The following is an 81,636-nucleotide window of genomic DNA, read 5'->3' as shown; positions in this document are numbered from 1 at the left end:
AGTTCAATGCCAGAGTTTTGCTGGCATGATCACTCAAGATTCCGAGAGATCATTCCGGGCAATACCCGAATTGTAACTATTATACATGATATTCATGGACGGAGTTTGAAGAAATACTTACAAATTATTGAAGGACTTTTGTGCATATTTTTATTTACAATTTTCCTCTCAGCATTTATGATAGATCCGACACAACTTTTATACTGGAATTGGGGGGAATGAAATGTGGTACAGGAAAGGATTGACTTGAAGAATCTGTTTGCGGAAATCAGGCGGAAGGGCAGTACCAGCCAGGTATCCAGGGATCTGGATGTATCCATGGGAAACATCAGCGACTGGAAAAACGGAAGGAGCGTGCCGAACGCGGTCTCACTGGTAAAACTGGCGGACTATTTCGGCTGTTCCGTGGATTATCTGCTGGGCCGGACCGAGCACCGGGATATGATATAACGGGCGGACAGCATCATGAAAGAGATAGAGGAGGAAATTATGATTCAATATTACAATGGCAGCATATTTGATTCAAAGGCAGATATTCTGTGTCATCAGGTGAACTGCCAGGGCGCATTCGGCTATGGTATTGCAGGACAGGTAAAGAAGCTGTTTCCAGAAGTGGAGAAAACGTATAAGCGGATAACGAAGCAGTGGATTGAAAAGGAAAACGGGGACACATCCAAGCTGCTGGGACGGGTGTCTGCCCAGCCGGTGGAAAAGGACGGACGCTGGTTTCTGATTGGCAATCTGTACGGACAGGATGATTACGGCAGAAAAAAGATGGTCTATACCGATTATGACGCATTGGAAAAAGCGATGGGAGAAATCCGGAGCTTTTTGGAAGCCAGGGGCAAAAACGAGACAGTGGCATTTCCCTATAAGATAGGATGCGGCAGCGCAGGAGGCGACTGGAATATAGTGGAGGATATTATTAAACGTACATTTGAGGGATATTCAGGTGAGGTGCAAATCTGGAAATACGAAGAATGATGATAGATAATCTTTTGGGGGGAGCCCGGTGCTTCCACAACATGGGGCTGTGGAAGCTGCCGGGCTAGCGTCATTTCTGACCTGATGTGAATATACCATAGTTCAGGATGAATTGCAACGGAAGTCAGTGAAATGTAATGAAGCGTAATGTTTCTTACAAAAAGCTGACTTTTTTTAATGGAATGATTAATTTTTACCATAGGGAAAGCGAAAGATTTTCATGATTTCAATGGAATGATATGGCTGCCAACAGGAATATTCTGGAAAAAGCCTGCATATATTATTAGGCCGGCATTTTTAATGGAAGGTTGAAAAAGGCAGAAAGAAGGTGAATCATGACACATTTAGAGCTGGTGGCGGAAATCGGAAGCGGACCAATGGAAATCGTAAAGCTGTACCTCAAAGGCCTGCTTTCCTTTGCAGAGCTGGAAAATATCCTTGGCAGGGATAAGGCCAGTCTGGTCCATACCTTTGCGGCTGACAGCGGAGCGGGGAAAATCGGTGAATTACTGCTGTCGGGACTGAGGGGTTATATGGTATAATCAAAGGAAAGAAATCAGAGGAGGCCAGCTATGAAAAATGAAAACAACACAGTCATAGGTACTGTATTAGGTGATATAACGAAGATAACCGGAATGGATGCAATCGTCAACGCGGCCAACTCATCCCTCCTTGGAGGAGGAGGGGTGGATGGGGCTATCCACAGGGCCGCGGGAAAGGAACTGCTGCATGAATGCAGGCTGTTGGGCGGCTGCAAGACAGGACAGGCCAAGATTACAAAGGCCTACAACCTGGAATGCCGGTATATTATCCACACCGTGGGTCCTGTGTGGAACGGCGGCACATGCGGGGAGCAGGAGAAGCTTGCCTCCTGCTACAGGAATTCCCTTTTGCTGGCCCTGGAAAATGGAGTGAAGCGGATTGCATTTCCCTCTGTCTCCACCGGTATATACCACTTCCCGGTGGGGCTGGCAGCAGAAACCGCCATAGGAACTGCCAGAGAATTTGCGGCAGAGTATCCGGGTGAACTGGAACAGATTCTGTGGGTTCTCTTTGACGCCAGGACAAAACTGGTGTATGATACAGTTTTGAGGAAACTGTGACTTCCCGTTACAGTCATGTCTCCGGAAGGAGGAGCCATATGGGACAGATGGAACGCTTGATAGTGCTGGTATTCATTGTAGCCGCCCTGCTGTTTGCCGGAATCTGGGACAGGCATCACCGCAGGTAAGCATAATGGCCCGCACAATGACAGAATACGTAAGAAAGAGATGGAATCAGAATGTCAGAAAGAAAATTCGTGATTGTTGACGGCTCATCCCTGCTGTCAACCTGTTACTATGCAGTGTTACCCAGGGAAATCATGTTCGCCAAGACGGACGAGGAAAAGGAAAAGCATTACGGGAAAATCCTCCACGCATCGGACGGGACCTATACCAACGGCATCATGGGGGTGCTGAAGGCCGTGGTTTCCCTGCTGAAAAAGCAGCAGCCGGCCTATGTGGCATTTGTGTTTGACAAGACAAGGGATACCTTCCGCAGGGAGCTGTATCCTGATTATAAGGGGACCAGAAGCAGGACACCGGAGCCACTTAAGCAGCAGTTCGTACTGATGGAGCGGATTCTGGAGGAAGCAGGTTTTAAGGTGCTCTACAGCGACCGGTATGAGGCGGATGACTATGCGGGAAGCCTGGTTTATAAATTCAGGGAGCAGGTGCCCATGGTGGTGATGACCAAGGACCATGATTACCTTCAGCTTGTGAGCGATGAGTATAATGTAAGGGCCTGGATGGTCCAGGCCAGGCAGGAAAAGGCGGAGGAGCTCTGCGACAAGTATTACGGGCTTTACGGCTTGGATAAGGCATCGGTGAACCTGCCGGAAAAGACCTTTGAGTTTACGGCTGAGACGGTGTATTCCGAGGAAGGAGTGTGGCCCAGGCAGATTACGGACCTGAAGGGAATCCAGGGCGATACCTCGGACAATATCCCGGGAGTCCGCGGCGTTGCCAGCGCAGCACCGCTTTTGCTGGGAGAATACGGCACCGTGGAACATATTTATGAGGTGATACATGAGGCGGAGCAGGATAAGAAGCAGCTTAAGGAGCTGCAGGACTTCTGGAAGAACTGCCTGGGAATCAGCCGTTCCCCCTACAAATCTTTGACCAAGACAGGGGAGGAAGGGGAACTGTGCGGGGAAGCCGCAGCCAGGCTGTCTAAGGAGCTGGCCACCATTAAGACCGACATACCCCTGGATTTTGAGCTGGAGGATTTTTCCGCATCCTGCTGCAGGGAGGAAGTGCTTAAGGAGTGGTGCAGGAAACTGGATATTAAGACTGCTTCTGTGTTTGGGAAAAGTTAACAGGTGAACCGCAGCAGCGGGACCGGATCAAGTGTAATCCGGTCCCGCTGTTTTTAGATGGTAAAAGGGCAGAAGAATGCTGCAGATGGGTTATTTGGGGCTTTCGTTGATTTCAAACTTGTTCATATCCCCACGGTAATGGGCATAGGCATAGTCAATTATGGTACCGTCGCTGGTGGTGGAAATATTATTAAAGCAAAGCATGGGACTGCCGGGCTTTACCTCCAGCAGCTTAACATCCTCGGGAGTGGCTGTTTCGGCGGAAACAATGGTTCGGGTATTGTCAATGCAGGTTTCCGGCTGTGACATGAAGAGATTGTACAGTGAAACATCCTTAAAGTCATGGCTCAGCACAAAATGACAGAGGTTGTAGGGAAGATAGTTCTGGATTGTCACCACAGGCGTTGCATCCGCAAAACGCCGTCTGAACAGGGAGATAACCTTGTCATTGGTACCAAGACGCAGAAGTTCCCTGATCCGATCATCCGGTTTCATGACGGACATGTCCAACAGTTCCGTATGCGGGGTCTTGCCCAGCTCCTGGATTTGCTGGTGGAATGGTTCAAAGGACTTGATGAAGCTTGTTTTTTTATTAGGCTCTGTGACAAAGGTGCCTTTGCTGGTTTTCCGCAGCAGGTAACCTTCATTTACCAGCTCGGAGATGGCCTGGCGCACCGTAAAGCGGCTTATGTTGTAGTGGCTCATGATTTCCATTTCAGTGGGAATAGTATCCCCGGTCTTTAAAGTGCCGTTCTCAATATCTGTTTTGATGATATTTTTCAGCTGGTAATAAAGGGGGATGGGCACATCTTTATTTATTTCTTTGGTGAACATGGTCATAATTTAAAATCCTTTCAAGTTAGATACATATGTATGTACAAACAAAACATCAATTATATTGTAAAGCATGTTGTGAAAAATGCAAGGGAAAATTTGAAAAAATAACATTTTATTATAATTTTACCACAACTACTTGACAAATATACATCATTGTGCAATTATATGTATGTACGGACATATGGATGAAGGAGGGGTGGTTTAAAAGGTGGTGCTTAGTTTTGGAATGATGGTGTGCGATACTTTGTTAAGGCCGGTGGACCGGGATGCCTTAAGCAGGGACTGCACCATGATAGAAAAACCGATACAGGCCTGCGGCGGGGACGCTCTCAATACAGCTATCGCATTATCACGTCTGGGCATTCCTGTCACCATGGCGGGACGGGTGGGAGATGACCTGAATGGAAGGTTTGTTCTGGACCAATGCAGGAAGCTGGGAATGGATGTTTCACATGTGGTAACAGACCCGGTCCATGCGACGGCATCCAGTTTTGCACTGATTGAGGAAAATGGAGAGAGGCATTTCCTGTCAGATGTGACGATTTTTGACGAGGTGGATGACAGTGACCTGCCGGAAAAGGCTGTTGAGAATGCGGATATTGTATACATTGGTTCTGCTTGCAGCTTTAACCGGATGAACCAGGGCGGACTTGCCAGAATCCTGAGGCGGGCCAAGGCACATGGCAGGATGACGGTCATGGATGCGGCTATTAACCAGAGGTCTGTCTGCAGCTGCTGGATGGATATGTTTAAGGAGGTTCTGCCCTATACAGATGTTTTTTTCCCAAGCTATGAGGAAGCATCGGCCATAACCGGATGCCGGGAGATACCGGACATCAGCAGCGCCTTTAAGCCCATGGGACTTGCCTATTTTGGAATCAAGCTTGGTTCAAAGGGATGCTATGCCACAGATTTTATCAGGGAGCGGTATATAGAATGCCCGAGAGGGATCAGGGCCGTGGACACCACGGGGGCAGGTGATTCCTTTATGGCCGGGCTGATGGCCGGCCTGGTCAACGGGCTTTCATTTTTTGAAAGTGCTGGATTAGCAGGCTCAGTTGCTTCCCACAGTGTCCAGCATATGGGGGCGGCGGGCGGTATACTGCCCTATGAAGACGAGTTGTACATATACAATCACCATAAAAAACTAAAATAAAAGGAGAAGAAGACTTATGAAATTATCACCGATGAAAGACATTTTGGAGATGGCTGAGGAGAGGAACATTGCCTATGGCGCATATGTGACTGTATCCTATGAAACTGCATTGGCAGCAATTGAGGCAGGTACAGAGTTGGATATTCCGGTCATCTTTATCACAGGTACGGACTGCTGCGATTTGATGGGCGGTTTTGAGGGGACTGTGGATACGGTTAAAAGAGCCATGAAGGCAGCTGACTGCAAAGTTCCTGTTGCGCTTCATCTGGACCACTGCCGTACATATGAGGAATGCGTACAGGCCATACAGGCCGGATATTCCTCCGTCATGATAGATGGCTCATCCCTTCCCTTTGAGGAGAATGTGGCGCTGACCAAAAAGGTGGCTGATTATGCCCACTGCTACGGAATCACGGTGGAAGGGGAATTAGGCAAGCTGGTGGGAGAAGAAGGAAACTTTAAGGTGGAAGGCGACCCTGAATCTGCCCAGACAGATCCGGACCAGGCAAAGGAATTTGTGGAGCGCACAGGCATTGACTGTATCGCTGTCAGCATCGGGACGCAGCACGGCGTATATGTGGCGGCTCCCCATCTGAACATTGAACGGCTTAAAAAGATACATGATGTGGTGGATGTTCCCATTGTGCTTCACGGCGGTTCGGGAACACCTAAGGAGCAGGTACAGGAAGCAATCAGGAACGGAATCAGAAAAATCAATATTGCCACAGATGTATTGATAGCGGTTGCCAATTCCTTTGAGGATATGAAGCAGAAGCCGGACTTTAAGTATAATACAGGCATGTTTGTCAATTCACAGGCCTGCGCAAGGGAGTTTATTAAGGGAAAGATGAGAGAATTTGCACTGATGGATTAATATATCAAAAAGGAGAAGATGACTTATGAAAAAAAGCATGAACAGATTCGTATGTGGGTTGACAGCAGCCGTGATGATGGGTACATTAACAGCCTGCTCCGGCGGTCAGGGGGAGACCAAGCCGGCAGCTCCGGCAGGCAGTGAATCAGCCGGAAATTCAGAGAGTGCCGCCCAGCAGGGAGAGGCCCAGGCAGAGATGAAGGCCACTGTTATCTGGAGGGCCTTTGACGACCAGTTCCAGAGCGGATTCCGCATCATTATGCAGAACGAGGCTGAAAAGTCGGGCGGTATCACCCTGGATATGCAGGACGCGGCAAATGACGTATCCACGGCCAATTCCAAATTAGAGGTGGCCCTGAGCAAAAAGACGGATGTGGTTGCCATATGCGCGCCTGACAGGGAGAGCATTGAGAACATGATGAAGAAATGCGATGCTGACGGCGTGCCGGCTGTATTCTTCAATATGGAGCCGATGGAAGATACCATGAACCGCTACGAAAACATCTGGTATGTAGGCGCCCAGGCCAAACAGTCAGGCGAAATGTGCGCCCAGGCGCTGATTAACTACTGGAATGACAATAAAGATATTGCAGATAAAAACGGGGACGGCAAACTTTCTCTGGTCATTCTTCAGGGAGAAATCGGCCAGCAGGATGTGACACTTCGCACAGATGCGTATAAAGAGACCCTGGAAAAGAACGGAATCGAATATGAGATTCTTGCCTGCGATACCGCCAACTGGGACCAGGCCCAGGCACTGGATAAAATGAATGCGTGGATTACCGCTTACGGAATCGACGGGATTGAAGGTGTCCTCTGCAACAACGACTCCATGGCTATGGGCGCGGTGCAGGCCTGCATCAACAATGGCTATAACTCAGGGGATGCTGAGAAGTTTGTTCCCATCGTGGGAATTGATGCTAATATCGACGCCCTGGAGGCAATGAAGGCAGGTTCCCTTCTGGGCACTGTGCTGAATGACAGGAAGAGCCAGTCTGACGCCATCATCAATGTGATAAAGGCAGTACATGCAGGAACGGAAATCACAGAGGACGTGGTAGGCGTGAACTGTACGGTTGACGGAAAATATGTATGGGTACCGTATGTGATTGTTGATGAAAGCAATTTAAGCGCAACCCTGGAGGACATGCTGGCAGTGGCCCAATCCGAATAAGGAATCTGGAGGATGCAGATGGAAGAATACAGACTGAAGATAGCAAATATGTCTAAATCCTTCCCCGGAGTAAAAGCCCTTGACAATATTAAGCTTGCGGTGAAGCCTGGAAGTGTACATGCATTAATCGGCGAGAACGGGGCCGGCAAATCCACTTTGATGAAGTGTCTGTTCGGCCTGTATCATCCGGACAGCGGTACCATTGAAATTGATGGCCGGGTCATGGATATCAAAGATCCCAATGATGCGCTGAAAAACGGCATTTCCATGATTCACCAGGAGCTGAATCCGGTTCCTTACAGGAATGTGGTGGACAATATATGGGCGGGCAGGTTCCAGACAAAAGGCATTGTGGTGGATGAAAACCAGATGATGGAAAAGACCAGGAACCTGCTTCGGGATTTGGATTTTGATATAGACGTGACAACCTTTGCAAAGAACCTCTCCGTTTCACAGATGCAGGCAATTGAGATAGCAAAGGCTGTCTCATATAATGCAAAAATTATCATTATGGACGAGCCGACCTCCTCACTGACTGTGGCAGAGACACAGCATCTTTTTAAAATCATTGACAAGCTTAGAAAGGAAGGGCGCTCTATTATCTATATATCCCACAAGCTGGAGGAGATATTTGAGATAGCGGACGAGATAACAGTGATGCGGGACGGCCAGTACATAGGCACATGGGATATAAAGGACATTACCATAGACCAGCTGATAGGCCAAATGGTGGGAAGAAAGATGAACGAGCGATTTCCTTTGTGCGAGGACGCAAGAACAGATGAGGTGATGCTGCAGGTAAAGAACTTTACCAGTGCAGACCCGCGATCCTTTAAAAACGTGTCCTTCGACCTTCATAAGGGGGAGATACTGGGCATAGGCGGACTGGTGGGGGCACAGAGGACAGAGCTCATAGAAGCCATATTCGGCCTGCGAAGAATTGTAAGCGGGGAACTGACTGTCAACGGAAAAACAGTGGTCAACCATTCACCCCAGGACGCCATACGCAACGGCTTCGCCCTTCTGACAGAAGAGCGCAGGGCAACGGGAATCATTCCCATGCTGTCAGTCTGGGACAACGCCCTGACGGTTGCCTATAAGAAACTGACAGGCAATGTTTTCGGATACATCCATACGAAAAAACTGTCCCCCAGTGTTGACAAGGTGTGCACGGATCTGGATGTCCGCATGGCCGGGACAAAAACGCTTATCAAGAACCTGTCGGGAGGGAATCAGCAGAAGGTGCTGATTGGCAGATGGCTGCTGGCAAACTGTGATGTCATTATGCTGGACGAACCCACCAGGGGAGTGGATGTGGGCGCTAAATATGAGATATACCGAATCATGCAGGATTTAGTGAAAAAGGGAAAGGCGATCATTATGGTTTCCTCTGAGATGCCGGAGTTGTTGGGAATGTCGGATCGTATCATGATTATGTGCGCCGGAAAGCAGACAGGTATCCTTGGCAAAACGGAGGCTACCCAGGTTGAGGTGATGAAGTACGCCACCCAATTTGAAGATAAAACGAAAGAAGGAGTGTCAGTATGAAAATAAAGGAGTTGACAGCAAAAGACATAAAGAATATCATGATGGATAAAGCTCTTATCATCGTGCTGGTATTCATGATTATAGGAATTATCATAATCGAACCTTCTTTTCTGCAAATAAGAGTATTGACAGACATACTGACCCAGTCTGCCGTTAAAATGATATGTGCATTGGGGCTGATGTTCGCTCTGCTCTTAGGAGGAACAGACCTTTCCGGCGGCCGTCAGGTGGGCCTGGCAGCCGTTATGGTGGCATCCCTGTCCCAGATGGCGGACTATTCCAACAAGTTCTGGCCTGGCCTGCCTGAACTTCCCATTATCATTCCTGTCATCATGACCCTGGTTCTGGTTGCTGTGATAGGAGCTGTCAACGGTTTTATGATTGCAAAGCTAAAGATGGCGCCTTTTATCGCCACATTCGGCATGAGCACCATTGTCTACGGCATTAACTGTCTGTACTTTGCAAAGAAGCCGAACAATTCCCAGCCCATCGGAGGCATAAGGAATGACTTGACTGTGCTCAGCAGCTTTAAGGTATTTGGCCAGATTTCCTTTTTAGTGGTTATCGCCGTCATAGCCATTGTCGGCGTTTGGTTTCTGCTCAACAAGACTGTGTTTGGGAAGAACATTTATATCGTGGGCGGCAATCCGGAAGCGGCCAAGGTATCCGGTATAAATGTCAGCAAGGTGATCATCACTGTATTTATCATCGAATCCATGTTTGTAGGGCTGGCAGGTATCCTGGAAGTGGCCAGGACCGGAGGCGCCAACTCGGCCTATGGAAACGCATATGAATTTGATGCCATATCCTCCTGTGTGGTGGGAGGCGTATCTCTGAGCGGAGGAGTGGGAAAGGTATCCGGCGTCATCATCGGTGTGCTGATATTTACTTTTATCAGCTATGGACTTGCCTACATAGGAGTTAATTCCAACTGGCAGTTGATTGTAAAGGGACTTATCATATGCAGTGCAGTGGCCCTGGATATGAGAAAAAATTCTTAATTAAGGAGGATTAACGTGAAAAAAGTTAAATTGTCGGAAGGGCTGTCATTGTCAGCCGTGGTTCAGGGATTCTGGAGGCTGGACAGCTGGAAATGGTCTGCAGAAGAACTGGCCCGATTCATGAATGAATGTATTGATAGGGGAGTCACCACCTTTGACACGGCGGAAATCTACGGAGGCACGCTCTGTGAGACGCTGATGGGGCAGGCCTTTGAACAGGATCGCGCCATTCGAAACAAAATCCAGCTGGTATCGAAAACCGGTATTTTCAAAGAGGGCGGATTTGGATATTATGACACAAGATACGACAGGGTAAAACAGTCCTGTGAGGAGAGCCTGAAGCGGCTTCATACAGACCATCTGGACCTGTATCTGATTCACCGTGAGGATCCCTGCATTGATTTTGAATCAACTGCAAAGGCACTGACAGAGCTTAAGAAGGAAGGAAAAATAGGGGAAATGGGCGTCTCCAACTTTGACCCTCATAAATTCAACGGTCTTAACAGAGCTGTCAACGGACAGCTGGTAACGAACCAGATTGAGTGGAACCCTGTGTGCTTTGAACATTTTAATTCCGGAATGATGGATGACCTGACTGCGTCCGGAATCCATCCCATGATATGGTCGCCTCTGGCAGGGGGGAGAATGTTTGATCCCAACGACAGCCTGTGCGCTGCGGCTATGAAAACCATAAAAAGGATTGCCAAGAAGCATGACGCAGACCCGTCTGCCATCATATACGCATGGATTATGTATCATCCGGCAGGGGCAGTTCCTATTTCAGGAAGCAACAGGCTGGACAGGCTGGATACGGCCATTAAGGCCCTGGACATCCGTCTGGAGCACTATGAATGGTATGAAATATATAAGGCCAGCGGCCAGCAGGCAATCAGGTAAGGGAAGGGCCGGAGGGACTGTTTTGGGCGGGCAGATACCTGCCTTAACAGTCTTTTACCAGCCGTCCGGCCACATGGACATTGAAGAAATGGACAATGGGGCCCAGGCCGAAGGCTGACACCAGGGTGCCCAGGCCAATGATTCCTCCTGCCAGGAAGCATATGACGGCGCAAACTGCATCCGTGGCTATCCGGTGCCAGAAGTAGGGGATAAGAGGGCGGCTCTTTGCAGTAATCAGGGAAATACTGTCATAAGGCGCAACCCCTGCATTGGGGGTCTGGTACAGGGACACGCCGAAACTGGTGACAATGACGCCGACAAGCACGGTGACCACGCGCAGGAGCATGGTGTCCGGCACAGGAAACAGCAGGGGCCATAAACCATTAAAAAAGGTGACGATATATCCAAGAAGAAATGCATTTACCAGGGTGCCGATTCCTATGAGTCTGCGGCCTGCGGCCAGTTCAAAGATAAAGAGTCCGCCGTTAATGACCAGCAAAAAAGAGGCGTAGCTGAAGCCCAGTATATTGGCCAGGGCCATGACCATACCGCTGAAAGGGTCGTTGCCCAGGCCGGACAGCTTGAATATACTGATTCCCATTCCAAGAAATACATTTCCCATAATCATGATGAGCAGCCGGCGCGCCCCGATTTTTTTGAAGTAGTTCACAGCCATGAAAGAGTACCCTGCCTTTTCTGTTAATCTATTTCTTTATTTCATTATCTGCTTTATTATAGTACCGGAATGGAAAAATGGCAAAGGTTTTGAAAAAACACTTGCCAAAATATGTATCCTGTGATAAAATAATCAGCGTTGTAAGCCGGCGTGTCGGAATGGCAGACGATGCAGACTCAAAATCTGTTGCGGGTAACCGCGTGCGGGTTCAAGTCCCGCTGCCGGCATCTATACGTGTCAGATTGACGGCACATGAGACAAGAAAAGACCCATGCAGAAGTGATTCTGTGTGGGTCTTTTGCGTCCGGCCTTTTTCTGACAGACAAAGGCGGAGGCTTGTTTAAATGGCGGAGGCATAGGTGCCATGGGAGGAAACGGTATATTCCGCAGACAAATTCCGATGTCCCCTGATTTCATCCATCATCTGAAGCGTCTGTATGGAGGATGCAAGCTGACGCTGCCAGCTGCATTTTCCCTTTATGAACGCCATGCAGCGGTCCAGTTCCCTGGCGCGGCAGGCTTCATCGGAAAAGGAAACCAGCTGTTCTTTATCTCCGGACCGGTTTTTATATGTCACTTCCTTTAAATTCCGTAAATCACGTATTAACAGGCTTCCCCTTTCTCCCTCTATCAGGCTTGGTACATGGCTTCCTGATATTTTGGAATAGACTATCTCCACTCGGGCGGTGCCCAGATATCCCCTGACAGTGCCGGCTGCGTCCATTCCATGTTCCGTGAACACCATCTGGGCATCCATCTGTTCCGGTATGCCGAAGAGATGCACAAGGGGATAGAGGCAGTCGGCGCCCTTCTGAAACAATGCGCCTCCCGGCGGAACGCAGGCGGGGGGACGGACAGGAGAAATGCGTAACCCCTCACAGCAGAAGGCATACTCACAGGAATGGAGACGAATCCGCCCAATGGGCCCCAGGCATGTCAGCGCTGTCTTTAATGATGCCATACATGGATTAAATGCAAGGTGGATGTGATCCAACAGCACTGCGCCATGTTCATCGGCTGTCTGTGCCAGCGCCTTCAGGCTGCCGGCATCTGCAGCTCCCATGGTTCCGAACAGGACGTGTTTTCCTGCCTTCAGAAGTTTGCGCACCTGCCGGAAATCCAGACTGCTGTAATCCGGAAGATATATGACGTCTGCTTTCTCCAGAGTGCCTATCCCCAGAGTTCCTATCCCCAGAGTGCCTATCTCCAAAATTCCTTCCTCCAGAGGGCCTTCCTCCAGATACAGGTCCTTACGCCCGGCTGCTGCTTCCAAAAAGGAGCGGCTTTGTTGTGTGGCAGCCATTACAGCCATGGATATCATGGTCATTTCAGCCATGGTCATTCCTCCATTTCCTTGTCTGATTCCTTGTTTACCTTTGGTTGGCTTTATGGTATAACAAAAACAGATGGAATAATACGGATTTTATGGGATTTTTTCTAAAAAGTACAGTTTTTTTGCCATGACGGTCCGGCTATGAAAGAGAAATGGAAGGAGAAAGACCGCATATGAGCAATACCATGATTCTAAAGGATAAAAGCGTTCAGGTCAGCCGTATCAGAAGGTCCTCCAGCTTTGTGATGAAGCGGCCTCATTATCATTCTTACTATGAGATTTATTATCTGTTATCAGGAAAGTGTAAAATGTTCATCAACCAGGACATCTATTACCTGGAACCGGGTGACATGACCATCATTCCGCCTCTTGAGGTCCACAAGGCCCTGTATGAGCCAAGCTGGGAGGCTGAGCGCTTCGGCATCTATTTCTCCAGGGACACGGTCACCTCCTTTTTAAGCCTTTGCGGGAGGGAGGCCTTTGGCCATATCTTTTCACAGCCCAAACGCACCATTCCTTCAGAATTCCGCCCTAAGATAGAGGAACTGCTGGCTCAGATGCAGGATGAGGAAAAGCAGGGCGACAGCTACTGCCAGATACAGCTTTGCAGCCTCCTGCACCAGATTCTGGTGGTATTGGGCCGCTGCCAGGAGGCCCGGAGGGAAGGACACGCGCTGGAGGAGGCAGAGGAGGCCATGGTGCGTGCGGCCAGATATATGAACCAGCATTACCAGGAAGGGGTGACGCTGGGGCAGGTGGCTGCATTTGCCAATATGAGCCCTACCTACTTTTCTAAGAAATTCAAAAGCTCCACCGGCCTTTGCTTCAAGGAGTATCTGAACTACATCCGCGTGCAGAAAGCATCTGATATGCTGCGCAATACAGACCTTTCTGTGACCGGTGTGGCCATGGCCTGCGGGTTCTCGGACGGCAATTATTTCGGGGATGTGTTCCGGCGGCTGACAGGCGTATCTCCCAGGGAATACAGGAAGGGGTAGTCTGTCCGGAACCGGAGGATGGGGGGATGGGAGTCCTAATCTTTCATTGAAAAGTAAGCTGATTTATTGTATGATGTAAGAAGAATTGGATTAAAATGATAGACAGGAGGTGCTGGCTGTGACCTGCAGGGAAGCGGAGCGTCTGGTGATGCCGTATATCAACGGCAGCATTACGGACGAGGAACTGAAAGAATTCTTAAAACACATCGAGACCTGCGAGGAATGCCGGGAAGAGCTGGAGATTTACTTCACAGTGGACGTGGGTATCCGCCAGCTGGACCAGGAAACAGGCACCTATAACATCAAGGGAGCCCTTGAGACAGCTCTGGAGCTGTCCCGGCAGAGGGTGCACACCCTGGGAATCCTGGAAACAGCCCGCTATGCGGTGAACACTCTGTGCTTCTGGGCCGTGCTGGCCGTGCTGGTGCTTCAGTTCAGGATGTGGTGACAGAGACAGAAAGGAACTCATATTAATGGACAAATTGGTTTTGATTGATGGACACAGTATTATGAACCGGGCATTTTACGGGGTACCGGACCTTACGAATTCGGAGGGTCTGCATACCAACGCAGTGTACGGTTTTTTAAATATCATGCTGAAGATATTGGAGGAGGAAAAGGCGGACCACGCAGCCGTTGCTTTTGATTTAAAGGAACCTACCTTCCGGCATGAGATGTATGACGCCTATAAGGGGACGAGAAAGCCCATGCCCCAGGAGCTTCATGAGCAGGTTCCTGTGATGAAGGATGTGCTGAAGGCCATGGGAATTCCTATCATGACCCTTAAGGGGTTTGAGGCGGATGATATACTGGGAACCGTGGCAAAGCGGTGTCAGGCCCAGGGTATCCAGGTATCCGTGGTATCGGGTGACAGGGACCTTCTGCAGCTGGCTGATGAGCACATCAAGATACGGATTCCCAGGACCAGCAGGGGTGTGACCGAGATCAAGGACTATTTCCCGGAGGATGTGCTGCGGGAGTATCAGGTGACGCCGGAGGAATTCATTGATGTGAAGGCCCTTATGGGGGATGCCTCCGACAATATACCGGGGGTGCCTTCCATCGGGGAAAAGACAGCAACCAGCATCATCGCCCAGTACAAATCCATAGAGAACGCCTATGCCCATCTGGAGGAGATTAGGCCCCCCAGGGCTAAGAAGGCTCTGGAGGAGCATTATGACATGGCTCAGATGAGCAGGAAGCTGGCGGCCATCTGTACGGACTGTCCTGTGGAATTTAATTATGAGGACGCCCGGATTGAGGACCTGTATACCCCGGAGGCTTACCAGTATATGAAGCGTCTGGAATTCAAGTCCATCCTGGCCCGTTTTGATAAAACCGCTGCCCAGGAAGCAGCCGCGCCTGATATAAAAACCCATTTTACCCTTGTGAAGGATATAAAGACAGCGGATAAAATATTCAGCAGGGCAGCAGAGGCTGGGCTGGCTGGCTTCCAGCTCATACTTGGCAGGGATGGGGCTTTAAAGGAGACAGCAGAGCAGCTGTCCTTCAGCTTTGACGAGAACGGGGAAGTAAAAGCAGGAAAAAAGGCCAGATCCGGGCTGAATCCCGTGACAGGCCTGGCCCTGTGCCTGGGCGAGGAGGATATTTACTGTCTGGCGGCAGGAGAGCAGATTACCGGCGAGTATCTTCTGGAACAGCTCAGGGCGCTGTGCGGGAGAAATCAGGAACAGGATAACCAGGCACAGAATAGCCAGGGCCAGGATAACCCAGGCGTCAGAGAGCTCTGGGCCCTGGATTTAAAATCCATGCTTGCGTACCTGGAACTTAAGGATACGGATCCTGTGTATGACGCGGGAGTGGCCGGATATCTTTTGAATCCTCTTAAGGATACCTATGCCTACGACGATCTGGCCAGGGATTATCTGGGGCTTACCGTGCCCTCCAGGGCGGACCTGCTGGCCAAGGAGGATCTGGGAGATGCCCTGTGGAGGGGAGAGAAGAATGCCGTAGACTGTGTATGCTACATGGGATATACCGCGTGGAAGGCCGCTGCACCCCTGGCAGGCCAGTTAAAGGATACGGGAATGTACAGCCTGTATACAGATATAGAGATGCCCCTGATTTACAGCCTTTTCCATATGGAGCAGGAGGGCGTGAAGGTGGAACGGACTGAGCTAAAGGAATATGGAGACAGGCTTAAGGTGGGAATTGCCAAGCTGGAACAGGAAATTTACCAGGAGACAGGGCATGAATTCAATATCAATTCCCCCAAGCAGCTGGGGGAGATTCTCTTTGAACAGATGGAGCTTCCGGGAGGCAAAAAGACAAAGACCGGTTATTCCACGGCAGCGGATGTACTGGAAAAGCTGGCGCCTGATTATCCGGTGGTCCAGAAAATCCTGGACTACCGCCAGCTGACAAAGCTGAATTCCACCTATGCGGAAGGCCTGGCAGCCTACATTGGTGAGGACGGAAGGATTCACGGCAAATTCAACCAGACCATTACGGCCACGGGGCGTATCAGCAGCACGGAGCCAAACCTTCAGAATATCCCTGTGCGCATGGCCCTGGGCAGGGAAATACGCAAGGTATTTGTTCCAAAGGAAGGCTGTGTGTTCGTGGACGCGGATTATTCCCAGATTGAACTGCGCATCCTGGCGCACATGTCAGGGGATGAGAGGCTGATCGAAGCATATCGTTCCGCCCAGGACATCCATGCCATCACCGCTTCCCAGGTATTCCATGTACCCCTTGATGAAGTGACTCCCCTCCAGCGCCGCAACGCAAAGGCGGTGAACTTTGGAATCGTATACGGCATCAGCGCCTTTGGACTCAGCGAAGGACTCAGCATCTCCCGCAAGGAGGCGGTGGAGTATATTGACAAATATTTTGAGACCTATCCGGGGGTTAAGACATTCCTGGACGGACTGGTCAAGCAAGGCAAGGAACAGGGCTACGTGACGACCCTGTACGGCAGGAGGCGGCCCATTCCTGAGCTTAAGTCCGCCAACTTTATGCAGCGTCAGTTCGGAGAGCGCGTGGCCATGAACTCACCGATTCAGGGAACCGCAGCAGACGTCATGAAGATAGCCATGATTGCAGTGGACAGGGAGCTGAAAAAGCGCGGCCTGAAATCCAGAATCGTCCTTCAGATTCACGATGAGCTTCTGATTGAGACGGCCCGGGATGAGATTGAGGCGGTTAAGGAGATTCTGACCGACAAGATGAAGCATGCCGCGGATTTAAGGGTTTCACTGGAAGTGGAGGCGGAAGTGGGAAAATCCTGGTTTGACGCCAAGTAGGAAAGTTAGGAAGAGATCAAAGCACAAAGCACGGAAAATAAAGACATCAAAAGGGGCAGCGGCAGGATATGGAAAATATAAGAAATGCATTCCCCGCAGGCGGTAAGTTCATATTGGGAATCACAGGCGGCGTGGGGTCCGGCAAGAGCCGGGTGCTGGAGATACTGAAGGAGGAGTATGGCTTCCGTGTCATCCAGGCGGATCAGGTGGCAAAGGATTTGATGCAGCCAGGGCAGGAGAGCTACCGGGCTGTGGTGGACTTCCTGGGGCCGTCCATACTGAATGAGGACGGAACCATCAACCGTCCTGCCATGGCCCAGGTAATCTTTGGCTGCCCTGATAAACGCGTCCAGGTGGACCGCCTGACTCATCCCCTGGTATGGAATACGGCCTTTGGGGAGGCGCTTGCCTGCCCTGAACCTCTGGTGGTCATAGAGGCGGCCATTCCCTCAAAAGAATTCCGTGACAACTGCGGGGAAATGTGGTATGTTTATACATCGAGGGAGAACCGCATGGAGCGTCTCAGAGAGAGCCGCGGTTACACACAGGAGAAAACGGAAAGCATTATGGACAGCCAGGCGCCGGAGGCCGGATTCAGGGAGTTTTCTGATGCGGTTATCGATAACAACGGCTCTGTGGAGGACACAAGAAAACAGATCCGCAGACTCCTGAAGAACAAAATCAGAATGCAATAAATAAGACAAAAGGACTGTAAAACATGAGAATGGTAAGTATTGCCAGCGGAAGCAGCGGCAACTGTATTTACATAGGTTCTGACAGCACCCACCTGCTGGTGGATGCGGGGATCAGCAACAAGCGGATTCAGCAGGGGTTAAATGAGATAGGACTTACGGGAAACGATGTAAACGGGATTCTCATTACCCATGAGCATTCGGACCACATCAAGGGACTGGGAGTGCTGTCGCGCAAGTATGAGATTCCCATTTACGGGACCCGGGAAACCCTGGATGAGATTGCGGCCGCAGGCAGCCTGGGCAAATTTGATAAAGGGCTTCTGACTCCGGTATGCCCGGATTTAGATTTCATGGTAGGCGATTTGACCGTGAAGCCCTTTAAGATTGACCACGACGCAGCGAATCCGGTGGCATACCGCGTACAAAACGGGGAGAAGTCCGTGGCTGTGGCCACGGATATGGGACATTTTGACCAGTATATCATAGACCATCTTCAGGGGCTGGACGCCCTGCTCCTGGAATCCAACCACGATGTCAGGATGCTGGAGACAGGACCTTATCCCTATTACCTGAAACGAAGGATCTTAGGGGACCACGGCCATCTGTCCAATGAAAATGCGGGCAGGCTTTTAAACTGCGTCCTTCACGACAGACTGAAAAAAATTCTTTTGGGACATCTCAGCAAGGAGAACAATTACGAGGAGCTGGCCTACGAGACCGTACGGCTGGAGATTGACGAGGGAGACTGCCCTTACGGAGCTTCTGACTTTTCCATTTCCGTGGCCAGCAGGGACTGCATGAGTGAAATCATATATCTGTAAAACGTATGGATATCCGTTCACCGGATTTCAATAAAACAAAAGCGTGAGGAGAATGAAGATGAATAAGGCAATCATTACAGTAGTAGGGAAAGACAGGGTAGGAATCATTGCAGGCGTATGTACATACCTGGCTGAGAACCAGATTAATATACTGGATATCACCCAGACCATTGTAAAGGGATTTTTCAACATGATGATGGTTGTGGACGTGGAGAACATAACCAAGTCCTTTGGCGAAGTAGCCCAGGAACTGGAACAGGTCGGAGAGGAAATCGGTGTGAGCGTGAAGATTCAGCGGGAAGAAATTTTCCTGAAGATGCACCGTATCTAACGGCATCCCCAGAGGATAGGGCGGGCCTGTAATTTCAGAAGAAAGGGACGAAAGAACTATGATTAACGTAAATATGTACGAGGTAAATGAGACCTACAACATGATTGAACATGAGAAGCTGGATGTGCGTACCATTACCCTGGGCATCAGCCTTCTGGACTGTGTGGACAGCAATCTTGAGGCTCTTAATGAAAAGATTTATAAGAAAATCACGACTCTGGCAAAGGACCTGGTTTCCACGGGCCAGGATATCGAGGCTGATTTCGGTATTCCCATTGTCAACAAGCGTATCTCCGTCACCCCCATTGCGCTGGTGGGCGGTTCTGCCTGCAAGCGCCCGGAGGATTTCGTCACCATAGCCAAGACCCTTGACCTGGCTGCAAAGGAAGTGGGCGTAAACTTCATCGGCGGCTATTCCGCCCTTGTGAGCAAGGGCATGACCAGGGCTGACAAGAACCTGATTCTCTCCATTCCCCAGGCGCTGTCCCAGACAGAGCGCGTATGCAGTTCCGTCAATGTGGGCTCCACCAAGACAGGCATTGACATGGACGCGGTGGAACTGATGGGAAGAATCGTGACTGAGACAGCCGAAGCCACCAGGGACCATGATTCCCTCGGCTGTGCCAAGCTGGTGGTATTCTGCAATGCCCCTGACGACAACCCGTTTATGGCAGGTGCCTTCCACGGCGTCACGGAGTCCGAAGCCATCATCAATGTTGGCGTAAGCGGTCCGGGCGTTGTGAAGGTTGCCCTGGCAAAGGTGAGGGATGCCAACTTTGAGGTGCTCTGTGAAACCATCAAAAAGACCGCGTTTAAGATTACCCGCGTGGGACAGCTGGTGGCGCAGGAGGCTTCCAAGCGCATGGGCATTCCCTTTGGAATCATTGATTTGTCCCTGGCCCCCACTCCTTCGGTGGGAGACAGTGTTGCTGAGATACTGGAAGAGATAGGACTGGAGCGCGTGGGCGCGCCCGGAACTACGGCAGCCCTTGCCATGCTCAACGACCAGGTGAAGAAGGGCGGCGTCATGGCCTCATCCTATGTGGGCGGTTTAAGCGGCGCATTTATCCCGGTCAGTGAGGACCAGGGAATGATCGACGCGGTCAGCATGGGAGCCCTCACAATTGAGAAGCTGGAAGCCATGACCTGCGTTTGTTCCGTTGGCCTGGATATGATTGCCATACCGGGAGACACCCCCTCCAGCACCATTGCAGGCATCATTGCGGACGAGGCAGCCATCGGAATGGTGAACCAGAAAACGACTGCGGTACGTCTGATTCCCGTGGTGGGAAAGAAAGTGGGGGAGACGGCTGAGTTCGGCGGTTTGCTGGGCTATGCGCCAGTTATGCCTGTAAACACATTCTCCTGCAGGCGGTTTGTTACCAGGGGCGGAAGAATTCCGGCGCCAATCCACAGCTTTAAGAATTAAGGTTATCCGGGCTAAGGCAGACGGATGGAGGTCAGTCAGATGAAGATTTTTTTGATACGCCACGGCAGGCAGTGCAGCAAGCTGTGCAACGTGGATGTGGATTTAAGTGAAGAAGGATACAGGCAGGCGTCTCTCTTAGGAGAGCGCCTGTTTCATGAAAATATACAGGTGGTGTATTCCAGCAATCTGCTGCGGGCCGTGGAAACGGCTCAGGCAGCCAATCTCTACTGGAATGTAGAGCATATCATACGGCCCGAGCTGAGGGAGATATCCTTTGGCCATATGGAAGGCATGGAAGACCGGGACATCGCGGTGAAGTACAGGGATTTCAAGGCGCAGCAGGCCCTTATGGAGGAGGATCTGCCCTATCCGGGCGGGGAATGCGCCGGGGATGTGGTCCGGCGCGCCGAACCTGTGTTCAGGGAGATGACAGAAAGCGGTTATGAGCGCATTGCCGTGGTGACCCACGGAGGCGTTATCCGTTCCGTGACAGCCCATTGCCTGGGAATCCCCATGAACAAATGGAGAATCCTCGGTAAGAACCTGGAAAATTGCAGCATTACGGAGCTTAACTGGGATGGGGCATCCGGCCGTTTTACACTGGAGCGGTTCAACGATTATGCCCATCTGGAGCCCTATCCCGATTTGCTGCGAAAGGGATGGGTCAGTGCTGAAAATTAGGGGTGCACAAGTGCTGTATGGCTTCAGAGCCAAAGCCTGCGAATATGGATGGGAAAGGAATGGTAGTGGGTATGAATAAAGGGATATTGTTTGACGTGGACGGTACGCTGTGGGATTCGGCGGCCCAGGTGGCTGAATCCTGGAATGAGGTGCTGGCCCGTTACCCTCATCTGGGAGTCAGGATCACGGCCCGGGATATGTATGACAATATGGGAAAGACCATGATGGATATTGGAAAGACGCTGTTTCCGGGGCTGTCCCAGGAGGAGTGCAGGAAGGTGATGGAGGAGTGCATGACCTATGAGAACCATTACCTGCTGTCACATCCGGGAGTCCTGTATCCGGAGACCAGGGAGATCATGGCGTGCCTCAGCCGCCAGTATGGCCTGTACATTGTCAGCAACTGCCAGAGCGGATATATTGAGGTGCTGCTGGAGAGCTGCGGCCTCCGGGAATACGTCCGTGATATTGAGTGCTACGGCAATACCGGACTTCCAAAGGGAGATAATATCCGCATGGTGGTGCAGAGAAACCATCTGGAACGCTGCTTTTATGTAGGTGATACCCATATGGATGAGGAAGCGGCCGGCGCGGCCGGGATTCCCTTTGTACACGCGGCATATGGTTTTGGCAGGGCAGAGCGGCCGGTTGGCACCATCGAGTCATTAAGCCAGCTCACCGCCCTTGCAAAGAAACTTCTGGATTAGGAGCTGGACATGAATCAGGAAGAATGTAAAGAAATCAAACAGGCGCTGGATCTGTTTTTAAATGAATCTCTGGAGCGGATTCTCATGAGCAATCCCACGGACAGCGGCAAAATCTCCAGGTCCAGAATCCGGCCTCTGCTCATGAAGGGCAGGCTGGTATTCCAGGCGGAGGAACAGGCGGGAAAGCAGGCATTTCACCGCAATCTGGACCGGGATGAGGCGGCAGATTATGTCACTGGGCTTCTGGACGGATCCTTCCGCCAGGCGGAGATTGCATCCGGTCTTGGAAATGCCCTTATTCTGGTGAGCAGGAAGGGAAAGGTGACTGTGAAGGTGAAGCAGAGTCCGCGGCCGGCCAGGATTTTGCCTGCCGGAAACCCGGTTTCCCGGGAACCGGAACGCGCTGCTTTGCTGTCCCACAACCGGAAGAAGCATTATATCCTGGAGGAGGGAATTCCTGTTCCCTTTCTGGTGGATTTGGGCGTCATGACAAAAGAGGGCAGGGTGGTGAACAGCCGCTATGACAAATACAGGCAGATAAACCGTTTCCTGGAGTTTATAGAAGATATCCTTCCCAACCTGGACCAGGACCGGGAGTCCACCATTATTGATTTTGGATGCGGCAAATCATACCTCACCTTTGCCATGTATTATTATCTGAAGGAACTGAAGGGATATCCGGTGCGGATTGTCGGCCTGGACCTTAAGGAGGATGTCATAGAGCATTGCAGCCGCCTTGGACGCCAGTATGGATATGAGGGACTTTCCTTTTGTCATGGGGACATTGCCTCCTTTGAGGGAGTGGAGAAGGTGGACATGGTGGTTACCCTCCACGCCTGTGACCTGGCCACGGATTATGCCCTGGAAAAGGCGGTAAACTGGGGGGCCAGGGTCATTTTATCGGTTCCCTGCTGCCAGCATGAGCTCAACGGGCAGATGGAAAACAGCCTTCTACGGCCGGTACTCCAATACGGCCTGATAAAAGAGCGCATGGCAGCCCTTTACACAGATGCCATCCGTGCCCAGGTTTTGGAATACAGGGGATACAGAACCCAGATACTGGAATTTATAGATATGGAGCATACGCCAAAGAATATATTGATTCGGGCTGTGCGTCAGGGGAAGAAACGGGACAATGGCCTCCAGATACGGGAGCTGGCTGATTTCCTGCATGTGAAGCCCGCCGTGGTGGAGCTCCTGGCTCCGGAGCTTTGGGAGTCCGGGGGAAAAACTAAAGACAGCTGATATTAGCAGATATATATGAAAATAAAATGACAGGTCCCCATCCGGGCATTGCATCCGGGGGGCCTGTCATTTTGCCTTTTATCTTATAAAATACAGATTGGCTGGTTATATTCATTCCGAACCGGCTGTTCCAGCTTTTTTGAGAGCAGGGTCTGACGGATATGGGAGGCGTAGATGTCCTGTGAAAACATGTCCAGGGCTGTTCCGGTGAGAATGTGGGGGGCGTCGGCAGTCTTGGTAATCAGGGGAATGGCGGTTTTCTGCTTTACCAGGGCCAGCAGTTCCTGAGACTCTTTCCTGAACCCCAGGATTCTGGCGTAGGGGGCACGACCGGCCTCTTTGTAGGACTGTACCCTGGCATCGGTCAGGCCGAGGACCATGTGAAGAAGGGCGCGGCTGAGCCGGGTATAGGTATACTGGCGTGTCTTAAGCTGTTCGATACGGCCTTCCCAGCTGACCTGTTTGAGAAGGCAGTGCTCCAGCCGGCGCGCCATTTCCGCCGACATATCCCCGTATTGCGTATAATCCGTTCCTTCCCGCTTCAGGGACAGGAGGCAGAAGTTCAGTATCTCTGACAAATCGTTGGCCTGCAGGACAGGCTCCCGGCCGTACAGGGGCCGGATTTCCGGAGGAATGTGCGTCATGGCCTCAGGCGTCAGTTTTGCATATGGAAACAGGCCCGCTTCCCCGGATGGCACCCCGGCTTTAAGTGTCCGCCGGATGGCTGAGGCTGAAGCCTGTCCGCCCTCCAGCCCATTGTCGTGGTATCCCTGTCCCCGGCGGCGGATGGTGAACGGAATAAGCGGACTGTTCTGGCGCAGGATGGCCTTGCAGTACTCGATTCCCAGGAGATTGTTGGGGGAGCCCAGGAGTTTGTCCATTTCTTCTCTCTTCAGAGGAAAATCCTTATCTTTGTCCGCCATCTTAAGCAGGGCCTGGCTGCGGGCCTGGGGCCAGCTGAGGCCGCTTCGCAGTCCAATGCTTAGAAGTGAGGAAAAGTCCCCGCCTTCCTGCGCCAGGATACCGGCAGCCGTCCGAATCCTGCGGATATCCCCGTCCTCACTGCCAAAGCACAGGACATCCACTGCCCCCAGTCCTGTGAGCAGGGCCACGCCGCAGGCGGCAAAATCCTCCGCGCTGCTGACCGCAAAGGCGGAGGGAAGCTCCACCACCAGATCCGCGCCGCAGGAAAGGGCCATTCTGGTGCGCAGATATTTGCTGTAGACCGCAGGCTCCCCCCTCTGTACAAAATCGCCGCTCATGGCAGCCACGCACCAGTCTGCGCCGGTCCGTTTTTTTGCTTCTTCTATTTGAAATTTATGTCCGCCGTGAAACGGGTTATATTCGGCAATGATGCCGATTACCTTTGCCGGCTGTTCCAAACTATCTGGCTGTCCCAAGTTCCTTTACTCCTGTCCTGATTCGTTCCCGTTTTATTTTATCATATCCATTATATCCGCAAACATCCATTCCGTCCAGACGGCATTTGTTAATCTTCAGTTTATAAATCTATAATAATTAGAACACAGATTCTCCACAATCGTTTCACAATTCCACCATAAATGGCGGCTATATTAATAATTGTAAAAAGCAAGAGCAATTAAAAAACAGCCCTTACAGTTAAATAAAATAGAGAAATGTATGAAAGGAGACTTTGCTATGTACGAGAATGAAAATAAGAATATGAATGGTTTGGGAAATGAAAATATGGAACACAGGGATGTACCTGAAACAACCGTAAACTGGACGATTCCAGGTGATGAGAGGAACCGGCAGGGACAGAATACGCAAGGACACCGGACAATGGATCCGGAGGCACGCAGCCAGGAGACGCAGGGTCAGTATTCACAGGCCCGGTATTCACAGGCCCAGGAAGGCCAGGGTTCCCGAGAGCAGCATCGAGAGCAGCATACCCAGGGACCAGACGCCGCATTCGGTTCATACGGCAGCCAGACCCGCCGCCAGGACTGCTATGGCGGAAATACTTATCAGGGATATCCGGGAGGTGGTGATAAGCAGCGCAATCACTCCAATAAAGGACGATTTGTTAAAAGAGCGGCAGGAATTACAGCGGCAGCGGTCCTCTTCGGAGCCGTATCAGGCGGGGTCATGACAGGTGTGAATTACCTGGGGAACCGGCTCACAGGCGCATATGGAACCGCGGGCACATTAGCCGGGACGCAGGCTCAGAACCAGATAGCACAGGCGGCACCGGCCAATGCACAGGCGTCTGCAAACCAGGGCGCCACGGCAGTATCCGCTGTTACCGATGTGTCGGGCATTGTGGAAAACGCCATGCCGTCTATTGTGGCCATCAATGATACCATGACCGTGGAGCAGCGCGATTTCTTCGGAATGCCCCAGACCTATACAGCCCAGAGCAGCGGTTCCGGCATCATTGTGAACCAGACTGACACGGAACTTCTCATTGCCACCAATAACCATGTGGTGGACGGAGCTTCCGACTTAAAGGTTACATTTGTTGACAACAAGGATGTGAGCGCAGCGGTAAAGGGAACGGATTCAGCATCTGACCTGGCAATCATCGCAGTGCAGTTAAAGGATATCCCCTCCGATACCATGAGCAAGATTAAGGTGGCCACTCTGGGCAATTCAGATGATATCAAGGTGGGGCAGCAGGTCATTGCCATAGGAAATGCCCTTGGATACGGCCAGTCCGTTACCGTGGGATATGTAAGCGCCCTGGACCGCGAGATTACAGATGAAAAAGGAATTAACAGGACCTTCATCCAGACAGATGCAGCTATCAACCCGGGCAACAGCGGCGGCGCCCTTATTGATTTAAACGGAAATGTCATCGGCATCAACGCCGCCAAGACAGCTTCCACAGAAGTGGAGGGGATGGGCTTTGCCATTCCGATTTCAAAGGCCCAGGATATCTTAAACAGCCTGATGACAAAGAAAACGCGTGTGGCTGTATCCGAGGATGCCCAGGGCTATCTGGGAATACAGGGAACCAACATTGATGCTGCCACATCCCAGATGTACGGCATGCCGGTGGGAATCTATGTCTATAAAATCGTGGAGGGCGGAGCAGCCTCATCCTCTGATTTAAAGGAAAAGGATATTATCACCAAGTTTGACGGCCAGTCCGTTACCAGCATGGAAGAACTGAAGCAGATGCTCACCTACTATGAGGGCGGAGCAGCCGTTACACTCACAGTACAGTCCCTGGTGGACGGGGCATACGTGGAGCACGACGTGCAGGTGACTCTGGGAACCAAGCCGGCCGCCCAGAGCTGATGAACCGGTAACGGATAGTACTGTTTTATGGGTTTGACTGTGCATGAGGCGAATTAAGAAACATTTGCAAAAAAATTACAGATCTTAACTGAAAAATGTGCTATACTAACGTATATAAACTCGCCAAGGAGGTACAGCTTATGAAATTAGTGTATGCAATTGTGAGAAATGATAATGAAGATGATGTTGTAAGCCAGCTGACCCAGCATCATTACAGTGTTACAAGACTTTCCACCACAGGAGGTTTCCTGAAAAAGGGAAATACAACCTTGATGATTGGTGCAGAAGATGATAAGGTACAGGAAGTGATTGATGTGATTAAGCAGGAATGCGGACAGCATCAGAAGTTAACGGTCAACATGCCTTATATATCAGGCACCACCATGGTAAATTACGCAACTATGCCCATGACAGTTGATGTGGGCGGCGCCACTATCTTTGTGATTAACGTGGACCGTTACGAGAAAATTTAATCATCAGATACCTGAATCCGCGGACCGGCAATCATATGGTCCGCGGATTTTTTGTGTTTTCTGTGCTTCACGGCAGGCGGTTTGGCTATCGCCGCCCGCCGCCCCGCCAGAAAAGGTGGAAAATAAACACAGAAAGACCTCAGGTATACGAAAAAGTGCAATATTTGGATAAAATCGGCTTGTATCTCCAATTCTGTCAGTATATAATAAAGACGTATGCTTAAATACACCAAGGAAAGGGGTAAATTATCATGGGATTTATCGATTTAGTTAAAGCTCGTGCCAGGGCTGACAAAAAGACCATAGTACTGCCAGAGTCTATGGACAGGAGAACCTGGGAGGCGGCCGAAACGATATTAAAAGAGGACATCGCCAATCTGATCATCATAGGAACACCGGAGGATATTGCAGACCACAGCAAGGGACTGGATGTATCAGGAGCAACAGTGATCAATCCTCAGACCTATGAGAAGACTCAGGAGTATATTGATTTATTTGTAGAGCTGAGGAAATCAAAGGGAATGACACCGGAAAAGGCAAAGGAAATCATCATGTCCGATTATGCCTACTACGGCTGTCTTATGATTAAAAACGGAGATGCAGACGGACTGGTGTCCGGTGCCTGCCACTCCACGGCCGACACATTAAGGCCATGTCTGCAGATTGTCAAAACAAAACCAGGCACAAAGCTGGTATCTGCATTCTTCCTCATGGTAGTTCCGGACTGCGAATATGGAGCAGAGGGAACCTTTATTTTTGCCGATTCAGGACTGAACCAGAATCCGAATCCGGAAGAGCTGGCAGCAATCGCCAAATCATCTGCTGATTCATTTGAACTGCTGGTACAGAAGGAAGCAAGGGTTGCCATGCTGTCCCATTCTACCAAGGGCTCTGCAAAGCATCCTGACGTGGACAAGGTAGTGGAAGCCACCAGAATCGCAAAGGAGCTTTATCCGGAGCTTAAGCTGGACGGGGAACTCCAGTTAGATGCAGCCCTTGTACCGGAGGTTGCTTCCTCCAAGGCGCCGGGCAGCGAAGTGGCAGGCAAGGCAAATGTACTGATGTTCCCGGATCTGGATGCCGGTAATATCGGATACAAGCTGGTTCAGAGACTGGCCAAGGCAGAGGCTTACGGCCCTGTTACCCAGGGAATCGCAAAGCCGGTTAACGATTTGTCCAGGGGTTGTTGTGCAGATGATATTGTGGGTGTAGTAGCAATTACGGCCGTTCAGGCACAGGCTGAATAAGCCGGAATAAAGGAGGAGATATCAATGAATATTTTAGTTATTAACTGCGGGAGCTCATCATTAAAGTACCAGCTGATTAATTCAGCATCAGAGGCTGTACTTGCAAAGGGACTTTGCGAAAGAATCGGTATTGAGGGAAGCCAGATTACCTATCAGCCGGCAGGAGGAGAGAAGGAAGTAACGGTTTCTCCTATGCCTACCCATACCCAGGCCATTCAGATGGTATTAGATGCCCTGACCAATGATAAGACAGGCGTGATTAAGAGCCTGGATGAAGTAGGGGCAGTGGGACACAGAATCGTTCATGGAGGAGAGGCATTTACCGCATCTACCCTGATTACGGAAGAGGCCGTTAAAGCAATTGAAGAGTGCAGCGATTTGGCGCCTCTGCACAATCCTGCAAACCTGATCGGCATCCGTGCCTGCCAGGAACTGATGCCCAACACACCAATGGTAGGTGTATTTGATACAGCGTTCCACCAGACCATGCCGGAGAAGGCATACCTGTACGGACTTCCTTACGAGTATTATGAGAAATACAAGGTTAGAAGATACGGCTTCCACGGGACAAGCCACAGCTATGTATCAAAGAGAACAGCAGAAGTTCTTGGACGTCCTTATGACTCCCTTAAAACAGTGGTTTGCCACCTGGGCAACGGCTCCAGCATCTCAGCTGTCCTCAACGGAAAATCCGTGGACACCAGCATGGGACTGACTCCATTGGAGGGACTTGTGATGGGAACCAGAAGCGGCGATGTGGATCCCGGCGCCCTGCAGTTCATCATGCACAAAGAGAATATGGATATTGACCAGATGTTAAACGTGCTGAACAAGAAGTCCGGCGTATACGGTATGTCCGGTGTTTCCAGCGACTTCCGCGATGTGGAGAACGCTGCAAATGACGGCAATAAGAAGGCAGAGGTTGCTCTGGAATCATTTGCTTACCGGGTAGCTAAATACGTGGGAGCATACGCAGCTGCAATGAGCGGTGTGGACGCCATTGCGTTCACCGCAGGCGTGGGTGAGAATGACAAGATTACCAGAAAGAAAGTGTGCGAGTATCTGGGATTCCTGGGAATTGAAATTGACGACGAGGCCAATTCCAAGAGGGGACAGGAAATCGTAATTTCTACTCCTGATTCCAAGGTAAGCGTACTGGTTATTCCTACCAACGAGGAGCTGGCAATTGCCAGAGAAACACTTGCGTTAGTGAAATAAGTATAACGGAGTGGTAAAAAGCTGGCGTACATGTGATTTTAATACATGTACGCCGGCTTTTGTCCTGGTTTCCGGGATGGCGGTCAATGGCCTGGGACAGGACATCGGATAATATAAATAACAAAATCCGGCAATACTCTCCAGGTACACACCGGTATGCAAAACAGTACACAACTTCTGGAAAAAAAACGGAAATATAGTTGACAAAATGTGCAATGGTATGTATAATGCAAGAGATGCGTATTAGGAGGTTAATATGCTAATTAACTTATCTGAGCTGTTTCCCGTTGAGGGAAAGTCCAAAACATATACGCCTGAGCTTGAGATGACCCAGTTCAGGCTGGCCGACACTGTATACGACATTGCCGAAAAGGGACCGTTGTCATTGGTGATAACAAATCGGGGAAATAAGAAGCTGGCTTTAGCGGGAACCATTGATTTGGTTTTGATTATGCCATGTGCCAGATGCCTTGACCCGGTGAGAGTTCCTTTCCATCTGGAAATTGACCAGGAACTGGACATGAACCAGAGTGATGAAGAACGAGTGGAAGACCTGGACGAGCAGCCCTACGTAAATGGTTATAAACTGGATATCGACCAGCTGGTTGGTAATGAGTTAACCTTGAACCTGCCTATGGCGGTTCTCTGCAGCGATGACTGTAAGGGAATCTGTGATAGATGTGGCACAAATCTCAACCATGAGACTTGTGACTGCGATAATAGGCCACTTGACCCAAGGATGTCAGTTATCCAGGATATTTTTAAACAGTCGAAGGAGGTGTAAACCATGTCTATCTGTCCAAAGAATAAATCTTCTAAAGCTAGAAGAGACAGCCGTAGAGCAAACTGGAAGATGAGCGCTCCAAATTTGGTAAAGTGCAGCAAGTGCGGTGCCCTGATGATGCCTCATAGAGTTTGCAAGGCTTGCGGTTCTTACAACAAGAGAGAAATCGTCAGTGTTGAAGATTAATTTTCAACAAGTCAAACATTTGTGAAGAGTTGGTAAATACGCGGTCTTTTGAGTATTCTCAAAAGACCGCATATTTTTTTGGACTCATGGTACAATGAGCAGGCGCATGGAGGTTAAAGGCAAAACAGTGAGAATGAGTGTCATATCATACAAGAAAATTTTTCGTAGGTATGATATAATATGTTTGTTGCAGAAAAAAGCAGCGCTTGATAAAACTAATCCGATTAGTTACTATGTATTTAACAGATGATGAAAGGAAAGGTTATGGCGCGGGCAGGACTTGATAAAAATGTTGTAGTAGAGAAGGCTGCACAGTTAGCAAACAAAATGGGAATTGACCAGATTCAGTTGAAAACGCTGGCGGAAAGTCTGAGTATACAGCCGCCGTCCCTTTACAACCATATCAGGGGGTTAGATGATTTACGTCGTGAACTGATGATTTATGGCTGGAAACAGGTGGAAGAACGTATGCTGGAAGCGGCAGCAGGTGCTGACGGGTATGCTGCGTGGGAAGCGGTCTGCCGGGCATTCTATCAGTATGCGACCGAAAACCCCGGTGTGTTCAGCGCAATGCTCTGGTATAATAAATACCAGGATAAAGAGACGCAGGGCGTCACGGAAAAGCTGTTTTCCATTTGCTTTGCAATCACATCATCCCTGAACATTTCTGAGGAAAACTGCAATCATCTAATCCGTACCTTTCGGGCATTTTTGGAAGGCTTTTGTCTGCTGGTCAACAACAATGCCTTTGGCCATTCTCTGTCAGTGGAGGAAAGCTTTGACTTGTCCCTGAAGGTGATGATTGGCGGCATGAAGGAGTTGGAGGGAAAATAAGTGATACAGACATTATAAAGAGATGGTTCTGACCAAAGACTTTATTACCGGTCTGTTGGAGGACAGTATCCAGTTTGTACCCGTTTCTGTACCAAAAGCGGAGAGTGCACAGCTGGCATTTTTTCCCAGGTCCGGTGATAAAACGCTTTCAAAAATATGATATAGGGATTATTCAATTATATACATAAAAGGAGAACAAATCATGGCAGATGCATTAGAATTACATGAAGGTGAAGTAGTTGAAAAGGAGTTTAAATCTGATTACTGGGAGAAAACTCTTTGTTTTTATAGCCAGAAACGTGGTAAATACTGGCTTACAAATCAAAGAATCGTATTCAGGGGCGGTTTTGCCACCATATTGGAAATCCCCTATGCTGATATTGAGTCGGTACAGTTATGTAATGTGGGCGGTCTTGTTCAGATTATTCCCACCGGAATCAAGGTGACTCTTAAGTCTGGAAAGAACTATAAGCTGTCTGTGACAAAGCGTAAGGAAATTCTTGCATTCATTCAGGAGAAAATATAATAGTGTTATAATTGATAGGGAGTGTTGCATTTGATAAAGCAATACTCCCTTTTTGTTTAGTGGCTTTAACGGATGGAAATACGTCTGTTATTTGAAGCGCCTCCATGATGTTATTGTACGTGAAATGTAAAGTAAAATTAAAAGAAGAGGCCGTTCGGATGTGATAAAATGATATTATCACATCATGCTTTTATATCGTGTTTTCATATCGTGTTTGGGAGGAAAAAATGAAAAATATACGGGCCGTTATTATAGTATTGGCATTGCTGTCAACAGGCGGCTGCTCAGCCAATGTGGCGCAGACATCGGATGAGCCATGGGAAGAATCAGGAGCCGGGCTGGGACCGGAAAATTCATATGTTATTTCCATTGACACGGATTCTGTGGTTATACCGCAGACTGTTTCTGCAGAACCGGCGATTGATTTATCTGATTACAAGAATATCGTAAATCATTCATCAGATATCATATATGGTGAAGTGGAGTCGGTTGAGAACTTTAACGCTGATGGAGGCACCGCATGGGTGAAAGAGCGGGTTCGTGTTCTGGAGACATACAAAGGCCGGCTTTTACCGGGAGCAGAAATTACAGTTATCCAGCAAACAGGCTATATTTCTGTCAATGATTATATCAATTCTTACGCAAAGACAGACAGGGAGACAGTGCGCAATATGATGCTGCAGAACATACCGGTTGAAGATGCAGGTAATATGGTTTTGGATCAGACCCAAGGAGTACCGCTTGATCAAGCAGGTGACAAGATTGTTTTCTGCCTCTGGGTGTCGCCGCAGTCTGACGGCGAAAAGACGTATTATGAGCCCGTCGGAGATTGGGCCGGAAAGCAGGTGGACATGGGAAATGATACATTTGCCCAGTTTTATCCTTCTGTTGACAGTGATGCGGGACGAGCTGCCGGCGAAAATTATGAAACCAGAAGTATAGATGAAATGAAGGAGTTATTTGAAACAGAGCAGATAAGGAGTCTTTTCAGATGAAAGAAATTATTGACTTTATGGAAGAGAATGTGGATGGCAGAACGCTGTTTACAAAGGAGTTGGTTTACGAATTGGAAAATGGCGCGTTGCAGGGCGTATACTCTGACCAGATATCCTTTTCTAATCTGAAATACTCCCAAAGCGGATTTCAGATAGATATGTTTATTGTATCCAACGAGAAAATATGGCTGATTGATAAGGAAGGACAGCGGGATAAACTAAGAAAGGATTTCAGCTCGGTATCCATGTTTCGCTTTGAACTGGCCATGCGGAAAAGTACGAACGCTGTAACAGGCTGTTTTCGTTTTATTTCCGCTTCCGGGAAAAATGTGCCGGCAGAAGCTGTCGTAAGTGGAATTTATGATGTGCGTCTTGAAAACAGTGTGCTGAAATTATCGGAATCCCAGGTCTTGTACCGGGATCAGCCGATACAGGACGGGCGTTATAAGCCGGTTGCTTTTCAAGCGGAACATCGTTTTTACTGCGAGGACGGAAAACTGCATTATGAATACGATGGACGGTGTTTTGACGTGGATGCCAATCAAGAAAGTAAGCAAATCAAGAAAATTAGCGCCTTATCGGTAAATGACGGACTTGGCGGATGCTTGACACCCCCACACCCCCAAGCGGGAAAGCCGAATGAAAGGAGAAGATTATGATTAAAAAAATAATACTGGTATTAAGTGCAGTGTTTATAATTTCAACATTTGTCGGAGCCGGCTATATTTTCTTACATAGGGGCAGGGTTAATCTGTCTTCTGCCGGAGCAGAAGCCCAAAAAGAAAGCGGAGAAGCGGACCGTCCTTCACAGGCACTGTCTTTAACAGAGAAAAGTACAGAAGACAGTACAGAGGATAGTGCAGCGAACAGTGCAGAGGATAGTGCAATAAACAAAGCAGAGAACCGTGCAGAGGACGGAGCAAAAAACAATACAGAGAACGGAGCAGGTAAGGATGTAGAGGGAGATTACGATACAGTGCTTCTGGACGAAGCCAGAAAACTGTGCAGAACCTACTTTAAATCAGGAGACTTTTCCTATCAGATCGTAATCACGCCCGGAGGGCGCAGGAACAGAAATCAGCTGAATGTAGATGTAGTAAAGAAAGATGGGTTAGGCTACACCGTTCTTAACCGGCTTTCCATGTACTATGATCCGGAGTATCCGTTCCGGATGCAGAGCAGTATGGATCAGGCCGCCTATCAGGCGGATGGAACTATCAAGGAATACCAGATTGTTCCATCTGAGAATGGCTTTATAGGGCTTTACGGACAGCTGGAGGCGCAGGGAAGCTATTTTCCTCTGGATGATTTATTTATGCCGGAATTTTTCTCCAGACCTCTCAACGAGACAGATCTTATTGGCATGACTGTGGCTGATATGAAAATCCTGAGAAACCAGTATTACGCTGTTCATGGAAGGATATTTGAAAAGCAGGAGCTGAGAGATTATTTTCAGGAAAAAACATGGTATCTGGGAGATAAAACAGAGGATGAATTTGACGAGACCGTGTTTGGCGGTCTGGAAAAAAGAAATATTGCATTTTTAAAGAAAGCAGAAGCTGAATTTGACGAAGAAAAGAGCAAAGAGGTGAAAAAAATTTATGACGGGCTTTTAATGGCTCCCTATGCGTCTCTTCTTACTGCCCATACGGAAATGGGAGTAAGCCTGTATTCTGATATTCAGCACAGGGCAGATAAAGGGATATATTATGAAGCAGAAGGCACGATTTACACACCGGTCATTCTTTCACCCAAGCAGTATGAAGCGGTCATGAAAGAGGGTAAAGAAGAACGGATTTGTGTGAATGAGCTGACGAAAGAGACGGCTGCTGTAAGAAGGACGGACAATTCCGATTATGGCGACTGCATGCTTTTTTATGATTCTGGTACAGAATCAGGAAAAACATCGGGAGAGGATACGCCCCATTACTATTTTCTGTCCTATGAGCCTTATTCAGGAAATTATACGTTGTGGGCGAATAGCGACGATACGTTGTTTAAAAATATTTATAAAGGTACGGTCTATGTGCTCAAGGGAGCGGAACATGAGTGGTATCAATATTTTAGTATCCCGGATAAAGCGTATTTGGAAAGCGGCGAAAGAGTGATGCAGTTCGACGATATAACCAATCAAGGAGCAGCTGGTTATGGCGGAGGCCAGCCGGTGTTCGATGAAAAGGGATATTTAAAGGCGATTTATTATTATGGAGACTGATTCTGCCCTTGAAAAGGGAATCGGAATGGGAAAACCAGCCATAGGGGTGTGAGTGTATGGATGAGAGACTATCAATGACGAAGTCTGGATAACCGGAAGCGTAGACAATCTCCTATTAAAAAAAGAATGAAACTCCGCAAAAAATATCATGAATGGGGAAGTCCCTTTTGATATGATGTAATCTGGAAGGTGTCAGAATTCCGGCATGATAAGATAAAAGAGAAATGGACGAAACAATGAGGCCAGGGCAGAGCGTTTGGAGCCCTGGGCATATAATCATATGAACACTTGATAAGGTATACTATAACGTAAATCGAGAGAGGTAAAAATGGCAGATATTCTTGTATATGGGCTGACCCAGAACAATCTGAAGCACGTCACATTCCGTATTCCAAAGGAAAAAATTACGGTGTTTACCGGCGTGTCCGGTTCCGGCAAGTCCAGCATTGTTTTTGATACTATCGCCGCTGAGTCACAGCGGCAGATGAACGCCGCCTACCCGGCTTTCGTGCGCTCCAGACTGCCGAAATATCCGAAGCCGGCAGCGGAGCGCATAGACAACCTGACGGCCTCAGTGGTGGTGGACCAGTCTCCCCTGGGCGGGAATGCCCGCTCCACGGTGGGAACTATAAGCGGCCTGTACGCCAGCCTCCGTCTGCTGTTTTCACGCATCGGGAAGCCCTATGCGGGTACGGCCTCTTACTTCTCCTTCAATGATCCCAACGGGATGTGCAGGACCTGCTCCGGCCTGGGAAAGATTACAAAGGTCGATGTGGAAGCTGTTCTGGATATGGATAAATCATGGAATGAGGGCTGTGTCAAGGACTCCCTTTACCGCCCCGGATCCTGGTACTGGAAACAGTACGCCCAGTCCGGTCTTTTCGATTTAGACAAGCCGATCAGAGCGTATTCCGGTGAAGAATACAACCTGCTCTTATATGGCTCCCGCGACGGCAAAGGCGAACCGGAAAACCCAAAGGTGACCGGGCTGTACCACAAGTACACAAAGACGCTTCTCAACCGGGATATCAGTAATAAGAGCAGGCACACCCGGGAGAAATCCCAATCCCTGATTGCTGAGATGGAGTGTACCGACTGCCATGGGAAGCGGCTGAATGGGGCGGCTTTGAGCTGCAAAATAAAGGGGTACCATATCGCTGATTTATGCTGCATGGAGCTGACCGGACTTCGGGAAGTTCTGGCTGGGATTACCGACCAAAGGGTGGACGTCCTGGTGCAGACCATCATCGAAGGTCTGGACAGGCTGATTGAAATAGGCCTTCCCTACCTTCACTTGAACCGTGAAACGCCCTCCCTTTCCGGCGGCGAAGCCCAGCGCCTGAAGCTGGTCCGGTACATGGGCAGCAGCCTGACCGGCCTGACCTATATCTTTGATGAACCAAGTGCCGGAATGCATCCCAGGGACGTTTACCGGATGAACAATTTGCTGCGGCAGCTCCGGGACAAAGGCAACACGGTTCTGGTGGTGGAGCATGACAAGGATGTGATTTCCATTGCCGACCATGTGATTGACGTGGGACCGGGGGCCGGACAAAACGGAGGAGAAATTGTATTTGCGGGCAGCTATCCGGAGCTGCTTCTGGCCGATACCCTGACAGGAAAGGCAATGAGGCAGGTACTGCCCATCAAGGAGACGCCGCGGCAGGCTGCGGGAAGCCTGCCGGTCAGGGGAGCCTGTCTCCACAACCTTAAGCATGTGGATGTGGATATCCCCTTGGGTATTATGACCGTGGTGACCGGCGTGGCCGGTTCGGGCAAGAGTACCCTGATCTCCCGGGTATTTGCAAAACTCTATGAGAGCAATATCGTAATGGTGGACCAGGGACCCATCACAGCCACCAACCGTTCCACACCGGCCTCTTACCTGGGCTTTTTCGATGAAATACGAAGGCTTCTAGCAGGAGAGAGCGGCAGACCGGACAGTCTGTTCAGCTTTAACTCCGCCGGGGCCTGCCCGGTATGCGGCGGTAAGGGCGTCATTGTCACCGAACTGGCCTTCATGGATCCTATAGTGACTGAATGCGAGGCCTGCGGCGGTGTGCGGTATAATGAGGAAGCGCTTGCCTGCACCTACAAGGGAAAGAATATTGTGGAGCTGCTGGGCCTGACTGCGTCCCAGGCCCTTCAGGTGTTTGAGGACGCCAAGATCCGCAGGCGCCTTAAGGTGATGGAGCAGGTGGGATTAAGCTATCTGACCCTTGGACAGCCCCTCAGCACCCTGTCCGGAGGGGAGCGCCAGCGAATCAAGCTGGCGAAGAACCTGGGCAGAAAGGGGAGTATTATTGTGATGGATGAGCCCACCACCGGACTGCATATGTCCGACATTGAAAATCTGCTCAAGCTGTTTGACTTAATCGTGTCCCGCGGCAATACGCTGGTGGTGATTGAGCATAACCTGGATGTGATGAAGCAGGCGGACTGGCTCATTGATATTGGGCCGGACGGTGGGAAGAACGGCGGCCAGGTGGTATTTACCGGCACACCTATGGAAATGCTGCGCTGCGCCAAAACATTGACAGCGGACAGCCTGAGGGCTTCCCTGGGCTAAGGCGCGAGTTACATTACGGGGCCAGCAGCACACGCATGCTGGCCGTGCAGGACATCATAATTCTTTAGGCATGTAATGAATTTATTTCAGTTCATTCAGTTGCCCAGCCTGTATTGCATGGAGGTTTTGCGCAATCCGATTCTCCGGCCAGTCCCACCACTTCAGTTCTGACAGGGCGGCTATGGTTTCCTCCGGATACCGCTTTTTAATCGGTTTTGCGGGAATGCCGCCGGCAACCGTATATGGAGGGACATCCTTTGTCACCACGGCCCGGGCCCCGATTATGGCTCCGTCCCCAATCGTAACCCCTGCCATAATGACTGCCTCATATCCTATCCATACATCATTTCCCAGGACAATATCTCCTTTGTTGTCCCAGGATTCGGCCACATTCCTCTTTTCCAGTCCCCATTCCTCAAAGAAAAGGGGAAAGGGGTAGGTTGAGAGAGAAGAGAGGGTGTGGTTTGCGCTGTTGAAGAGAAACTTTGCGCCGCAGGCTATGGAACAAAATTTTCCTATGATCAGGCGGTCGCGGTTTATGGGATAATGGTATAAAACATTGTTTTTCTCAAATCCAACCGGGTCATTGACAAAATCATTGTACATCGTATAATCTCCAACAGTAATAGCCGGATCTGTAATTACGTTTTTTAAATACACAGTCTGTTTATCCCCGGTTCTGGGATATAATTTTTTTGTATCTGCCATTTTATAACTCCTCCTCTGAATTTAATCCATAATAGTATTCTAACAATTCCCGGGAGTAATCCACGATTCTGCCGGATGGCAGGATCAGTACCCGGTTAATGCCGAGCTGCTCTACAAACCAGGGGTTATGGCTGACAGCCATAATCGTGCCCTCAAAAAGATGGAAGTTGCCTCCGATGATGCTCTGCGTTTCAGGATCCAGGTGGTTTGTAGGCTCATCGAGTACTAAGAAGTTCGCCCGTTGAAGCAGAACCTTGCAAAGCGCAATGCGGGCCTTTTCACCGGGGGACAGGACCTCTGCTTTTTTATGGATATCGTCTGCATAAAAGAGAAAATTGCTTAAAACAGAGCGAAGCTGCTTTACCGAATATCCATCCGTCCAGGCATTTTCCAGTACTGTTTTCTGCAGATCAAGCTGTTCCAGCTCCTGGGCATAGTAAGCCACATCGGTTTTGGGATGAAAATGGATATTTCCCGCATCGGGAGAAAGGATTCCCATGATCAGTTTAAGCAGCGTAGACTTTCCGACACCATTTTCCCCAACAACTAAAAACCGTTCTTTTCCATTTATTTGAAAGGATAAATCGCGGTATAGGGGCGGCTGGTTTGGATAGTGAAAGGACAGGTGTTCTGCTTCCAGCAAAATAGCGGCACACTCACGCAAGGGGTGGATGTCCATTTTTATACGTTTGTAGATCCGGTCGCGGGTCTGCTTCGCCCTTCGCTTTTTCTCCAGGCGAAGGGCGCGTTCCTGTCCCATACGCTTGAGCGCATGGTTGGTCCGGCTTGCCTGGTTTGCCCTGCGGACAAATTCCTCCAGTTCCCGGACCTCCTTTTCCTCCTGCACAATGGCCTGTTCCCGCAAACGCTGTTCCTGTGCATACTTCTGTTTGTAGGTATCATAGCTGCCGTCATAGACGGAAATTTTGTGTGTGGCTTTGTTAATAAACAGGATTTTATTGATAATCTGGTTTAGAAAGCTGATATCATGGCTGATAATCAGCACCGTGCCTTTGTAATTTTTCAGAAATCCGGTTACGAATTCTTTGGCTGCCGCATCTAAATGATTTGTCGGTTCATCTAAAAGCAGAATGTCGGATTTTGCATACAGAACACGGGCAAAGGCTATCTGCGATTTCTGCCCGCCGGACAGATTGCCAAGGGGCATGCCCAGTAAGTCAATATCAATTTGCATACGGTCAATGATATGAAGAAGAATGCTGTCTGCCTCGTAATAATCTAACGATTCCAAGCGGGACTGAAGCTTCTCCATCTGCTTAAACAGTTGGGCGTGCTCCGATGAATCGGCGCTTTCCAACTGTTGGTAAATCTGGTTCAGTTCGTTTTCCAGTTTTTGAATCGGCCGTCCGCTCTGCAGGTATTCAAGCACGGTGCAGGATTCGTCCTCAAGGATGATTTCCTGCGGAAGATATCCGATTCGTAAATGGCCGGTGGATACGGTGCCGCTGTCTAATTCCTGTTCATGCATCAAAACATGGAACAGGGTTGTTTTTCCTGCGCCGTTTACTCCCACAATGCCCGCTTTGTCGTGAGCGTCTATATGAAAATCCGCATCTTCATAGATGACTTCCAATCCAAAGGAGAGATTCATGTTTGTTCCTTTCATGACTGTATCAGCCTCCTTGCTTTTTTGTATAATTTGTATAGCTGTGTTCTCTTTAAAGGATTCTTTTATTCTTCCATCCTTTACTCTTAAAATAGAGTAATCCGGCAGCAGCAGGAAGAAACGGAGAGAGGGCCTGACCGATATATATGCCCGGATAACCAAGACCGAGGGGGAATGCCAGCAGCCAGCTTACCGGAAGCCTGACAATGCCCGCATCCAACAGTGCGTTGAACATGGCAATATTTGCAGATCCGATACCGATGGCAAAGGAATCAAAGGTATACATGACCGCGTATACCAGGCTGTTTACACTGCAGCATATTCTTAAATACAGGATTCCTTCCTCAAGTACTTCCGGGCTTGCCGGGGTAAACAGGAGAATGAGCTGCTTTCCAAAAATCTGTACCAGTAAAACCATAATAAGTGTAATAAGAAGATTTAGGCAAAGCCCTGTACTGGTTGTTTTTTGCACGCGTTTTATATTGCCAGCGCCCATATTCTGGCCTGCCATGGCTGTCACCGCCTGACCGATTGCCCAGCAGGGCATACCGGCCAACGTATTGATTTTTAATCCCACACCAGATGCAGCAGCCACAGATATGCCAAATTGATTGAGCATTCCCGTAATCAGGAGATAGGAAAGATTGACGGAAGCCATTTGTACCGCTGTGGGAAGACCGACTTTCAGGATGGCCGCCAGCTTGTCGGTTTTTATAGAAAAGTGAGATAGCCGAAAGTCGAAAACAGAATCTTTCCGCTTCAAATGGAACACGGAGATTACAAAGGAAATCCCCTGTGAAAAAATGGTTGCGCAGGCGGCGCCTTCGGTGCCCATGCCAAAAGGACCTACCAGAAGAAGATCCAAAACAAGATTGATCACTGTTGCAACCGCCACAAAATAAAGCGGGCTTTTGGAATCTCCCAATCCCTTCATGATGGAGCAGACTGCGTTATAGCCAAATACAAATATGGTTCCATAACAGATGATTTTCATATATCCGCAGGCGTCCTCCATTGCAGGCGCAGGTACATGCAGCAACCGGAAAAGCGGCCTGTAGGCGGCCAGACCGGCTGCGGTGACAAGGACTGCCGCAATAAAAGCAACTGTGAATAAGGTTCCGATTATCTCAATCTGGCCGTGTTCATCCTTTGCCCCTTTATACTGGGCGGCTAATACCGTACCGCCCATTGTAATGCCGATACACACAGAGTTGATAATAAAACTGAGCATAGAGGCGTTGCTGATTGCGGCAAGCCCGGTTTCTCCCACGATTCTGCCAACGACCAGCATATCCATAAGGCTGTAAAATGACTGGAGCAGATTTGCGGCCAGCAGCGGGAGAGCATAGGCAATTAACTTTTTGGAAATAGTTCCAGTTGTTAAGTCTTGTTTATCGTTCATTCTTTATCGTTCCTTTCCAGATATAAAAGCAGAGGGCGTACAAAAGCCTGCACGCCCTCTGCTCTCAGAGAGACAGATTTATCACCAGCAATCAAAAAAGGCGGCAGACAAAACACTGTCCACCGCCGCAAAAAAACAAACTGCTGTTTATTGGAAAATACGAAAACAAAACTCCAAAACCAGTAATTTGGAATCTAATAGCTGCCGGCTATTGTTTTCGTATTTTCAGGCTCCGTACAATGTTTTAAAATATCAAATTGTCCGGAGCTATAATCAATGCAGAACTTACCGAATAACATTGCACTCACCCTTTCCTCTTCATATTATAGTCATTATAGCCACTCATGGGTATGCTGTCAAGTGTTATACACGTTTCAGGGAGGCTGTTTTACCGCATTGGAAAAAGCGGGTGTACACCTGTTCCTAACTGTCTCAGGTATTAATCAAAAACAGATCAATGCTGCAGGATGAGACAAAGGTTATATTGGTTCTGGCTTCATTGGAAAGTACTAACATGCCATATTCATTTCTAATAACGGTTCCCACGGATGGAGTTTGGCTGCTGGTTATTATATTAACCCCAGCTGTTCCCACAGGCAAAAGAGAACGAATGGCTGCCTGGCAATCAGCGCAGCAGTCTGTGGGAGCGGGAAACGGCTCTGGCAAATAAACAATTGTATCATTATACGTTGCATTGTCTATTTGAATCGTATCTATGCTGCATATAGATAAATACTGCATTTGATTTTGAGGATTTATCACTTCAAATACTCCGGTACGTCCATCCGGCCCTAATATCAAAGAACCAGGGCGTCCAAAAGATGCATCACCGCTACTCAAAGTCACCAATAAATTATTATTTGGATATAAAGCAATAATTTGCTGGATTATATTCCTCATTTGCTCCTTACAGCGGCAGCTGACAGAATTCTCATTACCAGCAGGACCTGTAGGGCCGGTGGCTCCGGTCACTCCCGTAGTTCCGGCGGGACCCATAGGGCCGGTGGAACCGGCAGGGCCCGTAGGCCCAACTGCGCCAGCCTGACCAGCAGGACCGGTTGGACCCATAGGGCCGGTGGGGCCTACATAGCCCTGAGGCCCCATTGCCCCGGTTGGTCCGGTGATGCCCTGAGGGCCTGGGCAGCCCTGTGGCCCCATGGGACCGGGCAGACCCGGACAACCAGGCGGACCAGCGGGACCGGTTGGACCTTGGCAGCATCTGTGGCAAAAGGAATTGGGCTTTGTGCCCATGGGCTCTGCGTACCTGTTATCATATCCGGAATATTCATTCGACTCATCATATGAGTATTCACCTCGGTTCATACCGTTCGCATAATCATATCTCATTTAAATTCACTCCCTCATATTTATTACAGACTGAACATGGTTTGTCCGATTTAGAATCCAATCAATAATACGCTTCCATATTCCTGAAAAAACGGTTGCTTGGAATCCATGGGTCAGGACAAGGGTTTCAGTTACGATATTATATGAAGGCAAGATTGTTTTAGTGTTTTTAAATGGAATATGCTCCGGGCGAATCATCTGCGGCTGCAATGACAGGCTCATGCTCCCTGTACCCTTCGATGGCCAGATCCAGCCTGTCTAACATTTTCATCTTGTCATCAGGCAAGGTACCGCGCACTCTGAATTCAATACGGTCATGAAACCCGTCGTAAGTCAAAGGCCCATCCGTATTCAGAAGCTCCAGAAGCAGCCGTTCCTCCTGCAGGTTCTCCAGCTCAGTGGCAGGGATGAAGATTTTGGCCTGCGCTTCCTGATACAGCGGGGCGCTGTGAAACAGGAACAGAGAGAAATTTATAATGCGCTGCGGCTGGGTGCGGTTAAAGAATTCTGCGGTGGCAGTTCCGTTCTCGAGTCCCCTTCCATGTCCCGCGATTCCGGTCATGATATGGGCATCGAATATAAACCCTGCACTTTGGATGCGGTCGATTTGACGGTATGCCTGGTCCAGATTATGGTCCTTTCCCATATAACGCAGGACATCGTCCAGACCGCTTTCAATGCCCAGATACAGATGACGTATACCTGCCTCCCGAAGGGCCCGCAGCTCTTCCTGGGACTTGGCCTGAATATTGGTGATGGTCCCATCCATATTGATGGCTTGGCAGTCCGGAAAATAACGGTGAATCAGGTCTGTTATTTCCAGCAGACGTTTTGTACCCAGGCCAAAGGCATTGCCGTCCCCAAGAAAGACATGCTTTGGATTGCCGCCCAGGCTGCGGACTCTTTCCAGTTCTGCCTCAATTTGCTCCATGGGAAGTTCCCTGTATTTCAGATGCCGGAACAGGGTGCAGAATTTACACCGGTTGTAAGAACAGCCAACGGCAACCGGAAGCATATAGGACGAACGCTCCATGGGACCGCGGCAGATTTGTCCTTCATAATTCATAAAAATCCCTCCTGGATAATTTGAAAGTATCACGGTTTTATCTGAGTATATTTTACCACGCTGACGTCCGGTTCACAATGCGAATCTTGATGCAGGCGCATTTGCCGGAACATTGCTGGAAACATAAATAATTTGACATTGAAGTTTTAAGATATTAGGGTTACAATATGTTTATATAGCATGATTATCCTATTTCTTCTGTTTTTTGGGGAATGAGGACTGGACCGCAAAGAAAGAACGGAAGCAAGGGATAATAAAGCAGAAGAACTGCTGGAAATACATTGGCTGGAAACATTGCGGCGGAACCGGCTTGCCAAGGTAAACAAAAAGGGGATTTTTCCATAAGGGGGAATCCCCCTCTCTGTCTTAACAGCATGGGGAGTGATTTACATTGTTATATGCGGCAAGCTGTTATATAATGGATGGGATATTATGTACATGAATAATAGATATAAACGACCGGGAGAGAATCCATGAACCAATTGATTAAAAAATATAGGATGGTTTTGTCTGCAATATACTGCCTGATACTGCCATACAGTTTTGTTTCCTATGGAGCAGAAGCAGAGTCTGTGATTCGGGTGGGATTTCCCGTGCAGTCGGGTCTGACCATGAAGGATGAAAATGGCAATTATGCGGGTTATACCTATGATTATCTGAAAGAGATTGGACAGTACACAGGATGGACCTATGAGTTTGTGGAACCCCAAGGATCCATGGATGAACAGTTGATTCAAATGATGGATATGCTGGAACGGGGGGAACTGGATCTTGTTGGAGCCATGAATAACAACAAGCAGACTTCCTCTGTTTTTGATTTTCCCAGTGAAAACTACGGCAACGCGTACAGTGTGATTGCGGTCCGGGATGATGATGACCGCATTGATGAATATAATCTTTCTGATTTCAAGGGACTGCGCATAGCGCTTTTGAAACAGGCAGATTACCATAACGACAAGTTTTACCAGTACGCGAAGCTCAATGGCATCCAGTATGAGATCGTTTGGTGCGAGAGGGATGGGGAGCAGGAGGAGAGGGTTTATTCCGGTAAGGCGGACGCATTGCTGTCCGTTGATGTATCCCTGTCCCAGGGATTCCGTCCTGTTGCTAAATTTTCGCCTACTCCCTTTTATTTTGCCACCACCAAGGGTAATACCAAAATAATCAATGAACTGAACCGGGCAATCTCCTATATCAGTGAGAATAATCCCACCCTTCAGATGAACCTGTATAATAAGTATTTTTCCCGGTCCGGAAGCCAGATGCACCTCAACAGCAAGGAACGGGAATACATACAGGAACATCCGGTACTTAAGGTACTGGTCCATGACGGGTTTGGCCCCATCCAGTACTACGATGGAAAGGGACAGGTGCAGGGCGTAGCCAGAGACCTGCTCAGCAGTATAGCCCAAAAGGCCGGATGGACGCTGGAGTATGTTTACGCGGATGATTACAGTGAATTTGAACAGGCGTTAAATGAAGGCAGAGCCGATGTGATTCTGTCTATCCTGTATGATTATGATGCAGTCCAACGGAGAAATGTTCTTTTAAGCAATCCATATCTGGAGACAGAGAGTGTGCTGGTGGCCCGTGACGGGTTTGATATGACAAACCTGAAGGGCGGGGTACAGGCTGTGTATATGGGCATGCGCAAAAGCGACGATGACCGGACGGATGTGCGGTTCTATGATTCTCTGGAGGAAAGTCTTAACGCAGTTGAAAGGGGAGAGTGCGATTATACATACAGCAACAGTTACACTGCCTCTTATTATCTGAGCCGCAACCAGTACGAGCATGTGGCTATCTATCCCCAGGCCGGCAGTGACAGTGTGAAATACAGCATAGGTATTTTGAGAAAGGATGATAAACAGATACTAGCTATCCTGAATAAAGGAATCCGTTCCATAGAGACGGGTGAACTGGAAAAATACATCTACAACAATGCGCAGCAGAAACAGGAAGTGACTCTCAGGACCTTTATCAGGGATAATTCCGTTCCCTTCATTTTGTTTACCCTGTTGGCTGCTTCCGGCCTGCTGGCCCTGATTTATGCCCATTACAGAAGCCAGATGAGGATGAAGCGGCAGATTGAACTGGAAAATACCCGTTACCGCTATCTCTCAGACATATTGAAGGAAGTGACCTTTACGTATGACTATGGCAGTGATGTGCTGACCCTATCAAGGGAGGGCGTTGAAATCTTCGGCACGGATAAAAGCATCGGGCAGTATTCGCGGTATCAGGGAAGCAGCGGACAGGAGGAGGGTCTCCCATCTCTGTATTATCTGCTGGAGCAGAGACAGGATGTGGATACAGAGATTCTGATGGTGCTGCCGAATGGGGACACCAAGTGGCACCGTGCAGTCATAAAAGTGATTTTCGACGGGAATCAGGCTGATTCTGCCATCGGACGCTTACAGAATATCCATGGCGACAAGCTGGAAAGGGAGAGACTGGAGCAGCGGAGCAAACGGGACGCTCTGACGGGGATTTACAATATAGCGGCAGCAAAAATGGAGATCACCCGGATGATAAACCTGCATACCGGCGCCCTTGCTCTGGCTGTCATAGACTTAGACGGCTTTAAGGAAATCAATGACCGTTACGGCCATTATACGGGGGACCAGGTGCTGATTCATACAGCAAAAGCGCTAAGGGAATCTTTTTGCGGGGAGGCTGTCACTGCCCGTATGGGCGGAGATGAATTTATCGTCTGTGTACCCTATACAGGGGAAAACCATCTGGCAAAATGCTGCAATGCACTGTTTGATTCACTGCAGGCTAAATGTAGGGCGTCCGGATACCCTGCTGCGACTGTCAGCATCGGTATATCTATAAGCCGCAGGGAGGACGACTATACCACGCTTTATCAGAGGGCGGACACCCTGCTCTATGAAGTTAAAAACAGCGGTAAAAATAATTTCCGGATAGAAGATGAAGCGGGAAGGGCTTCCCGGCCGGACACGGAACAGGAACATCACACGGTACAGTAAAAAGGGAGACAATCATGGAGCAGGATATGATCTTATATGGAACACCGCTTTTAGATGAACTGGAGGAAATCATCTATGTCAGCGATATCCGGGACTACAGCCTTCTTTATCTTAACCGGGCTGGCAGGTCGCTGACAGGTCTTAAGCAGGAGGACGTGCGAAACAGCAAATGCCATCGTGTACTTCAGGGCAGGGATACCCCATGTCCCTTCTGCACCAATGCCAAACTGAGCAAGGACGGCTTCTACGTGTGGGAATATGAGAATCCCCACTTAAATAAGAACTTCATTGTAAAGGATAAGCTGGTGGAATGGGAGGGAAGGCCTGCCCGCATGGAAATCGCAGTGGATGTGGGAGACCGCGTGAAGGAGCGCGGCAGCCATACATCCAAATACCATATGGAAACCGTTATGCTGGAAACGCTGCGGGTCCTGAATACTGCGGACTGCCTGGATGATGCCATTAACCGTACGCTGGAAATGATAGCTGATTTTTACGGCGGAGAGCGGGCCTATATCATAGAAATTGACCGTGTACAGGGATTTGCCCGTAATACCTATGAATGGTGCCGGGCTGGAATTCCTTCCCAAAAGGCAGCCTTGCAGCAGGTGCCCCTGGATGGGATTCCCTATTTGTTTGAGACCTTTAACAAAAAGCAGCACCTGATTATCTCCAGAACCTGGGAACTTAGGGATTCATACCCCAGCGAGTACCGTTACCTGACCGCCAGAAACACGGACAGCCTCTTTGCTGTGCCGTTTGAAGACGAATCCGCCTTCAGCGGATATATTGGAATCGACAATCCCAATATCAACCAGGACACCATTAAGCTGCTGGATTCCATTGCCTATAATATTGCGAATGAGATAAAAAAGAGACGCCTCTATGAGCGCCTGGAGTATGAAGCTGCCCATGACAGCCTCAGCGGCCTGCTGAACAGAGAAAGCTTTGTGCATTTCCGCAATGATTTGATGAGAAGCGGCAAGGCGGTATCCTGCGGAATTGTGGCCGGGGATATCAATGACTTAAAGCAGTTAAACCGTGATTATGGGCAAAGCAGGGGAGATATGACCATCAAAGAGGCGGCATCCGTCATGTCCTCCTCTTTTGCAGGGGCCAGCATATTCCGGCTCAGCGGGGATGAGTTTATTATTGTCAGCCTGGAATCCGCATATGAGGAATTCATGGAGCGGGTCGGGAAAATGGAATGGATGTTAGACAGCCGCACCCCAAACGGTGTCTCACTGGGGTGTACCTGGGAAGAACACCTGGCGGATTTTGACCGGCTGATGCGCCATGCGGAAGAACTGATGCTTGTGAACAAACAGATTTATTATAAGGACAGCAGCCAGGAACGCAAGCACTATTCGCCGGAATACCTAAATCGTCTGCTACAGGACATGGAAGAGGGCTGTTACCGTCTCTGTCTCCAGCCAAAGTATAATCCCCTGACCGGTAAGGTGTGTTCCGCCGAGGCCCTGGTGCGTTATCGGGCAGCCGGTACCGAATCCACACAGCCGCTGAATTTCGTGCCCCTTCTGGAGAAGACAAAGCTTATACGGTATCTGGATTTTTATATGCTGGAGCAGGTATTTAAACTGCTTTCAGACTGGAAGGAGCGAGGCAGGGAGCTTATTCCTGTTTCGGTCAATTTTTCGCGGATTACGCTGCTTGAAAGGGACCTGTTCCGGGTGCTGACAGATATGCAGAAAAGATACCATATCCCCGCCCGCCTGGTCATGATTGAGATAACAGAAAGCATAGGGGACATTGAGCGCAAGGTGATTGAATCCATTGGTTCAAAACTTCGGGAAGCTGGATTTCGTATCTCCCTGGATGATTTCGGGGCCAACTATGCCAATATGTCCATTCTTTCCATCATGCAGTTTGACGAGGTAAAGCTGGATAAATCCCTGATGGATGACCTGGTGGAAAACCAGACCAATCAGACTGTGGTAAAATGCATTATTGATATGTGCCACAGCCTGCAGGTGGAATGTGTGGCAGAAGGGGTGGAAAACCAGGAACAGCTGGAACTGCTGACTTCCTTCGGATGTACCGCCATTCAGGGCTACTATTACAGCAGGCCTCTGGAGATAGCGGAATTTGAGAGAATATAAAACAGGCTTACCCTATATCAGGATGCTTTATATGCTGTTTTTCAAATTCATCAGGTGTAACCGGCTTTGAAAAATAAAATCCCTGTACGGAATCAGCTTTCAATCTGAGGACGGTTTCCAGCTCGTCTTTTTCCTCCACGCCCTCTGCACATACGGATATTCCCACGCTATGGCAGAGATTTATCACAGACCCGATGAAGGAACGGTTGAAGGAGTGGGACTGGTCGCAGATTCCCCTGATGAATTCACGGTCAATCTTTACAATGTCGGCCGGTGTACAGGACAGGCAGCTCAGGGACGAGTAGCCTGTGCCGAAGTCATCCATGGCCAGCCGTATGTTAAGGCTGCGCAGACGCTTAAATGTATCGTTTAAGCGGTCCTGGTCCGTGACAAAGCGGCTCTCCGTCAGCTCCAGCACAATATGGCTGGGGTCCAGTCTGTAACGGTTAATGATTTCTTTGACGGATTGTACAAAGTCCTCATCCAGCATCTGTAGGTAGGAGCAGTTGACGTTCATCACAAAATCCGGTACACAGGCAAGCCATTTGCAGCATTGGCGGACAGACTGCTCCAGCACCCACTTTCCCACTGGGATAATGAGGCCGCTGGATTCCAGCAAAGGGATGAATTCAAGGGGAGATACACTGCCCATGTCCTTACAGGACCAGCGCAGCAGCGCCTCGGCCTCGGCAATCTTTGTGTCGCTGGAACGCACAATGGGCTGGTAGACCACAGAGAATCCCTCCATATGGTTCATGACGCTGCTTCTTAAACGGTCCATGATTTCCAGGGAGCGCAGTCTGGTGTGAATCAGCTCCTCGTCATAGAGGGTGCACTTGTTCTTGCCCTTATGCTTGGAGGTTTCCAGGGCACCGGATGCACAGGTCAAAAGCTCCGTATAGCTGGAACCGTCCTGGCAGAATACGGCGATTCCGCCGGAAACCGTACAATAGTACTGGATTCCGTCCACCTCATGGCGGCAGTCGCTGTAGCTGTTTATGACTTCATAGAGCAGGGCTATCTCGCCGTAGGACGTATTCTGGCACACAATGACAAACTGATCCCCGTCATGGCGGTATATGCTGGCGTAATCTGGCAGGAGCCTCTGGACGTTCTGGGCAAACTGGCGCAGGACGGAATCGCCGTATATGTGTCCTTTCAAATTGTTGATGCCGGAGAAATCATCCAGGCCCAGGAGCAGAATTCCCCCACTCTGGCCTTCGGACAGGCATTCCTCCACCACGCGTTCGCATTCCTGCTGCATAAACAGACCGGTGACATAGTCCACCTTACCCCTGTGGCTTAAATTGGTCACAATGCCCGCAAACATGGCGGGACTGCCCTGCTGGTCCCTCTGGAGGACGCCGCGGCATACGACCCAGACGTACTCATTCTTTCTGTTTCGGACCTGATACTCCACATCGTGTACATCCGTCAGGCCGCTTAACATTTGTTCGATGGATTCATCATATCGAGCCCTGTCACGTTCGTGAATCAGACTGCCCCAGAGAGGTACCAGTCCGGGCACGATTCTGCCCGGAAGCTCGAAGTCCCTGACCATGTTTTCCGATATCAGGGATGTGTCGGTTTTCATATTGACAATATAGACATAATCGTCCGTACTCTTTACGATGGCATCGTAAAAAAGAGCCGCATCCAGTTCAAATCCGAATTGTCCCAGAATATCTGTTTTATCATTTGTCATGTTATTCACCTGCTAAATGGAGTGGGAGGGGCATTGCTTCATAATATGCCCCCACAAGGTCTATAGAACTTATTTTACCATGTTATGAACCGATTGTCTAACGACTTTGCAAAGTTGCAGAAGTATGCATATTTTTAACGTTTGTACGTCTGCAGCGGACAGGAACATGGGTTCTTAATTCCCCCAAAACCATTGAAAAAATATATTGATTTATAGAATGATATCTAGTATATTATAAGTTGTATGCAGGACCGAAAGGAGAGTCATTATGATTAAAGTAGCGGTAGACGCCATGGGCGGGGATTATGCGCCGGGCGAGATGGTAGCCGGAGCAGTGGAGGCTGTGAACGCAAAACCTGGCATTCAGGTGCTTCTTGTGGGGCAGGAGCAGGCAGTTGTTTCAGAACTGTCAAAGCACACCTACGACAAGGACCGGATTCAGGTTGTGAACGCCACAGAAGTCATTGCCACTGAGGAGCCGCCGGTAAACGCTATCCGTAAGAAGAAAGACTCTTCCATCGTGGTAGGCTTAAACCTTGTAAAACAGGGGGAGGCCGACGCCTTTGTATCCGCCGGAAGTTCCGGGGCAATCCTGGTAGGCGGACAGGTGATAGTGGGGCGCAGCAAAGGTGTGGAACGTCCCCCGCTGGCACCGCTTATTCCTACGGAGAAGGGCGTATCACTTTTGATTGACTGTGGAGCCAATGTGGATGCCAGAGCGTCCCATCTGGTGCAGTTTGCCCAGATGGGTTCCATCTATATGGAGCATGTGATGGGAATAAAGAACCCGCGGGTGGCCATTGTCAATATCGGTGCGGAGGAAGAAAAAGGCAATGCGCTGGTGAAGGAGACATTTCCCCTGTTAAAGGAATGTAAGGGGATCAACTTCACCGGAAGCATTGAAGCCAGGGAAATTCCCCATGGCGGAGCGGATGTCATTGTCTGTGAGGCATTTGTGGGCAATGTAATCCTGAAGCTGTATGAGGGGGTTGGGGCCACCTTGATCAGTATGGTGAAGGGCGGTATGATGTCCACCCTGCGCAGCAAGATTGGCGCCCTTTTGGTGAAGCCGGCCCTCAAGGAAACGCTTAAATCCTTTGACGGCAGCCAGTACGGCGGAGCACCCCTGCTGGGTCTGAAAGGCCTTGTGGTCAAGACCCACGGCAATTCAAAGCGCACGGAGGTGCGTAATTCCATTATTCAATGTGTGACGTTTAAGGAACAGGATATCAATGGTAAAATCCAACAGTGCCTGAACGTTCAGAACGAAGAATAAGTCCGAAGGACGAAGTAAAAATCAAGATTTAAGAAAGAGGAGCTAAGAGATGGAATTTGAGAAATTACAGGGTATTATCGCAGAAGTGTTGAACATTGAACCGGAGGAAGTGACAATGGCAGCTACATTCGTAGATGACCTGGGTGCGGATTCACTGGACATTTTCCAGATTATCATGGGAATTGAAGAGGAATTCGACATAGAGATTCCAAATGAGGCTGCAGAACAGATTGTGACAGTAGGCGATGCAGTAGAGCAGATTAAGAACGCTTTAAACTAACGGACAGGCACAGGGGCTGTAAGCACAGCCCTTTTTGTGCGTTTGGGAGGCTTGTTTTAAAGGCCTGTCCCAAAGTGTATTTGAAGAAGGAAGGATCATTATGAACAGTCATTTAAAAGAACTGGAAGAGAGGATTGCATACGAGTTTAAGAACAAGAACCTGTTTACCCAGGCCCTGACCCACAGCTCCTATGCTAACGAACACCGTCTGGACCACAGCAGATGCAATGAGCGCCTGGAGTTTTTGGGGGATGCTGTCCTGGAAATCGTGACCAGCGAATTCCTCTACCGCAAGTATGAAACGCTGCCTGAGGGAGATTTGACGAAAATCAGGGCCAGCATTGTGTGCGAACCCACCCTGGCTTACTGCGCAGGGGACATTGAGCTGGGCCAATACCTGTATCTGGGCAAGGGTGAGGACGCCACCGGCGGCAGGAACCGCAATTCCGTGGTGTCAGACGCCATGGAGGCCCTGATTGGCGCGATTTATCTGGACGGTGGTTTTGCTAATGCAAAAGAGTTCATTCATCGTTTTATCTTAAACGACATTGAACACAAGCAGCTCTTTTATGATAGCAAGACTATCTTACAGGAGATGGTGCAGAGCCGCCAGGAGGCGCCCCTGTCCTATGAGATCATCCGTGAGGAAGGGCCGGATCACAATAAATCCTTTGAGGTCTGCGCCAAAATCGGGGATGAGGAGGTGGGCCGCGGCGCGGGACGTACCAAGAAGGCAGCAGAGCAGGTGGCTGCCTATAACGGCATACTGAAGCTTAAGGCACAGGAAGCCGCAGCAGAAGAATAAGCAGGTGGACTATGTATTTAAAAAGTATTGAGATTCAGGGGTTTAAATCTTTTGCCAATAAGCTGGTATTTGAATTCCATAACGGCATCACCGGCATCGTGGGCCCCAACGGCAGCGGAAAGAGCAATGTGGCCGACGCCGTGCGCTGGGTGCTGGGCGAGCAGCGCATCAAGCAGCTGCGCGGCGCCAGCATGCAGGACGTCATCTTTGCGGGAACCGAGATGAGAAAGCCCCAGGGGTTTGCCTACGTGGCCATTACCCTGGACAACAGCGATCATCAGCTGGCCATTGACTATGACCAGGTGACGGTATCCCGCCGACTCTACCGTTCCGGTGAGAGCGAATATATGATAAACGGCAGCGCCTGCAGACTTAAGGATATCAACGAGCTGTTTTATGATACGGGTATCGGCAAAGAGGGATACTCCATCATCGGACAGGGACAGATTGACAGAATATTAAGCGGCAAGCCGGAAGAACGCCGGGAGCTTTTTGATGAAGCTGCCGGTATCGTTAAATTTAAGCGCCGCAAGGCCATTGCCCAGAAGAAGCTGGAGGACGAGCAGGCAAACCTGGTCCGTGTAAGCGATATCCTCTCTGAGCTGGAGAAGCAGGTAGGTCCCCTGGAACGTCAGTCCAGGGCAGCCAGGGAGTATCTTCAGTTAAAGGACAGCCTTAAGATTTGCGATGCCAACCTCTTCCTCATGGAAACAGAGGGAACAGGCAAGCAGCTGGAGGAAGTGGAGAAGCGCCATCAGGTTCTCTCCGGCGATATGGAGGACACGGGCAGGGAGTCTGAACGCCTGAAGGCCGGATACGAGGAGCTGGAGCAGACTCTGGCGGACCTGGAGCGCCGCATGGCAGCTGACCGGGATGAGCTGAGCCAGGGCACTGTGCTGAAGGGGAATCTGGAAGGCCAGATTAATGTTCTGAAGGAACAGATACATACGGAGGAGATGAACCAGGAGCATCTGGAGCACAGACGGGACGTGATCAAGGAGGAGCTGGCTGCCAAGAATCAGCAGCTGGCCTCCTATAGAGAAGAACGAAAGGCCATGGGCGACCAGGTGAGGGATGCTGTAAAGCGCCAGGAGGAAGCCGGAGCCCGTCTTGGGGACCAGGACGAGTCCATCCGCCGGCTGGAGGAAGCCATTGAAGGGGCAAAGGCAAGTATCATTCAGGCCCTCAACGAGAGAGCCTCCCTGACTGCCAGACAGCAGCGGTATGAGACTATGCTGGAGCAGGTGAATTTACGGCGCAGCGAGGTATCCCAAAAGCTTCTCAGATTCAAGAGCGACGAGTCGGTGCAGGACGAGCTTATCGGCAGGGAACGGGCTTTGTTGGACCAGCTGAATGAGGAGCTGGAGAAAAAACAGTTCGCGGCTCAGGAAGCCGAGGACGCCCTTCTTAAGGCTGAGCAGGAATCACACCGCCTGAACCGGAATTTAAACGATACCCAGCAGGAATACCATATGGCCTACACCAAGCTGGAATCTCTTAAAAACCTGGCGGAACGCTATGACGGCTACGGCAACAGCATCCGCAGGGTCATGGAGGTGCGCGACCGGGTACACGGCATACATGGGGTGGTGGCGGATATCATCACCACCAGCCAGAAGTATGAGACGGCCATCGAGACAGCCCTGGGCGGAAGCATCCAGAACATTGTAACGGATTCAGAGGCAACGGCCAAACAGCTGATTGAATATCTGAAGAAGAATAAATACGGCAGGGCAACCTTCCTGCCGTTAACCAGCATTAACGGCAAACAGACATTTTCCCAGCCGGCCGCCCTGAAGGAGAAAGGGGTTCTGGGGCTGGCCAGCGATCTGGTCCAGGTGGATTCACGGTATGAAGGCCTGGCCAGGTATCTGTTAGGCCGGGTGGTGGTGGCAGATACCATCGACAATGCCATTGCACTGGCCAGAAAGTATAAATACAGTCTCCGCATCGTCACCCTGGAGGGCGAGCTCTTAAGCGCCGGCGGTTCCATGACGGGCGGCGCCTTTAAGAATTCCAGCAACCTGCTGGGGCGGCGCAGGGAGATTGAGGAGTTAGAGAATACCTGCAGCAAGGCCCTGGTCCAGGTGGAGAAGATTCAAAAGGAGCTTAACCTGGAAGAATCCATGGCCCAGGAGAAAAAGGGAGAACTGGAGAAGCTGCGCGCCGACATGCAGTCCATGGCCATCCGGGAGAATACCATCCGCATGAACATATCCCAGCTGGAGGACAAGAAAGCGGAGATAGCGGAGTCATCCACGGACCTGGTGCGCGAGCACGGCCAGCTGGAAGAGCAGGTAAAGGAAATCAATGAGAGCCGCACAGCCCTCACCCAGGACTCCAGGGAGCTGGAGCAGGTGAGCACCCAGGCCAACCAGGAGATCGAGGACAAGACGGTTCTTCTGGAGACCTCCAGAAAAGAGCGGGAGACCTGCGCTGCGGCCCTGTCGGCCCTTCAGATGGAGGCAGCCAACCTGCGCCAGAAACAGGACTTTATCCGCGAAAATGCAGACCGTGTGTCCGGAGAAATAGAGAAGCTTACGGAGGAGTTTGACTCACTGGCCGAAGGCACGGGAAATTCCGAACAGGTGATTGAGAGCAAACGCCGGGAGATTGCCCATCTGGGAGAACTGATTCAGAATGCCATGGTGCATATGAAGGAGCTGGAACAGGTGATGGCTGGCCATGAGTCCGAGAAGGAGGAGATGTCCTCCAGGCAGAAGGCGTTTCTGGCAAAGCGGGAGGAACTGACCGCCCGCCTGGCAGAGCTGGACAAGGATATGTTCCGCATCCAGGCCCAGAGGGAAAAGCTGGAGGAAAAACTGGAGGCGTCCACTGCCTATATGTGGTCTGAATATGAGATGACTTATTCCACGGCCCTGGAGCTTAAGAGAGAGGAATACCAGTCCGTCCCTGAGGTAAAGAAGCTCATAGACGAATTGAAATCCAGGATAAAGGGACTGGGCAACATCAATGTCAACGCCATCGAGGATTACAAAGAGGTATCGGAGCGCTACGAGTTTATGCGCACCCAGCATGAGGACCTGGTCACTGCCCAGGCCGAGCTGGAGAAAATCATCGAGGAACTGGATACCGGGATGCGGCGCCAGTTTGAAGAAAAGTTCGGTGAAATCCGGGCTGAATTCGACAAGGTCTTTAAGGAATTGTTCGGAGGCGGACGGGGCACACTGGAACTGATGGAGGACGAGGATATCCTGGAGGCAGGCATACAGATCATTGCCCAGCCCCCCGGTAAGAAGCTGCAGAATATGATGCAGCTCTCAGGCGGTGAAAAGGCCCTTACAGCCATTTCCCTGCTGTTTGCCATCCAGAACCTAAAGCCGTCCCCCTTCTGTCTTCTGGATGAGATTGAGGCGGCCCTGGATGATTCCAATGTGGACCGCTTCGCGGGATACCTTCACAAGCTGACCAGGAATACCCAGTTCATTGTCATCACCCACAGAAGAGGCACCATGGTCTCAGCGGACCGCCTCTACGGCATCACCATGCAGGAAAAGGGCGTATCCACGCTGGTCAGCGTGAACCTCATTGCGGATGACCTGGATAAATAGTGCAACTGGATAAATAGTGAAAGTTATGATATGATGATTCATATATATATTTATTGTATATAAGACCTAAATGTAAGACACAAAAAGGAGAATGATTTATGGCAGAGGGAAGGAAGGGCTTTTTCGGGCGCCTGGTAGAGGGCCTGGCCAAGACCCGCAGCAATATCGTGTCAGGGATAGACTCCATTTTCAGTGGTTTTTCCGCCATTGACGATGATTTCTATGAGGAGATAGAGGAGACCCTTATCATGGGAGATTTGGGAATCCAGACCACCATGTCCATTGTGGAGGATTTGCGCAAGAAGGTGAAGGAGCAGCATATCCGGGAACCGGAGGAGTGCAAGGAGCTTTTGATCAACAGCATCAAGGAGCAGATGGACTTAGGGGAAAACGCATACGAATTTGAGCACAGGAAGTCCGTGGTTCTGGTTATCGGCGTCAACGGAGTGGGCAAGACCACGTCTGTGGGCAAGCTGGCCGGACAGCTTAAGGACGACGGGCGCAGGGTCATACTGGCGGCTGCAGATACCTTCCGGGCGGCTGCCATTGAGCAGCTGACCGAATGGGCATCAAGGGCCGGCGTGGAGCTGATTGCGCAGCAGGAGGGATCCGACCCGGCGGCTGTTATCTACGACGCAGTGGCGGCAGCCAAGTCCAGGAAGGCGGACGTGCTTATCTGTGATACGGCCGGAAGGCTTCACAATAAAAAGAATCTGATGGAAGAGCTTAAGAAAATCAACCGCATCATTGACAAGGAGTATCCGGATGCCTACAGAGAGACTCTGGTGGTGTTAGACGGCACCACGGGACAGAATGCCCTGGCCCAGGCCCGCCAGTTCATGGAGGTGGCCGACATCACAGGCATTATCCTGACCAAGCTGGACGGCACAGCCAAAGGAGGCATTGCCGTGGCCATTCAGTCCGAACTGGGAATTCCTGTAAAATACATTGGAATCGGGGAGAAGATAGACGATTTGCAGAAATTCAATGCAGATGACTTTGTCAATGCCCTGTTCCATGTGCAGAAGCAGGCAGAGGAGAATCCATCTTGAATTTAATACATTGACGTGCTATAGTATAGGATAAAAGTAAGGGAAAGAAGGACCAAGATATGGAAGAACTGACACTGGAAAGATTTGAAGAGGCCTCCGAGCTTGTGAAAGATGTGACCACAGAGACAAAACTGGTATACAGTGAGTATTTCTCTGCCCAGACAGGAAACAAGGTATTTTTCAAGCCGGAGAACATGCAGTACACGGGCGCCTATAAGGTGAGGGGAGCCTACTATAAGATACACACCCTGACCGAGGAGGAGAAGTCCAAAGGACTGATTACTGCATCAGCCGGCAACCATGCCCAGGGCGTGGCCTACGCAGCCAAGCTGGCCGGCGTAAAGGCAACTGTTGTCATGCCCACCACCACGCCTCTTATGAAGGTGAACCGTACCAAGAGCTACGGCGCCGACGTGGTGCTGGAGGGGGATGTGTTCGATGAGGCCTGCGATCACGCCTATAAGCTGGCGGAGGAGTTCGGATATACCTTTGTACATCCTTTTGACGACCTGGACGTGGCTACGGGACAGGGCACCATTGCCATGGAAATCATCAAGGAGCTTCCCACGGTGGACTATATCCTGGTTCCCATCGGCGGAGGCGGTCTCTGTACCGGCGTTTCCACACTGGCCAAGCTTTTGAACCCGAAGATTAAGGTTATTGGCGTGGAGCCGGCAGGCGCCAACTGCATGCAGGTATCCCTTAAGGAGGGAAAGGTGGTGGGACTTCCCCAGGTGAACACCATTGCGGACGGCACGGCGGTGAAGCGTCCCGGCGAAAAGCTGTTCCCTTACATACAGGAAAATGTGGACAGCATCATCACCATCGAGGACAGCGAGCTGATTGTGGCTTTCCTTGACATGGTAGAAAACCACAAGATGGTTGTGGAGAATTCCGGCCTTCTGACCGTGGCGGCCTTAAAGCATCTGAACGTACAGAAAAAGAAGATTGTATCTATCTTAAGCGGCGGCAATATGGACGTCATCACCATGTCCTCCATTGTGCAGCACGGCCTGATTGAGAGGGACCGTGTGTTTACCGTGTCCGTGCTGCTTCCTGACAAGCCGGGAGAGCTGGCCAGGGTATCCGCCCTTCTTGCAAAGGAGCAGGGCAATATCATCAAGCTGGAGCACAACCAGTTCATCAGCATCAACCGAAATGCTGCCGTGGAGCTGCGCATCACCATGGAGGCGTTCGGCACAGAACATAAGAATCAGATTGTATCTGCCCTTACCAGCGCGGGCTACCGTCCCAAGCTTGTAAAATTCAAGGGCACCTACAGTGAGATGTAGGCATCAGGCCAGAAGGATACAGGGGGAAACGTTATGCAGCCGGAAGAACATACGGTTACTCATACCATTAACCGTTACCGGAGTTTTCGTTATGAGTTGATTTTAGAGGGGGTAGTGGTGGGAGCCCTGGCAGGCGCCGTGGTGGTGGCCTTCCGCTATCTCATCGGTTCCGCGGATATACTGCTGAACATGATACTGGACTATGGTAAGAGCCATACCTGGTTTGTGCCGGTATGGATTCTGATTCTGGCCGTTGCCGCGTGTGTGGTGTCCCTTCTCCTTAAATGGGATTCCCTAATATCAGGCAGCGGCATTCCCCAGATTGAAGGAGAAATCATCGGGGAAATTGACGAAAAATGGTGGCGTGTGCTGCTTGCCAAGCTGGGCGGGGGCATTATATCCCTGGGATGCGGATTGTCCCTGGGACGCGAGGGCCCCAGCATTCAGCTGGGAGCCATGACAGCAAAGGGGTTCTCAAGAGCCGCCAAGCGTGTGAAAACAGAGGAAAAACTTCTGATTACCTGCGGAGCCAGCGCCGGATTGTCGGCCGCCTTTAATGCGCCCATTGCAGGCATACTGTTTTCTTTGGAGGAGGTACATAAGCACTTTTCACCGGAGCTTCTCCTTTCCTCCATGGCGGCATCCATTACTTCGGATTTTGTATCCAGGAATGTATTCGGCCTTACGCCGGTATTTTCCTTTCACATCACCCATATGATGCCCCTTGGCACCTACGGACATGTGCTGGTTCTGGGTGTGCTCATGGGAGCCATGGGCGTGGTTTATAATACCACCCTGTCTAAAACCCAGGACTTGTACGGAAAAATCCCCTGGGGCACGGTGAAGCTTCTGATCCCCTTTCTGCTGGCAGGTGTGTTTGGGTTTACATACCGCAGCGTGCTGGGCGGAGGCCATGCCCTGGTGGAGGAGCTGTCCACGGGTGAGATGGCGCTTGGGGCGCTGTGTCTGCTGCTGGTGGTCAAATTCACCTTCAGCATGATAAGCTTCGGATCCGGAGCTCCGGGAGGCATCTTCCTGCCCCTGCTGGTGATGGGGGCCATCATAGGAAGCATATATTACAATGCGGCCCTTCTTGTCAGCCCCTCTCTGAGCGGCCTGGTGGGGAATTTCATTATCCTGGGCATGGCGGGCTATTTCTCCGCCATTGTGCGGGCACCGATTACAGGCATCATACTGATTAGTGAGATGACAGGATCTTTTTCTCATCTGCTGACCTTGTCCATGGTATCACTGGCAGCCTATCTGGTTCCGGATATGGTTCACTGCGCACCGGTGTACGACCAGCTTCTGCACCGCCTTCTGGCAAAGCAGAACCCGGACAAAAAGGTCACGCTCACAGGGGAAAAGGTGCTGGTGGAAGGTATGATTTACCACGGAAGCGCAGCTGAGGGAAAGAAGGTTTCAGCCATCGCCTGGCCAAGGACCTCTCTGGTGGTATCCCTTATGCGCGGGGAGGCCGAGTTTGTGCCCAGAGGAGATACCGTGCTCAGGGCAGGTGACAAGATAGTGGTGCTGTGCGACGAGACTTCACAGGGGCAGCTTCACAAGGCGCTGCAGGAATATTGTGAGACGGTGGCTCCCATGCAGAAAGGGCAGTGACCTGTGCATGGACGGATGGAAGGAGGAATTACATGAATCGAATCAAAAGGTTTATGGGCAGAAAGGGTATTCTGCTGGCAATAGCGCTTACGGCCCTGCTGGCCGCAGGATGCGGGAGCAAAAAGGAGCCTGCTAAGACGTCTGAGGCAGAGACATCCGCTCCGGCAGAAACAGCAACAGAGCCGGAAGCCGGGAACCAGGAACTGCCCAATCCCATGGTGGAGGTAGAGGATGTCCTGGCCTTTGAGGCCATTGGCGTCCATATGGTGCTGCCGGAGGGGGCTGAGGATACCAGCTTTTTCATTATCAACCAGGAGGTAGCGGATGCCCAGTTCACTTTGGACGGTGTGGCATACACCTACAGGGCCTCGGATACGGCAGAGGACTTTGCGGGAATTTTCGAGCGATTTAAGGATGAGGCTATTGCACAGAACTATGATTACGGTGAAACCAGCCTGGAGGTCCTGATTAAGACCACGGACAGCGGCGGCCGCCTGGCTTCATGGGAGTGGGGAAGCACCAAGTACACACTCTATACGGCAGCCCAGGTGGACGATGAAACCATCACGGATCTGACCATGAACCTGGTGGAGCTGAGCCAGTATGAAAAGTAGTTTAAAAGAGGATAGCATATGCTGGAGTTAAGGGATTTTATGCCGGTTAATTTCCTGAAAAAGGAGAAGTTTACAGGAAGCCACAACGGCATGCGTTTTCGTATGGAGAAGCTGGATTTGGAAGGTGAGGACGGCCCCCGCCTGGGTGTTACCATTTGGCCTGAGCCCTATGGCTATGATGCTACTCCGGAAGAAGAAAAGGAACAGCAAATCCTGTCCTTTGACGCGGACGGCATTGCAAAGGGAGTGGACTGGCTGAACGAGCAGATTGAAGGCCAGAAAGCCAGATGGAAGGCTGTGAGCCGGGGTTAAAAATAAATCTGATTAGTCATTGACTTTTCGCAAAGTGTAAACTATAATAAGCCACATAAAGAAAAGCGCCGGTGCTTAGACATCCGGCGCTTTCTCTATTTTCTGCGCAGATAACAGATACACAAAGAGGTGTATTGCCGCAGCCAGGTACCGGGCGGGCAATGCACCTCTTTTTGCGTATTCCCCCATGAATGCGCATCCCCAACAAAAATAAAACCTCAAGGAGGAATGTATGATGGAATTTTCAGCGGTAAACACAATTTGGGTCCTGTTAGGCGCGGCCCTGGTTTTCTTCATGCAGGCAGGCTTTGCCATGGTGGAAACCGGCTTTACAAGAGCGAAGAACGCAGGCAACATTATCATGAAGAACCTGATGGATTTTGCCATTGGTACCCCTTTGTTCTGGCTTACAGGCTTCGGCATCATGTTCGGAGGAGCGGGGGCTTTTATTGGAGGATTTGATCCGCTGGTGCGGGGAGATTATTCCGGAATCCTTCCGGCCGGTGTTCCCCTTCCCGCCTATCTGATTTTCCAGACTGTGTTCTGTGCCACGGCAGCAACCATCGTATCAGGTGCCATGGCGGAGCGCACCAAATTTATTTCTTACTGTATCTACAGCGCTGTTATCAGCGCAGTGGTTTATCCTGTGTCGGGACACTGGATTTGGGGCGGCGGTTGGCTGGCCCGGATGGGATTTCACGATTTCGCGGGCTCCACAGCCGTTCATATGTGCGGCGGGGCTGCGGCCCTGATTGGAGCCAGGGTACTGGGACCGCGTATGGGAAAGTACACTGAGGACGGAAAGCCAAACGCGATTCTGGGCCACAGCCTTACCCTTGGCGCCCTTGGCGTGTTCATCCTGTGGTTCTGCTGGTTCGGTTTTAACGGATGCTCCACCGTAGCCATGGACAGTGACGCGGCCGTATATTCTGCCGGCAATATCTTTGTAACCACCAACCTGGCGGCTGCCACAGCCACCGTAGCCACCATGATTATCACCTGGCTGCGCTATAGAAAGCCGGACATCTCCATGACATTGAACGGTTCCCTGGCCGGTCTGGTGGCAATCACAGCCGGCTGTGATATGGTCAGCCCGGCGGGCGCGTTTTTTATCGGACTCATAGCAGCCTTTGTGGTGGTATTCGGCATTGAATTCATTGATAAGGTGTGTAAGATAGACGATCCGGTAGGTGCCATCGGGGTCCATGGCATGTGCGGGGCCGCAGGCACCCTTCTCACCGGCGTCTTTGCGGTGGATGGAGGCCTTGCATACGGAGGCGGTTTCTCCTTCCTGGGAATACAGCTTTTAGGTGTTGTTTCCGTTATCCTTTGGGTAAGCGTGACCATGATTATCACCTTTCGTGTGCTGAAGCATACCATTGGTCTCAGGGCCAGTGAAGAGGAGGAGACAAAGGGACTGGATGTAACGGAACACAATCTGGCCAGCTCCTATGCGGATTTCATGCCAATGGTATTTATGGGAAAAGCAAAGGAAGGAGCAGCAGATACAGGTGTCCCTGTTGAAAAGGCAGTTCCGGTGGAGCATTACCCTTCGGCAAAGCCGGTATCCGCTAGTGTCAAGCTGTCCAAGGTGGTGGTGATATTCAACCAGTCCAGGTTCACCGCCCTTAAGGATGCGCTGACGGAGCTGGGAGTTACCGGTATGACCATCACGCAGGTCATGGGCTGCGGAACGCAAAAAGGCCATGTAAATTACTACCGCGGCATAAAGGTGGAGGAAGCAGCCCTTCTTCCGAAGATGAAGCTGGAAGTGGTGGTGAGTAAGGTACCGGTGGAGGATGTATTAGAGACAGCCAGGAAAGCTCTTTACACAGGCAATATCGGAGACGGGAAGATTTTTGTGTACGAAGTGGAAAATGTAGTGAAGGTCCGTACCGGAGAGCAGGGGTATGACGCGCTCCAGGGAGAGTAAAAGAACAGAAATTATAATCTGAGATGAAATAGTAGATAAATATGGCATTGAATATGAATTATGGTATTCAATGCTATATTTTTTATGTGCCTTCTGCTATAATATAACAAAATCAGGTGCGGATACAGGGGGAACAGGAATGAAGGGAAAGGGCAGCAGGTGCAGCATCCGAAATGTGGTTACGTTTGCAGGAGCTTTTATTGCCTGGATTATCGGTTCAGGCTTTGCTACAGGTCAGGAGATACTTCAGTTCTTTACCAGTTACGGATACTACAGTTATGGTGTGGTGCTGCTGAATCTCCTTGGCTTTTTATTTTTGGGCCAGGTATTGCTTACCACAGGATATGCCCACAGGGAAGAGGTGAATTTTAATCACTTCACTTTTTTCTGCGGAAAAAATGTGGGAAGGTTTTATTCATGGCTGATTCCAGTCACGCTGCTCATGATTATGGCTGTACTGATTTCAGGAGCAGGGGCCACGATTTCAGAGTATTACGGAATAAACAGATATCTGGGTTCCATGATAATGGCGGTCATGGTCCTGTGTGCGTATCTGACCGGATTTGAAAAAATGGTACGTATTGTATCCACCATCGGTCCTGTCATAATCGCGTTCACCCTTATGGTGGGGTTAGCAACCGTAATCCGCGGCGCCGCAAATCTCTCCCATATCCGCCAGTATGAGACTGTGCTGGGGGCGTCACGGTCAGCGCCTAACTGGCTTATCAGCTCTGTCCTTTACATATCCCTGAACTTTCTCAGCGGCAGCACCTATTTTACGGCTCTGGGGATGACGGCCCGCAGCAGGAAGGAAGCCAAATGGGGGGCTGTATGGGGCGCCTTAACTATGATACTGGCCATTGCCATCATGAATACCGCCATCCTGCTTCACTCAAAGGATGCCGCGTCCCTGGCGGTTCCCACTCTGTATCTGGCCAGACATATTTCCAATGTGCTGGGCGCTGTTTTTTCCGTTGTCCTTGTCCTGGGTATGTTTTCCTCCTGCTCCACCATGATGTGGACGGTCTGCAGCCGTTTCTCATTCTCTGCGCCCGGCAGAAACAGGATGGCCGCAGCGGCGGTGACTGTATTTGCGTTCCTGCTGGGAATGCTTCCATTCAGCCGCTTAATCAATGTATTTTATCCCTTTGTGGGATATATGGGACTGATCTATATAGGATGCGTGGCCTGTAAAGGGCTGCGGCCGCTAAAAACATACAAGAAGGGGAACGGGGATGGGAAGATTTCTGAAACATGAGTTGTCAGGCTGGAAGGCCTGGGAGATTATATGGCTGGCAGCTGCCTGCACCATCATCACGGCCCTGTCCATACACTGGGGTGACGACGTTCTGGGCATTACCATGGCCCTCACCGGTGTGATCTGCGTCATACTGACCGGAAAGGGCAAGATGAGCTGCTATCTGTTCGGACTGGTGAATACAGTTCTCTATGCCTGGATTGCATTTGGGGCCAGATATTACGGAGAAGTCATGCTGAATGCCTGCTACTATGTCCCTATGCAGTTTGTGGGATGGTTCATGTGGAAAAAACACATGGACGGTAAGACAAAGGAAGTGGAGAAAACCAGGCTTACCGTTTCAAGACAGATACTACTTCTGGTTTTGTCCGCTGTCTCCATCTGCGGCTACGGGCTGGTATTGAAACGATTAGGCGGAAACCTCCCCTTTATCGACAGCATGAGCACCTGCCTGTCTGTGCTGGCCATGCTTCTCAGCGTCAGGCGCCTTATGGAGCAATGGATAGTATGGATTGTGGTGGATGTGGTGACTGTATTCATGTGGTTTGCGGATTATCAGAAGGGCGGGACCGATATCGCCACCTTACTGATGTGGTGCATCTATCTGTTAAACGCCATGTTTATGTTTGTAAAATGGTTCAGGGAAAGCGGGGAACATGTCAATGAAGTATAAGACGGGAATGTTCGGGGGATCCTTTGACCCCCTGCACACAGGACATATCCACGATATCATCCGGGCAGCCGCCATGTGCAGGGAGCTCTATGTGGTTATCAGCTGGTGCCGGGGACGGGAGTCCACCTCAAAGGAGATGCGCTACCGGTGGATTTTAAACAGTACCAGACATCTTCCCAATGTAATGATACGGATGGTGGAGGACCAGGCCCTTACCAAGGAGGAATATGATACACCGGGGTACTGGGAACAGGGAGCCAGGGATATAAAGGCAGTCATAGGAAAGCCTATTGACGCTGTGTTCTGCGGGACAGATTATCTGGGAACAGGCCGGTTCGAGGCTCTGTACGGACCTGAGAGCCAGGTGATTTACTTTGACCGGAGCGAGGTGCCGGTGTGCTCCACGGACATCCGCGCCTGGGCGCTGGGACACTGGGATTACATTCCCTCTGTGTGCCGGGATTACTATGCCCGGCGTGTGCTGGTTCTGGGGAGCGAGAGCACGGGAAAGAGCACCCTGGTCCGGAATCTGGCCCTGGCCTATAATACCAACTATGTCAGTGAGGCCGGCAGGGATACCTGCGATTATGCGGGTGGGGAAGATCTGATGATAGCGGAGGATCTGTACGAAAACCTGCTGCGCCAGAAAATCAATGTGATGGAGGCTGCCAAACACAGCAACCGAATCCTGTTTGTGGACACAGACGCTGTAACCACCTTGTTTTACAGTCATTTTCTTTTAGGAGATAAGCAAAAGGAGTTAACGGTGTGTACGAAGCTGGCTGAAGCCATTCATGAGACAGACCGCTGGGATCTTGTGCTGTTTCTGGAACCGGATGTGGAATTTATCCAGGACGGGACACGCAATGAAAAGATACGGCAGGACAGGGAGGGATGCAGCCTTCGGATTAAAGAACTGTTAGACCGGTACAGGGTGGAGTACCACTGTATCGAAGGCACATATCTGGAGCGTTTCAACCGTGCAAAGGAACTGATACAGGAACAAATCGGACTGGTCACAGTGTGGTGACATCAGGGAGAGGAATGCAAAAATGCATGAAGTAAAAGCCAAATCCATATTGTCGGCCAGGAATGGGATGAATCTCTACCGGGGGTGCAGCCACGGATGCATTTACTGTGATTCCAGAAGCACCTGCTACGGCATGGACCATGCATTTGAGGACATTGAGGTAAAGATAAACGGCCCGGAGCTGCTGGAGCAGGCCTTAAGACGCAGGAGAAAGCGGTGTATGATTGGCACAGGGGCCATGTGCGACCCATATATGCCGGCGGAACGCAGCCTGGGGCTTACCAGGAAATGTCTGGAAATCATTGAACATTATGGGTTCGGAGTCTCTATATTGACGAAATCAGACCTGATTCTGCGGGATCTGGACCTGCTTAAGCGAATCAACCAAAAGACAAGGTGCGTGGTCCAGATGACCCTGACCACCTGCGATGAAGACCAGTGCAGGATAATTGAACCCCATGTATGCACCACCAGCCGCAGGGCCCAGGTGCTGGAGATCATGCGGGATGAGGGGATTCCCGCCATTATCTGGATGTGTCCCATCCTTCCCTTCATCAACGACACCGAGGAAAACATTCAGGGTATCATCGAGTACGGGGAGAGGGCCAGGGTCCACGGCATCCTGGCCTTTGACATTGGAGTGACCTTAAGGGATGGAGACAGACAATATTTTTACAGCAGGCTGGATGAACATTATCCGGGCCTGAAAAAACAGTACATGGATATGTACGGAAATGCCTATGAGGTGGGAAGCCCCCGCAAAAAAGAGCTTATGGCGTTTTTTAAGCGCCTTTGCAGAGAACGGCAGATGGAAACTGATATCAATAAGCTCTTTGCCTATCTTCAGAAATTCGAGGACAAGGGAGCGGGAGAGCAGCTGAGCTTCATGGACCTTATATAGAGCCTGCCTGTGATACTAGGAGTACCTGTGAAACCGGGGCTGCCTGTCAGCTTCTCCAATACAGGCAGTTTTCTTCTATGAAAGCCTCCATTTCACCCATATCCTTAAGCCAGGACAGGTAGGAACGTATCGTACTTCCCACCAGCACATGCTGCTGGAAGGTCATGACCAGCCCATAGTGGTCAAAGACTTCCTTAAGAAGTGTTTCAAAGGTCCTGGGGACGCGGCACAGCTCCAGAAGCAGTTCCTTTATCTCCATGACGCAGTCCCTGTTATAGGAAGCCAGGGCTGCCACGTTGTAAGAGACTTCCGCGTGGGCCGGTACAAACAGGTTTGCCTTCATGGATGCCACCTTATCCAAGGTTTCCAGATAGGCTGCCACATCGTAGATAAAGGAGACCCTGTATTTTTCCAGAGTGGCGCGGCTGCTGAGACAGTCGGCCAGGAACACGGTGTCATCCGGGGTGCGAATGCCTATCATCTGGAAAAAATGGCCGGGAAGGGGAATCAGTTCCAGGTCTTTTAGCAGCTGGTCCTCTGACAGCCGGGACACATCGCTGACATCGCTTTCCTGTGCCATCAGGAACTTATGGCGCAGGTCTTTAAACGGATAGCCGCCGTAGAGAAAGGCCGGTTCCAGTATGGGATGTCTGGTAAACGCAGCTTCCATGCTGCTGGCATAAATCCTGCATCCGGTCTGCTGCATCAGATATTTATTGCCGCCGATGTGGTCCGCATTGGAATGGGTGTTGATGATGGCGTGGAGCGACCATTCCTCCCGTTCTAGAATCTGGCGCACCTTGCGTCCGGCATCCTTATCATTGCCGCTGTCAATCAGACAGACTTTCTCATCATCAATGAGATACACACCTATTTTGACCGGACTGTTAATATAGAAACTTCTGGGACCGGCCTGAATCAATTCATACATGGGATTTCCCTTCCTTTCACAATTTAAATTATTACTATGATACCACAGGAACAAATTAAAGGGAAGGAAGAAAATATAAGATCACAGAAACGTCAATGAAAAACCGTGCTTGAATTTTCTGTCAATTCCTGTATAATGATTCAGAGAAAAACATGCTGACATCCGGTGCGGCCGGAAGGCAGTAAAATGACAGGAGGAAAGATACGTGCTTTTAAATGGAATAAGAGGTTTCTGCATGGCTCTGGCGGACAGCGTTCCGGGGGTATCCGGAGGAACCATTGCTTTTTTACTGGGTTTTTATGATACATTTATTGAATCCCTGAACGACCTTATGGGCCGGGACAACGGCAGAAGGAAGGCTGCCTTTTTGTTTCTGGTAAAGCTGGGAGTGGGATGGGTCATCGGCTTCTGCATGTCGGTTCTGATTCTGTCCAGCCTTTTTGAGGTTCACATCTACCGGATCAGCTCCCTGTTTCTTGGACTGACTTTATTCGCCATTCCCATGGTGATCCGTGAGGAAAAAGAAGTTCTTAAAGACAGGTACGGAAATATTGTATTCACCCTTATAGGAGTTCTGCTGGTATTTTGCATCACCTATTTTAATCCCTCCGGCGGCGAGGGGATCAGTGTATCGGTGGAGCATCTGTCACTGGGGCTGGTGGTGTATGTATTCTTCACAGCCATGATTGCCATTACGGCCATGGTGCTGCCGGGCATCTCAGGTTCCACACTTCTTCTCATATTCGGGCTCTATGTGCCCATCATAGGTGCTGTGAAGGAATTCCTGCACATGAATATGGACTATTTCCCCATCCTGATGGTATTTGGTCTGGGCGTCGTCACAGGGATTGTGGGAATCATTAAAATCATCAAGATGTGCCTGGAGCGGTACCGTTCCCAGACCATTTACACCATCATCGGCCTGATGACGGGTTCCCTCTATGCCATCACCATGGGGCCAACCACCCTGGATGTGCCCAGAGCGCCCATGAGTCCGTCCACCTTCAGCATTCTGTTTTTCTTACTGGGCGGTGTGATACTGGCAGGGCTGGAGCTTTTGAAGGCGCGTCTGGACTGATTTGTGCTTTTTTAATATTGTTCTATTAACCTGCTCCTGATCTATGAAACCATTATGAACTTCCTTAACCGGCAGACAGGCCTTTCGGCCTTCTGCCTTTTTTGCGCTATAAAGGTTATGGAAGTATACCGTGACGCATATGTCAGGCTGGAAGACATATTCCGGAAGTTGAAAGAAATCAATGCTTAATTTAAGCCGAACTACTGGAATCCTCCATAGTTGCATGTTATAATCAATATATTGTTAGAACAAACAAATTATAACCTGTGGGTGATGGGATGAAGAAGTTGGCGGCGGCTAAATACAGGATTTTCCTGATTGTGTCATCATTCCTTCTGTGCCTTTTTTTAGCTTTGCCTGTGCAGGCAGCGGAGAAGGTGCGGGTAGGCTGTGTGGATATCGGGGATTTCATCCAGATAGACCAGGACGGCTATGCAATAGGATATGGGGCGGATTATCTGAATAAAATAGCAGAATATACGGGATGGGAATATGAGTATATCCAGGCGCCCTGGGGGGAGTGCCTGGATATGCTGCGCAGAGGGGAACTGGATTTACTGCTCCCTGCTGAATACAGCGAGGAGCGGGCAGAGGATTTCCTTTTCAGCAGCTACGAGTGCTGTTTTGATTTTGCCGCCCTGGTTGGGCGCAAGTCGGACGAACGTCTGTATTATGATGATTACCACGGGTTCCAGGGAATACGGGTAGGCATGATTAAGGGTAACTTCCTGAATGATTTATTTGACGAATATGCAGAGAATCATGGATTTTCCTATGAAGCCGTATACTATGATACCGGCACCCAGATACTGGAGGCCCTGGAGCGTGAGGATGTGGATGCCATTATCAACGGCAATATGGAATATAACATGAACCAGAAGCTTCTGGCCAAGATTGACTATATGCCGGCTTACTTCATCACGTCGGTGGATAAGCCCGGGCTGATGGTGCGGCTGAACAAGGCATTGAAGCAGATTTTCATAGATAATCCCTATTACTCGGCAGGACTTTATGAAAAATATTACCATGAGATGGACCGGCAGTTTGCAGAGTTTACCCGGGAGGAGAGCCAGTTTGTGAAACAGAACGGGCCGGTATCAGTGCTGGTGGCCCGGTCCGACTATCCTTTTGAATGGTATGACGAGAAGGAAAAAACATGCAAGGGCGCTTACGTGGACTATATGAGGCACCTTTCCAAGGTGAGCGGATTGAACTTTGAGTTCATTCCACTGGAACCGGAAGAGGCTTCAGCAGATAAATTGTTCCGAGAAAATGCCCAGATTCGTTTAAGTGTATTTAAGCAGAAAAGAAGCGGAATGTCCGGCAGTCTTAAATATACCATCCCCTACTATAACTGCAGTTTTAGCCTGGTAGGTAAAAAGGATGAGCCTCTGAATCTTTCCTCCTACCAGCGGATTGCAATGGTAGAAAAAGTGGACGGCCTGCAGGAGGTATTGGAAGACAAGTATCCCAAATGGGAGATTGTTACCTATGATACCCCTAAAGACTGTCTCACAGCGGTGGAAAACGGAAATGCCGACTGTGCCATGGTATCCTCCATCAAGCTGTCGGCGGACCGGAATCTTCTGGGCATGAATCTTGTGGTGGTGGACGGCAGTACGGCTGTTTCACCTGTTTACATAGGAGTCTCGGAAAGTGCCAATCCCCTGCTGGCCCAGGTCCTCTCCAAATCCATTGCAAAGGCGGGAGAGGGGGCTATGGATGAGGCTGTGTATGCAACCCTGCTTTCAGGCAAGGAAAACAAGGACTTCAGCTACTTCATACAGACTTATCCCTTATATTTTGCCTTTGGGGTTATAGCGGTTTCACTGCTGGGAGTGGGAATCCTGTTCATGCGTTACGATGCCCGCCATCAGAAACTGCAGAATCTGATTCTCCAGAAGAAGAATGAGGAGCTGAAGGCTGCTATTGCCATGCAGACCCTGCTTAGGCGCAAGGCACAGACTGATGCCCTGACCGGATTGAAAAACAAAAGCACCACGGAGGAGCTGTGCCGCGCCTGTCTGGAACATGCACAAGGGGACATATGTGCCCTGTTTATCCTGGACCTGGATGACTTTAAACACATCAATGACGAGAGGGGGCATCAGGCTGGTGATGTGGTACTCAGGGCCTTTGGTGATACCATACACAAATGTGTGCGCCAGGATGATGTGGCCGGCCGAATTGGCGGGGACGAGTTCATGCTGTTCATGGGCGGGATTAAAGATGCGGACCAGCTGACACGGTTTGCGGACCGTGTCTATAGGGCTTTAAAGGATAACCCTGATTTCAATGCCACCTGCAGCATGGGCATTGCAGTGGGCAGGACCGGCGATATATCCTATGAGGAGATGTTTGGGATGGCTGACCACGCTTTGTATCAAGCAAAGGCAAACGGAAAGAATAAATACCATATTGAATATATTCCGGGGGAGGCAGCGGAAGACGGGAATTCTGAATCTTCTGAGCCTGCAAAATCTTCCGGGGATATATTGTAACAACGTATGTATCCCTATAAAGACAGCATCAGAACCGGAATGGCTGCCAGGGACATGATGGCGGTGGTGACAATACAGCGCATAATCCTCATGGCCCCGCATTTGGCAGCCAGAAGGCCGCCGTTGCCAATGTTATGAGGCGTACCGTGACGTCTCCTGTATTGGCAATGGTTGTGTCTATAAATCCGGAACCGGAAATCCGGACATCCAGCGGACAATGCCCAGGTATACGATGATGATACAGGGATTCAGAAGGATGCTCTTTTTTACCTCCAGTGATGTATAAAATAATGGCACTGCTTCCAGGATATGCCATTTAAAGTATACCGCAATTCCCACTGCATGGCTGATTCGTTTCTCAACGAGATACAATTAGTAATTTTAATTCATTGACAGCGGCCCTTTATTAAAATATAATCATGGGTAGGCTGTTTTATTTTGATAAAAAAGAAGAGGTAATTATGCGTCGTATATCCTACATAATCACAAGTCTAATCATGGTCTTTTCAATGGCCACCATCACCGCCTTCGCAAAACCGGACTGGCCCATAGACACAGGGATTCAGTCAGAGGCCGGCATTGTCATGGATATGGATTCCGGGGCCGTGCTGTTTGCCCAGAACATACATGAGCAGAAGATTCCGGCCAGCATCACCAAGCTGCTGACAGCCCTTGTGGTCATTGAAAATACCAATGACCTGGACGCGCCGGTCACATTTTCCCATGACGCCATATACAATGTGGAATCCGGGGCCGGCAACAAGTTCAACCTGGAGGAAGGGGATGTATTAAGCGTCCGCCAGTGTCTCTACGCCATGCTCCTCCAGTCGTCCAACCAGTCGGCCAATGCTCTGGCAGAGTATGTGGCGGGAAGCAGACAGGCTTTTGTGGATATGATGAACCAGCGGATTGCGGAGCTTGGCTGTAATGAAAGCCATTTTGCCAATCCATCCGGTTTGAACGACGACACCCAGCGCACCACGGCCTACGACATGGCCATCATAGCCAGGGCCTGCTTCCAGAACCCCACTGTGCTGGAGATTGCCTCAGCCAGAACTTCTACTATACCAGCCACTGCCAACAACCCCAATGGGCGGACTTTTTCCATTGAGCATAAAATGCTGCTGTCGGATGATTCCAACTATTATCCCGATGCCATTGCAGGTAAGACCGGCTGGACATCCCAGGCAGGACAGACCCTTGTCACCTATGCCAGACGGGAGGGCAGAGGCCAGATAGCAGTTACCCTTAAGAGTACCCAGAAAACCCATTATTCAGATACAAAGACCATTCTGGATTTCTGCTTTGCAAAATTCAAGAATGTGAACATAGCTGACAATGAAATCGAATATGTCACAGGAGACACGCCTGTAACCATTGCCGGGGAGACATATGATCCATCGGAACTATCCATTGAAAGCGGGGCGGTTATCACCATACCTAATGACGCGCAGTTTACAGATGCGGACAAGGCGCTGGAGACGGATTTGCCTGAGGACCATCCCCAGGAGGCCGTGGCCAGGCTGGTCTACACCTATAATGAGCGGAGAGTTGGAGATGCATGGATTTACAGCTCCAGGGTCCAGGCTGTTAACGCAACTCCCTCCGGGCCTGGTGAGGATACGCCCCAGGAAAGCCAGCCCGAAAAGGACGGACAGGACGGAAAAACCGGCCTTAAGCTTCCAAGGGCAGCGCTCATAGGCGGCGGGGCTGTCCTGGTCTTGGCGCTGATTGCCGGCGGCGGAGTATTCTGGTTTAAAAGACGGCAGGCAGCGGAGCGGGAACGCCAGCGTATCCTCAGGGAAAAGCGCAGACAGCGTCTGGCGGACATAGGTTATACGGAAGAGGATTTTGAACGTCTGTTAGATGAACGAAGAAAGCAGCATGACATGCGCTGATTTTCTTCATGTTGCAGATAAAAATAGCAGGAAAGAGACGCAGACAGGAGGTTTTGTGAATGGCTGTCTGCGTCTTTTTCGGTACGTTCGCCCGGACGGCTCTGTCCGGGGATAGAATGGGAGGAGCGAACTTCATGGCATATTTTCCGTTTTTTGCAGATATTGAGGGAATGAGATGGCTGATTGCGGGCGGTGGAAGCGTGGCCCTGAGAAAGGTGCATGATCTGCTTCCCTATGGAGCGGTCATCGAGGTAGTATCCCCGGACATGTCCCCTGGCCTGGATGAGATGGCGCAAGACATCGCATACACGGACACTCTCAAGCTGACCAGAAGAGAGTTCGAGGACAGGGACCTGGATAGAGCCGACTTTGTCATTGCGGCCACGTCTGAGCCTGGCCTTAACAGCAGAATATCCGTACTGTGCAGGTCAAAAAGGATTCCTGTAAATGTGGTGGATGTAAAGGAGGAATGCTCCTTTATCTTCCCGTCCATTGTACGGGACGGACCTGTGGTGGTGGGAATTTCCACCGGCGGCATGAGCCCTGTCATAGCCAGGTACCTGAAGGCCAGAATCCGGTCCGTAATGCCGGACAGCCTGGGAGAGCTGGCAACCCGGCTGGGAGCTTACAGAGAGACGGTCAAAGACCTGTTCCCTGACTCGCCCAGGGTCCGTTCAGCCTTGTTTTACGAGCTGGCGGAGGAAGGACTCAGCCATAACGGCTGTCTCACACGGGAACAGGCGCAAATTATAATAAACAGAAAGCTGGAACAGGAACATGAATGATATCATCCGCATTGGAACAAGAAAAAGCGCACTGGCGCTGATTCAGACACAGCTTGTAGCTGATGAATTAAGGCAGGTCTGTCCTGGCATACAGGTGGAAATCGTAACAAAGGATACCCTGGGGGACCGGATACTGGACAAGCCCTTACAGGAATTCGGGGGCAAGGGTGTCTTTGTATCTGAGTTTGAGCAGGCCATACAGGAAGGCGTCATAGACCTTGCGGTCCACAGCGCCAAGGACCTTCCCATGGAGCTGGCCCAAGGACTGACCATTGCAGCGGTATCCGGGCGGGAAGACCCAAGGGATGTGCTGGTCACCATGAGAGGCCATAGGATCCGGCCGGAGAGCGTGGTCCGTATCGGCACCTCCAGTCCAAGGCGGCAGCTTCAGGCCCGGTTGATGTGCAAAACACTGTGGCCGGAGGCTGCCGGGGCAGAATGCAGCACTCTCAGGGGAAATGTTCACACCCGGCTCAGGAAACTGGAAGAGGAGAATTTTGACGGTATCATCCTGGCGGCTGCCGGATTAAAAAGGCTGGGACTGCTGGAACAGGATACCTACGAATATACGTTTCTGGCTCCGGAAGAATTCATACCGGCAGGAGGCCAGGGACTGATGGCGGTGGAGGCAAAAGCAGGAACCGCGGCCCACAGTCTCGCCCAGGCCATGGACCATGCCCAGGGACGGCTGTGCCTGGATCTGGAGAGAAGCGTCCTTAAACAGCTGGATGCGGGATGTCATGAGCCCATCGGCATCTACTCTGTCCTTCAAAACGGGCAGTTGGAGGTATGGGGCATCAGCAGCCCCAGGGAAGAGGTAAAGCGGATTCACCTGACCGGCGGTACATCCCGGAGGGATATAGAAAAACTGGCGTCAGAAGCATGGAAAGGATTGATGTGATATGGAGAATAAGGGAATGGTATATCTGGTGGGCGCAGGTCCGGGGGACCCGGCCCTGATGACCCTGAAAGGCCAGGCGCTTCTTAGTTCCTGCGGCGCCCTTGTCTATGATCATCTGGCATCCAGACAATTCCTGGAATGGGTGCCCTCCGCCTGCCGTAAAATCTATGTGGGCAAACAGGCCGGACATCACTCCATGAAACAGGATGAGATAAACGCCGTTCTGGTGGAACTGGCTCTTTCAGGGCTTACGGTGGTCCGGCTAAAGGGTGGGGATCCCTTTGTGTTCGGGCGGGGCGGCGAGGAAATCCAGGCACTGGAGGCCCACGGGATTCCCTACGAAACCGTTCCTGGCGTAACATCCGCCATAGCGGTCCCGGAATGCGCCGGGATTCCCGTAACCCACCGCGGGGTAAGCAGAAGCTTCCATGTGATTACAGGCCACACCCGGGACGGAGAGGATTGTCTCCCTCCTGAGTTTGAAACATACGGTTCCCTGCCGGGTACCCTGGTATTCTTAATGGGCCTGGGACAGCTTCCGGCCATTACAGCCAGGCTGATTGAGGGAGGAATGGCTCCGGACACACCTGCGGCTGTCATTGAAAACGGCACCCTGCCGGACCAGAGGGCAGTCCGGGCGCCGCTTTCCGGGATTCACGCCAAGGTAATGGAGGCGGGGATCGGCACTCCGGCCATTATTGTTGTGGGCGAAACAGCCTCCTTTGATATGAAATGCGATTTGAAATGCCGTTCTTTTGGTCCCCTGGCCGGATACAGAATCGGTATGGTTGGCACACGGCATTTTACAGACAGTCTTGGACATACCCTTAAACAGGAGGGAGCGGTTGTCTCACCAATCCTGGAGATGAAAGTGATATCCCATACAAAATGCCCTGCCATGCAGGAAGCCTACCGAAACCTGGCTGCATACACCTGGCTGATATTCACCAGCGCCAATGGTGTGCGCCTGTTCTTCCAGGAAATGCAGCACTCCGGCATGGATTACCGCTTGCTGGGTCATATAAAATTTGCCGTTATCGGCGACGGCACAGGCAGGGAACTGGCAAACTTCGGTTTCCATGCAGACTATATGCCGGATTCCTTCTGTGCCGAGGCACTGGCCCGGGGACTGGCATCCATCCTTACAGACAGCGACCGCATCCTCATTGCCCGCTCCAAAGGCGGATCACCTGTTCTGACCAATATACTGGAAAAAGCCGGACTTGTTTACGATGACATTGTTCTTTACCAGGTGGAAGGCAGGCTGGTGAGTGAACAGAGGCAGGCGGAAGAGGGATTTGACTATATCACTTTTGCCAGCGCGTCCGGTGTAAGGGCTTATCTTTCAAGCGGCCTGAATATAAATCCCGGACAAAGGACAGGACAGACCAGGCTGGTATGCATCGGGGACATAACGGCAGGGGAGTTAAAAAAACATGGAATAAAGGCAGATATCACTGCCGGAACATACCATATACAGGGGCTGGTGCAGGCCATTGCAGATGACGCCATATCCCGCGAAGCGGAAGGTTCTGCATCCGTATAACCTGTAGTTATGAAAAATATATAAATAAAGTATAAAAAAAGTGTTAAAATATCATTGATTTCTCTGTGTTAAAGTGGTAAACTTCTTGACATCAAGAGTTTGATACTTGAGAAAAGCAATGACTGGGACATGTCATGGTTTCAGATTCCGGCACAGAGAGCAGCCCGGCTGGTGGAAGGGCGCGCGAGAGGAATCATGGCCTCACCCAACAGCTTCTGTTCTGAACCCCTTTCCCGAGAGAAAGGCCAGTAGGGATGGACGGGTTTCTTTCCGTTAACAAAGATTCCGGCTGACTGAGAGCAGCAGGAACTTAAGGGGCTGTCCTTTTACGGGGCGGCAAACAGAGTGGTAACGCGGATTGATTCGTCTCTGCATCGCAAGGTGCAGGGACCTTTTCTTTTTACAGGGCCGGTTATTGTTCTTTTCAGTGCAGGGGGCTTAAGCAGGACGCAGAGGCATTTCCCGGACAAACTCTTTGAAACCTACTTTATATACGTGAGGAGACTTGATGATGAATGGTTTAGTTATGATGCTTTTAGCCGTAGTGGTATTAGGCGGTGCCTATCTGATTTACGGCAGATATCTGGCAAAGAAATGGGGCGTTGACCCCGATGCAAAGACCCCAGCCTATGAGATGGAGGATGGTGTGGACTATGTGCCGGCTGATACCAACGTGGTATTCGGCCACCAGTTTGCCTCCATTGCAGGAGCAGGCCCCATCAACGGCCCCATCCAGGCCGCTATGTTTGGCTGGCTGCCCGTTATGCTGTGGATTCTTCTGGGAGGCGTATTCTTCGGCGCGGTTCAGGACTTTGCCGCCATGTATGCTTCCGTCAAGAACAAGGGACGTTCCATTGGCTACATAATCGAGGTTTATATCGGCAAGCTCGGCAAAAGGCTGTTCCTTTTATTCACCTGGCTGTTCTCCATCCTGGTAGTGGCGGCCTTTGCTGACATTGTGGCAGGCACATTCAATGGTTTTGATGCAGCCACAGGCGAGAGAATCGCTGCTAACGGAGCCGTTGCCACCACATCTCTTTTATTCATTGCATTTGCAGTGGTACTGGGATGCTTCCTGAAGTATGGAAAATGCAGCAAGCTGGTAAATACCCTGGTTGCCATCGGACTTCTTGTTCTGGCTGTCGCCCTTGGACTGGCATTTCCCGTCTATGTGCCCCAGAGCGCATGGCTCATTTTCGTATTCCTGTATGTGATTGTTGCCTGCGTGACTCCTGTATGGGCTCTGCTTCAGCCCAGGGATTATCTGAACAGCTACCTGCTGCTGGCCATGATTATCGGTGCGGTTCTGGGAATATGTGTTTATAATCCGGCCATCAACCTTCCCTCCTTTACATCATTTGTGTTTACAGATGCAAAGGGAAATATTTCCTATCTGTTTCCAACCCTGTTCGTTACAATTGCCTGCGGTGCCGTATCCGGCTTCCATGCGCTGGTATCCTCCGGAACAGCCAGCAAGCAGATTAAAAATGAAAAGAACATGCTGCCGGTATCCTTTGGCGCCATGCTGTTAGAAAGTCTTTTGGCCATTACCGCGCTGATTGCTGTCGGTGCGCTGGCTACCAGTGAAGGCCTTCCAACCGGAACACCTCCACAGGTATTTGCCAAGGCCATTGCCATGTTTCTTACCACATTGGGAATGCCTGATTCCATCAGCTATACACTGATCACGCTGTCCATTTCAGCCTTTGCCCTGACCAGCCTGGATTCCGTGGCGCGCGTGGGACGTATTGCTTTCCAGGAATTTTTTACCAACGACGATATTGACCCATCAAGGCAGAGTTCCCTGAACAAGGTGCTGACTAACAAATATTTCTCCACCATACTGACCCTGGCTCTCTGCTACGCATTATCCAGGGCAGGTTACGCGAGCATCTGGCCTCTGTTCGGATCTGCCAACCAGCTGCTTTCCGCGCTGGCCCTGATTGCCTGCGCCGTATTCCTGAAAAAAACACACAGACAGGGCGTCATGCTCTGGGGGCCCATGGTTATCATGCTTGGCGTCACCTTTACGGCCCTGAGCCTTAAAATCAAGGACCTTATATCGGCCCTGTCAAGCCAGTTTGTATTCGGCAACGCGCTTCAGCTGGTGTTCGCAGTTCTTCTTCTGATTCTGGGCGTGATTGTTGCCTTTGAGGGCATCCGCAAGCTTTTGGATAAGGATACAGAGGCAGATAAGGCAGCTCCAGGCAAGGGTGTGACTGCGTAGAGGGTGTGACCGCCGCATTGTTTATCTGCAATAAAAGGATGCAAACTCTGTAAAGAGAACATGCATCCTTTTATTGTGTTTTAAGCAGAACCCATCCGAAGATGCCGGCAGCGGATTTTTTGGAAAACCGTTCAATTTCTATGTTCATTTTACTTGAAAAGCCAGGACAGGTAATGCATAATGATAAAAGATGAACCCTCTGATATCTTACTGAAACAGCTTCAGCAATACGGATTGGGGTTCAGGAAAGCAGGACTTCACATGAAACACAGATACAAATGGCTCCGCATACTGGCCGCTCTCGTTGTCATGACGGTTTTTGCTGCCGGTATCATGGCTTATCTGATATGGAGTGGACGGATTCTCTTAAACAATCCTTCAAAAACACGTTATCCGGTACGTGGTGTGGATGTATCTCATTACCAGGGCGAAATTGACTGGAAGGTGCTGGGACAGCAGGATATTGATTTTGCTTACATCAAAGCCACAGAGGGCAGCTCCCATGTGGATGAGAAATTTTCTCAGAATTGGTCAGAATCGGCCCTGTCCGGCCTGGCTGTGGGAGCATACCATTTTTTCAGTTTTGACAGCAGCGGGAAGGACCAGCTGGCGCATTTCATCCAATGTCTGCCTGACAGGGAAGGGATGCTTCCGCCGGCAGTTGATGTGGAGTTTTACGGTGACAAGGCTGCCAATCCTCCAAATCCGGCGGACGTGGAGCAGGAGCTTGGGGCCTTGCTGGAAGGACTGGAAGCACAGTATGGGATAGTCCCTGCAATCTATGCCACGGAGGAATCCTGGAACCTGTACATCCGCGGAAGGTTTGACCGGTATCCGCTCTGGATTCGCAACGTAAAAACAAAGCCCCGCACCGAAGGGGAACCATGGCTGCTGTGGCAGTATACCAACCGCCAGCGTCTTGGGGGATATGAGGGAGAGGAGACATTCATTGATATGAATGTGTATTGCGGGAGCCGTGAACAGTGGGAAAACTGGTACGGGAATCGTAATAAATCGTAAGGAGTGCCCAAAGACTTTTCTTGCTTCTCCTGCTATACTTTTGACAAAAGCCGTTGGCGGGATTATCCCGGTTTGGAAACAGATAAAGGGGCAGGTAAGGAGGAGCAAATATTTTATATGGAACCAACAACAGAAGAAAAAAACGGACAAAACCAGGAGGACAGACAGGATACAGAACCAAACAGCAACAAACCTCATAAGCCGGGAAAGGGCAGATACATGATTGTGTCAGCCCTGGCCGGCATACTGGTTTTAGCTGCCGTCCTGGCTGTATTCATGACAAGGCACAGGGAGACCGGCAGCGTTATAGCCGGGATGGATTACCACGAAGCTGCTGTGGATAATAAAATCTATACCTCGTATTCCCAGCATGATACGCGCTGGAGCAGCAATCCTCTGGGCAGTTCAAAGGACACCATGGGAAGTTCCGGATGTCTGACCAGCTGCATCGCTGCATCCCTGACCGCTCAGGGAGTGCACAGTTTTTCGCCGGGGGAACTGAATCAGATTTTCAATGAAAATAAGGTTTATAATGACCGCGGAGCCATTGTGTGGAAGGAACTGGAACAGGCATTGCCCTATGCCAGGGTCCGCCTGGACTGCGGTACCACCAGCGAGAGCATCGACCGCCTGCTGGACGAAAAAATGTATCCCATTGTAAAGGTAAAACGTAAAAGCGGGGCCGTGCACTGGATTATGCTTACGGGTACGGAAAAGGATACTCTCGATATCACAGCCATGGATCCCATTGACGGTTTCGTCCATATGAGTGATTATGATAACCGTATCTATGGCATCAGGGTGGTAACCGGCAGCGGGAAATCATCGGAAACAACAGGAGGGGAGACGGAAGCATCAGGTAAACCCCTTGAAGTTTCTGGCACCTTGTCTGGACAGGGACAGGATAAAACCGGTAAAACAGAGGACAGGGATACAGCCGCAGTGACAGGCAGGGCGGAGGAAGGATTCTGGAAAACAGAGGAAGCCTTTGCGCAGAAGGAGATTCAGCCTGTATCCTTAGAAGAACTTGGAAAGGCGCCTGATGCGCAGGGAATAGTATTTTTATCAGCCCTTTCCCAGAACAAATTCCGTCTCTACGGCTATGCAGGGCCGGCAGGACATTACGACGGTATTTACATCACGGACTGGGAGGGCAACATGAATTCATTTCCCTCCATTCCCTATACTTCTCCCCGGTTGATTCTTCCTAAAATGGGATGGGACCAGGAGAACGGCATATTGAAAGCCTCCTTTCATACCATGACTGGCACTTCCCTGTCCAGAGAGCAGTTTTATGCCTTTCTGCGATATGACACAGGACATCTGGAACCATATGAATTCCGGGAAGAGGACTATGAAAAACAGCTGGACCGGCGCCTGTCCTATAAACTCGACAAGGAGAAAAACATGGTCACATTCTACGATGAGTCGGAAAAAATCGTATCCTTACCCTTAGAGGACCTGGACAGCAGCCGCATCCGGGATGTCATTTATACGGATTTTGTGGCCTTTAATCCGAATCAGCCCGTGACAATGGCATTTACTCCTGGTTTTATAATAGAAGGAATGACAACCCCTCAATACCTGGAGCCGGATGTCCGTCTGGAAGCAGCCATTGATGTCATACGCGATTCGGATTCCAGCGGAGCAGATGTGGTAAAATTCCGTATCAGGGACATTGAAAAGGGCGGGAGCTGATTGTTGGATTCGATTGCTCTTCACGGCATTTGAGAATATTTTGGATATATAACAGCATTTTACGCTTAATTTTTCAATTTTCCTCATGGTAAAATTACAGAGTGAATTCGTGATTTCTACAAAACATTGATTTTGCAGCACC

Annotated in this window: 70 protein-coding genes, 1 tRNA gene and 1 pseudogene; 59 read left to right on the top strand and 13 right to left on the bottom strand. The window is 50.2% G+C overall.

Translation table 11 applies throughout. The features are described from left to right. Positions 1-225 precede the first annotated feature (225 nt). The 5 genes from LI015_RS19905 to LI015_RS19885 all read left to right on the top strand — a co-directional run bounded on the left by LI015_RS19905 (position 226) and on the right by LI015_RS19885 (position 3,343). A complete protein-coding gene (locus LI015_RS19905) occupies positions 226-450 on the top strand; it encodes a helix-turn-helix domain-containing protein (RefSeq protein WP_002564354.1) in 225 nt (74 codons plus the stop codon). A 39-nt stretch (positions 451-489) separates the two neighbouring features. Next, positions 490-984, top strand: a complete 495-nt coding sequence (locus LI015_RS19900; protein WP_002564353.1) for a macro domain-containing protein — start codon at positions 490-492, stop codon at positions 982-984. Between the two features lie 335 nt (positions 985-1,319). Next, positions 1,320-1,526 (top strand): hypothetical protein, encoded by a 207-nt coding sequence (locus LI015_RS19895; RefSeq protein ID WP_002564352.1) that lies wholly within the window; start codon positions 1,320-1,322, stop codon positions 1,524-1,526. Between the two features lie 30 nt (positions 1,527-1,556). Beyond that, positions 1,557-2,087 (top strand): O-acetyl-ADP-ribose deacetylase, encoded by a 531-nt coding sequence (locus LI015_RS19890; RefSeq protein WP_002564351.1) that lies wholly within the window; start codon positions 1,557-1,559, stop codon positions 2,085-2,087. A 179-nt stretch (positions 2,088-2,266) separates the two neighbouring features. Continuing rightward, positions 2,267-3,343 carry a 5'-3' exonuclease gene (locus tag LI015_RS19885; protein ID WP_002564350.1) on the top strand — a complete coding sequence of 359 codons (1,077 nt, stop codon included), beginning with the start codon at positions 2,267-2,269 and terminating at the stop codon, positions 3,341-3,343. Positions 3,344-3,433: 90 nt separating this feature from the next. On the opposite strand, the gene LI015_RS19880 is transcribed toward LI015_RS19885, so the two are convergent. Next, a complete protein-coding gene (locus LI015_RS19880) occupies positions 3,434-4,183 on the bottom strand; it encodes a GntR family transcriptional regulator (RefSeq protein ID WP_227126163.1) in 750 nt (249 codons plus the stop codon). Positions 4,184-4,388: 205 nt separating this feature from the next. On the opposite strand from LI015_RS19880, the gene LI015_RS19875 reads away from it, so the two are divergent. Genes LI015_RS19875 through LI015_RS19850 form a run of 6 tightly spaced genes read left to right on the top strand, consistent with a single transcriptional unit; the run spans position 4,389 to position 10,830 of the window. Then, positions 4,389-5,336: a carbohydrate kinase family protein gene (locus tag LI015_RS19875; RefSeq protein WP_227126161.1), complete on the top strand. Its 948-nt coding sequence runs from the start codon at positions 4,389-4,391 to the stop codon at positions 5,334-5,336. Positions 5,337-5,352: 16 nt separating this feature from the next. Continuing rightward, positions 5,353-6,210: a class II fructose-bisphosphate aldolase gene (locus LI015_RS19870; RefSeq protein WP_002564347.1), complete on the top strand. Its 858-nt coding sequence runs from the start codon at positions 5,353-5,355 to the stop codon at positions 6,208-6,210. A 25-nt stretch (positions 6,211-6,235) separates the two neighbouring features. Next, positions 6,236-7,384, top strand: coding sequence for a galactose ABC transporter substrate-binding protein (locus tag LI015_RS19865; RefSeq protein ID WP_002573160.1), 1,149 nt, complete (start codon positions 6,236-6,238; stop codon positions 7,382-7,384). An 18-nt stretch (positions 7,385-7,402) separates the two neighbouring features. Next, positions 7,403-8,932: a sugar ABC transporter ATP-binding protein gene (locus LI015_RS19860; protein ID WP_002573159.1), complete on the top strand. Its 1,530-nt coding sequence runs from the start codon at positions 7,403-7,405 to the stop codon at positions 8,930-8,932. Next, positions 8,929-9,933 carry an ABC transporter permease subunit gene (locus tag LI015_RS19855; protein WP_195633605.1) on the top strand — a complete coding sequence of 335 codons (1,005 nt, stop codon included), beginning with the start codon at positions 8,929-8,931 and terminating at the stop codon, positions 9,931-9,933. Before LI015_RS19860 ends, LI015_RS19855 begins: the two co-directional genes overlap by 4 nt. A gap of 15 nt (positions 9,934-9,948) precedes the next feature. Further along, positions 9,949-10,830 carry an aldo/keto reductase gene (locus tag LI015_RS19850; protein WP_227126159.1) on the top strand — a complete coding sequence of 294 codons (882 nt, stop codon included), beginning with the start codon at positions 9,949-9,951 and terminating at the stop codon, positions 10,828-10,830. Between the two features lie 43 nt (positions 10,831-10,873). Here the strand turns inward: LI015_RS19850 and LI015_RS19845 are convergent, their stop codons facing one another. Continuing rightward, positions 10,874-11,506, bottom strand: coding sequence for a YczE/YyaS/YitT family protein (locus LI015_RS19845; protein ID WP_118019543.1), 633 nt, complete (start codon positions 11,504-11,506; stop codon positions 10,874-10,876). Positions 11,507-11,650: 144 nt separating this feature from the next. On the opposite strand from LI015_RS19845, the gene LI015_RS19840 reads away from it, so the two are divergent. Then, positions 11,651-11,733, top strand: a tRNA-Leu gene (locus LI015_RS19840). A 113-nt stretch (positions 11,734-11,846) separates the two neighbouring features. Here LI015_RS19840 and LI015_RS19835 read toward each other — a convergent pair. Further along, positions 11,847-12,842, bottom strand: coding sequence for a hypothetical protein (locus tag LI015_RS19835; RefSeq protein WP_227126157.1), 996 nt, complete (start codon positions 12,840-12,842; stop codon positions 11,847-11,849). 170 nt (positions 12,843-13,012) lie between these two features. Between LI015_RS19835 and LI015_RS19830 the strand changes: the two genes are divergently transcribed. The 10 genes from LI015_RS19830 to LI015_RS19785 all read left to right on the top strand — a co-directional run bounded on the left by LI015_RS19830 (position 13,013) and on the right by LI015_RS19785 (position 23,012). Next, positions 13,013-13,837, top strand: a complete 825-nt coding sequence (locus LI015_RS19830) for an AraC family transcriptional regulator (RefSeq protein ID WP_002564340.1) — start codon at positions 13,013-13,015, stop codon at positions 13,835-13,837. A gap of 118 nt (positions 13,838-13,955) precedes the next feature. Next, positions 13,956-14,285: an anti-sigma factor family protein gene (locus tag LI015_RS19825; RefSeq protein ID WP_002564339.1), complete on the top strand. Its 330-nt coding sequence runs from the start codon at positions 13,956-13,958 to the stop codon at positions 14,283-14,285. Between the two features lie 25 nt (positions 14,286-14,310). After that, the gene (polA, locus tag LI015_RS19820) at positions 14,311-17,103 is read left to right on the top strand and encodes a DNA polymerase I (protein WP_227126155.1); all 2,793 of its coding nucleotides are present in this window, start codon (positions 14,311-14,313) and stop codon (positions 17,101-17,103) included. Positions 17,104-17,171: 68 nt separating this feature from the next. Continuing rightward, positions 17,172-17,798 carry a dephospho-CoA kinase gene (gene coaE, locus LI015_RS19815; protein ID WP_002564337.1) on the top strand — a complete coding sequence of 209 codons (627 nt, stop codon included), beginning with the start codon at positions 17,172-17,174 and terminating at the stop codon, positions 17,796-17,798. Between the two features lie 23 nt (positions 17,799-17,821). Continuing rightward, positions 17,822-18,619: an MBL fold metallo-hydrolase gene (locus LI015_RS19810; protein WP_002564336.1), complete on the top strand. Its 798-nt coding sequence runs from the start codon at positions 17,822-17,824 to the stop codon at positions 18,617-18,619. Positions 18,620-18,677: 58 nt separating this feature from the next. Beyond that, positions 18,678-18,950, top strand: coding sequence for an ACT domain-containing protein (locus LI015_RS19805; RefSeq protein ID WP_002564335.1), 273 nt, complete (start codon positions 18,678-18,680; stop codon positions 18,948-18,950). 58 nt (positions 18,951-19,008) lie between these two features. Next, the gene (locus LI015_RS19800; protein WP_002564334.1) at positions 19,009-20,379 is read left to right on the top strand and encodes a PFL family protein; all 1,371 of its coding nucleotides are present in this window, start codon (positions 19,009-19,011) and stop codon (positions 20,377-20,379) included. A gap of 39 nt (positions 20,380-20,418) precedes the next feature. Then, entirely contained in the window at positions 20,419-21,060 is a 642-nt protein-coding gene (locus LI015_RS19795; protein WP_002564333.1) for a histidine phosphatase family protein, read from the top strand. Between the two features lie 71 nt (positions 21,061-21,131). After that, the gene (locus LI015_RS19790; RefSeq protein ID WP_002564332.1) at positions 21,132-21,767 is read left to right on the top strand and encodes an HAD family hydrolase; all 636 of its coding nucleotides are present in this window, start codon (positions 21,132-21,134) and stop codon (positions 21,765-21,767) included. Positions 21,768-21,776: 9 nt separating this feature from the next. Beyond that, positions 21,777-23,012, top strand: a complete 1,236-nt coding sequence (locus tag LI015_RS19785; protein ID WP_119205492.1) for a class I SAM-dependent methyltransferase — start codon at positions 21,777-21,779, stop codon at positions 23,010-23,012. Between the two features lie 83 nt (positions 23,013-23,095). Here the strand turns inward: LI015_RS19785 and LI015_RS19780 are convergent, their stop codons facing one another. Continuing rightward, on the bottom strand, positions 23,096-24,412 hold the full coding sequence (locus LI015_RS19780; protein ID WP_227126153.1) for a tRNA(Met) cytidine acetate ligase: 1,317 nt from the start codon (positions 24,410-24,412) through the stop codon (positions 23,096-23,098). Between the two features lie 259 nt (positions 24,413-24,671). On the opposite strand from LI015_RS19780, the gene LI015_RS19775 reads away from it, so the two are divergent. From LI015_RS19775 to LI015_RS19720, 12 genes and pseudogenes are all read left to right on the top strand, one after another. Beyond that, a complete protein-coding gene (locus tag LI015_RS19775; protein WP_227126146.1) occupies positions 24,672-26,276 on the top strand; it encodes a S1C family serine protease in 1,605 nt (534 codons plus the stop codon). Between the two features lie 140 nt (positions 26,277-26,416). Further along, the gene (locus LI015_RS19770; RefSeq protein ID WP_002564328.1) at positions 26,417-26,749 is read left to right on the top strand and encodes a cyclic-di-AMP receptor; all 333 of its coding nucleotides are present in this window, start codon (positions 26,417-26,419) and stop codon (positions 26,747-26,749) included. A 251-nt stretch (positions 26,750-27,000) separates the two neighbouring features. Then, positions 27,001-27,996, top strand: coding sequence for a phosphate acetyltransferase (gene pta, locus LI015_RS19765; RefSeq protein WP_002564327.1), 996 nt, complete (start codon positions 27,001-27,003; stop codon positions 27,994-27,996). A gap of 24 nt (positions 27,997-28,020) precedes the next feature. Further along, entirely contained in the window at positions 28,021-29,214 is a 1,194-nt protein-coding gene (locus LI015_RS19760; RefSeq protein WP_002564326.1) for an acetate kinase, read from the top strand. A 256-nt stretch (positions 29,215-29,470) separates the two neighbouring features. Next, positions 29,471-29,998 carry a YceD family protein gene (locus tag LI015_RS19755; RefSeq protein WP_002564325.1) on the top strand — a complete coding sequence of 176 codons (528 nt, stop codon included), beginning with the start codon at positions 29,471-29,473 and terminating at the stop codon, positions 29,996-29,998. Between the two features lie 3 nt (positions 29,999-30,001). Then, entirely contained in the window at positions 30,002-30,184 is a 183-nt protein-coding gene (rpmF, locus tag LI015_RS19750; protein WP_002564324.1) for a 50S ribosomal protein L32, read from the top strand. A 264-nt stretch (positions 30,185-30,448) separates the two neighbouring features. Further along, positions 30,449-31,018, top strand: a complete 570-nt coding sequence (locus tag LI015_RS19745) for a TetR/AcrR family transcriptional regulator (protein ID WP_118019577.1) — start codon at positions 30,449-30,451, stop codon at positions 31,016-31,018. 202 nt (positions 31,019-31,220) lie between these two features. Continuing rightward, a complete protein-coding gene (locus LI015_RS19740; protein ID WP_227126139.1) occupies positions 31,221-31,544 on the top strand; it encodes a PH domain-containing protein in 324 nt (107 codons plus the stop codon). 227 nt (positions 31,545-31,771) lie between these two features. Then, on the top strand, positions 31,772-32,539 hold the full coding sequence (locus tag LI015_RS19735; protein WP_227126137.1) for a hypothetical protein: 768 nt from the start codon (positions 31,772-31,774) through the stop codon (positions 32,537-32,539). Continuing rightward, a pseudogene (locus LI015_RS19730) lies at positions 32,536-33,078 on the top strand (hypothetical protein); the annotation flags it as partial. The gene LI015_RS19735 and the pseudogene LI015_RS19730, both read left to right, overlap by 4 nt. A 116-nt stretch (positions 33,079-33,194) precedes the next feature. After that, positions 33,195-34,754, top strand: coding sequence for a YARHG domain-containing protein (locus LI015_RS19725; RefSeq protein ID WP_227126133.1), 1,560 nt, complete (start codon positions 33,195-33,197; stop codon positions 34,752-34,754). A 328-nt stretch (positions 34,755-35,082) separates the two neighbouring features. Continuing rightward, entirely contained in the window at positions 35,083-37,323 is a 2,241-nt protein-coding gene (locus LI015_RS19720) for an ATP-binding cassette domain-containing protein (protein ID WP_117627054.1), read from the top strand. A gap of 81 nt (positions 37,324-37,404) precedes the next feature. Here LI015_RS19720 and LI015_RS19715 read toward each other — a convergent pair whose 3' ends face one another. From LI015_RS19715 to LI015_RS19695, 6 genes are all read right to left on the bottom strand, one after another. Continuing rightward, positions 37,405-38,031 carry a CatB-related O-acetyltransferase gene (locus LI015_RS19715; RefSeq protein ID WP_002564317.1) on the bottom strand — a complete coding sequence of 209 codons (627 nt, stop codon included), beginning with the start codon at positions 38,029-38,031 and terminating at the stop codon, positions 37,405-37,407. A gap of 1 nt (position 38,032) precedes the next feature. Then, positions 38,033-39,658, bottom strand: a complete 1,626-nt coding sequence (gene abc-f / locus LI015_RS19710; RefSeq protein WP_227126131.1) for a ribosomal protection-like ABC-F family protein — start codon at positions 39,656-39,658, stop codon at positions 38,033-38,035. A 52-nt stretch (positions 39,659-39,710) separates the two neighbouring features. After that, positions 39,711-41,060: an MATE family efflux transporter gene (locus LI015_RS19705; protein WP_227126129.1), complete on the bottom strand. Its 1,350-nt coding sequence runs from the start codon at positions 41,058-41,060 to the stop codon at positions 39,711-39,713. A 432-nt stretch (positions 41,061-41,492) separates the two neighbouring features. Beyond that, complete coding sequence (locus tag LI015_RS28845; protein ID WP_334291525.1) at positions 41,493-42,218, bottom strand: collagen-like protein; 726 nt, start codon at positions 42,216-42,218, stop codon at positions 41,493-41,495. Further along, complete coding sequence (locus LI015_RS28400; RefSeq protein WP_289302573.1) at positions 42,143-42,361, bottom strand: hypothetical protein; 219 nt, start codon at positions 42,359-42,361, stop codon at positions 42,143-42,145. Before LI015_RS28400 ends, LI015_RS28845 begins: the two co-directional genes overlap by 76 nt. Before the next feature lie 215 nt (positions 42,362-42,576). Continuing rightward, positions 42,577-43,473: a radical SAM protein gene (locus LI015_RS19695; RefSeq protein ID WP_119205486.1), complete on the bottom strand. Its 897-nt coding sequence runs from the start codon at positions 43,471-43,473 to the stop codon at positions 42,577-42,579. 473 nt (positions 43,474-43,946) lie between these two features. Here LI015_RS19695 and LI015_RS19690 point away from each other — a divergent pair, with 473 nt between their 5' ends. Both LI015_RS19690 and LI015_RS19685 read left to right on the top strand, forming a co-directional pair. Further along, positions 43,947-46,466, top strand: a complete 2,520-nt coding sequence (locus LI015_RS19690) for a transporter substrate-binding domain-containing diguanylate cyclase (RefSeq protein ID WP_227126125.1) — start codon at positions 43,947-43,949, stop codon at positions 46,464-46,466. A 14-nt stretch (positions 46,467-46,480) separates the two neighbouring features. Beyond that, the gene (locus LI015_RS19685) at positions 46,481-48,586 is read left to right on the top strand and encodes a sensor domain-containing diguanylate cyclase (protein ID WP_227126122.1); all 2,106 of its coding nucleotides are present in this window, start codon (positions 46,481-46,483) and stop codon (positions 48,584-48,586) included. A gap of 7 nt (positions 48,587-48,593) precedes the next feature. Here the strand turns inward: LI015_RS19685 and LI015_RS19680 are convergent, their stop codons facing one another. Continuing rightward, on the bottom strand, positions 48,594-50,291 hold the full coding sequence (locus LI015_RS19680; RefSeq protein ID WP_002573136.1) for a putative bifunctional diguanylate cyclase/phosphodiesterase: 1,698 nt from the start codon (positions 50,289-50,291) through the stop codon (positions 48,594-48,596). A gap of 268 nt (positions 50,292-50,559) precedes the next feature. On the opposite strand from LI015_RS19680, the gene plsX reads away from it, so the two are divergent. From plsX to LI015_RS19610, 14 genes are all read left to right on the top strand, one after another. Further along, positions 50,560-51,567 carry a phosphate acyltransferase PlsX gene (gene plsX, locus LI015_RS19675; RefSeq protein ID WP_002564309.1) on the top strand — a complete coding sequence of 336 codons (1,008 nt, stop codon included), beginning with the start codon at positions 50,560-50,562 and terminating at the stop codon, positions 51,565-51,567. 49 nt (positions 51,568-51,616) lie between these two features. Next, positions 51,617-51,847, top strand: a complete 231-nt coding sequence (gene acpP, locus LI015_RS19670) for an acyl carrier protein (RefSeq protein WP_002564308.1) — start codon at positions 51,617-51,619, stop codon at positions 51,845-51,847. A gap of 100 nt (positions 51,848-51,947) precedes the next feature. After that, positions 51,948-52,652 (top strand): ribonuclease III, encoded by a 705-nt coding sequence (gene rnc, locus LI015_RS19665; protein WP_002564307.1) that lies wholly within the window; start codon positions 51,948-51,950, stop codon positions 52,650-52,652. An 11-nt stretch (positions 52,653-52,663) separates the two neighbouring features. Then, entirely contained in the window at positions 52,664-56,224 is a 3,561-nt protein-coding gene (gene smc, locus LI015_RS19660; protein ID WP_002573135.1) for a chromosome segregation protein SMC, read from the top strand. Between the two features lie 98 nt (positions 56,225-56,322). Continuing rightward, the gene (ftsY, locus tag LI015_RS19655; protein WP_002564305.1) at positions 56,323-57,276 is read left to right on the top strand and encodes a signal recognition particle-docking protein FtsY; all 954 of its coding nucleotides are present in this window, start codon (positions 56,323-56,325) and stop codon (positions 57,274-57,276) included. Positions 57,277-57,335: 59 nt separating this feature from the next. After that, positions 57,336-58,568 (top strand): threonine ammonia-lyase, encoded by a 1,233-nt coding sequence (gene ilvA, locus LI015_RS19650; protein ID WP_002564304.1) that lies wholly within the window; start codon positions 57,336-57,338, stop codon positions 58,566-58,568. A 33-nt stretch (positions 58,569-58,601) separates the two neighbouring features. Beyond that, positions 58,602-60,188, top strand: coding sequence for a ClC family H(+)/Cl(-) exchange transporter (locus LI015_RS19645; RefSeq protein ID WP_002573134.1), 1,587 nt, complete (start codon positions 58,602-58,604; stop codon positions 60,186-60,188). Between the two features lie 32 nt (positions 60,189-60,220). Continuing rightward, on the top strand, positions 60,221-60,802 hold the full coding sequence (locus tag LI015_RS19640; protein WP_002564302.1) for a hypothetical protein: 582 nt from the start codon (positions 60,221-60,223) through the stop codon (positions 60,800-60,802). An 18-nt stretch (positions 60,803-60,820) separates the two neighbouring features. Next, on the top strand, positions 60,821-61,114 hold the full coding sequence (locus tag LI015_RS19635) for a hypothetical protein (protein ID WP_227126120.1): 294 nt from the start codon (positions 60,821-60,823) through the stop codon (positions 61,112-61,114). A gap of 235 nt (positions 61,115-61,349) precedes the next feature. Beyond that, a complete protein-coding gene (locus tag LI015_RS19630) occupies positions 61,350-63,047 on the top strand; it encodes an ammonium transporter (protein ID WP_117627115.1) in 1,698 nt (565 codons plus the stop codon). 139 nt (positions 63,048-63,186) lie between these two features. Then, a complete protein-coding gene (locus tag LI015_RS19625) occupies positions 63,187-64,305 on the top strand; it encodes a YkvI family membrane protein (RefSeq protein ID WP_118018731.1) in 1,119 nt (372 codons plus the stop codon). Next, a complete protein-coding gene (pnuC, locus tag LI015_RS19620; RefSeq protein WP_002564298.1) occupies positions 64,283-64,978 on the top strand; it encodes a nicotinamide riboside transporter PnuC in 696 nt (231 codons plus the stop codon). Before LI015_RS19625 ends, pnuC begins: the two co-directional genes overlap by 23 nt. Continuing rightward, positions 64,968-66,008 (top strand): AAA family ATPase, encoded by a 1,041-nt coding sequence (locus tag LI015_RS19615; RefSeq protein WP_002591845.1) that lies wholly within the window; start codon positions 64,968-64,970, stop codon positions 66,006-66,008. Before pnuC ends, LI015_RS19615 begins: the two co-directional genes overlap by 11 nt. A gap of 22 nt (positions 66,009-66,030) precedes the next feature. Next, positions 66,031-66,909 (top strand): SPL family radical SAM protein, encoded by an 879-nt coding sequence (locus LI015_RS19610; RefSeq protein WP_002573128.1) that lies wholly within the window; start codon positions 66,031-66,033, stop codon positions 66,907-66,909. 46 nt (positions 66,910-66,955) lie between these two features. On the opposite strand, the gene LI015_RS19605 is transcribed toward LI015_RS19610, so the two are convergent. Next, positions 66,956-67,840 (bottom strand): MBL fold metallo-hydrolase, encoded by an 885-nt coding sequence (locus LI015_RS19605; protein WP_227126118.1) that lies wholly within the window; start codon positions 67,838-67,840, stop codon positions 66,956-66,958. Between the two features lie 205 nt (positions 67,841-68,045). Here LI015_RS19605 and LI015_RS19600 point away from each other — a divergent pair, with 205 nt between their 5' ends. Both LI015_RS19600 and LI015_RS19595 read left to right on the top strand, forming a co-directional pair. Further along, positions 68,046-68,918 carry a DUF368 domain-containing protein gene (locus LI015_RS19600; RefSeq protein WP_319638739.1) on the top strand — a complete coding sequence of 291 codons (873 nt, stop codon included), beginning with the start codon at positions 68,046-68,048 and terminating at the stop codon, positions 68,916-68,918. Between the two features lie 287 nt (positions 68,919-69,205). Then, positions 69,206-71,419: a transporter substrate-binding domain-containing diguanylate cyclase gene (locus LI015_RS19595; RefSeq protein ID WP_319638740.1), complete on the top strand. Its 2,214-nt coding sequence runs from the start codon at positions 69,206-69,208 to the stop codon at positions 71,417-71,419. A 177-nt stretch (positions 71,420-71,596) separates the two neighbouring features. On the opposite strand, the gene LI015_RS19590 is transcribed toward LI015_RS19595, so the two are convergent. Then, positions 71,597-71,791: a hypothetical protein gene (locus tag LI015_RS19590; protein WP_227126114.1), complete on the bottom strand. Its 195-nt coding sequence runs from the start codon at positions 71,789-71,791 to the stop codon at positions 71,597-71,599. Positions 71,792-71,880: 89 nt separating this feature from the next. On the opposite strand from LI015_RS19590, the gene LI015_RS19585 reads away from it, so the two are divergent. From LI015_RS19585 to LI015_RS19555, 7 genes are all read left to right on the top strand, one after another. Further along, positions 71,881-73,317 carry a D-alanyl-D-alanine carboxypeptidase family protein gene (locus tag LI015_RS19585; RefSeq protein ID WP_227126113.1) on the top strand — a complete coding sequence of 479 codons (1,437 nt, stop codon included), beginning with the start codon at positions 71,881-71,883 and terminating at the stop codon, positions 73,315-73,317. A gap of 59 nt (positions 73,318-73,376) precedes the next feature. Beyond that, complete coding sequence (locus tag LI015_RS19580; RefSeq protein ID WP_227126111.1) at positions 73,377-74,102, top strand: precorrin-2 dehydrogenase/sirohydrochlorin ferrochelatase family protein; 726 nt, start codon at positions 73,377-73,379, stop codon at positions 74,100-74,102. Beyond that, entirely contained in the window at positions 74,095-75,003 is a 909-nt protein-coding gene (hemC, locus tag LI015_RS19575) for a hydroxymethylbilane synthase (protein ID WP_002564290.1), read from the top strand. The genes LI015_RS19580 and hemC overlap by 8 nt, the downstream gene beginning before the upstream one ends. 1 nt (position 75,004) lies before the next feature. After that, positions 75,005-76,549, top strand: coding sequence for a uroporphyrinogen-III C-methyltransferase (cobA, locus tag LI015_RS19570; protein ID WP_227126109.1), 1,545 nt, complete (start codon positions 75,005-75,007; stop codon positions 76,547-76,549). A gap of 508 nt (positions 76,550-77,057) precedes the next feature. Next, on the top strand, positions 77,058-78,776 hold the full coding sequence (locus LI015_RS19565) for a carbon starvation CstA family protein (protein WP_002564288.1): 1,719 nt from the start codon (positions 77,058-77,060) through the stop codon (positions 78,774-78,776). 261 nt (positions 78,777-79,037) lie between these two features. After that, positions 79,038-79,796: a glycoside hydrolase family 25 protein gene (locus LI015_RS19560; RefSeq protein WP_227126107.1), complete on the top strand. Its 759-nt coding sequence runs from the start codon at positions 79,038-79,040 to the stop codon at positions 79,794-79,796. 117 nt (positions 79,797-79,913) lie between these two features. Continuing rightward, positions 79,914-81,494: a hypothetical protein gene (locus LI015_RS19555; protein WP_227126105.1), complete on the top strand. Its 1,581-nt coding sequence runs from the start codon at positions 79,914-79,916 to the stop codon at positions 81,492-81,494. The last annotated feature ends 142 nt before the right edge of the window (positions 81,495-81,636 follow it).

Origin of the sequence: Enterocloster sp. 210928-DFI.2.20 (assembly GCF_020554465.1) — a bacterium.
Lineage (GTDB): Bacteria > Bacillota > Clostridia > Lachnospirales > Lachnospiraceae > Enterocloster > Enterocloster bolteae.
The sequence above is the reverse complement of the archived record's forward strand: the minus strand, read 5'-3'. Positions and strand labels throughout refer to the sequence as shown.

Bases quoted from the DNA above. Each gene is read 5' to 3' on its own strand.
- LI015_RS19800 (WP_002564334.1), top strand. From the start codon at position 19,009: ATGATTAACGTAAATATGTACGAGGTAAATGAGACCTACAACATGATT.
- LI015_RS19635 (WP_227126120.1), top strand. From the start codon at position 60,821: ATGCTGGAGTTAAGGGATTTTATGCCGGTTAATTTCCTGAAAAAGGAG.
- coaE (WP_002564337.1), top strand. From the start codon at position 17,172: ATGGAAAATATAAGAAATGCATTCCCCGCAGGCGGTAAGTTCATATTG.
- LI015_RS19745 (WP_118019577.1), top strand. From the start codon at position 30,449: ATGGCGCGGGCAGGACTTGATAAAAATGTTGTAGTAGAGAAGGCTGCA.
- ilvA (WP_002564304.1), top strand. From the start codon at position 57,336: ATGGAAGAACTGACACTGGAAAGATTTGAAGAGGCCTCCGAGCTTGTG.
- polA (WP_227126155.1), top strand. From the start codon at position 14,311: ATGGACAAATTGGTTTTGATTGATGGACACAGTATTATGAACCGGGCA.
- pta (WP_002564327.1), top strand. From the start codon at position 27,001: ATGGGATTTATCGATTTAGTTAAAGCTCGTGCCAGGGCTGACAAAAAG.
- LI015_RS19585 (WP_227126113.1), top strand. From the start codon at position 71,881: ATGCGTCGTATATCCTACATAATCACAAGTCTAATCATGGTCTTTTCA.
- LI015_RS19805 (WP_002564335.1), top strand. From the start codon at position 18,678: ATGAATAAGGCAATCATTACAGTAGTAGGGAAAGACAGGGTAGGAATC.
- LI015_RS19885 (WP_002564350.1), top strand. From the start codon at position 2,267: ATGTCAGAAAGAAAATTCGTGATTGTTGACGGCTCATCCCTGCTGTCA.
- LI015_RS19835 (WP_227126157.1), bottom strand. From the start codon at position 12,842: ATGGCTGAAATGACCATGATATCCATGGCTGTAATGGCTGCCACACAA.
- LI015_RS19770 (WP_002564328.1), top strand. From the start codon at position 26,417: ATGAAATTAGTGTATGCAATTGTGAGAAATGATAATGAAGATGATGTT.
- LI015_RS19565 (WP_002564288.1), top strand. From the start codon at position 77,058: ATGATGAATGGTTTAGTTATGATGCTTTTAGCCGTAGTGGTATTAGGC.
- LI015_RS19630 (WP_117627115.1), top strand. From the start codon at position 61,350: ATGGAATTTTCAGCGGTAAACACAATTTGGGTCCTGTTAGGCGCGGCC.
- LI015_RS19900 (WP_002564353.1), top strand. From the start codon at position 490: ATGATTCAATATTACAATGGCAGCATATTTGATTCAAAGGCAGATATT.
- cobA (WP_227126109.1), top strand. From the start codon at position 75,005: ATGGAGAATAAGGGAATGGTATATCTGGTGGGCGCAGGTCCGGGGGAC.
- LI015_RS19695 (WP_119205486.1), bottom strand. From the start codon at position 43,473: ATGAATTATGAAGGACAAATCTGCCGCGGTCCCATGGAGCGTTCGTCC.
- LI015_RS19555 (WP_227126105.1), top strand. From the start codon at position 79,914: ATGGAACCAACAACAGAAGAAAAAAACGGACAAAACCAGGAGGACAGA.
- LI015_RS19865 (WP_002573160.1), top strand. From the start codon at position 6,236: ATGAAAAAAAGCATGAACAGATTCGTATGTGGGTTGACAGCAGCCGTG.
- LI015_RS19790 (WP_002564332.1), top strand. From the start codon at position 21,132: ATGAATAAAGGGATATTGTTTGACGTGGACGGTACGCTGTGGGATTCG.
- LI015_RS19870 (WP_002564347.1), top strand. From the start codon at position 5,353: ATGAAATTATCACCGATGAAAGACATTTTGGAGATGGCTGAGGAGAGG.
- LI015_RS19860 (WP_002573159.1), top strand. From the start codon at position 7,403: ATGGAAGAATACAGACTGAAGATAGCAAATATGTCTAAATCCTTCCCC.
- LI015_RS28400 (WP_289302573.1), bottom strand. From the start codon at position 42,361: ATGATGAGTCGAATGAATATTCCGGATATGATAACAGGTACGCAGAGC.
- LI015_RS19610 (WP_002573128.1), top strand. From the start codon at position 66,031: ATGCATGAAGTAAAAGCCAAATCCATATTGTCGGCCAGGAATGGGATG.
- rpmF (WP_002564324.1), top strand. From the start codon at position 30,002: ATGTCTATCTGTCCAAAGAATAAATCTTCTAAAGCTAGAAGAGACAGC.
- LI015_RS19845 (WP_118019543.1), bottom strand. From the start codon at position 11,506: ATGGCTGTGAACTACTTCAAAAAAATCGGGGCGCGCCGGCTGCTCATC.
- LI015_RS19580 (WP_227126111.1), top strand. From the start codon at position 73,377: ATGGCTGTCTGCGTCTTTTTCGGTACGTTCGCCCGGACGGCTCTGTCC.
- LI015_RS19605 (WP_227126118.1), bottom strand. From the start codon at position 67,840: ATGTATGAATTGATTCAGGCCGGTCCCAGAAGTTTCTATATTAACAGT.
- LI015_RS19895 (WP_002564352.1), top strand. From the start codon at position 1,320: ATGACACATTTAGAGCTGGTGGCGGAAATCGGAAGCGGACCAATGGAA.
- LI015_RS19855 (WP_195633605.1), top strand. From the start codon at position 8,929: ATGAAAATAAAGGAGTTGACAGCAAAAGACATAAAGAATATCATGATG.
- rnc (WP_002564307.1), top strand. From the start codon at position 51,948: ATGAACAGTCATTTAAAAGAACTGGAAGAGAGGATTGCATACGAGTTT.
- LI015_RS19735 (WP_227126137.1), top strand. From the start codon at position 31,772: ATGAAAAATATACGGGCCGTTATTATAGTATTGGCATTGCTGTCAACA.
- LI015_RS19795 (WP_002564333.1), top strand. From the start codon at position 20,419: ATGAAGATTTTTTTGATACGCCACGGCAGGCAGTGCAGCAAGCTGTGC.
- LI015_RS19615 (WP_002591845.1), top strand. From the start codon at position 64,968: ATGAAGTATAAGACGGGAATGTTCGGGGGATCCTTTGACCCCCTGCAC.
- ftsY (WP_002564305.1), top strand. From the start codon at position 56,323: ATGGCAGAGGGAAGGAAGGGCTTTTTCGGGCGCCTGGTAGAGGGCCTG.
- LI015_RS19725 (WP_227126133.1), top strand. From the start codon at position 33,195: ATGATTAAAAAAATAATACTGGTATTAAGTGCAGTGTTTATAATTTCA.
- LI015_RS19705 (WP_227126129.1), bottom strand. From the start codon at position 41,060: ATGAACGATAAACAAGACTTAACAACTGGAACTATTTCCAAAAAGTTA.
- LI015_RS19880 (WP_227126163.1), bottom strand. From the start codon at position 4,183: ATGACCATGTTCACCAAAGAAATAAATAAAGATGTGCCCATCCCCCTT.
- LI015_RS19640 (WP_002564302.1), top strand. From the start codon at position 60,221: ATGAATCGAATCAAAAGGTTTATGGGCAGAAAGGGTATTCTGCTGGCA.
- LI015_RS19715 (WP_002564317.1), bottom strand. From the start codon at position 38,031: ATGGCAGATACAAAAAAATTATATCCCAGAACCGGGGATAAACAGACT.
- LI015_RS19645 (WP_002573134.1), top strand. From the start codon at position 58,602: ATGCAGCCGGAAGAACATACGGTTACTCATACCATTAACCGTTACCGG.
- LI015_RS19760 (WP_002564326.1), top strand. From the start codon at position 28,021: ATGAATATTTTAGTTATTAACTGCGGGAGCTCATCATTAAAGTACCAG.
- LI015_RS19680 (WP_002573136.1), bottom strand. From the start codon at position 50,291: ATGACAAATGATAAAACAGATATTCTGGGACAATTCGGATTTGAACTG.
- LI015_RS28845 (WP_334291525.1), bottom strand. From the start codon at position 42,218: ATGGGGCCACAGGGCTGCCCAGGCCCTCAGGGCATCACCGGACCAACC.
- LI015_RS19775 (WP_227126146.1), top strand. From the start codon at position 24,672: ATGTACGAGAATGAAAATAAGAATATGAATGGTTTGGGAAATGAAAAT.
- hemC (WP_002564290.1), top strand. From the start codon at position 74,095: ATGAATGATATCATCCGCATTGGAACAAGAAAAAGCGCACTGGCGCTG.
- plsX (WP_002564309.1), top strand. From the start codon at position 50,560: ATGATTAAAGTAGCGGTAGACGCCATGGGCGGGGATTATGCGCCGGGC.
- LI015_RS19810 (WP_002564336.1), top strand. From the start codon at position 17,822: ATGAGAATGGTAAGTATTGCCAGCGGAAGCAGCGGCAACTGTATTTAC.
- abc-f (WP_227126131.1), bottom strand. From the start codon at position 39,658: ATGAAAGGAACAAACATGAATCTCTCCTTTGGATTGGAAGTCATCTAT.
- smc (WP_002573135.1), top strand. From the start codon at position 52,664: ATGTATTTAAAAAGTATTGAGATTCAGGGGTTTAAATCTTTTGCCAAT.
- LI015_RS19625 (WP_118018731.1), top strand. From the start codon at position 63,187: ATGAAGGGAAAGGGCAGCAGGTGCAGCATCCGAAATGTGGTTACGTTT.
- LI015_RS19785 (WP_119205492.1), top strand. From the start codon at position 21,777: ATGAATCAGGAAGAATGTAAAGAAATCAAACAGGCGCTGGATCTGTTT.
- LI015_RS19685 (WP_227126122.1), top strand. From the start codon at position 46,481: ATGGAGCAGGATATGATCTTATATGGAACACCGCTTTTAGATGAACTG.
- LI015_RS19890 (WP_002564351.1), top strand. From the start codon at position 1,557: ATGAAAAATGAAAACAACACAGTCATAGGTACTGTATTAGGTGATATA.
- LI015_RS19755 (WP_002564325.1), top strand. From the start codon at position 29,471: ATGCTAATTAACTTATCTGAGCTGTTTCCCGTTGAGGGAAAGTCCAAA.
- LI015_RS19830 (WP_002564340.1), top strand. From the start codon at position 13,013: ATGAGCAATACCATGATTCTAAAGGATAAAAGCGTTCAGGTCAGCCGT.
- LI015_RS19720 (WP_117627054.1), top strand. From the start codon at position 35,083: ATGGCAGATATTCTTGTATATGGGCTGACCCAGAACAATCTGAAGCAC.
- pnuC (WP_002564298.1), top strand. From the start codon at position 64,283: ATGGGAAGATTTCTGAAACATGAGTTGTCAGGCTGGAAGGCCTGGGAG.
- LI015_RS19740 (WP_227126139.1), top strand. From the start codon at position 31,221: ATGGCAGATGCATTAGAATTACATGAAGGTGAAGTAGTTGAAAAGGAG.
- LI015_RS19560 (WP_227126107.1), top strand. From the start codon at position 79,038: ATGAAACACAGATACAAATGGCTCCGCATACTGGCCGCTCTCGTTGTC.
- LI015_RS19690 (WP_227126125.1), top strand. From the start codon at position 43,947: ATGAACCAATTGATTAAAAAATATAGGATGGTTTTGTCTGCAATATAC.
- acpP (WP_002564308.1), top strand. From the start codon at position 51,617: ATGGAATTTGAGAAATTACAGGGTATTATCGCAGAAGTGTTGAACATT.